This window comes from Psychrobacter sp. CX10 (assembly GCF_057621575.2).
Genome location: NZ_CM177736.1, coordinates 2,249,188 through 2,364,530 on the forward strand (window position 1 = coordinate 2,249,188; position 115,343 = coordinate 2,364,530).

Annotated in this window: 87 protein-coding genes and 4 tRNA genes; 43 read left to right on the plus strand and 48 right to left on the minus strand. The window is 39.9% G+C overall.

What is annotated here, in order from left to right:
• Nucleotides 1–554: 554 nt before the first annotated feature.
• On the minus strand, nt 555–1,022 hold the full coding sequence (locus AC21OH_RS09060; protein WP_487370266.1) for a chorismate--pyruvate lyase family protein: 468 nt from the start codon (nt 1,020–1,022) through the stop codon (nt 555–557).
• Nucleotides 1,023–1,077: 55 nt separating this feature from the next.
• Nucleotides 1,078–2,439 (minus strand): GNAT family N-acetyltransferase, encoded by a 1,362-nt coding sequence (locus AC21OH_RS09065; RefSeq protein WP_487370265.1) that lies wholly within the window; start codon nt 2,437–2,439, stop codon nt 1,078–1,080.
• Between the two features lie 826 nt (nt 2,440–3,265).
• Between AC21OH_RS09065 and AC21OH_RS09070 the strand changes: the two genes are divergently transcribed.
• From AC21OH_RS09070 to AC21OH_RS09085, 4 genes are all read left to right on the plus strand, one after another.
• On the plus strand, nt 3,266–5,485 hold the full coding sequence (locus tag AC21OH_RS09070; RefSeq protein ID WP_487370264.1) for an NADP-dependent isocitrate dehydrogenase: 2,220 nt from the start codon (nt 3,266–3,268) through the stop codon (nt 5,483–5,485).
• Nucleotides 5,486–6,045: 560 nt separating this feature from the next.
• The gene (locus AC21OH_RS09075; RefSeq protein ID WP_487370262.1) at nt 6,046–8,280 is read left to right on the plus strand and encodes an NADP-dependent isocitrate dehydrogenase; all 2,235 of its coding nucleotides are present in this window, start codon (nt 6,046–6,048) and stop codon (nt 8,278–8,280) included.
• Between the two features lie 85 nt (nt 8,281–8,365).
• Nucleotides 8,366–8,896 (plus strand): ion channel, encoded by a 531-nt coding sequence (locus AC21OH_RS09080; protein WP_487370261.1) that lies wholly within the window; start codon nt 8,366–8,368, stop codon nt 8,894–8,896.
• Between the two features lie 72 nt (nt 8,897–8,968).
• On the plus strand, nt 8,969–9,580 hold the full coding sequence (locus AC21OH_RS09085) for a pseudouridine synthase (RefSeq protein WP_487370260.1): 612 nt from the start codon (nt 8,969–8,971) through the stop codon (nt 9,578–9,580).
• Between the two features lie 108 nt (nt 9,581–9,688).
• Here the strand turns inward: AC21OH_RS09085 and AC21OH_RS09090 are convergent, their stop codons facing one another.
• On the minus strand, nt 9,689–10,603 hold the full coding sequence (locus tag AC21OH_RS09090) for a DMT family transporter (RefSeq protein WP_487370259.1): 915 nt from the start codon (nt 10,601–10,603) through the stop codon (nt 9,689–9,691).
• 413 nt (nt 10,604–11,016) lie between these two features.
• On the opposite strand from AC21OH_RS09090, the gene AC21OH_RS09095 reads away from it, so the two are divergent.
• Nucleotides 11,017–11,604, plus strand: a complete 588-nt coding sequence (locus AC21OH_RS09095; RefSeq protein ID WP_487370258.1) for a YdcF family protein — start codon at nt 11,017–11,019, stop codon at nt 11,602–11,604.
• 33 nt (nt 11,605–11,637) lie between these two features.
• Here AC21OH_RS09095 and AC21OH_RS09100 read toward each other — a convergent pair whose 3' ends face one another.
• On the minus strand, nt 11,638–13,557 hold the full coding sequence (locus AC21OH_RS09100) for a M61 family metallopeptidase (protein ID WP_487370256.1): 1,920 nt from the start codon (nt 13,555–13,557) through the stop codon (nt 11,638–11,640).
• A 495-nt stretch (nt 13,558–14,052) separates the two neighbouring features.
• Between AC21OH_RS09100 and AC21OH_RS09105 the strand changes: the two genes are divergently transcribed.
• Nucleotides 14,053–14,535 carry an FKBP-type peptidyl-prolyl cis-trans isomerase gene (locus AC21OH_RS09105; RefSeq protein WP_486536338.1) on the plus strand — a complete coding sequence of 161 codons (483 nt, stop codon included), beginning with the start codon at nt 14,053–14,055 and terminating at the stop codon, nt 14,533–14,535.
• A gap of 100 nt (nt 14,536–14,635) precedes the next feature.
• Here the strand turns inward: AC21OH_RS09105 and phoR are convergent, their stop codons facing one another.
• From phoR to dtd, 3 genes are all read right to left on the minus strand, one after another.
• The gene (phoR, locus tag AC21OH_RS09110) at nt 14,636–16,099 is read right to left on the minus strand and encodes a phosphate regulon sensor histidine kinase PhoR (protein WP_487370255.1); all 1,464 of its coding nucleotides are present in this window, start codon (nt 16,097–16,099) and stop codon (nt 14,636–14,638) included.
• A 347-nt stretch (nt 16,100–16,446) separates the two neighbouring features.
• Nucleotides 16,447–17,148 (minus strand): phosphate regulon transcriptional regulator PhoB, encoded by a 702-nt coding sequence (phoB, locus tag AC21OH_RS09115; RefSeq protein ID WP_486536340.1) that lies wholly within the window; start codon nt 17,146–17,148, stop codon nt 16,447–16,449.
• A 129-nt stretch (nt 17,149–17,277) separates the two neighbouring features.
• Entirely contained in the window at nt 17,278–17,718 is a 441-nt protein-coding gene (gene dtd, locus AC21OH_RS09120; RefSeq protein ID WP_487370254.1) for a D-aminoacyl-tRNA deacylase, read from the minus strand.
• Between the two features lie 196 nt (nt 17,719–17,914).
• Between dtd and asd the strand changes: the two genes are divergently transcribed.
• Both asd and AC21OH_RS09130 read left to right on the plus strand, forming a co-directional pair.
• Nucleotides 17,915–18,805: an archaetidylserine decarboxylase gene (gene asd, locus AC21OH_RS09125; RefSeq protein ID WP_486536342.1), complete on the plus strand. Its 891-nt coding sequence runs from the start codon at nt 17,915–17,917 to the stop codon at nt 18,803–18,805.
• A 92-nt stretch (nt 18,806–18,897) separates the two neighbouring features.
• Nucleotides 18,898–19,725, plus strand: coding sequence for a L,D-transpeptidase family protein (locus AC21OH_RS09130; protein ID WP_487370253.1), 828 nt, complete (start codon nt 18,898–18,900; stop codon nt 19,723–19,725).
• Nucleotides 19,726–19,773: 48 nt separating this feature from the next.
• Here the strand turns inward: AC21OH_RS09130 and AC21OH_RS09135 are convergent, their stop codons facing one another.
• On the minus strand, nt 19,774–20,448 hold the full coding sequence (locus AC21OH_RS09135; RefSeq protein WP_487370252.1) for a DUF1287 domain-containing protein: 675 nt from the start codon (nt 20,446–20,448) through the stop codon (nt 19,774–19,776).
• 261 nt (nt 20,449–20,709) lie between these two features.
• Entirely contained in the window at nt 20,710–21,312 is a 603-nt protein-coding gene (locus AC21OH_RS09140; RefSeq protein ID WP_487370251.1) for an HD domain-containing protein, read from the minus strand.
• Between the two features lie 278 nt (nt 21,313–21,590).
• On the opposite strand from AC21OH_RS09140, the gene AC21OH_RS09145 reads away from it, so the two are divergent.
• Nucleotides 21,591–22,826 carry an MFS transporter gene (locus tag AC21OH_RS09145; protein ID WP_487370250.1) on the plus strand — a complete coding sequence of 412 codons (1,236 nt, stop codon included), beginning with the start codon at nt 21,591–21,593 and terminating at the stop codon, nt 22,824–22,826.
• A gap of 159 nt (nt 22,827–22,985) precedes the next feature.
• On the opposite strand, the gene AC21OH_RS09150 is transcribed toward AC21OH_RS09145, so the two are convergent.
• The 4 genes from AC21OH_RS09150 to fadB all read right to left on the minus strand — a co-directional run bounded on the left by AC21OH_RS09150 (nt 22,986) and on the right by fadB (nt 27,875).
• Nucleotides 22,986–23,564: an isochorismatase family protein gene (locus AC21OH_RS09150; protein WP_486536346.1), complete on the minus strand. Its 579-nt coding sequence runs from the start codon at nt 23,562–23,564 to the stop codon at nt 22,986–22,988.
• Between the two features lie 158 nt (nt 23,565–23,722).
• Nucleotides 23,723–24,190 carry a hypothetical protein gene (locus AC21OH_RS09155; protein ID WP_487370249.1) on the minus strand — a complete coding sequence of 156 codons (468 nt, stop codon included), beginning with the start codon at nt 24,188–24,190 and terminating at the stop codon, nt 23,723–23,725.
• A 188-nt stretch (nt 24,191–24,378) separates the two neighbouring features.
• The gene (gene fadA, locus AC21OH_RS09160; protein ID WP_487370248.1) at nt 24,379–25,551 is read right to left on the minus strand and encodes an acetyl-CoA C-acyltransferase FadA; all 1,173 of its coding nucleotides are present in this window, start codon (nt 25,549–25,551) and stop codon (nt 24,379–24,381) included.
• A gap of 164 nt (nt 25,552–25,715) precedes the next feature.
• The gene (gene fadB, locus AC21OH_RS09165) at nt 25,716–27,875 is read right to left on the minus strand and encodes a fatty acid oxidation complex subunit alpha FadB (RefSeq protein ID WP_487370247.1); all 2,160 of its coding nucleotides are present in this window, start codon (nt 27,873–27,875) and stop codon (nt 25,716–25,718) included.
• A 604-nt stretch (nt 27,876–28,479) separates the two neighbouring features.
• On the opposite strand from fadB, the gene AC21OH_RS09170 reads away from it, so the two are divergent.
• The 11 genes from AC21OH_RS09170 (at nt 28,480) to AC21OH_RS09220 (ending at nt 39,079) form a co-directional block, all read left to right on the plus strand.
• Nucleotides 28,480–29,514 (plus strand): polyprenyl synthetase family protein, encoded by a 1,035-nt coding sequence (locus AC21OH_RS09170; protein WP_487370246.1) that lies wholly within the window; start codon nt 28,480–28,482, stop codon nt 29,512–29,514.
• Between the two features lie 344 nt (nt 29,515–29,858).
• A complete protein-coding gene (locus AC21OH_RS09175; RefSeq protein WP_487370245.1) occupies nt 29,859–31,970 on the plus strand; it encodes a tetratricopeptide repeat protein in 2,112 nt (703 codons plus the stop codon).
• A 144-nt stretch (nt 31,971–32,114) separates the two neighbouring features.
• Nucleotides 32,115–32,897 (plus strand): lipoprotein insertase outer membrane protein LolB, encoded by a 783-nt coding sequence (gene lolB / locus AC21OH_RS09180; RefSeq protein ID WP_486536352.1) that lies wholly within the window; start codon nt 32,115–32,117, stop codon nt 32,895–32,897.
• Nucleotides 32,898–33,026: 129 nt separating this feature from the next.
• Entirely contained in the window at nt 33,027–34,037 is a 1,011-nt protein-coding gene (gene ispE, locus AC21OH_RS09185; RefSeq protein ID WP_487370285.1) for a 4-(cytidine 5'-diphospho)-2-C-methyl-D-erythritol kinase, read from the plus strand.
• Between the two features lie 177 nt (nt 34,038–34,214).
• A tRNA-Gln gene (locus tag AC21OH_RS09190) sits at nt 34,215–34,290 on the plus strand.
• A 214-nt stretch (nt 34,291–34,504) separates the two neighbouring features.
• Nucleotides 34,505–34,580: transfer RNA gene (locus AC21OH_RS09195), tRNA-Gln, on the plus strand.
• Nucleotides 34,581–34,661: 81 nt separating this feature from the next.
• Nucleotides 34,662–35,624, plus strand: a complete 963-nt coding sequence (locus AC21OH_RS09200; RefSeq protein ID WP_486536354.1) for a ribose-phosphate pyrophosphokinase — start codon at nt 34,662–34,664, stop codon at nt 35,622–35,624.
• A gap of 279 nt (nt 35,625–35,903) precedes the next feature.
• A complete protein-coding gene (locus tag AC21OH_RS09205) occupies nt 35,904–36,596 on the plus strand; it encodes a 50S ribosomal protein L25/general stress protein Ctc (protein ID WP_487370244.1) in 693 nt (230 codons plus the stop codon).
• Between the two features lie 107 nt (nt 36,597–36,703).
• Nucleotides 36,704–37,288 carry an aminoacyl-tRNA hydrolase gene (gene pth / locus AC21OH_RS09210; RefSeq protein WP_486536356.1) on the plus strand — a complete coding sequence of 195 codons (585 nt, stop codon included), beginning with the start codon at nt 36,704–36,706 and terminating at the stop codon, nt 37,286–37,288.
• A gap of 328 nt (nt 37,289–37,616) precedes the next feature.
• Entirely contained in the window at nt 37,617–37,997 is a 381-nt protein-coding gene (gene panD, locus AC21OH_RS09215; protein WP_486536357.1) for an aspartate 1-decarboxylase, read from the plus strand.
• Nucleotides 37,998–38,128: 131 nt separating this feature from the next.
• Nucleotides 38,129–39,079 carry a calcium/sodium antiporter gene (locus tag AC21OH_RS09220; protein WP_487370243.1) on the plus strand — a complete coding sequence of 317 codons (951 nt, stop codon included), beginning with the start codon at nt 38,129–38,131 and terminating at the stop codon, nt 39,077–39,079.
• Between the two features lie 121 nt (nt 39,080–39,200).
• Here AC21OH_RS09220 and AC21OH_RS09225 read toward each other — a convergent pair whose 3' ends face one another.
• From AC21OH_RS09225 to AC21OH_RS09300, 16 genes are all read right to left on the minus strand, one after another.
• Nucleotides 39,201–39,680 (minus strand): hemerythrin domain-containing protein, encoded by a 480-nt coding sequence (locus AC21OH_RS09225; protein ID WP_487370242.1) that lies wholly within the window; start codon nt 39,678–39,680, stop codon nt 39,201–39,203.
• 315 nt (nt 39,681–39,995) lie between these two features.
• A complete protein-coding gene (locus AC21OH_RS09230; protein WP_486536360.1) occupies nt 39,996–40,673 on the minus strand; it encodes an RDD family protein in 678 nt (225 codons plus the stop codon).
• 277 nt (nt 40,674–40,950) lie between these two features.
• Nucleotides 40,951–41,027 (minus strand) — tRNA-Arg (locus AC21OH_RS09235).
• A gap of 131 nt (nt 41,028–41,158) precedes the next feature.
• Nucleotides 41,159–41,248, minus strand: a tRNA-Ser gene (locus AC21OH_RS09240).
• A gap of 297 nt (nt 41,249–41,545) precedes the next feature.
• Nucleotides 41,546–42,115 (minus strand): YggT family protein, encoded by a 570-nt coding sequence (locus AC21OH_RS09245; protein WP_486536361.1) that lies wholly within the window; start codon nt 42,113–42,115, stop codon nt 41,546–41,548.
• Between the two features lie 183 nt (nt 42,116–42,298).
• Nucleotides 42,299–43,147: a pyrroline-5-carboxylate reductase gene (gene proC, locus AC21OH_RS09250; RefSeq protein ID WP_486536362.1), complete on the minus strand. Its 849-nt coding sequence runs from the start codon at nt 43,145–43,147 to the stop codon at nt 42,299–42,301.
• Between the two features lie 189 nt (nt 43,148–43,336).
• On the minus strand, nt 43,337–45,205 hold the full coding sequence (tilS, locus tag AC21OH_RS09255) for a tRNA lysidine(34) synthetase TilS (RefSeq protein WP_487370241.1): 1,869 nt from the start codon (nt 45,203–45,205) through the stop codon (nt 43,337–43,339).
• Between the two features lie 93 nt (nt 45,206–45,298).
• Nucleotides 45,299–46,612, minus strand: coding sequence for a formate dehydrogenase accessory sulfurtransferase FdhD (locus AC21OH_RS09260; protein WP_486536364.1), 1,314 nt, complete (start codon nt 46,610–46,612; stop codon nt 45,299–45,301).
• A gap of 250 nt (nt 46,613–46,862) precedes the next feature.
• Complete coding sequence (locus AC21OH_RS09265) at nt 46,863–49,184, minus strand: FdhF/YdeP family oxidoreductase (protein ID WP_487370240.1); 2,322 nt, start codon at nt 49,182–49,184, stop codon at nt 46,863–46,865.
• A 416-nt stretch (nt 49,185–49,600) separates the two neighbouring features.
• Entirely contained in the window at nt 49,601–49,783 is a 183-nt protein-coding gene (locus tag AC21OH_RS09270; RefSeq protein ID WP_486536755.1) for a YgaP family membrane protein, read from the minus strand.
• 178 nt (nt 49,784–49,961) lie between these two features.
• Nucleotides 49,962–50,774, minus strand: a complete 813-nt coding sequence (locus AC21OH_RS09275) for an acetyl-CoA carboxylase carboxyltransferase subunit alpha (protein ID WP_487370239.1) — start codon at nt 50,772–50,774, stop codon at nt 49,962–49,964.
• Nucleotides 50,775–50,884: 110 nt separating this feature from the next.
• Nucleotides 50,885–52,411, minus strand: a complete 1,527-nt coding sequence (gene ppx / locus AC21OH_RS09280; RefSeq protein ID WP_486536753.1) for an exopolyphosphatase — start codon at nt 52,409–52,411, stop codon at nt 50,885–50,887.
• A gap of 187 nt (nt 52,412–52,598) precedes the next feature.
• Entirely contained in the window at nt 52,599–53,900 is a 1,302-nt protein-coding gene (gene hemL / locus AC21OH_RS09285; RefSeq protein ID WP_486536752.1) for a glutamate-1-semialdehyde 2,1-aminomutase, read from the minus strand.
• A gap of 207 nt (nt 53,901–54,107) precedes the next feature.
• Nucleotides 54,108–54,227 carry a cytochrome bd-I oxidase subunit CydX gene (cydX, locus tag AC21OH_RS09290; RefSeq protein ID WP_486536751.1) on the minus strand — a complete coding sequence of 40 codons (120 nt, stop codon included), beginning with the start codon at nt 54,225–54,227 and terminating at the stop codon, nt 54,108–54,110.
• A 229-nt stretch (nt 54,228–54,456) separates the two neighbouring features.
• The gene (ppk2, locus tag AC21OH_RS09295; RefSeq protein ID WP_487370238.1) at nt 54,457–55,587 is read right to left on the minus strand and encodes a polyphosphate kinase 2; all 1,131 of its coding nucleotides are present in this window, start codon (nt 55,585–55,587) and stop codon (nt 54,457–54,459) included.
• 655 nt (nt 55,588–56,242) lie between these two features.
• Nucleotides 56,243–56,596 carry a zinc ribbon domain-containing protein YjdM gene (locus AC21OH_RS09300; RefSeq protein ID WP_487370284.1) on the minus strand — a complete coding sequence of 118 codons (354 nt, stop codon included), beginning with the start codon at nt 56,594–56,596 and terminating at the stop codon, nt 56,243–56,245.
• A 334-nt stretch (nt 56,597–56,930) separates the two neighbouring features.
• On the opposite strand from AC21OH_RS09300, the gene ygfZ reads away from it, so the two are divergent.
• Nucleotides 56,931–57,674, plus strand: coding sequence for a CAF17-like 4Fe-4S cluster assembly/insertion protein YgfZ (ygfZ, locus tag AC21OH_RS09305; RefSeq protein WP_487370237.1), 744 nt, complete (start codon nt 56,931–56,933; stop codon nt 57,672–57,674).
• A 1,454-nt stretch (nt 57,675–59,128) separates the two neighbouring features.
• On the opposite strand, the gene AC21OH_RS09310 is transcribed toward ygfZ, so the two are convergent.
• Nucleotides 59,129–61,318, minus strand: coding sequence for a carboxy terminal-processing peptidase (locus AC21OH_RS09310; RefSeq protein WP_487370236.1), 2,190 nt, complete (start codon nt 61,316–61,318; stop codon nt 59,129–59,131).
• A gap of 267 nt (nt 61,319–61,585) precedes the next feature.
• Between AC21OH_RS09310 and nagZ the strand changes: the two genes are divergently transcribed.
• On the plus strand, nt 61,586–62,668 hold the full coding sequence (gene nagZ, locus AC21OH_RS09315) for a beta-N-acetylhexosaminidase (protein WP_487370235.1): 1,083 nt from the start codon (nt 61,586–61,588) through the stop codon (nt 62,666–62,668).
• Nucleotides 62,669–62,837: 169 nt separating this feature from the next.
• On the opposite strand, the gene AC21OH_RS09320 is transcribed toward nagZ, so the two are convergent.
• On the minus strand, nt 62,838–64,634 hold the full coding sequence (locus AC21OH_RS09320; protein WP_487370234.1) for an OmpA family protein: 1,797 nt from the start codon (nt 64,632–64,634) through the stop codon (nt 62,838–62,840).
• A gap of 621 nt (nt 64,635–65,255) precedes the next feature.
• Here AC21OH_RS09320 and AC21OH_RS09325 point away from each other — a divergent pair.
• Entirely contained in the window at nt 65,256–65,882 is a 627-nt protein-coding gene (locus tag AC21OH_RS09325) for a rhomboid family intramembrane serine protease (RefSeq protein ID WP_487369924.1), read from the plus strand.
• 182 nt (nt 65,883–66,064) lie between these two features.
• Here AC21OH_RS09325 and hemA read toward each other — a convergent pair whose 3' ends face one another.
• Nucleotides 66,065–67,420, minus strand: a complete 1,356-nt coding sequence (gene hemA, locus AC21OH_RS09330; protein WP_487369925.1) for a glutamyl-tRNA reductase — start codon at nt 67,418–67,420, stop codon at nt 66,065–66,067.
• Nucleotides 67,421–67,847: 427 nt separating this feature from the next.
• Between hemA and AC21OH_RS09335 the strand changes: the two genes are divergently transcribed.
• A complete protein-coding gene (locus tag AC21OH_RS09335; protein WP_487369926.1) occupies nt 67,848–68,912 on the plus strand; it encodes a DUF72 domain-containing protein in 1,065 nt (354 codons plus the stop codon).
• Between the two features lie 230 nt (nt 68,913–69,142).
• Here the strand turns inward: AC21OH_RS09335 and sodB are convergent, their stop codons facing one another.
• Complete coding sequence (gene sodB, locus AC21OH_RS09340; protein ID WP_486536051.1) at nt 69,143–69,772, minus strand: superoxide dismutase SodB; 630 nt, start codon at nt 69,770–69,772, stop codon at nt 69,143–69,145.
• A 625-nt stretch (nt 69,773–70,397) separates the two neighbouring features.
• Between sodB and AC21OH_RS09345 the strand changes: the two genes are divergently transcribed.
• From AC21OH_RS09345 to mmsB, 13 genes are all read left to right on the plus strand, one after another.
• The gene (locus AC21OH_RS09345) at nt 70,398–71,159 is read left to right on the plus strand and encodes a non-canonical purine NTP pyrophosphatase (RefSeq protein ID WP_487369928.1); all 762 of its coding nucleotides are present in this window, start codon (nt 70,398–70,400) and stop codon (nt 71,157–71,159) included.
• 504 nt (nt 71,160–71,663) lie between these two features.
• Nucleotides 71,664–73,007: a trigger factor gene (gene tig, locus AC21OH_RS09350; protein WP_487369930.1), complete on the plus strand. Its 1,344-nt coding sequence runs from the start codon at nt 71,664–71,666 to the stop codon at nt 73,005–73,007.
• 438 nt (nt 73,008–73,445) lie between these two features.
• Nucleotides 73,446–74,072, plus strand: a complete 627-nt coding sequence (clpP, locus tag AC21OH_RS09355) for an ATP-dependent Clp endopeptidase proteolytic subunit ClpP (RefSeq protein WP_486536055.1) — start codon at nt 73,446–73,448, stop codon at nt 74,070–74,072.
• A 368-nt stretch (nt 74,073–74,440) separates the two neighbouring features.
• Nucleotides 74,441–75,715: an ATP-dependent protease ATP-binding subunit ClpX gene (gene clpX / locus AC21OH_RS09360; protein ID WP_487369932.1), complete on the plus strand. Its 1,275-nt coding sequence runs from the start codon at nt 74,441–74,443 to the stop codon at nt 75,713–75,715.
• Nucleotides 75,716–76,103: 388 nt separating this feature from the next.
• Nucleotides 76,104–77,096 (plus strand): SDR family NAD(P)-dependent oxidoreductase, encoded by a 993-nt coding sequence (locus AC21OH_RS09365; protein WP_487369934.1) that lies wholly within the window; start codon nt 76,104–76,106, stop codon nt 77,094–77,096.
• 233 nt (nt 77,097–77,329) lie between these two features.
• Entirely contained in the window at nt 77,330–78,457 is a 1,128-nt protein-coding gene (locus tag AC21OH_RS09370; protein WP_487370046.1) for an MFS transporter, read from the plus strand.
• A 471-nt stretch (nt 78,458–78,928) separates the two neighbouring features.
• Nucleotides 78,929–80,980, plus strand: a complete 2,052-nt coding sequence (locus AC21OH_RS09375) for a propionate--CoA ligase (RefSeq protein WP_487369936.1) — start codon at nt 78,929–78,931, stop codon at nt 80,978–80,980.
• Between the two features lie 237 nt (nt 80,981–81,217).
• A complete protein-coding gene (locus AC21OH_RS09380) occupies nt 81,218–82,702 on the plus strand; it encodes a CoA-acylating methylmalonate-semialdehyde dehydrogenase (RefSeq protein WP_487369937.1) in 1,485 nt (494 codons plus the stop codon).
• A gap of 239 nt (nt 82,703–82,941) precedes the next feature.
• Nucleotides 82,942–83,838 (plus strand): DMT family transporter, encoded by an 897-nt coding sequence (locus AC21OH_RS09385; RefSeq protein ID WP_487369938.1) that lies wholly within the window; start codon nt 82,942–82,944, stop codon nt 83,836–83,838.
• 8 nt (nt 83,839–83,846) lie between these two features.
• Nucleotides 83,847–85,025 (plus strand): acyl-CoA dehydrogenase family protein, encoded by a 1,179-nt coding sequence (locus tag AC21OH_RS09390; protein ID WP_487369939.1) that lies wholly within the window; start codon nt 83,847–83,849, stop codon nt 85,023–85,025.
• Between the two features lie 75 nt (nt 85,026–85,100).
• The gene (locus AC21OH_RS09395; RefSeq protein ID WP_487369940.1) at nt 85,101–85,883 is read left to right on the plus strand and encodes an enoyl-CoA hydratase; all 783 of its coding nucleotides are present in this window, start codon (nt 85,101–85,103) and stop codon (nt 85,881–85,883) included.
• Between the two features lie 275 nt (nt 85,884–86,158).
• On the plus strand, nt 86,159–87,406 hold the full coding sequence (locus tag AC21OH_RS09400) for an enoyl-CoA hydratase/isomerase family protein (protein WP_487369941.1): 1,248 nt from the start codon (nt 86,159–86,161) through the stop codon (nt 87,404–87,406).
• A 378-nt stretch (nt 87,407–87,784) separates the two neighbouring features.
• On the plus strand, nt 87,785–88,723 hold the full coding sequence (mmsB, locus tag AC21OH_RS09405; protein ID WP_487369942.1) for a 3-hydroxyisobutyrate dehydrogenase: 939 nt from the start codon (nt 87,785–87,787) through the stop codon (nt 88,721–88,723).
• 227 nt (nt 88,724–88,950) lie between these two features.
• Here the strand turns inward: mmsB and AC21OH_RS09410 are convergent, their stop codons facing one another.
• The 3 genes from AC21OH_RS09410 to argS form a co-directional block, all read right to left on the minus strand.
• Nucleotides 88,951–89,709, minus strand: coding sequence for an IclR family transcriptional regulator (locus tag AC21OH_RS09410; RefSeq protein WP_486536039.1), 759 nt, complete (start codon nt 89,707–89,709; stop codon nt 88,951–88,953).
• A gap of 110 nt (nt 89,710–89,819) precedes the next feature.
• Complete coding sequence (locus AC21OH_RS09415; RefSeq protein WP_487369943.1) at nt 89,820–90,665, minus strand: SPOR domain-containing protein; 846 nt, start codon at nt 90,663–90,665, stop codon at nt 89,820–89,822.
• A gap of 99 nt (nt 90,666–90,764) precedes the next feature.
• The gene (gene argS / locus AC21OH_RS09420) at nt 90,765–92,597 is read right to left on the minus strand and encodes an arginine--tRNA ligase (RefSeq protein WP_487369944.1); all 1,833 of its coding nucleotides are present in this window, start codon (nt 92,595–92,597) and stop codon (nt 90,765–90,767) included.
• Between the two features lie 511 nt (nt 92,598–93,108).
• Between argS and AC21OH_RS09425 the strand changes: the two genes are divergently transcribed.
• Nucleotides 93,109–93,339, plus strand: a complete 231-nt coding sequence (locus AC21OH_RS09425; RefSeq protein WP_486536036.1) for a DUF2788 domain-containing protein — start codon at nt 93,109–93,111, stop codon at nt 93,337–93,339.
• A gap of 82 nt (nt 93,340–93,421) precedes the next feature.
• Here the strand turns inward: AC21OH_RS09425 and AC21OH_RS09430 are convergent, their stop codons facing one another.
• The 5 genes from AC21OH_RS09430 to cmoA all read right to left on the minus strand — a co-directional run bounded on the left by AC21OH_RS09430 (nt 93,422) and on the right by cmoA (nt 97,915).
• Nucleotides 93,422–94,534: a DUF1176 domain-containing protein gene (locus tag AC21OH_RS09430; protein ID WP_491139602.1), complete on the minus strand. Its 1,113-nt coding sequence runs from the start codon at nt 94,532–94,534 to the stop codon at nt 93,422–93,424.
• Nucleotides 94,535–94,700: 166 nt separating this feature from the next.
• Nucleotides 94,701–95,786: a tRNA 5-methoxyuridine(34)/uridine 5-oxyacetic acid(34) synthase CmoB gene (gene cmoB / locus AC21OH_RS09435; protein ID WP_487369946.1), complete on the minus strand. Its 1,086-nt coding sequence runs from the start codon at nt 95,784–95,786 to the stop codon at nt 94,701–94,703.
• A gap of 116 nt (nt 95,787–95,902) precedes the next feature.
• On the minus strand, nt 95,903–96,499 hold the full coding sequence (locus tag AC21OH_RS09440) for a hypothetical protein (RefSeq protein ID WP_487369947.1): 597 nt from the start codon (nt 96,497–96,499) through the stop codon (nt 95,903–95,905).
• Between the two features lie 4 nt (nt 96,500–96,503).
• Nucleotides 96,504–97,100 (minus strand): bifunctional adenosylcobinamide kinase/adenosylcobinamide-phosphate guanylyltransferase, encoded by a 597-nt coding sequence (locus tag AC21OH_RS09445; protein ID WP_487369948.1) that lies wholly within the window; start codon nt 97,098–97,100, stop codon nt 96,504–96,506.
• A complete protein-coding gene (gene cmoA / locus AC21OH_RS09450; protein WP_487369949.1) occupies nt 97,097–97,915 on the minus strand; it encodes a carboxy-S-adenosyl-L-methionine synthase CmoA in 819 nt (272 codons plus the stop codon). Before cmoA ends, AC21OH_RS09445 begins: the two co-directional genes overlap by 4 nt.
• Nucleotides 97,916–98,032: 117 nt before the next feature.
• Between cmoA and msrA the strand changes: the two genes are divergently transcribed.
• From msrA to AC21OH_RS09465, 3 genes are all read left to right on the plus strand, one after another.
• Nucleotides 98,033–98,557, plus strand: coding sequence for a peptide-methionine (S)-S-oxide reductase MsrA (gene msrA, locus AC21OH_RS09455; RefSeq protein ID WP_487369950.1), 525 nt, complete (start codon nt 98,033–98,035; stop codon nt 98,555–98,557).
• 156 nt (nt 98,558–98,713) lie between these two features.
• Nucleotides 98,714–99,430, plus strand: coding sequence for a class I SAM-dependent methyltransferase (locus tag AC21OH_RS09460; RefSeq protein WP_487369951.1), 717 nt, complete (start codon nt 98,714–98,716; stop codon nt 99,428–99,430).
• 87 nt (nt 99,431–99,517) lie between these two features.
• Nucleotides 99,518–100,534 carry a D-hexose-6-phosphate mutarotase gene (locus AC21OH_RS09465; protein ID WP_487369952.1) on the plus strand — a complete coding sequence of 339 codons (1,017 nt, stop codon included), beginning with the start codon at nt 99,518–99,520 and terminating at the stop codon, nt 100,532–100,534.
• 4 nt (nt 100,535–100,538) lie between these two features.
• Here AC21OH_RS09465 and AC21OH_RS09470 read toward each other — a convergent pair whose 3' ends face one another.
• The 3 genes from AC21OH_RS09470 to AC21OH_RS09480 all read right to left on the minus strand — a co-directional run bounded on the left by AC21OH_RS09470 (nt 100,539) and on the right by AC21OH_RS09480 (nt 106,569).
• Nucleotides 100,539–103,463, minus strand: a complete 2,925-nt coding sequence (locus AC21OH_RS09470) for a restriction endonuclease (protein WP_487369953.1) — start codon at nt 103,461–103,463, stop codon at nt 100,539–100,541.
• A gap of 105 nt (nt 103,464–103,568) precedes the next feature.
• Entirely contained in the window at nt 103,569–104,585 is a 1,017-nt protein-coding gene (locus AC21OH_RS09475) for a virulence RhuM family protein (RefSeq protein WP_486536026.1), read from the minus strand.
• 13 nt (nt 104,586–104,598) lie between these two features.
• The gene (locus AC21OH_RS09480) at nt 104,599–106,569 is read right to left on the minus strand and encodes a site-specific DNA-methyltransferase (protein WP_487369954.1); all 1,971 of its coding nucleotides are present in this window, start codon (nt 106,567–106,569) and stop codon (nt 104,599–104,601) included.
• A gap of 481 nt (nt 106,570–107,050) precedes the next feature.
• Here AC21OH_RS09480 and AC21OH_RS09485 point away from each other — a divergent pair, with 481 nt between their 5' ends.
• Nucleotides 107,051–108,466: a lytic murein transglycosylase gene (locus tag AC21OH_RS09485; protein WP_487369955.1), complete on the plus strand. Its 1,416-nt coding sequence runs from the start codon at nt 107,051–107,053 to the stop codon at nt 108,464–108,466.
• Nucleotides 108,467–108,853: 387 nt separating this feature from the next.
• On the opposite strand, the gene AC21OH_RS09490 is transcribed toward AC21OH_RS09485, so the two are convergent.
• The 3 genes from AC21OH_RS09490 to AC21OH_RS09500 form a co-directional block, all read right to left on the minus strand.
• A complete protein-coding gene (locus tag AC21OH_RS09490) occupies nt 108,854–109,159 on the minus strand; it encodes a hypothetical protein (RefSeq protein WP_486536023.1) in 306 nt (101 codons plus the stop codon).
• Between the two features lie 247 nt (nt 109,160–109,406).
• Entirely contained in the window at nt 109,407–110,627 is a 1,221-nt protein-coding gene (gene murI, locus AC21OH_RS09495; RefSeq protein WP_487369956.1) for a glutamate racemase, read from the minus strand.
• A gap of 274 nt (nt 110,628–110,901) precedes the next feature.
• A complete protein-coding gene (locus AC21OH_RS09500) occupies nt 110,902–111,513 on the minus strand; it encodes a DUF1285 domain-containing protein (RefSeq protein ID WP_487369957.1) in 612 nt (203 codons plus the stop codon).
• A 348-nt stretch (nt 111,514–111,861) separates the two neighbouring features.
• On the opposite strand from AC21OH_RS09500, the gene AC21OH_RS09505 reads away from it, so the two are divergent.
• On the plus strand, nt 111,862–113,529 hold the full coding sequence (locus tag AC21OH_RS09505; RefSeq protein WP_486536020.1) for an electron transfer flavoprotein-ubiquinone oxidoreductase: 1,668 nt from the start codon (nt 111,862–111,864) through the stop codon (nt 113,527–113,529).
• Between the two features lie 106 nt (nt 113,530–113,635).
• On the opposite strand, the gene AC21OH_RS09510 is transcribed toward AC21OH_RS09505, so the two are convergent.
• On the minus strand, nt 113,636–115,120 hold the full coding sequence (locus tag AC21OH_RS09510; RefSeq protein WP_487369958.1) for an alanine/glycine:cation symporter family protein: 1,485 nt from the start codon (nt 115,118–115,120) through the stop codon (nt 113,636–113,638).
• Between the last annotated feature and the right edge of the window lie 223 nt (nt 115,121–115,343).

A 115,343-nucleotide genomic window follows, 5' to 3' on the forward strand; every position in this document is an offset into this window, starting at 1 on the left:
ATTGATTCATGGAACTGGCAGAGGCTATTTTTTAGGCAATATGCTATGCAGGGTAATTTTCGCAGCTGAGTCGTTCTAAGTTAGAACCGTTAATTATTGAATGTCGCGATATATTGGCAAAAAATAGCCCTGCCCCCTCTCGAGCATAGCTCTCGCCTTGCGAACGTTCAAAGCAATGCTTTGCTCGAGAACCGTTCTCAAGGCTGATGCTAAAATTGCCCCAAACGTTGTTGTAAACCTAGCTAAGGTCCAATACGCTTCGGGCATTATCAGCGGTTTACGCCTAGTTTGGAACACAGCTTGGATTAATTGGTATAGTCGGCGAACTTATAAAGAGTCACGGTGTTAACCTCGTTAAGCCTACCCTAGTAGTACTTGCACTCGGTTGCCTTGTGACTACTTTAAAGCTCTTTGACTATAGCTATCAATAGTCTTAATTAAGCAACTCTATACAGCCCCTAATGTTAATTCATTGTTAAGTGCTAAAGGTTCAATAACTGTATTAAATATCCGCCCCAAACCATCTATTGGTGATTCTAGTGCCATCATTACTTCTAATCAAAAAAACTTTCTAGAAATGTTTCACTGATGACAAGTGGCCTATCTTGCCAATTGTATAGAGTTTGTCGCCTCCAGCCATTTTTAGTAAGCTTGATACTGCGCGTTTGAGGCAGTTTGTTGCGTCGTTTAAACAAAACATAGCCGATGGGCGTCCCGCGCAAGCTTTGGAGTCGTTTTGCGTCCCCCTTTAAACTATAAAGTGGAAATATGCTTTGGGCAGCAACCCATTCCTGCTGCTCATTACCATATAAGCAAGTTTCTCTTATCCAAGCCATGACTGGTCGATTAAGCTGATAGCCTGTATACCCCAGCTGTTTCTTTTGCGCTAAGGTCAATGGCTGATATCCTTCATATATAGGTTTTACCCTTAGAGGCTGCCCTGCTTTGGCTTCGAGTAAGGCAGTTAATGATCCAGATGACTGTAGCCAAAACTTGGCTTGTTGAGGTAGCGCTTGTGCCATTTATTAACCTTATTTGTGTTTGTTTAAGTGGCTGTTAATGAGTGGTCTTAGGATATCAGCCTTGAAATAATGGCATATTTGAGATATTAAATGGCAATGCCTCATGCGCTTGCCGGCGATACGTGAACATATAGTCTCGATCTTGCTGACAAAAGTCAGCTATGGCAGGCTCAAATTGCGTATCATAGATACGGTGCAATGAATAGGTTCTATGCGGTACAAACCCTCTTATTAATTTGTGCTCGCCTTGAGTACCAGGATCAAAATACTTAAGCCCTTGTGCAATTGCAAACTCAATCCCTTGGTAATAACACAGCTCGAAATGCAAGCTATCATAGTCATCTAAAGCGCCCCAATATCTACCGTATAAAGTAGCGTCCTCTTGATTGATATCATCATAAAAAAACAAACTACTCGCGACAATATCGTCATTATTATCGATGGCTTGAGCCAACATCAAGTTTGGCGCCATGGTTTGGGAGATTTGTTCAAAAAACTCAGGTATCAAATATGGGTGACGCCCTCTAATGGCATAAGTCATGGCATAGCATTTGTAAAATACCTCCCAATCTTGCTTAGTAATATGTGCGCCTGTTTTAATTTGGCACCTTAGATTCTGTTTGGCTATTTTTTTTCGCTCTGCTCGTATGTTTTTTCGCTTTTTGGCCGTGAGGGTACTCAAAAAGTCATCGAAGTCTTTAAATACTTCAGTATCAACCTCTGAATCATGTTTTAATTTTTGATTTTGCCATAAAAACTGACATCCTTGACGTTCAAGATTCTGATGGTTATAAAAAGGACTGGGTAAATCTGACAAAGTATCCATTTGCTTTTCACTAATGAACAGCCCATGCCAGCTTGAAGCTTCTATTTGGTTGGCAACATCATCTATCGCTGCAATCGCGGTTTTACAAATCTCTACCGTGAGTGGTTGATCTTGTATCAACCAAAATCTTGCACCAGATACTGGCGTATAAGGAACACTGGTGACCAGTCTTGGGTAATAATTCACCCCATAACGCGCATACGCTTCTGCCCACGCATGATCAAACACATATTCACCTTGATGATGCCCTTTAATAAATAAGGGCATTGCAGCAATGAGCGACGAGTTATTAGTCTCATCATTAGACTGCTCAGAATTAACATAATTAATGCTCTGTTTAAGGCTACTGCTCTCTTTATCGCCAATACTCTGTTTACGGCTGTTATCATTTAGACTCATGTCATTTTTATTAACGTGGTCAGATTTGTAAATTAGAATATACAACGGCACCCATCCAGACTGCTGCCCTATAGCATGTGTATCTCTTAAGGCTTGCCAGTATTCAAAGGACATAAATGGAGTGTCTGGCTGTTGCCAATTGGCTTTAGACTGCCAAGTTGTTTCTTGTACGATAGCGTAGGTATAGGTCATAGATTAAGATTTATTTTAATTATATTAGTCGTCTAGCGTATCAAATTTTATCGTTGATTCTGTCATTATTTGCAAATAAAGTCATTCAAATAAAGTCATTCAAAAATAGCCATACAAATACAATCATCCATATACGGCCATGCAAATTCTTGAATAATAGTTCAACTTGAACCTAACATTCTTATCTCAATATTCTTATCTCAATATTCTTAATCAAGCCTGATCAAAGCAGAAAATCTAACCAAACTTATTTACTAATAAAAAATACATGCTTTACCCTTTAAAAATTTATACTTAAGTATGCGTGGCTCCAAAGATGATATCTATGTTAATCACTGGTAGAATATAGGTTCAAGCGCTATGGTTAGCGTATTATGTTTATTATAATTGTTATACATAGATAGCGTTTAATAATAGTATACTTGTACACTCTATTTCTATTACACTTTATTAATATAGAAATAACTTATAAAGTTTATGTTTAAGGCGTACTCCCAATATACATTATCTAATATTAATCGCTTTATAGTCATCATTAACAATCATCACGAACAATCATAATGAATAGTCGAAAAACAAAAAAAAGCACGATGTAAATTAGGGTTAAAAGGTCTTGGCTTTAATATTGCATCTATTGTTCAACTTATATCAGATTATCAATAGGTTATATTATGTTTAAGTGTTCAAGCATCTAGTGCGTTTTGATAATAGTCAAACGGTTGAGCCTATTCATATGACAATATCGTATGCTTAATGTTGTGACAACACCCATTGATTATTTTAAGCAGTTTCAATTAACAACAAACTAAAGGAATCGAATACTATAATGCAAAAAATTATATATACAAAGACCGATGAAGCGCCAGCGCTGGCCACGTTATCTTTTTTACCAATTGTAGAAGCTTTTAGTAAAACCGCAGGTATTTCAGTTGAAACCAGCGACATATCTGTTGCAGCGCGAATACTGGCAGAGTTTCCAGATTATCTTACTGATGACCAAAAGGTGTCTGATGACTTAGCAAAGCTGGGTCGTCTGACGCAAGATCCCAATACCAATATTATCAAACTTCCCAATATCAGTGCATCTGTTGGCCAATTAAAAGCTGCTATTGAGGAGCTTCAAAGTAAAGGCTATGCCCTTCCTGACTTTCCTGAAGATCCCCAAACCGAAGAAGAAAAACAAATACTTAAGCGTTATGGTAAAGCACTTGGTAGTGCAGTAAACCCCGTATTACGTGAAGGTAACTCAGATCGCCGCGCACCAAAAGCGGTTAAAAACTACGCCCGTAAACATCCTCATTCGATGGGTGAATGGAAGCAGTGGTCAAGTACGCATGTCTCTCACATGCATCAAGGTGACTTCTATCACGGCGAACAGTCCATAACTTTAGACAAATCTCGCAATGTGCGTATGGAGCTGCTATTAGAAGATGGTACGACCAATGTTTTAAAGCCAGAGATTGCTTTAGAAGATAAAGAAATTATAGATCTTATGTTTATGAGCAAAAAATCATTGCTCAAGTTCTATGAAGAGGAAATGGAAGACTGCCGTGAAGCAGGAATTTTGTTCTCTTTGCATGTAAAAGCAACCATGATGAAGGTATCTCATCCTATCGTCTTTGGTCATGCAGTTCGTATTTATTACAAAGAAGCTTTTGAGAAGCATGGTGAAACTTTTGAAAAGTTAGGCATCAATGTTAATAACGGTATGGCGGACTTATACGATAAAATCAAAGAGCTACCCGCGTCTATGCAAGATGAAATCACTTATGACTTACACGCGTGTCAAGAGCATCGTCCTCGCTTAGCGATGGTCGATTCGTCAAAAGGGATTACCAACTTCCACTCTCCTAACGACGTGATTGTTGATGCTTCAATGCCAGCGATGATCCGTAACGGTGGTAAAATGTGGGGTGCCGATGGTAAGTTATATGATTGTAAAGCCGTTATGCCAGAGTCTACCTTTGCTCGTATCTATCAAGAAATGATTAACTTCTGTAAGTGGCACGGTAACTTTGACCCGACCACTATGGGTACAGTGCCAAACGTTGGCTTAATGGCCAAAAAAGCAGAAGAATACGGCTCACATGATAAGACCTTTGAATCTAGCGACTCAGGTATTGCCCGTATTGTAGATAACAATACAGATGAAGTGCTGATGGAGCAAGCAGTTGAGAAAGGCGACATCTGGCGTATGTGTCAGGTAAAAGATGAGCCGATTCAGGACTGGGTAAAGCTTGCCGTGACTCGCGCTCGTGAATCAGATATGCCAGCAGTATTCTGGTTAGATCCTTATAGACCTCATGAAAGAGAGCTTACTCAAAAAGTAGAGACTTATCTAAAAGATCATGATACTGAAGGTCTGCGCATTTATATCATGTCTCAAGTGCGCGCTATGCGTTATACCCTTGAGCGCGTCTCTCGCGGTCTGGATACCATTTCGGTGACGGGTAATATCTTACGTGATTATCTTACTGACCTGTTCCCAATTTTAGAGCTGGGTACCAGTGCAAAAATGCTGTCTGTGGTGCCATTAATGAAAGGTGGCGGTTTGTTCGAAACAGGTGCTGGCGGTTCTGCGCCTAAGCATGTTCAACAGCTACTTGAGGAGAACCATTTACGCTGGGATTCTCTAGGCGAGTTCATGGCATTGACTGAATCATTAGAACATTTATCAAAGAATCAGGGTAATCCAAAAGCGAAAGTGTTAGCCAGTACCCTTGAAGAAGCCATTGAAAAGCTATTGATAGAAGATAAGTCGCCGTCACGTAAGACTGGGGAAATAGACAACCGTGGCAGCCACTTCTACCTTGCACTTTACTGGGCACAAGAGCTTGCTAATCAAGATCAAGACAGTGAGCTTAAAGCTGAATTTGCGCCACTAGCAGAACAATTAGCTAGCAATGAACAAACCATTATGCAAGAGCTTAATGAGGTTCAAGGCAAATCTGTGGATCTTAAAGGCTATTATCTAGCTGATGAAGAGACTGCTAAAGAAGTTATGCGTCCAAGTGAGACGTTTAATAAAGCTCTTGCCTCGCTTTAAGAGGGCTTAATCTATCTACAACACTGGCTTATATTAATGCTGTAAATCTAGCCTGTGTCTAAAGCGAGTCAGTTTATTGATAAATGATACAGATTAAATAGCCATAGTGATCGAAAACTCGATAAAGTTATAAACACCCTAAGCGTTCATACGCTTGGGGTGTTTTTTATGACATAACCAAGATTCTATCTTTAAAATAAATCTAGCTTTAATATGAGCCTGTAATAAAAAGCAATACAACGATTAGCTACATAACGATAAGTAGTAGATACGATTCTTAAACTGATTTCAAATTCAATCTTTTAGTATGCTTAGACTATTAATTTTATAAAACCAAAAAATTAAAACAACAATGCATAAGAATTAGAAATTCATATCATATTCATAGCCTCATAAATAGCCTAATAATCAATAAGCTGTAAACTCAATAAGTCAATCAACCCAACTTATATCAATCGCGCTATCTTTTACTCATTTTATCTATTAATCACTGTAAATTTCTAAACAATTAAGTCAAGTTATAACCATTCAATTATACATATCAAAGGAACACGATTATTATGTCAAAAATTGTATATACCAAAACAGATGAAGCACCCGCACTTGCTACCCAATCTTTTCTACCTATTGTACAAGCCTTTACTAAGACTGCTGGTATCAACATCGAAGTGAGTGACATCTCATTGGCAAGTCGCATCTTAGCTTTGTTTCCAGACTATTTGGATGAGTCGCAACAAGTTCCTAACGCCCTTGAAGCGCTTGGTGAGCTGGTTTTAAAACCTGAAGCCAATATTATTAAACTCCCGAACATCAGTGCCTCTATCCATCAATTAAAAAAAGCGATAAAAGAGCTTCAAGATAAAGGGTATGCCCTTCCAGACTTTCCTGATGATCCTCAAACCGAAGAAGAAAAAGACATACGTGCACGTTTTGATAAAGTAAAAGGCAGTGCCGTTAACCCTGTATTACGTGAAGGTAACTCTGACAGACGGGCACCCAAAGCCGTTAAAGCTTATGCCAGATCAAACCCGCATTCTATGAAAGAGTGGTCGCATGACTCTAAGTCGCACGTATCAACCATGAGCTTTTGTGATTTTGCTGATGATGAGAAATCACTTGTTATTGAAAAGCCCACCAACTACCGTATTATCTTTAGAGATGACGTGAATAACGTTACTGAACTTAAAGGCCCTGCTCCTTTAAAAGAAGGTGAACTAATTGATACCTCAATACTGTGCTATAGCATCTTAAAGAACTTTTTGGCCGAACAAGTACAGGATGCTAAAGATCAAGGCGTCTTATTCTCAATTCATATGAAAGCGACCATGATGAAGGTATCTGACCCTATTATCTTTGGGGAAGCTGTCAGAGTTTATTTCAAAGATCTATTTGAGAAACATGGTGAGACTTTTGATGAGATTGGCGTCAATGTCAATAATGGATTTGCACAATTGCTGTCTAAAATACAAGAGCTACCCGATGCCAAACGTCAAGAAATTGAAGCAGATATTCAAAAAATATATGACAAAAACCCACCGCTTGCTATGGTAGATTCAGACAAAGGCATTACGAATTTACACGTTCCAAGCGACGTTATTGTTGATGCGTCCATGCCTGCAATGATACGAAATGGCGGTAAGATGTGGGGACCAGATGGTGAGCTTCATGATACCAAAGCGGTCATCCCTGATAGTAGCTATGCCGACTTATACGAAGAGACGATCAAATTTTGTAAAGAGCATGGCGCTTTTGACCCTACGACAATGGGTACAGTACCTAACGTTGGTTTAATGGCGCAAAAAGCAGAAGAGTATGGCTCACATAATACAACCTTTCAGATGCCAAGCGCTGGTAAAGTGCAGGTACTTGATGATGATGGCAATGTATTAACAGAACACGCCGTTCAGCAAGATGACATCTGGCGTATGAACCGAGTTAAAGATGAACCAGTCAAAGACTGGGTTAAGCTTGCAGTCACTCGCGCCAAAGCCAGTGGCATGCCAGCCATATTTTGGCTAGACAAAAATCGTCCACATCATGCTGCTTTAATTAAAAAAGTGGCGCATTATCTAAAAGATTATGATACAGAAGGTCTAGATATTCGCATCATGTCCATAAAAGAGGCAACGCGCTTCACCCTTGAGCGTCTAAAAGCGGGTAAAGATACTATTTCGGTAACGGGTAATGTATTACGCGACTATCTAACTGACCTATTTCCAATTTTAGAGCTTGGTACCAGTGCCAAGATGCTCTCAATCGTACCATTAATGAATGGCGGTGGTCTATTTGAAACTGGTGCAGGTGGTTCTGCTCCTAAGCATGTTCAACAAGTGTTGGAAGAAAATCATTTGCGCTGGGATTCTTTAGGAGAGTTTCTTGCTTTATCAGTATCACTAGAGCACGAAGCTTGGCATAGTGGTAAGAATGGAGATGAGTCCAATCCCAAAGCTCAAATACTAGCGGACACATTAAGTGAGGCGACTGAGAAACTACTACTAAGTAATAAGTCGCCTTCTCGAAAAGTAGGCGAGCTTGACAACCGAGGTAGCCACTTTTATTTGGCCTTGTACTGGGCACAGGAATTGGCGAATCAAGATGAAGATAGCGATCTAAAAGCGCGGTTTAAGCCATTTGCACAGATGCTCGCAGACAATGAGACGCAAATAGTACAAGAGCTCAATGATGTACAAGGTCAACCCGTTGATCTCAGCGGCTACTACTTACCTGATGATGACAAGATGAGACAAGTTATGCGCCCTAGTACAACCTTTAATAACGCATTAGACTCACTATAAAAAATTTGGCTACCATAGCACTTAATGTGTCAATATACCTCATTGGTTAATACCTAACCGGTGGGGTTTTTAAAATAGGCTTTATATGATGTTAGTAAAATTAAACAACGCCAGAGCGACGCTAATCCTTTTTATAACAATTGGCATTATTTGGTATGGTCTTGCCTGCTTTTTGCCTAATGAATTTCTCAGAGATATAGTCATTGTCTGCTTAACCTTCCCATTTTGTGGTGTATTTTTATGGTCCTTGTTCAGTACTTTAAAACGTATATTTGCTGATAAAGGCAATCTATGGAAAGAGCTTATATTGTCCATTGTAAATGTCATCATATTTTTACTAGCATTTTCAGGTGTGTATCAGCAAATAGGTATCATTGATAACACACTAGATGGTAGACCCATCACTCAAGACTTCTGGTTATGTCTTTATTATTCCATTATTACCTTTACCTCTACCGGCTATGGGGATTTTCATCCACAAAGTATTGGACGTATTTTGGCAAGTATCCACGCGTTGGTAGGTTATTTGGTATTAGGCCTTATGGCCTCTACCAGCATGTCTGTTATTCAATGGAAAGCAGATGGCAGTGGTGTTAATCGTGGTACTGAAAAATAGATATAAGAGATATTAAGACTAACCCAGTTTAATTTCGTATTCATTGTTAACCCCCGATTTAAGAGCAATGTTATGTCAGCTACAAGCCTCATTCTATTTAACAAACCTTATGGTGTTCAAAGCCAATTTAGTGATGATGCGAATAATAAATATACTCCCCTTGCTAAGTTTTTCAGTGATAAGTCGTTGCGAGTAGCGGGACGTCTTGATGCGACCAGTGAAGGATTATTACTACTAACGGCAGATGGTCGAGTAAACAAAGCGATTACTCATCCGCCCAAAGCCAATGCTGGACGCAAGCAAGGCAAAACTTATTTGGTGCAAGTAGAAGGGGTTCCTACACAAGAGCAGTTGGATGACCTTCGTAAAGGTGTCATTTTAAAAGATGGCAAAACCTTACCTGCTGAGATAGCTCATATCAGTGAAGATGAGTTGCCCATGCTGCTTTGGCAACGTGATCCACCGATACGTGAACGCATAAGTGTGCCCGACTCTTGGCTAATAATGACTATATATGAAGGTAAAAACCGCCAAGTTCGACGCATGACGGCTCATGTCGGACTACCCTGCCTGCGTCTGATCCGTTGGTCAGTGGCAGGCTTTGAGCTTGGTGATTTGAAGGTTGGGGAGTTTGTACGCATACATTTAAATGCCGAACGATTAAAGCAATTAGGTATTAGTTAAATTTTGCAGTGTCATAAAGCTTAAAAACCCTAAAACAGCCCATAGCCACTGCTATTATAGGATTTGAGATACGTATTATTGAGTCAGTTCCTATTCGTTTTACAGTGCCTAACCGTCTTCATTATATGTTTCTTCCCATATTAACTTGACTGGATTTTGACGGCGTTCGTAATGGGTGACAAATACCACTGATGCGATAATGAGTGCTGAACCCACCCAAAGCATACCTGGTGGCACCCAGCCAAAGACGATAAATCCTGCCAATACATTGAGTGGGAGTTTGATATGATCAAAAGGCTGCACAAAGGACGCATCGGCCACCGAATAAGCTTTAGCAATAGACCACTGCGCAAATGCGGTCAAACCGCCAATAAGTATCAATAATCCCCAAACTTGCCAATTACTTGGTATATCAAAACTAGGTAAACCAAATAAAATATTAAATGGTAGCATCAATGCTAAAAGATAAAAAACAATAGTCGTTGGCGTGTCTCGGCTCACTGTAAACTTAGTCATAAGCGACGCACTGGCCCAGAAAAAAGCAGCAGCCACTGGCATTAAGCTTGCCCACATAAATTCATCCGACCATGGCTGTAATACCAACATTGCGCCGATAAAACCCACCAAAGTCGCAACCCATCTCACCAGACTCACAGATTCACGCAAGATAAGGCCAGAGCCTACTGTAGCAAACAAAGGCGATACCATGAGCAGCGCAATGCCTTGCCAAATAGGTACAGGGTAGGCAAGCGCCCACGTCCATAGCTGAATACCAATAACTGAAAAACCTACCCGTATCACGTGCAGCAGACGAAAGTCTGATTTGACTGCAGAACGAATCGATCCTGTACGCATTAGCGGTAAGAACAATAATAACGCTATACCGTATTGTAATAACACCGCGGCGCCAGAGCCTAAACCATAATTTATACCGAGATATTGTAAGGTGGTATTGATGATGGCAAACATAAAGCCTGCTGCAACCATCCAAAATGCGCCCTGTACAGGCTGATGATAAGACATAATGTGGGTCTAATGATGATCAAGCTATGAAATGGAATCAGACACTTATAAGGATGTCTACTTAGGAGGTGGGATGATACCTAATTATCTAAATAATGTCCTTATAGTCTAAGTAGTTTTTCTAAGCACTTTGGTTATGAGCGCTCTAGTTATGCCAGTCTAAATAAATAACTGATAAAGTATAAACCTTACTTTTTATTAATTCTTCATATAACGTCTCGAAGCTAGGAGCTTGTTTACTTGAATTTATTAGCTTGCACTTATCTCATAGTTACAACATAAATCACAGTAATTGTTCATAATTTTCATTACATTTCCTTAAAAATTGGATAATCTTTAAGATATTAATCTCCGCTTATGGCTCTTTGACTGCATCGACTGCTATTGAAATTTAAAAAACTAAGGTTATAACGTTGCGTGTTTTAAAGTACTTAGGTCTTGTTTTATTACTGATTATCGTCAGCTTTTTTACTATCAATGCCTATACGATATATCAGTATTCAGCGACTTATAGCGACGCTAAGTCGGATGTTGCAATAGTACTAGGTGCGGGCACGGCAGATGGTCAACCGTCGCCTATATTTAAAGAACGGCTTAACCATGGTAAATATTTATATGAGACAAACAAAGTAGATAAATTAATTTTAACCGGTGGATTTGGCAATAATGCAAATGAGGCAGACAGCCAAATCGCTAGACGATATCTAATCAGGTTAGGTCTGCCAGAGGCTGTCATGTTCGTTGAAGACAAATCTCAATATACTTTTGAGAACCTGATTGAAGCACATAACATCATGCAGGTACACCATTTAGAGACGTGTTTACTTGTCTCAGACCCACTGCATATGAAACGCTCCATAGCGTTAGCCAGTCAACAAGGCATGGTCTGTCAGCCCTCACCAACCACCACCTCAATGTATCGATCACTTATTCCAAAACTCAAATCGCTACTATATGAGACGTTTTACTACTCGTTAGGCAAGATGGGAGGCAAAAACTAGATTACATTACATTAAAACTTATATTATTAAATTCTACTTTAAAATCTTTGGAGTTAACCATCCCTCAAAACCAGACTCATTTAAGCTTAAACTCACTTTCCCTAGACTAGGATTAGCACTAATACCAGATTGAGTCTTAGAGTTTAGAGTAAAGCTCATCAGCTCATCACGGCGAAAAGCATAACACTGTACAGACTCTAGACCTGATTTTGCAATACTGTGCAATTGCTTTTTAGTCGCTTTAACACCGTCAATCGCTACAATCACATCTTTGGCAGAAATTCCCGCTTCCGCTGCTACGCTATCACGCAATACTTTGTTGACTTTCAAACCCTCTTCAGATTCAGAAACAGCCGCGCCCCACGGTAGGGTATTATCTTTTTCATCGACCTCGAAGCTAATGCCATTTGCCTCTAGAAGCTGCTGGATAGGTAGCTCTTCAACCCCATTCACATAACGCGCTTTAAAGTCTTGCCACACCGCGTTATCAATAAATTGACTGATAACTTGTGTCAAGTTATCATCATTCATACCGACACGAATACGTTTGCCAGCTTTGCCCTGTTCTTTTGCCAATTGATAAAAAGCTTTAACCACATCAAACAAGCGATACTGGCCGTCAGTATGCTGCATTAAAGTTATATCTAAACATAGCGCAACCAATGCCCCTTTGTTGTAATAACTGATTCCGGCATTACCTGTATTTTCACCAGCACGATACAATTTAATCCAAGCATCAAAGCTAGATTCTGCAACACTCTGTAGCTTACGGCCATGCGTTTGGGTATAGCGATTTATTTGTCCTTGAAGCAGCTTTAGGTAGCTGTCTTTACCCACCACGCCAGACGCTTGTAGCATAAAGTCGTCAATATAAGAGGTAAAGCCTTCAAAGACCCACAATAAAGGTGTGTAGGCTTCAGTGCGCAAATTGACATCCATCATCACATCTGGACGCACGGTTTTAACCCACCATGCATGAAAGTACTCGTGACTACATAGCCCTAAAAAGCGCTGATAGTTCTCGCTTGGCTCTTTAGGCTCATCGCTGGTAGGTAGATCGCTACGCGGAGTTACGAGACTCGTTGAATTAATATGCTCCAATCCGCCATAATCATTCCCACTGGCGTAAGTCATAAAAGTATAACCATCGTACTGATCATTACCAAATGGCGCGTCACCTAACCAGCTTACATAGGTTTGGCATATTTGCTGTAAGTCTTGCTGTAGTCTACCTAAGTTCGCACTGTGTTTGCCTGAAAGATAAAACCGATGCGCTATCGTATTATGTGCATTATCATGAACGATAAAATTAAACTCATTTTGCGGCGCAATCTCAAACGGATAATCGATTAGCTCATGATAGTTCTCGGCCTGTAGATGATAATGGTGAGCGCTTTCAGTATGTAAATACGTGGCATTTAACCCACAGGCAAGCTTTACTTTTTTGTCAGTTGTATTAAGCTCATAAAAGGCATGCGGCACACTTAAAGTTACTTCGGCCGCTATGTCCTCCATACCCTCTACCGCTAATGTAAGTGAGGTAAAGTTACCGTATAAGCGTGTCTGATCTACATAAGCGGTGCGTACTGACAAATCATAGCAATAAACCTCATAGTTGACTCGTACGTTGCTGCCGGATTTAACGCTATCAAGTAACCACTCGTTTTTACTCACTTTAATCACTTTTTGCGTAGTGATACTATCAACTGATGCGTCCTCTACCGTGTAGTTTACCGCAGTTATGTTGCGGGCAAACTCACGCATCAAATAGCTTCCGGGTATCCATGATGGTAGCCAGAGTAATGGTTTGTCTTGAGTAGCGGTAAAGGTTAGACTCACATCAACTACATGTTGTTTAAAGCGTTTAAAGTCTAACGTAAAGGCAAGGGTCTGATTAGATTGCTGTATGTCGGTAGTTGTGGAGTCATTTTTAATAGTATTTAAAGTCTTCATAAGGTTTTTATTTGTCTCTATTACGTCAGTGGTTAATTTGGCATTGATTTAATTGGCATTGATTTAATTGGCATTGATTTAATTGGCATTGATTTAATTGGTATTGATTAAAAGGATAATGATTTAAAAGATATTGGTTCGATAGATAACGTGTTCAAGGCTATGCTTTGCAGACTGTGTTATTGATTTAAACGAATATTTGTTGTCTTAGGGTACCAAACTCATAGCATCGTCGCTACTGCTGGACTTCTAAAATGTGCGATTAATAGGTGTTGATTGGAATAGTGTTGAATGAGATAAGCGTAGAATTTTATTTATCAATAAGTAAATATTGAATTAATTTATAATTTTGACTTGAAACCTTACGTAACAATCTCAATCTATTAGGCAAGGCAATCTTAACAAGTGTGGTATCAATTACGATTATATTGATATAATCACTTCGTTTTATTGTGCTACCCCTTTATTTGAACCCTTATTTATTTAGGAAATTTTATGACAACGATTACAAAAGATACTGCAGTAAGCTTTAATTATGTATTAAAAGACGAAAGCGGTAACGTTATCGATCAGTCGCAAGGTCAGCCATTAGCTTATTTACATGGTCATAACAACATTATCCCAGGTCTTGAAAAAGAGCTTGAAGGTAAGTCTGCAGGCGATTCGCTAACAGCAACTATTGAGCCAGCTGACGCATATGGCGAGTACCAAGAACAAGCCGTTCAGCAAGTACCGCGTAGTAACTTCCAAGGTGTTGAAGACATTCAACCAGGTATGCAGTTCCAGTCTGAAGCTGAAGGCCAAGTTATGTTGGTAACTGTTACTGACGTTAATGATGAGACAGTAACGGTCGATGCTAACCATCCTTTAGCAGGCAAAAAGCTAAACTTTGATGTTGAAGTTGTTGAAGTACGTGCTGCTACTGAAGACGAATTGAACCACGGTCATGTACATGGCGCTGGTGGCGTTGAGCACTAATCTTAACGCTATTAAAGCTATAGAATTACAAAGAGGCATTTTTAGTTAAATGGCTCTTTTTATTTGTCTAAAATTTGAGTAACTTATGACTTGAGGGCTTTTAATGCTGCTTTAGAGTTTTGTCTTTACAAATACGGCGGGCGGGAAAATGAACATGAAACGTTGAGCCTTTACCTTCTTCAGATTCAATAGTAAGCTTGGCTTTATGCTGCAACAAAACATGTTTTACAATAGCCAAACCAAGTCCCGTACCCCCAGTAGAACGAGAGCGGCCACTATCTACACGATAAAAACGCTCGGTTAATCTTCCAAGATGCGCCTCAGCAATACCTATCCCATTGTCCTGTACGCTAAATAGCGCCCCATCTTTGTAATCTTGCCAAGATAGGGTGATTTCGCCGTGTTTGGGCGTATATTTTATGGCATTAGTCACTAGATTTAATAGTGCACTATACAGATAAGACTCTGAGCCATATATGTTTTTTTGCGAATCAATATGTAAATCTATAACGTGGTTATACTCACGATTGTAGCCTTGTGCATCATCAAAAATATCGCTTAACAATTGCGGCATGTCGACACACTCTAAAGTGGTCGACTCTTCATTCTCAAGACGAGATAATAACAGCAAATCATTGATAATATGATTCATACGAACCGTTTGCTGGGTCATCAGATTAAAACCGCGTTTCCACTTTGGATCTAAATCTGGCTGGTCTGAGAAAGTTTCGATATATCCCATGAGCACCGTCAACGGGGTTCTAAGCTCATGGGAGACATTACCCACGAAGTCTTTACGCATTTGCTCTAAATGCTGTAAACGTGTGACATCATAAATAATAAGCAGCTTTTCTTGACCAAAATGTGTCACTTCACATTGCAAGTATCGTTCGTTATCTCGCCATGAGCGTAACCGTACGCCCTCATTAGGTGACACAGCATTCACATAATAGGACTGAAACTGCGGCACATCGATAAGGTTTAAGATGCTTCTGCCTTGATCTTCAGATCGTAGTTCAAGCAGTGTTTCTGCTGCTTGATTCCACCACTCCAAACTGTCATTTTCATCTAATAAGATAACGGCATCCTGTAGGGCCAATAACGAGCTTCTGATTTTTTTTACCAGACCCATCATTTTTTGATGCGTTAGTTGTTCTTGTTTTTTGCTGTCATACAGCTGATTGGCAATATGTGTCATACTGCCTGAAAAATCAGGCGGTGGTAAGGTTAAAGAATGGCTCATCCATGAATAAAATTGCTGTACTGAATACAAACGCCATATAAAATATATCAGCATGCTTGCAATAATACCCCATTCAACATGCCCAAAATAATGACCAGCAGTTGCCCCAATAACGACCATAAATAAAAGCCATTTGAAGTCTAACCAGAATAAGGTGGAACCATTGCTTTCTGGAGCATGAGTCGCATAAGCCGTTTTGTTTTGAGAGGCAGGCAGTATCCTTGGTGCATTCCCAGTAGGCTTTAAATCGTCATCTGCAAAGTCGTCTTTAGGCAGGGTATTAGAGGATGGGTTAGGTCTTGCAGATTTATTTTCAGTCATGCTCAATTCCACGCACGTTTAGGCACGGCAGTCTTAAAAACAGCAAAATTTAACCCAATAAGCGTAACGACGCTGGTGGTTATCAATGATTCATGACCAAATTTGTTGGCATACTGACGCCTACTATTAGATAATAAGATAATGAAATTGATCGGCATGGTTCTATGATTAGTCAATAAGGGATTAGGTTTTACTATAGATGACGTCCTGATAAAGTGCAATACGCCCTAATATAAACCCAACTTAATTGGCTTATAGTTGTTGTTATAACTGGTTTAAGCCTTAAGTGTTTAAGACTTAAGTGTTTCATTCTTTAAGCAGCCTCAGCCTATCTACTCTACAGTGCGTTAGCCGTGAACTTGCGTTGAGAAACGGTAGCCTGTACCCCGTACCGTTTGAATAAATCCTGAATAATCATAGGGTTCAAGCACTTTACGTAAGCGTCTGATATGCACATCAATGGTTCTATCCTCGACATAAACATTACCACCCCAGACTTGGTCGAGCAGCTGCGTTCGGGTATAAGCACGCTCTGGATGACTCATAAAAAATGCTAATAAACGATATTCGGTAGGCCCAATATCAACGGGCACACCATCTGCTGATAGACGCTGGCTTACGGGATCAAGACTTAGTCCCTCAGCCATTATGGGCTTTTCCCCTGATAAGGCACTACTACGTCTTAACACTGCTTTTATACGCGATACCAGCTCACGGGTTGAAAATGGCTTGGTAATATAATCATCCGCTCCTGCATCTAGACCTTGTACTTTATTGTCTTCTTCTCCGCGTGCAGTCAACATGATAATTGGCGTCTCAGAGAGCAGCTCATCTTTTTTTAACCGACGACACAAGTCGATACCGGATTGATTACCAGGTAACATCCAATCGAGCAAAATTAGCGAAGGTCGATGGTCGACCACTTGGTTATGCGCCTGCTGAACCTCTTCGGCCTGTAAGCACTTAAATCCTGCCATCTCCAGGGTAGTTACAATCATTTCGCGAATGGCAGGTTCATCTTCTACAACCAATATGCTTTCGGTATTCATGCTAATGCTGTCCTTAAATTTACGTCTACTCTAGCGGATATTTTTATATTAATACAAATATGACCGTTATATTACAACCTATATTTATGACAATTAGATGACAAGCTGTCTAATTATCAATCTTAAACCTCAATTAATATCTAAAATAAAGTTTATAGGCCCATCGTTGTCAGCTTTTACAAGCATATTCGCACCAAACTTGCCTTCGTGCACATTTGCATACTGCTGCCTAGCATATTCAACTAACTCATTAAATAGATTGTTGGCTGCCTCAGGCGCCATTGCGCCGCCAAAATCGGGGCGACGACCTTTGTCCGTTTTAGCCATCAAAGTAAATTGTGAAACTAACAACAGACCGCCTTGAACTTGCTGGACATTCAAATCAAGCTTGCCCGCTTCATTGGCAAAAATTCGATAGTTTAGGATTTTATCAATCATCTTTTTGGCCGTTTGTAAGGTGTCATCAGGGCCTATACCTATATACGCCAAAATACCCTGTTCTATCTTACCAACACTTTTCTCGTCTACTATCACTTCTGATTTGGTCACTCTTTGTATCAATGCTTTCATAAACTATTCCCATACTTTTAACCTATATTAACCATGATAAAATAACCATACACTATAGCCCTACACTAGAGCGTAAGGCACGAGGCACGAGGCACAAGGCACAAGGCACAAGGCATTATACAGTTTTAAGTCCAATATGACGCGTAGGGTTTGCTGAATGATCACTATTTAGATAACTATAATACAAGGATATATCATGAAAGATTATATTAAAAAACATGTGCAGCAGCTACTTAGCCGTGATGGGATATTTACCACGCTGCAACATGTTGTCCCGCAGCAAAAGCTAAGTGAAACCGCAGGACGTTTAGCAGCAAGCAACCATCCTATTGTTAAAAAAGCTTTTGTGAATACCTTTGCTAAAGCTTATGGCATTACGCTTGATGAGTATGCTAGAAAGAACCTAGCCGACTTTAAAAGCTTCAATGATTTCTTTACCCGCGAGCTTGCAGAAGATGCCCGTCCTATTGATGATACAGAGCATGGTATTGTATCCCCCGCTGACGGTATGATTTCGCAAATAGGACATATTAAACAAAACCAATTAATGCAAGCTAAAGGTCGGGATTATGCTGTGGACCACCTCCTTGCAGATACAGACAATGCAGATGCGAATTATTACGATTCAGGAAGCTTTGCGACAGTCTATTTAGCCCCCAGCAATTATCATAGAGTGCATATGCCCTTTGATGGCAAACTCATTGAGACCCGATATGTACCAGGTACGCTATTTTCTGTGAATAATGTCACTGCCCAAAATGTGCCCGATTTGTTCGCGCGTAATGAGCGCTTGGTATGTATATTTGAGACTCAATATGGACGTGCGGCTGTGGTATTAGTTGGCGCTATGATTGTGGCTGGTATTGAGACAGTGGCTACTGGTAAAATTGAGCGCAGTGAAAACATTCAAACCCTCAAACATACTATAAACCTCAAAAAAGGTGACGAGCTTGGCCGCTTCTATTTAGGTTCTACGGCCATAGTGGTGATGCCCAAATCTGCTGGAACGACATGGCTATCAGATCTAGAAAACGGTTCGGTCGTACAAATGGGACAGCTGTTAGGCGTTGCTGGCCTCGACAGTTAATCTTGTTTTCATCGAATTTTCATTCGTTATTCTACAATTTTGCATGGGATATTGTCATACTCTTTTAAATCCAAATTTAAATTGACTGACCCATGCCAAATTCAAAATACTCCCCTGATAGCAATACTTCTAAGACAACGTCTGATAGCAATACTTTTAAGACGACCACTGATACTATTAATACGACAAAGAATAAACCGATTGCTCATATTTCAGCTGCATCAAAACCGCGAAAACGTTATAAGAGAATTAAAGGATTATTCATTTTAGTATTTTTTTGGGCCATCGTGGTTTTGATTATGCCTAAAGAATCAGATGAACCGCAATTTGAAGGCGCATCCACTACGGCTCTACAATCCGCTTCAGCATCAACATCAACATCAACATCAGACGCACTATCATCACATTCATCCGCCTTATCAATCATTGATAACACAGCAAATACTCGTGAGGATGACAGTCCTTTTGTTGCCTCTTCTATTAGTCTAGAAGACGCCTCAATCGATAAAGTATATGTCGATAAGTCGAGCCAAAGGCTGTACCTGTTACAAGATGGTGAATCAGTAAAAAGTTATCACATTGCATTAGGAGATGCACCTCAAGGTCACAAACAGCAAGAGGGCGATGAAAAAACACCAGAGGGAATCTATACCCTTGATTACAAAAATGAAAACTCTATCGCCTATCGCTCCATACATGTCAGCTATCCTAATGAAACAGATAGAGCAAATGCAGCGGCACGTGGCGTCAGTCCTGGCGGCGCTATCATGATACATGGACAAATGAACGGCTATGGCGACTTAGCGTTTATAAACCAACAGCGAAACTGGACCGATGGCTGTATGGCGGTGACTAATGACGAGATGGACGAAATAATGGGCGCGGTCAACGTGGGCACACCCATAGAAATCGTTTGGTAGTGCACATTTTTGAACGCTAGTATTGATAGCATTAAAGTTTATACTTAACTAATAACGGTAATGACCTTTAATCGGAAAACGGAACAGCCCCGCTTCTTCTTTAGTACCTTGACCGATATTATGTATGATTAGCGGGGTGCCATCGCTGGTTGTCTTATCAGATACGATACCTATATGCGGTAAGTTATTGCCCGGTAGTCGCCAACTGACGATGTCTCCTGGCATAAAACTTGACTTATCAGAGGTTGATAAGCTCCGGCCATGTCTCTCAAAAAAAGTTTCAAGATTTGGCACCCGTCTGTGATCGATATTTTTATCTGTAGACTTAAGCCCCCACAGCTTAGGATAGGCGGACCAATTTAGCTTCATATCGTGATTGACCAACTGCTGCAAGTCTATATTCTGCAAACGATACGCCCGTATTACCACATCAGTGCACACCCCAGTCGACTGATCCACATCGCCACGAGGAAACGCTAAACTTCGATAAGCGGGGTCGTAGCTAACGGTAACCCCAATTTGTTTACGGGCATCGTTCGCAAGCTTATTGCCATCACTACTCGTATTAGTTGCATGCACCATGGGACTGAACCCTATCATCCCTACGACCAGCGCACCTGCAATAAACTTATGAAGATAGCGTAGTGTCTGATAGCTGGTTTTATTAACCAGCAGCGATATTTTAGAGGTGTTTATAGTACGACAAACTTTTGAAGTAATCACGTTAGGCACTCATTTTTTGGTTATATAAATTTATTTTGTACCTATTACTATAAACTACAATCGCTAAGTCCGTATAAAAATTCATATGAAAAAACTGTGAAGGTTCATTTGTTTACATCTAGTAGACTTTTATAAGTTTTAATGTGCTTTTTCAAGTAAGCTTCAAATATCACCTTAAATCAAATAAATTTTGCTTCAACTTATTCTATTAACGTTATAAACACCGGATAGGAGCTTATATTTTAAGTCTTTCTAGTCTTTTTAGTCGTCAATCAACCAGCCTTGCTTTGTGGCATAGCCAATTTGCAAAGCTATCCAATCATGTATCGCGGGGAAACTATCTGCTATAAAAGCATGCATAGTCGCTACCTGAGAGCGCTTAACCTTATTTTCACGCCAAGTTTTACCTTGAGTATTGAGATTTAGGAGAAATGGCAACAAACGATCTACGACCTTTAACAGCTGGGTTTCTGAACTATTACCGGTCTCTTGCTCATCCCATATTGCTAATAAATCCGTAATGCCATTTCCAGCAGTCGCTTGTAATCTCTTGATACCTTCTCGCTCATTGATAGGTGCCTTGTCTCGAGTTTCTGCATATAAAAAAGTATCACCCGCATCGATCTCGCCTAAATCATGTACCAGGGCAAGCTTAAGTAACTTTTCATGATTGACCTCAATCTTAAACTGCTCAGCTATAGACCAACACGCCATGGCCAAATGCCATGAATGCTCTGCTGAATTTTCTAAACGGTCAGTTTGGGTAACATAACTGCGCCGGTTAACACGTTTTAGGGCATCAAGCTCTAATAAAAAACGCGTGGTTTCATCAACGCTCTTTTTACATTCTGCAATTTTTAACATAACAACTCTTATAGATAATGACTTTTGTAGGGCGTATCCCTAATAACATTAAGATAGAAAATTAGAAAAGTTTAGTTTTAGCACACGGTCTAATGTTTTCAGTAACACACGCCTCTTAAGCAAACTTTTATTAACAGACCCTATTTTTCTAAATAATGCGTATACTGTTTTGTTATTAAACGTATTATGCTAGCAAAATACAACTTTATATTATAAAGTGCTAAACACTGTTTATATTTTATGCGATATCATCAAACCGCAATAGACAAGGAATGTCGATGCAATCTACACACCCTACTCCGCCTCCCACTTCTGTGGAACATAACCGCAAAAACCCCCAACATAAATGGCTAATTATTGCAGGCTTTTCTCTTTTGTTAGGCGTCAATCAATTCTTATGGCTAACCTTTGCAACCATTATAATTAGTACACAAGAGCATTTTGGCGTTAATGAGTTTTTTGCCAACCTATTGACGCTTATGTTCCCCATTGTATTTGTATTACTTGCAATTCATTCGGGTAAAATATTAGACAATGTGGGTTACAAAAAGATTGTCAGCTACGCCGCTGTTCTGATGCTGGTGGGTTCGATTATAAGATGGTTGGGCGCTGAAAGTTATTTGGTAGTCTTTGGCGGTCAGCTGTTGATTGCCATAGCGCAGCCTTATATCACCAATGCGATTAATCAAGTCACAACAGACTGGTTTGATAAATCACAAATTGCAACCGTTACCGGTATAATTATGGGCGGCATGTTTTTAGCCACCGCTCTTGGAGCATTTGCACCTGCTCCCCTCGTTGATCTATTTGGTTTTAAAGAGATGCTCCTGTTTAATGTCGCAATTACCGCTGTTGCAGTATTGTTCTTCTTCTTAGTGGTGGAAGAAAAGCCAAGACAGCATGCAGTTGCCATATCAATCGATGAGATTGAGTCTTTAATGCAAAACAAACGCTTATGGTTGATTTCATTGGCTGTATTTATTGCTATGGGATATTTTAATGGACTGAGTAACTGGATAGCCCCGATACTTGAACCTAGAGGCATCAGCGAAACAACAGCAGGCATTATCACTGCCATGCTTATTGTGGGCGGCATTTTAGGTGCACTAATTATTCCTTTATTATCAGATTATTTAAACAAAAGACGTATCTTTTTAATCATGGCAACCCTAGTCGGCGCTGGGGCAACCTATCCGTTACTGTATACGACTACAGGTGCAGCAGCACTGGCTGTAAGCTTCATTTTAGGCTTCTTTTTATTGGCAGGGTATCCACTGCTTATTGCAGCCGCTGAAGACACGGTTCATCCCTCGCAAGCTGCCAAAGCAGTCGCAATGCTAATGATGATGGGTAACCTTGGCGGTGTGTTTATGGTGCTATTAATGCAAGGTGTGAAAGCAGGCACAGGCAGCTGGCTACCTACAGGGTGGGTATTAATCGCCGCTGTTATATTTGCTGCGTTTTTGGTGGTAAGAATAAAGGATCGACCTGTTCTTAATGCTGAGATAGCCTAGGGGCTTAAGCGGCTGCATAGACTAAAAATTTACGCTTATAGTCATAAGTTACGTAGCCTGAGATTAAAAGCCCAAATCACTTGAGCTTTTAATCTCTAATAACGCTTCACGTTCCTTTATTTCGAACTGCATATTTTAAGTAAATTTAAATAAGTAATCTTATTTAACCAATTGGCTAATCGCTTTAAAAGCAGGGTCTTTGCTAGAGCGGCATAGTTCAAATAAGATGGCCTCTGTTGTGGTAATCACTGCACCAGCACGGCGCATACGGCGTATGGCTTGACGGCGGTCATATGAACTTCGTGAACCTGTCGCATCAGCGATAACTACGGGCTGCATCCCGATGTCTAGTAAATCAAGTACCGTTTGCATCACGCACACATGGGTCTCTACCCCAAACACGATCACTGAGATACGATTTTGTTGTGCCAAGTAATTCCAAGTTTCATCGTTATCGCAAGCACTAAACGTTACTTTCTCAATCGCCTTAAATGCTGAGCTGTCCAGTGCAGCTTTAATATCAGGTACCGTCTCCCCAAGTCCTTTCTTATACTGCTCATTTAGCAATATAGGTACGTCTAATACCTGCAATCCCTTAATAAGTGTGACTGCCTTTTCAATTATTTTTTCATGCATATGAACATGCGGCGTTAGTTTCTCTTGTACGTCAATAATTAATGCCTGACAGTTGTCTCGCAAGATGCGGTAAGTTTTGTCCGTGGTCACTGTGGTATTCATAACACATCCTTTGTGCCCGAGGTTATAAAATTTAAATCGTCTTAAACTCTATTAAGTCATACTAACTAAATTCGGTCAAATACTTAATTCTTAAACTTGTTAATTGATTGATTTTAAAATTATTTTATTCGGATTTATTGAACATTATCATTCTACTTCTATTCATCAATATTAACTATGGTAATTTGACGCTCGTAATAGCCCATATGACCATAATTACCAACCTTACTCACCAAAGCTTTAACACGCACTCTATTTAAGTGATAAAACGTATCAGTAACGCCCCTTTTTTTGACCAAATCATCTAAGATATGGTTAGGATCAAACACATGATACTCAATACCAGCTTTAGTCGTGAAACTAAACTGCTCAAGGGTTTTGTTAATACTGCCAACTAATATTTGCGGCTCTATAGTGTCAAGATTGGTCTTATCCGTAATATACCCCGCCATCAACTTACTGTTGGATAATAAACTTAGACCCACCCCAAATGCAGATACTAATAAAACTTTGGATAAAGTAGCTGATTTGTTTTTAGTTCTAGACGAACTTTTAGTTTTAGACGAACTTTTAGTTTTAGACGTACTTGTAGTTTTAAGCGAGCTTTTAGTAGAGTTGTTAGACATGATAGAGTGACCTGTTAGCTGTCATTGAAAGTAACTGATAAATTAAAATTATATACAGTAAGCCATTAAAGAAACAATTAAGAATAGTAGACGATAAAAAACACCTCTAACATTACGCTAGAGGTGCTTAAGATGCAAGAATGAATAAATTAATTGTCTATGCTAACGAGCAATCAAACGTCTAGCAATTAAACACGTTCAATAACAGTAGCAATACCTTGACCTAGACCAATACACATTGTGGCTAGACCAATTTCAGTATCCATTTGTTCCATTGCGTTTAATAAAGTAACTGTGATACGCGCACCTGAACACCCTAGTGGGTGACCTAGAGCAATAGCACCACCATTTACGTTAATGATGTCTTGTTTATCTAATAGGTCAAGCGACTTAAGAACAGATAACCCTTGAGCTGCGAATGCTTCGTTAAGCTCGATAGTCTGTATGTCACTAAGACTCATGCCAGCACGTTTAAGTGCTTTTTGAGTTGCAGGGACTGGGCCATAACCCATGATAGCTGCATCACAACCTGCAATAGCCATACTACGGATGCGTGCACGAGGCTTAAGACCTAGGTCTTTGGCTTTTTGAGCACTCATAACTAGCATTGCAGATGCGCCATCTGATAATGCAGAAGAGGTCGCCGCCGTTACTGTACCACCTTTAGGGTCAAATACTGGACGTAGCTTCGCTAGCGACTCCATAGTAGTACTGGGGCGAATCACTTCATCAACCGTACACAACTGTAAGCGACCTTGATCATCATGACCTTCGATACCGATGATTTCATTATCAAAACGACCTTCGGTAGTGGCTTCCCAAGCACGGCGATGAGATTCATAACCAAATGCGTCTTGTTGCTCACGGGTAATACCATTCATACGGCCTAGCATTTCAGCAGTCAGACCCATCATGTTTGACGCTTTAGCATAATGCTTAGAAGCTTCAGGGTTGATATCGATGCCGTGCATCATGCCAACATGACCCATGTGCTCAACACCACCGATGATGAAAACATCACCTTGGTTGGTCATGATTTGAGCAGCAGCAGTATGAAGCGCTTGCATAGATGAGCCACAAAGACGGTTCACAGTCTGGCCACCCGCTGTTTTTGGGATATCAGCTAATAAACCGATATTACGGCCAATGTTCATACCTTGCTCTAGAGTCTGATTCACACAGCCCCAGATAACATCTTCAACCTCATTGGTATCAAAATCATTACGCTCAACCAAAGCACGTACTAGCTCTGCTGACATGCTGTCTGCACGGACATTACGGAACATACCGTTTTTTGATTTACCCATTGCAGTACGCACGCCATCTACGATGACTACGTCATTTGGACTTAATGTTGTCATGTAATACTCCTTGAATTTTTTATATCGTTTAGTGCTACTAAGAACACTTCATCACCGTTTAATATCATTTTATAAAGGTTATCTTTTCAACTCCGGTGACGAAGCTTAACTTAGTAAACTAACTAATTATTTAGTCGTCCCAAGCTTTTATCGTTTGTGGCGTATTAAGCTTTTGGGTAAAAAGTTTCGCCGGCTGCTGCCATATCACGGATCTTTTGCGGCGCTTCATAAGCTTTACCTAGGTGAGCATATTTCTCACATAGTGCTAGGTAGTTATCTAAGCCAACTTGGTCGATATAACGGCATGGACCGCCACGGAATGGAGGGAATCCAACACCCATAATCATAGCCATGTCTGCCTCGCTTGGTGTCGCTACGATGTTGTCTTCTAAGCAGCGAACGGTTTCGTTACAAAAAGCGAGCATCATGCGATCGATGATGGTTTGATCATCAAACTGCTGCGTATCTGCATCAGTGGTGTCTTTAAGTAGTGCGTAAGTGGCATCATCAGCAGTTTTCTTAGGCTTACCGCGCTTGTCTGTTTCGTACTTATAGAAACCTACGCCATTTTTCTGACCCAGACGCTCATTTTCATACAAGTACTTAATAGCACCTTTGTAGTCTGGCTTCATGCGATCTGGAAAGCCTTCTGCCATAACTTCAGCGCCGTGTACGCCCGTATCCAAGCCTACTACGTCGATTAGGTAAGCAGGACCCATAGGCCAGCCGAATTTTTCCATGACTTTATCAACGTGTACAAAGTCAGCGCCTTGTTTTAATAACAAATCAAACGCACCAAAGTATGGGAATAATACGCGGTTCACTAAGAAGCCTGGGCAGTCATTTACAACTACAGGCACTTTACCCATACGCTGAGCTAATGCGACCGTAGTTGCAATCGCTTCTTCTGATGATTTCTCACCGCGAATAACTTCGACCAATGGCATGCGGTGTACAGGGTTAAAGAAGTGCATACCAACGAAGTTTTCTGGACGATCAAGGACGGTGGCCAAGTGAGTGATAGAGATGGTTGAGGTGTTAGAAGCTAAAATAGCATCTTCTTTTACTAAGCCTTCTACTTCTTTTAGAACCGCGTGCTTAACTTTTGGATTTTCTACCACCGCTTCGATAACGATATCAGTCTCACCAAAATCGCCGTAGTTAAGTGTTGGACGGATACGGCTTAGGGTTTCACCCATTTTAGCAGGGGTCATTTTCTTACGGCTAACCATTTTGCCTAGCAGCTTGCTCGCCTCGCCCATACCTAAGTCTAATTGCTCAGACTTGATATCTTTCATAATGATTGGCAGACCTTTAGAAGCTGCTTGATAAGCAATACCGCCACCCATAATACCAGCGCCAAGTACCGCAGCTTCATTAATTTCATGCGCTTGTTTGGTATGCTGCTTGGCAAGTTTCTTAACGGTTTGATCGTTTAAGAAGAGACCAACTAAGCTTTCCGCTTGTGGTGTTTTAGCTGCTTTCGCAAAACCAGCTGCTTCTACTTTGATGGCTTCATCACGGCCCAAGTTCACATGCTTTTCAATCGTTTCGATAGCAATAGCAGGTGCTGGGTACTGCTTAGGATTGGCTTTTGCAAAGATAGCACCTTTGGCACTATTAAACGCCATCGTTTGCTCTAGCTGATTAAGCTTCACAGGCTGTAGTTTCTCTTTACGTTTTGCTTGCCAGTCTAACTCGCCTGCGATGGCTTTTTTAACCAAATCAATGGCTGCGGCTTGCAAATCATCTTGAGCAACAACGGCATCAACCAAGCCTAGCTTTAAAGCTTGTTCAGGTTTTTGCGCTTTACCCGTAGCAATAAGCTCTAATGCATTATCAATACCGATAACACGTGGGGTACGTACACTACCACCAAAGCCTGGGAAGATACCTAACTGGGTTTCAGGTAGGCCGATTTGACCTTTTTCGCCCATGACACGGTATTCACATACTAGCGTCATTTCACAACCACCACCTAGTGCTGCGCCATTGATGGCGGCTACTTTAGGGAATGGTAGGTCTTCAAAGCGATTAAATACATCGTTGATTTCAACGATCCATTTTTCAATCTCTTCTGCTTCTTTACTAAAGTGACCAACAAATTCTGTGATATCAGCACCAGCAATAAATACGCCTTTGCTTGAAGTAACAATAAGACCTTTTACATTATCGGCTTGCTCTAATGCAGTGACAGCTTCGTCGAATTGCGTGTTTGTTTGGGCATCAAATTTATTAACACTTTCACCTTCGGCATTAAACTGCATGTTGGCAATGCCATCATCCAATAGTGATACCGTAATGCGGTTACCTTGATATATCATGTAAATCTCCTTGTTATTTTAGCACTTTATTTTAAACCTCACGTGCAATAGCACCACGTGCAAGCTAACTTACGTTGTCGTTTATATGTTGTGATTTATATTGAGTGGTTTACCTATCCTGCTTGTTATCAATTCGTACTTATTAATTCATTCATACTAATTATTAATTCATACTTGTTAGCAACGGATTAAATAAACGTTTGAATATAGCTAAGCATTGAAAAATTGTTAATCAGCTTTAATAAAGAGTCAACTTATATAAATTTTATATCACTTGAACCATTAAAAATGTATTAAATTAATAAGATATATTGTCTATTTATATCTAAACCTTATTATCTTTATAGTAAAGCTCTGTATTAAAGTCGATTAGTTTAGGGGATTTATACCCCTGCTGTCACAGCGCATTACCTGACTTACAGGTCATATATTCTTATTTAACGTTAAAATTATTTTTTGTCGGTATAATATATGGCGCTAACTATTTATAGTTACCCGTTTAACTGTGTCACTTAACATAATCGTGTCACTTAACATATAGGTTATAAACTATTTTCACTTAAGGCTTAGATTATTAAGCGCTTCAAGCATCGAGCATTGTTCCATGAGCCACAGTTCTATTACAAAACGACCCGTCATTTTTGAAAACTTTAGCCAACAGGTTATCGACACGTTACTTAGCGATATAGCGACTTTGCTAGACCACGCGAAGCTACCCAGTCCTTTAAAAGAATCGTGCGATTATGCCATGACGGGTCTAGGCAAGCGTGTTCGCCCATTATTGGTGGCGTGTGGCTATCACACTGTTCTTCAAAGTAAGCGCAATGATCAAAGTAAGCCCGCTAATCAAAGTCGAAATAAAGCTGAAAACAATAGCGAATATCAGCAAAATTTAAAGGATTCAGCCAGCTTAGTTTTTAATGATAGTTTGGTCATTAATGATAACTGTCGCCGTGCCATGCTTGCTGTAGAATTTTTGCATACCTATTCTTTAATTCATGATGACCTACCTTGCATGGATGATGATGATCTACGCCGTGGCCGCCCTACTTGTCATATTCAATTTGATGAAGCCACTGCTATGCTAACGGGAGATATATTACAAACGCTAGCATTTGAGATTCTAAATGCACAAATTGGTGGTTTTGAGCCTATCTCAGATGAACACTCTGCCAAACTATCAACTGTTTTCGCCCCTAGAGCTAGAAGAATGGTTTCAGGTCAAATGCTAGATTTAAATGCAGAAAACAAGCTGATAGACCAAGCTGAGCTTGAAGCCATACACCGTGACAAAACGGGCGCTTTGATAGAAGCGGCGGTACTGATGGGCGGTATCTGTGCTGACGCTACGCGTGATCAACTGGACTCTTTGGCCCTATTTGCCAGTAATATCGGTTTGGCTTTTCAAGTTCAAGACGACATTTTGGATGTGACCGCCAGTACAGATACTTTAGGTAAACCTGCTGGTAGCGATGAAGAGTTAAATAAATCAACATATGTTAGATTAATGGGTGTTGACACAGCTAACGACTATGCCAAGTCTTTATTTGAGGAGGCTACGCAAGCCATAGATGAGCGCTTTACGGAACAAAGCACATTAATTGCCTTAGCGGATTGGTTATGGCAACGTAAGAAATAATTCTATCACCTATCTTAAACAGTTTATTTATCTTCTTATTTACCATCTTATTGATCCTCCTATTAGGATGTTTTGTATCAATATAATCAGAGGTGTTAAGATAGGCAAAAATAAGTTATATCGTACATAAGTCATATAAAGCTAAATAGGGCACTTTTTTAAAGATACTTATAGTTATTGATTAAAAGTTATTGACTAATAGTTATTGATTAATAAATGTTGAATAATATATGTAACTTAATAGTTGTCGGTTAAATTTAAAAACTTATTAACACTACCCAGCTAGTAAAAGACAAAATGCTATTAAGGTTCGGCATTTTTTAACGTTTTTTATATAGGACCATATGGTTTTCATAATTGATTCGCTACAGCCAAAATTGCTCATCAAAGGGGTCGGAACTTACGTTCGTCAGACTCGTGCACGCTGGTATATGCGTTTTCGTCCAAGCAAATCCATTTTTAGAAAAACCGCTTTTAAATACCCTAATAAATTAAAGTCTATTTCTCTCAAAACTCCCGCCCTTAAACCCTTTATGTTCAATCTAATAGGCCGAGGCTCTATAGCACGTTATTCAAAAACTGACATAAATACACCTGTCTTACCTAAAAGACACCATAAGTATCTTAAATTATTGTGTTTGCTAAGTATTGTAGGCACGTTAACTTATGCGATACCTGCAAGTGCGGATGTATTGTCCAATATAAAACAATCGAGTCTACCTAATTCGGCTCATGTCTCAATGTCAAAAAGCTCGCAATTAGATCCCAGCGAGATAATAACAGAGCAATATCAACTAGACACAACTGCATCTGAATTAGCGAACAATACAAAATCTCAAGCGGATAACTCACAAGCGACGGATAAACGTCCAAGCCTATTAAATATATTACAGGCTGAGTATTTAATTACTCGAGGTCATATTGATACCGCTTTAAACTTGTACAAACAAGAATCTTTTAAGCAAAATTCAACAAGTGTATTTGAGCGTGCATTAGAGTTGTCTTTGTTATATGAGCCCGCAAACGAGTCATTAGCATTTGCGTCCGAATGGCAACAGCAAAACCCTGAGCATATACCTGCGCTATTTTATGTGGCACATTTATCACTAAAAGCTGGCAATTATGAATTGGCTGGTGAAGTGTTAAGCGACCTATTGGCCTATGATCCTCAAGCTGATCTTAGCGAAATACTGCAAGGCATTTATCCCACTACTACAAACGATCAGCGCTTATTATTATTAACGCTGATGAATTTACCTAAGCATGATAATCCTTCTATCCTTGTCATGCAGGCGGGACTACTGTCTCAATTGGGTCACGCAGATATCGCCTTAATAAGTGTGAATCGCGCACTAAGGTCACTCCCAAATAATTCAGCATTCATCATATTAAAAGCAGATGTATTAAAACAACTGCAATCCGATCAAGACGTTTTGGCTTACGTGAGTAAGCATCGCAAGCGACTAAAAGACAGTAAAGCCTTATATTTGTACGAGATTAGATATCGCTTAGATTTAGGACAGACTAAAAAAGCTTGGGAGCTTTTATTAAAAGCCAATGATTTATTCCATGACGACGAGGTGACGTTACTGGCAGCTTTAGTCAGTATCGATGTTCAAGCCTATAAAGAAGCCGATGAGTTACTCTCAAGCCTTGCAGCATCCCCCTATTATATCGACCAAGCCTATTATTATTTAGGTATCAGCGCTGAGCGACAACAAAAGTATGATCGTGCTGAGCGTTTTTTATCAAAAGTCATGCAAGAAGACCTTGTCCTCAAATCAAGACAAAAACTTGTGTCTATACAGTTATTGCGTAATCAGCCTGATAGAGCGCTTGATACCCTGACTAAATTAAGTCAAGAGTTTGAGGTTTTTGCCCCAGATAGCGCCATTATGCAGGCAGATATCTTGCGACAACAAAACAGACCTGTTGAAGCCAAAAAGATATTAGAAGATACCAACCTCAAATTTCCAGATGACACCAAGTTGTTGTTCGCGCGTACACAAATACTGGATAACGAACGTGATACGCTACTGAAAAAGAAGCTACTTGATAGATTGCTACTATTAGATCCTGAAAATATAGATTACAACTTAGCGAAAGCCGTCTTATTACTTGAAACAGGGGATGAGTATGATATCAATATGGCGCTAGATATGGCGCAGTCCATTATAGATATTCCATATGAGTCACCTTTATTTGATCAAGATAATTATTTGTCAGCTTTAAATATTATTGCAGCGAATGCGCTATCTGAACAGCGCTATGACACGGTGATATCACTACTTGAAATCAACTATGAAACGTCACCCACACTTGATTCAGGTATTATATTATTGCGTGCTTATCAAGGCTTAGATCAAGATGACAAAGTGACTGCCTTATTAAACGATTTAAAAAGCCGTTTCGCTTTAGGGCATCAAGATATAAATGACCGCTTACAATCCTATTGATTATTTTGACGTCGTCATTCTTATTAGGAGTTAAAGCCAGACTAAGCGCTATATAAACTCTATTTTAGATAATTTATAAACTTTATACTGTCCCTATTGTAGTAACTCATATAAGACACTCATACATATCTACCAAGGAACATCATGTCAGGTTTACCGTTTGTTAATCACGCTTCAAAAACCAGCCCGCATTTAAAAGCCAATCCGCTTCTATTCGCCGCTAGTGCGTGCTACACACAAGAGAGCAACAAACTAAGCTCATGTAGTCAAAACCCTCTTAAACAAAGTACTGTTGATCAAACAACTACAGTAGTAGGTCGTCGCTTTTTAATGGCGATACTAGCTACTGGGGCTATGGTACTAACAGGCTGTCAAACCATGCAAGCGTCTTCAACAAACACTAATGCAAACACAGGTATGAATGCATCCACTGACAGTTATCCCCATTTACTACAGAGTTTTAATATTCGCGGTAAAATCGGAGTAACGACGCCTGAAACGCAAAATACAGCAGCGCAGTCTGGCAGTGCATTTTATGTCTGGGCACAAGAAGATGATCGTTTTGCAATTGACCTCACAGGCGCTCTGGGTATAGGGCATACCGTTATTGAGTATAATGGTGTTGAAGCGACGTTAGTGAATAAAGAGGCGGGTCAAATCTTGGCGAGTGATCCAGAACAGTTACTCCTACAAGCCACAGGATGGCAAGCGCCTATATCTCAACTGCGTTATTGGATATCTGGACGCCCCGCACCGTCTGATAGCAACAGCCGCCTTGATGAGCAAGGTCGTATTGCGGCGTCAAGCAATGCAGGTTGGGATGCGTCATTTAGCTATAAAAACGACCACAGCATTAGGCCCAGTAAGATTAAAGTGGTCCGCACAGATGGACATCGTGTCATTATGACCATAAACCATACTCAGTAGCTTTTTTGTCTATTTTTAACAGTTGTTTTTTGGTCGCTTTTTCAGTTGCCTTCTTGTCAGTAGCATACTAAATTGGCTAGTAGGGCTATAGATTTGCATTTAACTCATTCTACTCATATAGACGACGATATGACGATACCGCAAAGTTTGTGCTTGTTTTCTCCAGCAAAAGTCAACCTGTTTTTACATATTACGGGCAAACGAGACGATGGCTATCATAATCTACAGAGTGTCTTTAGATTATTAAATTGGGGAGATACTTTAGAGTTTAATATAACACCGCAAATCTTTAATCCATATGCTGTACTAGATCACACCAATATGCCCATTCGTTTGCATAGCAATGTTGCAGTAACCGATGATATAAATGACAACCTTATTACCAAAGCCTCGCTCGCGCTTATAGACTCATTAAAACATCAGATTAGCACCCAAATCGATGCAGACATTCATTCGCAGTCAGCGTTAACAACATCAACAGCGACGCTTGAACCCAATCTGCAGGCAGGCTTACCTGATCGTATGCCCGTTATAGATATAACACTCCATAAAGTTTTGCCTACAGGGGCAGGATTAGGAGGCGGCTCTTCGAATGCAGCAGCCACTCTGGTTGCGCTAAACCAGCTTTGGGGTATTGGGTTAGGCAACACTGAACTGATCAAAATTGGTGCAACTGTTGGTGCTGATGTGCCCATTTTTATATTTAATAACGATGCCATTGCTGAGGGCATCGGCGACAAGCTAATACCTATTTTACTGCCTCACCAACATTACTTGTTACTAAATCCAAATGCGCATGCTTCCACACAAGCGTTGTTTTCGCATCCCGCGCTAAACCGAAATATGCAAAGATTAAGTGTATCCCAAATTGTTGACCAACAAGATGACTTTTTAGGGCAGCTTAATGATCCGTTTACCAATGTATTTGAGCCTATTGTTACCGACATGGTAGTAGAAGTACAATCGGCCTTAATCTATCTAAAAAACCTAGAAAGCTTAACAGGTACTACGGCGCGTATGACAGGCACAGGTAGCAGTGTATTTTTACCAATACCTACTAATAAGCTAGATTTAATAAAAGATTATATCGCTCATGATCCTGACATCCCTTGTCATGCTATTATCACTGAGGCTTTATGAATATTGCTATGGTTCAGCAGTTTTTAGTACTTATAAGTTATTATTACTCGTAATTTATTGGTAGGCGTAATTAGAACCTATAATGACCTTTTCGCCAAAATAGCATGCAAAGGTTTAGTTAAATCGATAAAAAAAGTTGCATTGGATAAATTCTAGTGTATAATAACTCGCCCATAAAGGGGTATAGCCAAGTTGGTAAGGCATCAGGTTTTGATCCTGACATCCGTTGGTTCGAGTCCAGCTACCCCTGCCATATTCGTTAATGTTAAAGTGTTGTTTTAATATAAATAAAACTGCTTAATTCATTGACACATCTAGTTAGTTTTCGGTATAGTTCGCAACGAACGATTCTGAAAAAATACAATGCAAACCATTATAAAAACTTACCTTATTTTGGTTTTTATAATTAAATATCAAACGTTATATTAGATTCAATTTAATATAATTTGATATAGTCAGTCTGTTTTAGGGGTATAGCCAAGTTGGTAAGGCATCAGGTTTTGATCCTGACATCCGTTGGTTCGAGTCCAGCTACCCCTGCCATTTTTCAAAACGTTCAATATTCTCCTTTATTTGTGCAGTCTCCACTGCTCCTTTCTAAGTCAAATAAATAGGACTTGAATCATGCCATATCTGGCGATTTTTACGGGCAACGCCCACCCTGAACTTGCTAAAACCGTCGCAGATCACTTACATATTCCTCTAGGCCGTGCAAATGTTACGCGCTTCTCTGATGGCGAAATCGCTGTTGAGATTAAAGAGCATGTTCGTGGTAAAGACGTCTTCATTTTACAACCTACCTGTGCACCTACGAATGACAATTTGATGGAAATCATGGTCATGGCAGATGCCCTGCGCCGATCAAGTGCAGGCCGTATTACTGCGGTGATGCCTTACTTTGGCTACGCACGCCAAGACCGTCGCCCCCGCTCTGCTCGTGTACCTATTTCGGCCAAAGTGGTCGCTGACATGCTAAACATTGTTAGTATAGATCGCGTTATGACGGTCGACTTACACTCAGATCAGATTCAAGGTTTCTTTGATATTCCAGTAGATAACATCTATGGTACGCCTGTACTGCTAAAAGATTTACAAAAACAAGGTTATGACAATCTTATGGTTGTCTCTCCTGATGTGGGCGGTGTGGTTCGTGCACGCGCTATGGCAAAAGAGCTTGGTGATGATACTGATTTGGCGATTATCGATAAGCGCCGTGCTCGTGCAAATGAGTCACAAGTCATGCATATTATTGGTGATGTCAAAGATCGTGACTGTGTGATTGTCGACGATATGGTCGATACCGCTGGGACCTTGTGTAAAGCTGCGCAAGCGCTAAAAGACAATGGCGCTCGTCGTGTATTAGGCTACATTACCCACCCTGTATTATCAGGTAATGCTATTGATAACATCAGTAACTCTGTATTAGATGAATTGGTGGTGACTGATTCTATTCCGCTAAGTGAAGATGCAAAAGCTTGTGATAAGATCCGTCAAGTTACTATCGCATCCCTATTGGCTGAAAGCTTACGTCGAATCAATAATGAAGAATCTATTAGCGCGATGTTTGACTCTATTAATAAGCCTTAATAAAGTATTTATACATTAGACAGAATAGTATGAATATAAAGATAAAAACCACTATCTTAAGATGGTGGTTTTTTTATATTTTAACCAGCTGGATTTTAGCTTTTAATAAGCGTATAATACGCCCTCTATATCTGTAGGGGACGGCTGCGAAATGGTTAAATCGTCTCTGAAATCAATGATAATACAGCTATAGTCTATATTCGATGTTGGTTTGGATACATTGGTCGCAAATGTAACCGGATGGCATCTAAAATCAATTTATTAATCAAGGATACTCCTATGAGTAACGTATTATACACGGTAAAAGGCATCGCCCGTACCGCAGATCAGCAGGGCAAAGGTGCGAGCCGCCGCCTGCGTAAGCAAAACTTAGTACCCGCTATTATTTATGGTGGTAATGAAGAGCCTACGGCAATCGCTATCAAAAACAACGAACTGTGGAAACTTCTTGAAAATGAAGCTTTCTTCTCAAATATTTTGACTATCGAGCTTGATGGTGAAGAACATTTAGCGGTCATTAAAGACCTTCAGCGTCATCCTGCTAAAGGTTTCCCAATGCATGCTGACTTCCAGCGCATTGTTAAAGGTCAGAAGATCAATATGAACATCCCAGTTCATTATGTTGGTCGTGAAGACGCTCCAGGTACTAAAGAAGGTGGTATTTTATCTACGCTAGTAACTGATTTAGAAATCGTTTGTTTACCGATGAACCTTCCAGAATATCTTGAAGTTGACGTTTCTAACTTAGAAATTGGTGATTCATTGCATCTTTCTGATATCATGCTTCCTGAAGACGTTATCTTATTCGAGCTTGATATGGATGAGCCGGTTGACCGTACTATCGTTAATATGCAGCCACCAACACTTGAAGAAGTTGATGAAGACGACGGCGAAGAAGTTGATGCTGCTGATGTGCCTGCTACCGAACAAGGTGGTGAAGGTACTGATGAAGAAGATAAAGACGAAGAATAATTCGTCTATTGTCATTAGTTAGATAACGACTTTTGAGTCATTATCTAACTGTCAAAATGACTATCTATCAAAATGACTTTCACTCAATAGAATACAGTGAGAATGCTATGTCCCAACTTAAGCTTATTGTTGGGCTTGGCAACCCAGGCCAGCAATATGTCCACACGAGACATAATGCTGGTTTTTGGTTTGTGGCCCTAATTGCAGATAAATTTAACATTGAATTAGTCCCTGAAAAGAAGTTCAATGGCCTAACGGGTCGAGGTCGTATTTTTAATACGGATGTGCGCTTACTGTTGCCCATGACTTATATGAATAAATCGGGTCAATCTGTTGTTCCTATGGTTAACTTTTATGGTATTGATCCTGATGAGTTACTCATTGCGCATGATGAGCTTGATATTCCTCCAGGTAGTATTAAACTTAAAACTGGCGGCGGACATGGTGGCCATAACGGGCTACGAGATATTACGCCGCATTTGGGTCATGATTTTCATCGTCTGCGAATCGGTATCGGCCATCCAGGTCATAAGTCTAAGGTAAGTGGTCATGTGCTATCTAAAGCGTCTACAGATGATCAAATAGCCATAGAATCGGCATTAGATGCAGCGATGGGTGCTTTACAGTTAATGGTGACAGGTGAAATAGAAAAAGCCAGAAGCCAAATTAATGGATTTAAACTTCCCAATTAAGTAGTCTTACTTCCCTTTAATTACTCTTTGTTAAGCCTCATATATAAACAATGAACGAATGTTTGTTATTTAGCTCTATTTAATCTCTGTAAAATTAACTTATAAACCTTTATACTTGTTTTTTTTGATAGTCTATTGAATCAATTAACAAAAGATAGCTATCATTATGCGTATAATCTGCGTTCAAGTTATTTGCTTAACAATTTATAGTTAATCAATCTTAGAAGTGGTACATGGCGAGCGAGTTTAAGTACTACTAGCCTAGGCTGCGCGAGTTTAACACTTTAAGAGTAGTTCGACTATAGTCTATTATTCCGAGGAACCCTATATGTTATTGACCTTACTGAAAGGTAAATTACACCGTGCCCGTGTTACACATGCAGACCTACATTATGAAGGGTCTTGCGGTATCGATGGGGATTTATTAGATTTGGCAGGTATTCGCGAGAATGAATCTATTGATATCTATAATGTGACTAATGGTAAGCGTTTTCGCACTTATGCCATTCGTGCTGAAGCTGGTTCTGGTATTATTTCTTTAAATGGCGCAGCAGCATATATGGCAGATCTTGGCGATATCGTTATTATTTGTGCCTATGCGCAAATGGATGAAGAGGAAGCTGATACGCACAAACCACGATTGGTATACTGCAATGAAGACAATACGGTAAAAGATACCGCTAATATTATTCCCGTGCAAGTATCATAATAAAATCATAATTCTTATTACGAATCTAACGCTAAGCGATGCAAATTGCTTGGCGTTTTTTCAAATCCTAAAAACTTTAGGTTCTGCTTAATAACTAAATATTATCGTATATCAGCTTATTGGAGATAAATATGGGCTTAGCTATCGTGGCCATTGTTCTTGGTCTAGCTATATTGGTATGGAGCGCAGATGCTTTTATAGACGGTGCCACAGGTTTGGCCATAAAGTTTAATATGCCAAGCTTCTTGATTGGCGTGTTAATCCTTGGATTTGGCACTTCTGCACCTGAAATGGTAGTCTCTGCCTTTGCGGCGTTCTCAGGTAGTCCAAGTTTGGCACTGGGTAATGCCTATGGTTCTAATATTATTAATATTACGCTCGTGCTTGGGGTGACAGCCCTTATCAGTCCTATTTTGATTCGTAGTGACGTAATACGACATGATTTAATGCTGCTACTTGCAATCACTGTACTAGCTGCGTTTCAGCTCGTTGATGGACAACTGACGTTTGTAGACGGCGTCGTATTAATTGTAGCTTTAATTATGGTATTACTGATTCAAATCTATTTGAGTCTTCGCAATAATACTGATGCTGAAATAGATGCAAATAAAAACGTCAATATCTTAAAATCTTTAGGCTTACTAATGGTTGGTTTATCGCTATTGATCGCCAGCTCACAGGCTGTGGTTTGGGGCGCAGTGAAGCTTGCAACATTATGGGGTATGAGTGAGCTATTAATTGGCTTAACAATTATTGCTATTGGTACCTCATTGCCTGAGCTTGTAGCTAGTGTGGCAGCAGCAAGACGTGGTGAGCACGATATGGCTTTGGGTAATGTGGTCGGCTCGAACTTATTTAATACCCTTGGTGTTACAGGATTAGCTGCCGTTATTCATCCCATGTCTGTAGAACCTGAGATTTTATCTCGCGATATGCTAATGGTTGGGCTGGCCACGGTCTTACTATTTGTACTGTGTCTTGTGGCTTTTAAACGAGATGGTAATTTAAAGTACACCAGTGGAATCATACTGGTTTTAAGCTTCGTAGGCTATTCTACGTGGCTAGGCTTGACCGCAATATAATTGTTTAACCTATTAAAACTATATTAACCTATTCAAGCAATGATTGTCCTATTTAAACTATGACGATGTGCAAAAATAAAAAATAGCCAACATTTAAAATGTTGGCTATTATTTTAGGCCCCTAATCATGTTCGTGCGTTTCTTCATACTCATCGTGTTCAACTTGATATAAAGCGCCTAAACGCTGCTGTAAATCATCGTCTAGTATCTTACGCGCTTCTATAAAGAATTCATTCTCTTCTTCTTGCAAATGATGCCGCACCTTTTCGATTAAATCAGCACAGGTTTCATCCCACTTTTCTTGCCCGATACGGCCATCGTCTAGCGTCTCCATCATTTCATCCATTTCGTGATGCTCAGTGATGGCATGCCGGGATAAATCCAAACCATCATCATGTTGCATAACTGGGATGTATAGATGGCGCTCTTCAGCTGCTGCATGCGCTTTAAGCTCAAGTCTTAAATCATCGTATATCTCTTTACGCTTCACATTGTCACTCGTATTTTCAAGCTTATTACAATAATCACGCTGTACTTCGTGTTTTTCAATTAATGCGGCAAAAATATCTTTATCAAAATCGATACTGGTTTCTTGACTCATGACATACTCCCAAAATAATGACTTATAGCTACATACTATTAGCTAAATACTATCCAAAAATACTATAAGCACGGGTAACGAATATTTGATGACAAATAAATTGAAATACTTGTTTGTTGATTGTATTCGTGTATCTTTATACAAAACATAGAGTTACACATTATTAAAGTACTTAAAGTTATTAAAGTACTGTTTATAACCGTGCTGATTATTTTAGATTAGTATAAGCAATTTGATGATGAAATGGTGTCGCCATTGGCTTAAGATTTGTATGAGCATGTGAATAATGCAAGCGATTCTTATTTACCCTATTCGCTATTTATTCTTTTTATTCTTTTTTCTTAAAGATGTCATGAGTCCTTCGTGATGAATCTTGGGCATCTTTAATGTCACAGTATTAGATAGGATATCGTGAACTGCCAATCCGCGGCTATTAAACAAGCAAAATATATAGTTGAATATCAAACCAAATAATGCACTCGTTAACATAGCGGTACGAGATCCTTGGAATAAATAACCTATCAAGCCGCATACAATAGGTACCACACATGCTGCTAAAATACGTTTCACTGACCCAGACCAAGTGAGCAATTGACCGTTACTATCGACAGTTTTTAAACGCCACGTTTGCATCCCTAAGGTTTGACCTGCACGCTGCCAAAATAAACCATAGAACCCAATAAGAGTCACAATAAACGCAGGTGTCAGTACGAGATTTTGATACCAACGCGGCAAGGTCTGCGCCTCATCTGAGCTTACCCCTGTCTCCATCGTCAACATCGTACCAATCACTGTCAGCACCGTACCTACCAAAAACAGCAACGCTAATATCAACATACCATCATAAATTATCGCTATGACACGAGTAGTGGCACGGGCAATCTCTGGTTCACCAGAAATACTCACCCCCTCGATACCTGTAGGGCGCAGCGCTTTCTTTTTTGAGGTGTTTGTCTTGCTAGAGTCTCGGCGAGATAGCTTTGGTTTGGACATGATAATTAAAATAACCTAATAGAATAAGACACTTAATGTAGTATGCATAAGCTGCGAAGATAAAATATGCTAGCGTATTGTAACGTATTTAGAGACTGGCAACAGCATTCATCTCAATCTTGAATTAACAGATATGAATCGAACCTGCAAAGTAGGAGGGTGTGTTGCAACAAATAGGGGAAGATAGGTGTGACGGCATAGAGGACAACTGACAGACATAAAAAAATCGCCAAACGTGGGCGATTTATTAATTTATGAAATAAGTGATTAGATTGAATGGTGCGCCTTGAGAGATTCGAACTCCCGACCCCTTAGTTCGTAGCCAAGTGCTCTATCCAGCTGAGCTAAAGGCGCATAATTATCAAGCTAATACTATATAACACAGAGTTAACGAGTAAACTATCGCTTACGGTTAACAGGGTGACTATTATAGTCCATAAATCTTAGGTGTCAACTTTTTATTGGATTAATTTAATCTAATAAAATGGCGGAGAAGGAGGGATTCGAACCCTCGATACGCGTTAACGTATACACCCTTAGCAGGGGTGCGGTTTCAGCCACTCACCCACTTCTCCAAAACCCCTAAAACAACTACTTAGTTAAAATAAACTCATTCCTAAATAGCTTTTAGACAACAACACTCATAAGAAACTCAAATAAACCGAATAACTTATATATCAGTTAATTTATATAAGAGTTACATCGCGTTGTGGGCGAGTATTATAACAAACTCAAAGGAGTTTGCAAGTGAGTTTTTAAATTTCTTTAATATAAGTATTTATGTCTTATCTACTAACTAAATCTAATTTATAAACCTTAATCATATCCTAATCAGTATGTAAAACCCTTAAGCATTATTAACTCAAATGAAGCTATCCAAATAACGGTAATAAATTACTTGCAATGGTTTTTATTATAATTTCGATCAGCAATAACCCAAATATGGCAAACATTGGAGACAAATCAATCATACCAAGATTAGGCGTAATACGTCGAAATGGTGCCAAAATGGGCTCCGCCATTTGAATAATAATTGTCATTATCGGATGCATCTTTTGGGTTAACATCACAATCCAACTGATAATGATGGCCCCAATAATAAGGTAGCGTGCCACACTTAAAAAGCTCAATATGAGCTGTAAAGATCCAGTAAAGAACAGTTTAAGCGGCGTATACCCATAGCCTAGTAAGGCTGCATTACCTGACAGATCAATGAGCTTGAGTAAAAACATTAGGACGATAGCCGCAATACTAACTCGGCCACCGCCTACCGTTGGGAAAATACGTTCAAAAACATCAACGAATTTTGTGATCCTATACGCAGGTTCAGCCATAGGGTTACTTCGCTCAAGCCCAGCGAACTGTAGCATAAAGCGTATGAATATAAGCAACATGGCAAAGCTTATAACCATATTAAACAAAGGTATTAAAGAACTAGACATTCAACGTACTCTTCCTAATTTATCTTAAAAATATGACACTGACTATATATAAAACTGAGAGAACTGGATATAAAACGGAGTGAATTGGGCGTATCTTTATAAGATACTTTAAAATTCATGCTGATTATTTACTTTGATTAAAATCTATAGAAACAAACAAGTGAATTAGCACTTTAATAATGCTTATTGAGCAAGTTCTGTACTGATTTCAACACTACGGTCATAGCAGGCCTGCATGGCCAACTTCATAATTTGCTCAAAGTTGTTATGCTGTAATGCAGCCACCGCAGCCTGTGTAGTGCCATTTGGTGACATTACTTTACGGCGTAGCTCAGCGGGTGTTTCATCGCTGGTAATTGCCATTTGTGCCGCACCAAGCGCAGTTTGCATGGCTAATGCTGCCGCTTGTTTTTCATCGAGACCAAGCTCAACACCCGCATTAATCATAGACTCGATCATATAAAAGAAATATGCAGGTGCAGAGCCTGAAACGGCAGTTACGGCATGTAGCTGCTCTTCTTTATCTACCCAGCTCACTAAGCCAGATGCCGCCATTATTGTGCTCGCCAATTGTTTGTCAGTCTCGCTAATACTGTCCGTGGCATACAGCCCTGTCGCCCCTTTTTGAATAGTCGAAGGCGTGTTTGGCATTGCACGTACGATATTTAGATAACCATCGACCATCTTGCTCAGCGTATCTGTTGAGAGCCCTGCGGCTACTGAAATTAAGAGCTGACTATCTAACACATCGGCAAACTCTGAAAGCACCTCTCCCATAACTTGAGGTTTAACCGCTAAAACCACCACATCTGCTGACTCAACCGCAGCTTTAGGATTGTCAGTTTCTGTATTACCCTTTGGATTTACCGTATTGATTTTTTGACTACGAAATAAGGCGCGTGTCTCTTCTGAAGGAGCTGAAACCGTAATATCTGTTGGTTTAATACCTCGACCTAGCAGCCCACTGATGAGCGCTTGTGCCATGTTACCACCACCGATAAAGCTGATTTTCTTTCCTTTAAGTTGAGACATTCATTATTTCCTTTAGAGTTTTTTTAGCGGCCTGACCAATCGCATGTGTAAGATTAAAGAACCCATAACAACGTTTAGATTACAGGAATTTTATGACATGTTTTATATCAAAGGCAGATTAGTTTACCACATCATGTCAAGCTTTATGTCGTAGCATAATGAATTTTACACGGGCCTGTACGTTTAAAGCTATTTTAAATCAATAGATAGTTTTTGGCATTCAATAAGCTGTTGAATCTCTTCTTCAATTGGGCTACTTAATGGTTCGATACCATCTGTCGTAAGCATAAATAAGGGCACTTTTTTTATAGGTACAGTTTCTATAGATGCAGTTTGTATAGGTACGGTTTCTATAGATGCAATTTCTTTAGGTGCAGTTTGTATAGGTAGGGTGTCTAAAGATTGTGACTTATCTAACTTAGAGATTGAACTTAATGAACTTTCTACTGTTTGTACTTCCAAATCGTCGTTGAGAGGGGTTGTCTGAATTAATAATGAACACGAACAAACTGATCGGCGTTTAAAACTTGGCTGGTTTATGGCTTGAAGAAGCTTTTTGCCGGATTTTCGCCCTACTCTACCTTGAAGTTGTACTTTTAGATTACGTGGTAGCGGTTCAATCATTATTGATAAAGACTTAAGCTTTAAATCACTTTGAGAAAATGGATATAGAAGGCTTTTTGAGGGGTTGTTGGTAGCACTATCTGAATGGCTATGTGCAGCACTGTTTAAAAAATGATCACGTATTATAATAGCTACATCGTGCATGCCACTGACATACCAGTGAGTGCCCGTTTCTGGACTCTTTAAATATAGTCTATGATTGTGACTTTGTAGGTATACTTGGTTTGAATCCTTCAAATAGGACGTGCTATTGTCTTTGTCAGTTACGTTTTGGCTGTCATCTACAGCAACTTTATGGTCATTTATAGATAGTTGTTGCGTGTCAGGTGTCAATTGTAGCCAATCGAACCAAGTTTGATCGATTCGGTAGAGGTTATTTTTGTAACGACGAATGACATAATGATGATCGCCACTGTGCCAGTACAATTGAGTTTGATGATCCAAATCTTCGCGTTGAGTCAATCGTATTACGTCATCGACTAGACGTTTTGAGGGCGGTAACTGGGTTTGTTTAGGAGCGAGCCAAGTGTGAATTAGAGTGGATTGCCGAGCCTTAGTCAATGCACTAAATAATTCAATAGCTAAGACAGATTGTCTTTCATCTGTTTCTATACACACGTTATTAAGATCAGTTTGAGCTTGATCGCTCAAGATAGATGCCGCATCTTTCATCAATTCACAAGTACGAGCGATTGCCGACTTAGCGTGCGGATATCTCTGGTTAATATGTGGCAACAACACACTTCTCAACCAGGCTCTGTCATTCACTATGGATTCAGATTGAACAGTCGAGCTGTTTGGTAGAGTTGAATCACTTGTAGCTGTATGACTACTCATTACATTGGTGGGATCATCGACATAATCAAGGTGATGTAACTGAGCATATTTAGTAATACTAGCACGGCTTGCTGTCAGCAATGGTCGCCATAAAAACACCCGCTTATGCGTAGCTTTGCATCGATTGTATTTGGACGACCAAGCTTGCATGGCGCTTAAACCATTCACCCCAGCGCCATTAAATAACCGCATTAATAGAGTTTCAACTTGATCATCTTGGTGATGCCCCAGAATAAGTACATCATCTTGATTCATCATATCCAGCATTGCTTCATATCTTGCCAGCCGAGCGTCTTGTTCTGTTTTTTTATGAATCGATATCGATAAGATTGTGCAAGGAATATTATTCTGCGCGGCCCATTCTGAGACATGCTGTGACCATTCTTCATTAGCTTTTTGCATTCGGTGATTGACATGCAGTATCTGGGGTAAAAACGGCAAAGATCCATTTTCAAAAAGTGTCTGGCACAATGCGGCCAAACTTAGCGAATCTCGCCCACCACTACAGGCCAGCCAAACACGTTTGCCATGTAATTGCAGTTTATAATCGTTAAAACTGTTGAGCAAAGTCTGAGTTAAACTACAGTCTATAGTCATAGTCGTTAAAACACATGTTTATAGTAAGAAACTAGGTCAGCATTAAAAGCAATATATAAGAGTTATTGGGAGTTACTTTAAAAAACTCACTCATTATATGCGCTTGTCAGTATAAAAAGTAACCCGATCTTCTCTTAAAAACCCAGCCAGCCCTAGAGCATAGCGCTGTGCCACTTTTACCGCTGTACTGGTTGGTGCAGACATACCTATGAGCCAAGGCAGTTGACATCGAATGGCCTTTTGAACCAGTTCGATAGACAACCTTGATGTCATGACCACATAATCTAAAGCTATATTGTTTCGCAGCTGCCAACCTATCAATTTATCTAACGCATTGTGCCGACCCACATCTTCAAACAAGTACAATTCGCCTTGATATAAAGTGGCAGCGGTATGTACCGCACCAGTCAACTGATGCATAGATTGTGCATTTTCAATTAATTGTTTTATAGATAATAATGCCTCTAAACTTGGCATTTTTCGGTCAGTTCCTACAGAAGTGGACGCGATATAATCTGTTAAATCAGGCAATGCTTGCTCAAGTCCCGTCATACCGCACATACCGCAGCCCGTGCGACCAGACAGTTGACGTCTTTGCATGATAATTTGCTGATGTCTACGCTGATTTAAAGTGAGCTCAACCATATACGCATCATAATCTAATAACAAGCGCTTGAGATTTTGACGCTCAACGCCGTCATTATTAACTTGACTCATGGGACTAAAATCACTCTCATCCTGTACAGGACGTATTTGCCAATCCAATAACTCGCCTCGATGCTCAATTAAACCTTCGCTTAATAAAAAGCCAAGTGCCAAGTACTCAAGCTGTTCTGGACTTGCCATTAGTACTGCATAATGAATACCGTTAATAACTATGGCAATTGCTGCTTCGACGGCTAGTACCGTCTCATTCTGCTCTATGTGTAATTCATCTAACTCCTTGACGCGTATATAGCTGTGCTTTTGAGCGGGATGAACTTTCGCTACTTTGATAGGTGGTTCTTCACTTTTTGAGTTATATATACTTTCTGAATTAAATGCTTTTAATTCAACCTGTTTGTTATAAGGTGCATTGGCCATAGGAGTGCTAAACATATGATTTGCTACATGATTTAAGGTCTGATCTGACATATGGGTATTGCTACAGTAGCGGTTGCTACTATTGAAATGTGAAGTGCTGCTTATATGAGAAGTGCTACTTACATGGGCAGTATTGCTTTTAACATCATTGTTATGACCATGAAGCTTATAACCGCCATTACTTAATGTACCGTTAGTCCTTCTAATACCGTAAACTACGTTATCACCCTCTATAACTTTTGAGTGATTCAAATCCACAATATCATTAAAACCTTGGAGTATAGATGACGGACTACTAGTCCGGTCTTCGTCTATGATAGACATGACTTAGTTCTCATTACTTTTAAATATCATTACTACATTATGGCTTTGATAAACGTCTTATCTATCTACCAAACTACTTATATAAAAAACACCTAGACTAAGTCTTTATATTACGCTTTAGCCATATAACGTGTTAAACCTTTTGAAAGGAACTTTTAAAATCAGTTTAGATATAAAATTAAGGAATTTGTATAATGAGCTCGAATAGACACAATTTGAGCTCATTATATAGAGTGACTAAAAACATCGGCTAAGCTTTTTGCAGAGTTACCGTCATCGATTTATAAGTTGGGGTGTACGATTCTAATGTATGGCTGTCTAAATCTATTAGATCATTACACTCAGGATAATACACTGCCACGGCATTAGCCGCGATATCCATTGGCGTAAGTACCAGTGGCCCCATCTGCCTTGTGATCTTACCGTTATCATGTCTAGACACAATAATACGCTCGCCTGCATCCCATCCTAAACGGCTCATTTCATCAGGATGCATAAACACCACATCACGGCGATTGGTTTGGCGATAACGATCTTCATATCCAAAGATAGTGGTATTGAATTGATCATGACTACGGACACTCGTAAGCTGCCAAACTTTTTGTTCATCCTGAGCCTGCTGATTAATCTCGTTCGTACCAGATGACCCATGTTGAGTATTAATATTTTGATTGGTCTCGCTCATCTGATCGGCGACATAAGTGATGTCATATTTAGGGACTTCAAGCTGCGCTTTGCCACTTTCCGTGTTCCACTTACGATGGCGCGCAGCATGATACAAATGAAAACCGCGCTTATTCTCACGAATACGATAATTAAAGTTCTCAAACCCTGAAATCGCTTGTGCGATATAATCGCGAGTATAATCGTAATCTTCAGCCATTTTATCCCAATCGATAACATGGTCTGAACCAAAATAGGCGTTAGCAATGCCTGCCACAATCTGTGCTTCAGCTTTTAAAGAATCGCTGATTGGTGCAAGCTTACCTTTAGTGGGTACTATTTGGCACATAGAGTCTTCAATAGTGGCAAACTGGTTACCATAACTGGTTTGATAACGCTCTGTTCGGCTATAGCAAGGAAGTATGAGATTGTTTTTACCTGGATAAAGCATGCTTTCGTTGAGTTTTGTCGCGACAAACACATTAAGTGCATTATTTGACATCGCTTGCTGAATGGCCGATCTATCAGGGGCAGCTACACTATAATTGCCGCCCATACTGATGAAAGTCTTGATCTTGCCTTGAATCATCGCTTTTGCACCCGTGACCACATTATAGCCATCTTCTTGCGGCATTGGATGCTTAAACACACTTTGTAAGCTATCAAGTAACGACTGCTTGGGCTGTTCATGAATACCCATGGTACGATCGCCTTGAACATTCGAATGACCACGCACTGGTGAAGCGCCAGCGCCTTCGACACCAATCATTCCCATTAGAAGTAACAAATTGGTAATCATAGCGACATTGTCATCGCCTTGCGTATGCTGAGTAATACCCATGCCCCATGTACATATAGTCGCTGGACTGTCCGCAACCAATTGTGCAAGTTCAATAATAGCGTCTTGTGTGATGCCACTACCTCGAACGATATCATCCCATGACTGCGCTTGTAGCCATTGACTTAATGCATCGAATCCTGAGGTATGCTCATTAATAAAGTTTTTATCAATTTTGTTATTTTCAAGTAGCCATTTGGCTAAGCCAGTCAATAGAGCAGTATCACCACCGATTTGAATTTGCACCACTTCATCAACCATTGGATCACTGCCACCAGCTGCCATATGGTTCACTTTTTGCGGATTTCTAAAACTACTTAGACCTTGTTCACGCATTGGATTAATAGCAATAATACGGCAGCCTTGCTCGTTAGCATGCGCCAACATCTCTAGCATACGCGGATGATTGGTTGCAGGGTTTTGCCCAAACATCAATATAAGCTTGGCTTTTTCAAAATCCTCAAGCATAACGGTGGCTTTACCGACACCCAATTGTCTGCCCAACATGACCGAAGTAGGCTCATGACACATGTTAGAACAATCAGGTAAATTGTTGGTACCAAAAAAACGAACAAACAACTGATACAAAAACGCAGGCTCGTTAGTGACGCGCCCTGAAGTGTAAAACATGGCTTCATCAGGATTATCTAATGCCTTTAACTGATCAGCAATTTTGCGAAAAGCATCTTTCCATGTTATCGGAACATATCGGTCTTGATTGGCATCGTAATACAATGGTTCGGTTAATCTTCCCGCCAGCTCTAACTGATGACCATCATAGCCTTGTAATTCGGACACGGTATGCTTGGAGAAAAATTCAGCATCGGCCCGTCTAGTTGTGGTTTCACTTGCTAAAACCTTTATACCTGTTTCACACACATCAATGGTTTTATGTGTTTTATGATCCGGCCAAGCGCAGCCTGGGCAATCAAACCCACCATTTGGCTGGTTGCTACTAAGCACACTCACGCTACCCCGTAAAAATGCTTTGTAATCTAATAACACTTGTGATGATTCTATTAATGCAGACCACCCTGCAGCAGGATGATTATAAACAGGTATTTTTCTCATAATGGCACTCTTTTAGCTAGGATAATAATGGCTGGTGACACTCTATAGATTAGATAATTTCTAATATGGGCGATGATTATGAACTAGCAAGCAAAGGGAATTTTGTTAGGGTCTGTTGAACATTCAAATATTAGGACTGCTGATAGCTAAAATTGTTCGCCGTTTTGCCTGCGGGTTTATATGTTGTACGGTAGATTCATTTGAGATTACTGGATAATAATGAGTATAGGACAAAAAAATATTCTGCGACACTATCGTTAGCATTTACTATACATTTTGTTTTATACATCTGAGATTGCACACGACATCAGACTGTGAGCATGAGCTTAATACAATATAAAAAAAGCCCTCAATAAGCTAAGTATTGAGGACTAAAAAGGATTATAGAATTGTTGAGTGCTTAAATGGGGCTCATACTATCTAGTTTTGCAAGTGTTCATACCGAGTATGGTGTAAAGCGGACAAGAACGAGTTAGCCCTGTTATTAAAGGCACTAAACCTATCAACCCCCACCAATTACCATAGTAGACTCCTAGGCCTATAATGATACCATCAATGATGCTTAATGTTTTGTCAGTATCACCAACATTTGTTTGAATTACAGACTCTTATAAGCAGTTATGAAATAAAACCAATTGCTTAATTAATATATATTATATTATATATTAATACCATCTCTTAATTCAGACTAGCTTTACTACTATACAAACCAAAAAAAACGAGCTCAAGGCTCGTTTCTTTAATTACGCATTGCTTTATCTGTTTTTTCGCCTTAACTTAGCTGTCATTTGTATTTAAACTTAATGTAGAATCAAAGCTTTTCAAGCGCTCATAACGTTTTTCTACCAATGTATCGGCGTCTAATTGTTGTAACTCTTTGAGTTGCTGGGTTAATAACTTTTTAAGATTGGACATGACCAATTTAGAGTCGACATGAGCGCCCTCACCCTCATCGATGATGGTGTCAATTAAACCCAGCTGATATAAGTTATCAGCATTAAGCTTTAGCGCATTGGAAGCTTCTGGTGCTTTTTCAGCCGTTTTCCAAAGTATAGACGCGCAGCCTTCAGGCGAAATGACAGAATATATACTATTTTGGAGCATATTCACTCTATCCCCTACGCCAATCGCTAATGCCCCGCCAGAGCCGCCCTCACCAATAATGGTCACAATGATAGGTGTCTTTAAACTACTAAATGTAGCGATACTTTGAGCAATGGCTTGTGCCTGACCCCGCTCTTCAGCACCTACGCCAGGATAAGCCCCTTGAGTATCCACAAAGGTCATCACAGGTAATTTAAAACGTTCAGCAAGTTTCACTAAACGAATTGCTTTGCGATAGCCTTCAGGATACGCCATACCAAAATTATGAGCGATACGCTCTCGCGTACTACGTCCTCGATGCTGGCCTATGATGAGTACAGGCTCACCATTAAATCTGGCCAAGCCGCCTATCACCGCTCTATCATCTGAAAACGCTCGATCGCCATGTAACTCATCAAACTCGGTGAAGAGCTGCCCAACATAATCTAAGAATAAAGGGCGTTTGGCATGCCTTGCAAGACCGACACTGTTCCAAACTGCACTCATATTATTTCCTTTATATAGTTATTCATAGATAAAGCTACTTATAGATATCGCTATTTATGGGTAATAAAAATAAATAGGTTCGCAAAAAAATGATGCTGCAACGATTGTCATTAATTAAGGGGCTTATAAACCACATTTAAGTCAACGCCCCACTTTTTGAACTGATCAATGTCATCTTTTAAATCAGATACAATCAAATCGTATTCCTCACCGCTACAATCTGAATCAACGCTTACCTCCCATGTGTCTTTATCGGATATCTTTAGTGCTAAAGCGCTTCTATCCTGATCATTGCGACTACGATGCACCAATACTGCCAAACGCAATAAAAGGCAGAGATAGATAAGATCATCCCCACCTACGATTTCTGCCTGATCAAAATTGTCAGATTTAAGCTTACGGCGATGGTTGCGTACTAACTGTGACATTCGCAGCTGATCTACTTGCGAAAATCCGGGTATGTCAGAATGTTCTAGTAAATATGCGCTGTGATAATGGTAGCCACTATGACTAATGGCCAAACCAATCTCATGTAGATAGGCTGCACGGCGTAATAAATCACCATCTTCACTATTAAAATCAAGCAGGTCATGTGAATAATCGAACAAATGCTCGCAAGTTTTTACCACACGAGTCGCTTGCTTTTTATCTACTGAATAACGCTCTATCAAAGCTTGTACACTGCGATCTCGTACATCCTCGCTCGCGAAACGCCCAAGCATATCGTACATCACACCTTCACGTAACGCACCATCAGAATAAGCGATGGTTTCGATTCCTAGAATTTTCATTGCGGCTCTTAATACGGCAACTCCAGCAGGAAAAACTGATTTTCGATGCTCTTTAACGCCATCCAAATCAATATCTTCTACACGTCCTACTTCTATTAAGTGTTTTTGAAGGTTTTTCACCCCTTGATAGGTAATACATTCTTGTTCGTTCGCCCACCCTTTAGAGACTAATACATTACGTACCGCCTTTATAGTCCCGCTTGACCCGATGACACTGCTCCAACCTGTCTTTTGATAGGTGCCACTGATACGTAGCACTTCTTTTCGGGCATCGGCAATAGCATGTTCAAACGCTTTTTCGGTGATCTTACCATCGTCAAAAAAGCGCTTGGTATGCGCCACGCAGCCGAGCTGCAAACTCTCTGTTAATAAAGGCTCAAACTTTTGACCAATAATAAACTCAGTCGAACCGCCGCCAATATCAATAACCAATCGCTTATCACTACTGGCATTGGTATGTGATACCCCAAGATAAATCAGACGGGCCTCTTCACGACCTGCGATAATCTCAATCGGCTTTGGTAGTATTCGATTGGCGCGCATTATAAATTCCTCTGCGTTCTTCGCTTGACGCAGCGCGTTGGTTGCAACAATACGCAGCCTGTCAGAAGATACCGAGTCCAGTCTTCCCATAAACCGAGCAAGGCATTCTAATCCTCGCTGCTGGGCTTCTTCACTTAATACTTTATTTTCATCTAAGCCGGCAGCCAATTGCACTTTTTCAGACATAGAAGCAATTTTTCTAACTTCACCATGATCCAGACGGGCTATGGCTAAATGAAAGCTGTTAGAGCCAATATCAATGGCCGCCAACAGCTCATTATCTTGAAGAAAATTATTAGGCATAAGCAGTAATGTACCTTAAATTAATGCAAAAATAAGAGGGTATAGTGAGTGACCCAATTTATATTTTTTACGCTTTATAACGCATAAAAATTATAAGCTGAATTGTTAATAATCTGAGTGCAAAAGCACTCAGAATCTCATTCTAACAAACTATGACGATTAAAATCAGAGAATAATTGAATAAAATTTAGGCGTTAGACATCTGCGCAAATACCTCATCCGCCGCATGAATGGTAGCATCCAAATCTTCTTGAGTATGTTTTGATGACATAAAGCCAACTTCATACGCCGAAGGGGCTAAATATATACCCTTATCTATCATAGCGTGGAAAAATGTATTGAACTTATCAACATCACAATCTGTGACTTCGTCAAAGTTTTGAGGCACGCCTGTAGACGCATCTTTTACAAAGAATAGTCCAAACATACCGCCAAGATTGGTGCTGCGCATCTCAATACCGTGTTTGTCAGCCGCAGTTTGAATGCCGTTTACTAAGTAGCTGACTTTGTCAGCTACTAATTGATGAAAGCCGTCGACAGTGATGTCTTCAAACATAGCAATACCTGCACGCATGGCCAACGGGTTACCAGATAGTGTGCCCGCTTGGTACACACCGCCTAAGGGCGCAATGCATTCCATAATCTCACGTTTACCACCGAACGCCCCAACAGGGAGTCCTGCGCCAATAATTTTACCAAAACAGGTTAAATCAGGTTCAATATCGAAATAAGATTGAGCACAATGCAAATCAACCCTAAATCCTGTCATAACTTCATCAAAAATAAGAACCGCCCCGCCTTTGGTACATTCTTCACGCAAGGTGTCATGAAACTCTTGAGTGGGTATAATCATGTTCATGTTGCCTGCGATGGGTTCTACAATCACGCAAGCAATCTCATCACCCCATTTCTTAAAGCATTCTTTAATAGCTTTTGGGTCATTATAAGGTAAGGTGATGGTATGCTTAGCAAAGTCTGCTGGTACACCTTTTGATGTCGGCTCACCTATGTCTAACATGCCTGAGCCTGCTTTCACCAGTAAGCTGTCTGAATGCCCGTGATAACAGCCCTCGAACTTTACAATTTTATCGCGTCCTGTATAGCCTCTAGCCAAGCGGATCGCACTCATGGTGGCCTCTGTGCCTGAGTTGGTCATACGTACCATATCGACACTTGGTACCAATTCACAAATGGTGTCAGCTATTGACGTTTCAAATGTGGTGGGTGTACCAAAGCTTAAGCCATCTTCAGCAGCTGACTTAACGGCGTCTATAACCTTAGGATGGGCATGACCCAAAATCATGGGGCCCCATGAGCCCACGTAGTCGATATATTCATTGTCTTCGGTATCATAGATTTTGCTACCTTTGGCTTTGTGCATAAATATAGGCGTGCCACCAACTCCTGCAAAAGCTCTTACTGGCGAATTTACGCCACCTGGAATATGTTTTTTAGCTTGTAGAAAAAGTTGTTCGTTTTTAGTACTCATATTATTCTCTCGCAATAGATAAAATTAATAATAGGGGCGTTATAGAATTTATTTAGTTTATTGCATATGGTAACAAAAAAAAGCGGGCTCATATGAGCCCACTTTGTATCAAACTATAAAACTACCTAAATTTAAGAATCTAATATTCAAGAATCTAAGTGAATAATATCAACGGTCATTCTAATGATCATGTTCAAGATTTTTTAATCACTCGCGTTCTGCTTCAATGGACTCCAAACGACCTTCCGCATTTTCAAGCCATATCGCATTTGATATCGATAGCAAGACTACAAAACCCAGTCCCAATATCCAAGCAAAATACAACATAACTTTCTCCTATATATATTTTTATAGTCTTATAAAATTTTCCCGAAAGTTAGTATGAAACGCTTATTTATATATTTTGATATTGGGGCGTGTCTGCAACTTGATCGAGTCTTCAATTTGATCGTGTCTTCAATTAAGTAATGTGGCTAAAAGTGAGATACATTTTTGTACGCTTAAACTTACAAAAAAAGGAGCTCAATGCTCCTTTTTTTTAAATCAAAAGCCAACATCATGAAATTGCTAAATCATCCTTCTCACCAAGCTCATAGAGTGCGCCTGCACGTCCCACAATCAATGGATCTACATTGCCCACTTGCTTAGCATCTTTACCTTCATACGGAAGTTTATTTAAAACATAACGCATGGCGTTTAGACGCGCACGTTTTTTGCAGTCTGATTTAATAACAATCCAAGGCGACTCTGCGGTATCTGTATTGTAGAACATCGCTTCTTTAGCAAGGGTGTATTCGTCCCATTTATCCAAAGAGGCCATATCAATAGGGGATAATTTCCACTGTTTAAGGGGGTGGCCTTCACGCTGTTTAAAGCGGCGACGCTGCTCATCACGGCTCACAGAGAACCAAAACTTGATTAAATGAATACCAGAATCTATAAGATGTTTTTCAAATTCAGGCGTCTGCTTCATAAAAATTTCGTACTGCTCATCTGTACAAAAGCCCATTACCCGTTCAACACCCGCACGGTTATACCAAGAACGGTCAAATAATACCATTTCACCAACAGAAGGTAGATGCTGAATATAACGCTGGAAATACCATTGACCTAGCTCTCGGTCAGTTGGCTTCTCTAGTGCAACCACACGTGCACTACGAGGGTTTAAATGCTCCATAAAGCGTTTGATTGACCCACCTTTACCTGCGGCATCACGTCCTTCAAAGATGATGACGACTTTTTGATCCGTGTTTCTTACCCATTTTTGCAGCTTAAGTAGCTCTACCTGTAGGTGATATTTTTGCTTTTCGTAATTTTTACGTGATAAACGATTCTTATAAGGATAACCGCCTTGACGCCAGTTGTCAGACAATTCATCATCTTTTTTGATGCCTGTTTTAACCTTGTTGGCCAGCGCATGCTCTGCAAACAAATCCTTAAGCACGACAAGATCATCAGGAGAGGCATCATGAATCAAAGATTGCAGGTGCTCTGATAGATGTTCTGTATCGCCTTCTTTTAAATCTTTTAGTAATACATCATCTATCACTTCTTTGGTTTTAATACGTGACCCTTCCTTTTTCTTTTTTGTCTCGTATTTCTCTATGCCTTTTTTATCAGTGACGTAGCTGTCATCGATTTTTTCAGTCTTTTTACCTTTCTGCTTGTGATTCTCTTTCTTCGACATACAAACTCCTTAACGGCTACTTAGAAAATAATAGATACATAAAATGACTTCAGAACACTGATCCAATACTTATATTAAAATAAAGTTTATTGCTAATAAATACTTCAAAAAAGACATAGATCTGAAAAGGGTCAATTAACGACAATCACTATTAAAAAAGCTATAAACAACCACTTAACTTACATGCGATTTTATAAAATTATTATAGCATTTTACACGATTAATTCTCTCGAAAATTGCTTCCTATTCCTTATACTATGATTGTATCACGTAAACCCATAAAAGTATTATGGGTTCATAAACCATACAGTTTTAATCATTAAAACTTAGTTAATAATCATAAGATTAGATTTATTTTAGATGTAGGAAATCATGCACATAAAATGTGATTTATGGGCGATAACTTATCGTATTTGATGTGCCTCACGAAAGCATATTGAGTATTTCATCTATTAGCCCAACTAGACGACTTATTGAAATGTTTGTTTATTGGCTTAAGAAGTAAGGTTAAAGATATTGTAGAGTATACAGAGTTTGTAGATTTAGCATATTTTATAGATACTATTAACAAGTCACAGCCCAAGTGATCTAGGTCTTTCTCATTTTAATGGCGCAATCTTTTTAGCTGCGCCACTTTTATGAATTATCTTAATTACTAGGCTTTTTTGACGACTGAAGATTTGAGTTTCATCGGCCCAAACCCATCCACTTTACAGTCAATATCATGATCATCGGGCGCATCGTGTAATAAACGTATGCTTTTAACCTTAGTACCGACTTTGATAGGAGTAGACGACCCTTTAACTCTTAAATCTTTGATCACCGTCACGGCATCGCCATCTTTTAACTCATTACCAACAGCATCACGGATAACCGCTTCATTTGAATTAGAACTGTCATCTTCAGCTTCTGATGCTGTCCATTCATGAGCACACATAGGGCAAACCAGCAGCGCTCCGTCTTCATAAGTCAAATCAGAATCACAATTTGGACAATTTGGTAAACTCATATAAACCTCAATTTTAGGTGTTATTTGATGCGCGAACGCACGCATATTTTGCATATAGGTCGTTCAATACTATTGTACGCTAGTTGTTTAGACTTTGCTTATTCCAAGGCTTATTTCAAAACTTTCAGCCTACAATAACAATGCTGGTCTACAAGATCTTAAACTATGAATAAGATAATCGCCTCACTGTTCATTTAAAAAACATCAACACAACCTATCTTTATGGAGAACAACAACTTCATTATTATTATAAAATAACCAATGACAATAAATGGGTATGATAAAACCCTCAAATAAGATGACAACATCAAAGATATTAAAAGAGGTATTAAATATGACTGCTCCTTCATTTGAGATGATCACGCTAGAAGGTAATGATGCCGAAAAATTTCTACAAAATCAGCTTACAGCTGACGTTACCAAAATTGGACTTAGCTATCAGCCAGTCGCACTAGCAAATTTAAAAGGTCGTATAGATTTTGGTATGTGGGTTAAAAAGAAGGATGAAAACCAATTTGATTTGGTCTTAAGCGCCGATCTGATGCCAAGTTTGCAAGCACACATCAAAAAGTTCGGCGCGTTTTCAAAGTTTTCTACAACTGACCCTATTCCTGTATATCCGTGCGTATTGGATTCTGATAATGTGGACGAGGAAGCAACATTCACCCAAGATGCGAGTAATAGCGATGTGGATGCTTGGATGGTGCGTAGTATTGAAACGGGTAATTATTGGTTAGTTGCCGCGACTCAAGGGATGTTTCAACCCCAAGAGCTGCGACTGCATCAACGTGGCGGAGTAGATTACGATAAAGGATGCTATTTAGGTCAAGAAGTCATTGCACGTATATATTTCAAAGCCTCTCCAAAAGCATTTCTGCATCGTATAAAAGGCGAGGGTCAAACACCTTCTGCCGGAGACAATCTAGATAAAATAAAAGTGGTGAACGCCATTTCTAGTCCATCAGGCACAGGATTTGAAGCATTGGTTATTGCTCGACCTGAGCATTTAGAGAACTCAGAGTTTGAAGTGCTTGAATTGCCAAAACTCTTACAAGGTAGTGTGGCACGTGACGCGTAACATTATGTAAAATTATAATCCAACTGACACGCTCTAGCTTAAACCAAAAAATTTATATCAAATTGCTCTTAAAAAAACTTATACATATACAAAGAGCCGCATATCATAGATATACGGCTCTTTTTAGTCATCCTAACAATTATTATTTATAGACCATCCTAGCCTTGTAAATAATAAATAGCATCCTTGCTCTAGTGTATTACTAATCACTTATAGATTTAACATCCTGTCAATCTATAAATAATATTTCCTTACGTTACCCATGACACAATATCAATCTAGACACTCTGTTCATAGATGCTATTTGAAATATACAACTAAATATTTCGTTAATCGATCTTTAAATAGCAATCATCCCTAATACAGACAATAAAATATAAAAATTTTAAGGTACTCAATCCTTGAGTCATCATCCTTGATGCCGTAGAGCTATAATCTCAAATTATGTAATTATATGTAAGTCGTAATATCGTATTGATGTGTAAGCATATGCTTACACAGCAATATCAATACTGCTAAACCCTGAGTCTACTCTTGAATTACAATTTTAATGATTAGATTATAGTTAGCTAAATCAATAGTTTACAATAGCTCGTTACTAGTACAAATAATTGATTAGGAGGTACCTATTTTTAAACAATTAAAGTTATAAACTATTAATGTTATAAACAATCAAAGAGAAAGATGTATTAATAAAATTATATTTACATTAAAAACTAGGTAAGTGTTTGTAAAGAAAATAATATTGCTCATAAACTTTAAGCACATACTTTTGAATATAAAACCCTTAAACACAATTTTTAGGAATTAAAGACTATAGAAACAACAAAGCCGCATAATTAAATTATGCAGCTTAATTGATTGTGATACTGACAAAGTGTCTTCAAATATTCATCCTTAAATATTCAAAGACTAAAAGCATCCTGCTTTATATAATCAAAATCTTAAAAAGATTTTTAATGAGTATCTTTACTTAGTTATCGCTAAGTTTAAACCAATATCAAATTAAGATATCAAACTAGATATATTAATAAGACATAAAACGATAACAGTAGCCTATCAATAAACGGTAAATTAAAATTCGAAACATACTATAGTGTTAGCTTATAAAACCTGCTTACTAAACTAGCGTTTAGGAAACTTTAATCTAAGTTAGTTTAAAATGATTTGGATACTCTATCCTTTAGTCATCATCCTTGATGCCGTAGAGCTATAATCTCAAATTACGTAACTGTATGTAAGTAGCTAATGCGTATAATGATGTAAGCATATACTTACATACTTAAAAATTATCTATATTAAGCCTCTATACTTATATAAATTCAATCGTTTATTGACTGCATATTGTCTCTAATAGCAAAACTAGTCCCGGAACCTTATGTTTTAAATACACTGAGATAATTTACATTACTATAAAGAAACAGTCTCAACTTATTAAGATATTTTTAAATAAGCTATTGAGCACGTTTTAGACGATTAGCATCTAACATTATTTCCGCCGCTTCAATCACATAGGCTTCGCTCTCAGGCAATTTTGGTCTCTCATCATTTTTCATACGACTACGCTCTTCAAATAGTGATTCTATAGAAGCTTGATATTGAGTCCAATTGTCATACGGTTTTTTGCCTTGTGCAATGCGTCGGGCATTCTCTGCTTGTAGCGTTTTTTGTTCGATACGTTTTTGATGCGCTCGGCGTTCATTGATATTTAACGTCACCGCCTTTGTGTCATCTTCCATATTGCGTATATTATTTAGAGTATCCAAATAAACAAAATGAGGGTTCAAGTTTTGACGAATCTGAGACTGCTGGTTCAAGGTTTCGAGCGTATCGCTTGTAAACTTACCTTCAGGTTTATAGGGGGATGTTTTTATGGTGTCCCATTTCATGGCGTATTTTTGATCACGCTCACTAAATTCAGCACCTTCATATATATTTACCAGCTCAACATCAGGAACTACTCCTTTATTTTGCGTACTGCCCCCTGTCACTCTATAAAATTTTCGCTGAGTCAAGGTTGCAGACCCTAAGGCCAAACTATCCAATTGTATTTGCGCCGAACCTTTTCCTGTAGTCGTACTACCAACGACCAAACCACGTCCATAATCTTGAATCGCCGCCGCAAAGATCTCAGAAGCGGAGGCAGATGCTAAGTTTGTAAGCACTACCATATCGCCTGAATAGAGCTGCTTACCGCCATCAGTATCTTTATAAACTTGAACATTACCGCGATTGTCGCGAATCTGAACAAGAGGGCCTTCTTTTAAGAATAAACCTAGCATTTTGGCCACTTCATCTAATGACCCTCCAGGATTATTTCTTAAATCAACAACCAGGCCATCAACACCTTTTTCAATAAGCTTTTTGAGCTCAGTTTGAGTATCTATACTGACACTGCGATAGTCTTGCCCATTACGGCGCGCTTGATAGTTTAGATAAAAGCTTGGAATCTCAAGCACCCCAATGCGCTTAACTTCTTCGCTACCAGTAGGCGTGACCTCGATAACACGGTGCGTAACACCTGCATCTTCTTGTTCGATAATATCACGAGTAATCACCACCGTACGTGCGGCCGCATCAGGACTATTGGGCTGTTTTAGTTTAACAGTAACATCAGTACCCCGTTTCCCGCGGATTAAAGACACCACTTCCCGTGTCGACCACCCCACCACATCTTGTAGTTTTTCACCATCTTTGGCGACAGCGATGATTAAATCGTTGGGCAGCACTTGACCTGACTTTGCAGCAGGCCCTCCATCGACTAATGTCACTATTTGAGTGTAGTCAGGGTTTTTACGGTAAGGTCTAATAGACACACCGATACCTTCGAGCTGCAAATTGGACTGTACTTGCATCTCAACCGCTTGAATTGGCGCGTAATAATTACTGTGCGGATCATAGGTAAGGGTCGCACTGTTTAGTACCGACTCCATGATCTCATCACTTTTGATACGTTCAAGTTGTTCTTTTTGACGGTTTAAGCGGCTTAGCAATATCTGTTTAGGAGATCTATCCTCTCCCAATATCAAGTCATTACCTTTGGTAAGTTCAGGATTTTTACGATAAAGCTCATCTTTTGCTTTGTCTTCTTCTTGCGCTAAGGTAAGATTAATAACTTGTAGTGTTAACTGCCTATCCCAATAGTCTCTTTGATCTTTTGCCGTTTTAAATCTCGGGGCTTCTTGTCGATCGAGCACCACCGAATCATCTCGATTCAAGTTTATATCTTGCGACAAAAAGTTTTGCGCGTAGCTATAATATTCATTTGAACGCTGTGTATAACGATCGAATATATCCTGAACGGCATTTAGATCGCCTCGTTTCAATAGATTTGCGAATTGAGCACCATATTTGCGGGTCATCTCATCGATATCAGATTGTAAAAACAGAGTATGGTTTGGATCGAGACGATCAAAATACATATCTAAAATTTTTCGGCCCATATCTTGATCAAGTCGACGGTTAGAATAATGTCCCCTATCCAGCAGTGCGGCTACTTGGCGAGTGGTCAATCTTTGCTCAGGTGTCGCATCAAAAGCTGAATGTTCAGCGGCGACAGCTTCTGTATAACTTTGGGAAAATACAATTCCTGCAACACCGATTGCAGCAACGCCAAGTACCAATTGTGTTGGTTGAAACTTCATATATACTCTCGCTTGATTTTACAAACTATAATGATTCGATATTATCACAACAAATATTTTTTAAGTGATTAAAACTGTACAACTTATCTTTCACATTCTTTAGCTTTTAACGTTCTTTAGCTGTAGGCATCAACTATGAATAATAACGATAGAATAAAAAAATGTAGAATAATAAAGATATTGGGGTCAATTGTTGGCTTTAAATACTTTAACTGCAATAATATCGAATTAATACGAATATTTGAAATGAAATAATGAGGTAACTGTATGTACGGTGCTTTAATGATTGATGTGGCAGGCACGCAGCTGACAAAAGAAGACCGTGCTTTGATTCGTGAACAGGTTGTGGGCGGTATTATACTATTTGCCCGTAATGTTGACACGCCCCAACAAGTACGCGATTTATGTGATTCAATCCATGCCATAAAAACTGATATTATCATTGGGGTTGATCAAGAAGGCGGTAGAGTCTCAAGGTTGCGCGAAGGATTTACCCCGCTACCTGCGATGGGAAGGCTTGGCGAGTTATTTAAGCATGATCCATCATTGGCATTATCACTCTCTTATGATTGCGGCTATCTAATGGCCACTGAGGTACTCGCTGTTGGTATTGACATCAGCTTTTCACCCGTACTCGATATCAATGGTGTCAGCCAAGTTATCGGAGATCGAAGCTTTAGCTCAGATACTGATACGATTGTCTCAGTTTCTAAAGAATTTATGCGCGGTATGAAAAATGCGGGAATGGCTACCACTGCTAAGCATTTCCCTGGTCATGGATCGATTGCACCAGATTCGCATGTGGCAGATGTCATAGATGTGCGTGATTATAATACGATTAAGAAAACTGACTTAAAGCCGTTTATACACTGCCAACCTTTCATCGATGCGCTTATGCCCGCTCATGTTATTTATGAACAAATTGATGACAAACCAGCAGGCTTCTCCAAAGTTTGGCTTCAGGGTATTGCAAGAGATACCCTAGGATTTGAAGGGGTACTATTCTCTGATGACTTATCCATGAAAGCGGCGCACGTCGCTGGTGATGCCAGTGCGCGTGTCAAAGCTGCCCTTCAAGCTGGCTGCGATATGGCACTGGTATGTAATGACCGTGATGCCGCCCTACAGGGTATCGAAGCTGCAAAAACGCTGCCTATGCCAAATCAAGATCGGTTAAGTACCATGCAGAGCGATATCCCTAAATGGAAAGGTAATATGCATGACACATGTGCTCAATTCAAATATTGGCAACAAGCGCGGTGTCGAGTTTTAGAAGCCTTTTTCTCAGATACAATCTCAAATGGCTTAAATATGAATGCAAGTTTAAAAGATCCGACACAATATAATTAGGCTAATACCTTTTACCCAATTGGGCTTAAATACAGAAATGATTAATTACTAATAATAAAAAATCTGCCCAACATAGCGTTGGGCAGATTTTTGATTAACAACGTTTTAATTAAAATATAACTATTAATGGTTGATATTAATTAAAACTGCTGATAGCAATTAATAAATATTATTGGGCATCTGGTGCTAATATCGTATCGTCGCTATCAGGTGTAATATCATCGTTATTATTATCTAATGGATTTAAATCTGGATCTAGGTCTTGTAATGGATCATCACCATCTGGTAATAGATCATCATTGTTGTTATCGAGTGGATTCAAATCAGGATCAGGCATATCAACATCGGTAGTAGTACCAGGCGTTGTAGTAGCAGGAGTTGTAGCTACATTATTGCCTTTATTCTTAACTTCAGTTTCACGAATTTCAGAATCCGCAGCTACCACGATTCCATTTTCGTCAGCAACACCCATTGATTCGTCATATACAACATATTCAATACGGCGGTTGCGGAAGCGACCTTGATCTGTTTCGTTAGTTGCAATAGGATCAGACTCACCCATACCCTTGATTTTTAAACGGGCAGGATCAGCACCTTGTTCAACCAAATATGCTTTAACCGATTCAGCACGGCGCTGTGATAAAGGAATATTGTAATCGTTTGAACCGATAGCATCAGTATGACCAATGATTAACAATTCCATATCTGGCGTGTCCTGCATAATCTTAACAGCACGGTCGAGTACAGGCTTGTTCACATCAGGAATGAATGATTCGTCAAATTCAAAGTTGATAACCTGACGGCTTAATGCACGCGCTACATCACGTGGATCTGGATTATCACCTAAGGCATCAAGACCAGCATTGGCAACAGCGATACTGCGATCAATCTCACCTTGTAAGTCTAGAGGACCTTCAGCAACAATATTAAGACCTGGTGCTGCTGCTTTTAAATCGTTCACTAACTTATCTAGGTCAGCATCATCTGGAGAGTTCACTAATACTTCATCACCTTTAAAGATAACACTTGCATTAGGAGACTGCTGGATAATAGGGAGTAAAGCACTTAGCTGCTCAGCCGCTGGCATATCAGTAGCGAAGTTATCATCAGAATCTACACGGCACTTATCAGCTTCGTCGCCGAATACATCAGTCACAGCAGAAACAACCGTATCCCCTAAGCTTTCATTACCAACACTTATGCGGCATGAATATAATTGGTTACCTTCGCCTGTTGCTAATGCTAAAGCAGCAGGTTCAGCTTCCATCGCTAATGCGCCAACCTCTTCAGTAGTTTGATGTTCTTCAACTACAGGTGCAGGTGTTGCTGTAGGTTGAGGATCATCTTGGCAGCCTCTTAATAGCGCCCAAGCCAATGCTGCTAATATAATTAAACCAATGATTGGCAATAGGGCTTTCATAAAGCCACCGTCTTCTTTTTCTTCACGGTGTAAGGGTGCTGTACTGGTAGTATCAGAAATACGATGACCTTCAGTCGTCGCATGTGCAGCGGTTGGCGCTGCAGTAGTTGCGGCACCAGCACCTAAAACGCCAGCAGGTAATACGGTAGATGCCCAGCTTGGAATATGACTACTAAAAGAAGACATGTTATTGCGTAAGAATTCAGGTACTGGTGTGCTACCTGCAAGGCTTTTAATTTCATTGAGAGCCAAAGGTGCAGCAGCAGCCACTAGACTTCTTACTGATGATTTATCAGCATTATTATGCGTAGCAAGCTGATCAACAATACTTGTTTGATCAGCTTCGTTTGTCCATAGACGGTCGTAAAGACCAACATCATCACTGCGAATTTCGCTACCAGCTACGCTATGGTAAGAATCGTTATCAGCTAATTTACCTGCAAATAGAGCATAAAACTGCTCGAGTAAATTTGCATTTTCTGAACCATGCGTACCATCTAATATAGTTGGCGTAACAGTGCGATTTAAATGACCAATAATATCCATAAATTAAACTCCTAAATTCAAAAGTAAAAGATAGCAATAAACTACTACCACTATTGTTTTAATAATGTATTTGCTTTAATAACTTGTTTGCAATAATAACAAATTTGCTTAAATAACATTGAAAGCCAAGCGTTATTTGTCTGATTAAATCTTAAATATAAATATAAACTTAAATATAATCAGTGTCTTTTAAAATAATATAATTGATGTAAGTGATTTTATTTAAAAATATATCTTACGATTTTTTAAAAATATGTCTTAAGTCATCAATTAACATTTTATACTGAGTATACATTACTGCATAATGAGGCGAATATCGTTATATTAAGGTAATGTAAACGTTAAACCATGTTACATTAATAATAAATGGTCACAAATTTATAATAAATCTTGTTAAAACCCACTTTAAATATACGTAGTCCTCTATATAAGAAGATATAATTGTTTAATTTTTGAACAAAGAAATGGTAATTTTAATTAAATATTGTAATTTATACGCCCAATTTTGATTGCTTAACCTGTCATCAGTTACATCAGTTAACTTTAAAGACAGGTTTTATCAAACTTATGTATTTTTATCAAACTTATGTATAAAGCGCAAAATCTCAACAATCCAAGGGGATGACATTGGACAGTTTGCTTAGTAGCCATACTACTATAATTATTATTTTGACAGTGATAGTAAGCTTTTTAGCTTGGCAAAATAATGATCTTATGAACAAATTAATATTTAACCCTATTGCGGTTAAAAAAGGAGAGTGGTTTAGATTTATTACCCATGGTTTTGTTCATGCCGATGGGACGCACTTATTATTTAATATGTTTACCTTGTATTTCTTCGGCCGCGTCATTGAACGCTTTTTTAATCAATATTTAGGGGGCTTTGGATTTATAGTGGTATATTTGGTGGCTATCATTGTGGCGATGATTCCCAGCTATGTCCAAAATAAAGATAATCCACGCTATCGAAGTTTAGGGGCCTCAGGGGGTGTTTCTGCGGTATTGTTTTCATATATATTGTTAGCGCCATGGAGCATGTTATATCTGTTTGCAGTAGTGCCTATTCCCGCTATTTTATTTGCCGTGGCTTACGTCGCCTATAGTATTTATGCTAACAACAAGGGTGGCTCAAATATCAATCACTTAGCGCATTTATGGGGTGGTGCACTCGGGGTTATCGCCACCATAGCGTTATCGCCTAATGTGATTCCGCATTTCTTTTCGGCCCTTATGAACCCTGTATTTTAGGCTCTAGAGCTTAGTATGAGAGCACAGTACTAGCACATAATAAGTGATAAAGATTGATTGTTTAACTATCAAGTGTTGTGCTGATATTAAAATTTATTTTAATATCAGCACAACAAAAACGCCCACGACATAGTAGTGGGCGTTTTTATTACGATAGGTTATTTTTTATAAGAAAAATTAACTTATTTAGTACGATAGGCGTCTTTTAGTCCAGATATGATCAATTCTAAACTCTCCGCATTACCATCACGAGCAGCACGGCGCATCAAATATGATGGCGGGTGAGATAAGGTTTGAGTCAACCGCCGAGTTAGATCAATCATTAACGATTCAGTGGAGGCGTCGCTAGATTTTAATTCATGCAGTACATCGTTTAGTATTAATTGAGCTTTGTCGTCTATAATTTGGCGATACTCATGAATATCCTGACCCACTTTACGTACCTGATAGCGGCGCTCGATCTCTACCACCATATGACTGACTAATAGCTCCGCCTCAACCGCAGCCTGTCGACGCTTTTCAAGATTACCCGCAATCACGTGCTGCAAATCATCAATAGAATAAAGATAAACATCATCAAGCTTTCCAACACTCGATTCAATATCTCTAGGCACAGCTAAATCAACCATAAGCATGGGCTTATAGCGTCGTTTTTTTAACGCCTGTTTCGTCATTGCTTTATCAATCAATGAGTCCATACTTCCACTACAGCTACTGACAATATCTGCTTGTGGTAATAATGAGGCCAATTGGTTCAGTGGATATACTTCTATCTTAAGTCCTGGATTATTAAGCTCATCAGCAAGTTGTTGGGCGCGCTCAGGCGTACGGTTACATATCAAGATTCGCCGAACCCCTAACGCCGCAATATGCTGGGTTACTAATCGGTTCATCTCCCCTGCTGCAATCACCAATAGCGTTGTATCTTCAGGCTTATCAAATATTTGAGTCACCAGCTTGGCGGCAGCAAACCCAAGCGAAATTGCTTGAGTACCAACATCTGTTTCATTACGCACACGTTTTGCCGCTGCAAAAACTTGTTCTATCACCCAGTTTAGATGATTGGTAAGATAGCCTGTTTGTTTGACATGACTCACCGCACGCTTGATCTGACCAAATATTTGCGGTTCACCCAATATCATAGAATCAAGTCCCGCAGCCACACGCAACCAATGAGTTAAAGCCTGACTATCTATATACTCATACAAATAAGGTCGTATATTATTAATAGGTAAATTTTTGAAGCCTGCCAGCCAGTAGATGAGTTTTTCAGCAAGATCTTCAGCAGATATCATGTCAGCTTGTGACGCAGTCGTTGTGATTGCAGCATCTGCCACAAGTTTAGAATTTGCAGTATATGCATTTGGTGCTAGGGCGTATATTTCAGTACGATTGCACGTCGATATGATGATACTACCTGCGGTGATATCATGCAGCTGTGCTTGAGCAGCTTGAACGTCATCGCCAACAAAGGCTAGGCGTTCTCGCAACTCTACTGGGGCTGTTTTATGGTTAACACCAATGACCACAAGGTTCATGTATATCTACCAGTTTCAGATTCGAAGGTACAAAAAAATGCCACTAATTAAATGTAATTAGGATAATATTTAATTAGGTATGAGTTACTATCGTCAAAGTAATCTAAATCGTTAAATATATCTAAAATGGTTTCAAGCCAACCGAGTGCAAGTACTACTATGGTAGAGCGAGTGACGTTAACAACGTAACCGTTTAGTATTTCGCTGACTATAGAATTCTTTTTTAATATCATAGTCTATGGAGATGGTTATTAGCATTGCAATAGTCGTACAAATAGCGCATATCGTATTGTATAAAATGAGGGATTATACCACTGAATGTCAACGCATTCACAAGTACGCAATTTAATTTCATATCACTGTGCGTAAATATCATGCGCTTAAGCCATACATCCAAACCTGCAATAACCTATAAAACAATACTCTCATGACGACACTACCCTTATTCCCTCCAGATTCTAATTCAGACGAACTGATTGAATCGACCAATAATCTGTCTACTGAGACCCAGGATGATGTTCTAGATTATACTCAAGACAACAACCAATCCAAGTCAGGTTCACCTACTGTCTATCTAGGTACAGGCGGATATAGTAATTCTGATTTACTCGGTACGTTATATCCAACAGGTACTAAAAAGGCTGATTTTTTAGCGGTTTATGCCAAGCAATATGGGACCGTTGAGATAAACAGTAGTTTTTATGCACCGATAGGTCGCTCAGCTTATGAAGGCATGGTAAGAAAGTCCGACGCTCGTATACGGTTTGCTATTAAAATACATCAAGATTTTAGTCATGCTCGCAGTGCTACGCCAGAGATGGCAAACTCTTTCATAAATGCTTTACAGCCCCTCATCGAAGCTGACTGTTTAGGCCCATTATTACTGCAATTCCCACATGGCTTTGATCGCACTATCCATAATCGCTTGTATCTAGCCAAGTTAACACAGTGGTTTGCAGAATTTCCGCTTGCCATAGAGTTTCGTCATCCCAGCTGGCATGTGGCAGAGGTTGAGTATAGCTTTCAAAAGCTTGGGCTGATTTGGTGTAGTGTGGATTATCCTAATGTGAATGGACTCCCTGCTTCAAAACTGTTATTCACACAGCTTGGAACACATGGTAAAGCCCGTAATACTTTAAATGAAGCCTCAAAAGCAGACTTGAACACAAACTCGTATGCAAATTTAAATACAATACAAAGAGAAAGCTATCTTAATAACCATACTCAGAGCTTTCAGACAGATTGCCGCACAGGATATTTGCGCCTACACGGCAACAACTTAGACTGGTGGGATGCCAATTCGGCCAGTGAACGACATGATTACCGCTACACGTTAGATGAGATGCGCGTATTGGCGCAAGCTATTGCTAATCAGCGACAGCATTTTGACCAATTATATGTCTTCTTTCAAAACACTACGCATGCGCATGCCTATTATAATATTAAGATGTTACGAACAGAGCTAATAAAGCAAGACTTTTGCGTTTATTAAACCTATATACATTCGTCATACTCAAAACTATCTGCATACTAGCTTGATAAAATATGTTTGAAATTAGTGTAGAAAAATATAGCCAATATAATAAGGATAAATAATCAAACCAAACCTTAAAATATTTAAAACCAAAAAAGGATACCCGTAGGTATCCTTTTTAGTCAAGACAAGTTAAATCTAGATAAACTCAAATCTAAATAGGGCTTAAAACCCTAATACAGAGTCAATTACTCTTCAACACCCGCATCTTGACCTTTATATTTAGCGTTTGCATAGTCCCAGTTCACTAATTTGTCTAGGAACGTATCCACATAATCAGGACGACGGTTACGATAATCGATGTAGTAAGCGTGTTCCCAAACATCACACGTCAATACAGCAACTTTATCGTGAGCTAAAGGCGTATCTGCATCAGAAGTTTTCATAACAGATAGTTTGCCACCTTCAGTGTCAGCAACTAACCATGCCCAACCAGAACCAAACTGTGAAGTCGCAGCATTTTTAAATTCTTCACGGAATTTGTCATACGAACCGAAATCTTCTTCAATTTTTGCTTTAAGATCGCCAGTAGGTTCGCCGCCACCATTATTAGGTGTCATGCTATTCCAGTAAAACGTGTGATTCCAAACTTGAGCTGCTTGGTTAAACATGCCTTGCTTGTTGTCATCTTTAGCAGTTGCTTTGATAATTTCTGGTAAAGTCTTACCTTCTAGACCAGAACCAGGCAGCATGTTATTAAGCTTAGTGACATAAGCATTATGGTGTTTGTCATGGTGAAATTCTAAAGTTTCTGCACTGATATGAGGCTCAAGTGCATCTTTTGCATAAGGAAGAGGTGGTAGATTGATATGTGACATATTATTTTTATCCTTGGCTAATATAGATCATTCCTTTATAGCATAACTCTTAAAATTATAGAGTTTGAATAAATATTTGATCTAAGTGGCTTATAATTATTTGAAATCCTAAAATCACATGATTATATATAAGTATTTAAATATATAAGTATTTGAACCAGTATTCCAGTATTCCAGTATTTTATATGTGTGACCAACTTTAATTTTCGAACACATATTCAAACCTAGACTACGTAAAAAATTAGACTAGATAAATAGGAATAATCTAGAAAATACCCTTTAATATAAATATGTAATATATATGTGATTAGTATAGGCGAAAGACTAAACTCAACATTACTATAAAATAATTCGAATTTAATATAAAGCTAGAAACCTAAATATCAATGTTTTATAAAAGTAAATGAATGATAAAGTTCAATCAATAATAAAAACATAATATTGATTTAGGTCTGCTTAGACTTGATAACTAGTATATCAAAGCAAAATGTTATACTCAGTTACCGATTGTTATACCTAGTTAGGTATTTGTAGTTCATCAAACGTATATACCAAACCTGAAAATCAAAAATACTGCCCTTAAATAAAACTTGTAAAAGATAGCGGCGTAAAATATCGAGATAATATGAAACAAACTAATAAATGTTTTACACACATTGGTCCAAACAATGACACTAATATTGGTACAGACAATGATATAAATATTGGTACAGACAATGAAAATACTAAATCGAAACAAAAATGGGTATTGGCCAGTAATAACAAAGGCAAACTAAGTGAGTTTAGGCGATTGTTTACGGCAACGAATTTGGGTATTGAGATTGTACCTCAAGGTCAATTGGGCATTGAAGATGCTATTGAAGACGGCTTAAGCTTTGTAGAAAACGCTATTATTAAAGCGCGTCATGCCAGCCGAGCGAGTGGATTACCTGCTATTGCTGATGATTCAGGACTGTGTGTGCCTATATTGGATAATGCTCCTGGCATACATTCGGCTAGATACGCGGGAGAGCATGGTAATGATGACAAGAATATCGATAAATTGATTGCCCAGTTAGCACCTATTCGTAATAAACTTGAGCAAACTCAGACTTTGGTTGAACCAGATTCAACTGCTTCTGATACTTTTATCAGCGGATATTTTGTTTGTGTATTAGCAATGGTGCAGCACGCAGACGATCCTTTACCCCTTATTGCACAAGGTTTATGGCACGGTCAAATACTTGAGACCCCTATCGGTGATAACGGCTTTGGTTACGACCCCATATTTTGGCTACCCGAACGTCATCAAAGCGCAGCCCAACTCGATGCTGCAACAAAAAGCCAGCTTAGTCACCGTGGTCAAGCGTTGCAAGATTTGATATACCAATTAACACAAAAGGTTTAAGGGTGAATGTTATACCTTAATATTGAAATTTCTCTTAGATAGCCTAGATAGAATAACCATCAATTCGTGAAGGAAATACCTCGTGTTTTAACTATATTGAGAGCTTTATATGAGCCGCTATTGGCGTTTATATCAATAATTTATACTTTATTTTTACTTTCCTGGGCTGATACATTATACTATTCTACTTTTATAATTTTATAGCAGTCACTCAAGCACACTTGTAATTCAAGACTGTGGATGGTTTCGGCGAGTGTATAAGCCCGTATTGTATATGCGTACTGTATAAGTTTGCAGTGTATTTAATTTGCATACGTATTCATGTGGATTAAATGAAAGCTTTTTATATTATAAATAGCTGAGCAGCATAATTAGGATGCTCATTGTACTGATAACTTATACAGCCCTTAATACCAGATTCTATTTAGTAAATAGCGTTCATAATATTAGCGTTAAACATATTTCACATAACAATCATTTGATTAATATATAGGGTTTAAGACCATGGCAAAAGATTTACAAATTACCACCAATAAACTGAACGATAACCAAACTCAACTGACAGTTAAAGTGCCCGTTGAACAAATTCAAAATAAAGTTGAAGGCCGTATCCGCAATGTGGCCAAAACTGCCAAGATTGATGGTTTTCGTAAAGGTAAAGTACCTGTTTCGCACATCCGTGCTCAATATGGTGCTGGCATCCAACAAGAAGTTATCAACGATGTAATCCGTGATACTGTTTTTGAAGCCATTAAAGCAGAAGATGTTCGTGCGGTAGGCATGCCAAATATCGATGACGTCAAGCTTGAAGATGAATTTTTAGTTTATCAAGCGACGGTTGAAATCTTCCCTGAAATTAAAGTTGAAGGCATTAGCGACATAGAAGTTGAACGCCACAATGCTTCTATTAATGAAGAAGACGTAGATACTATGATTGAAAATCTACGTAAACAGCGTCAAGAGTTTGCTGATAAAGAAGGTGCTGCGGACGAAGGGGATCAAGTCACTTTTGATTTCGAAGGCTCTATTGATGGTGAGAAATTCGAAGGCGGTTCATCTGAAGATTTCAAACTGGTATTAGGCAGTGGCCAAATGATCCCAGGCTTTGAAGATGGCATTAAAGGCATGAGTGCTGGTGATGAAAAAACCATTGATGTGACTTTCCCTGAAGATTATCAAGCTGAAAACTTAGCTGGCAAAGAAGCACAGTTTAAAATAAATGTTAAAAAGGTTGAAGAATCTAAGCTTCCTGAAATCAATGAAGAGTTTCTTGAGCTATTTGGCGTTAAAGAAGGTGGTGTTGAACAGCTAAAAGAAGATGTGCGTAAAAACATGACGCGTGAAATCAAAAATGCGGCACGCAACCAAGTAAAACAAGCGGCCTTTGACGCCTTACTTGAAAAAAATGAATTCGATGTGCCAAGTGCCATGGTCGATCAAGAAGTCGATCGTCAACGTAACATGATGATGCAGCGCTTTGCGCAGCAGTTTGGCGGTAATACGGATAGCATCGATAAAGATATGTTGCCACGCGAATTATTTGAAGAGCAAGCCATTCGTGCTGCTCGTTTAGGTATCTTAGTATCGCGTATCATTGAAGAAAACAACCTAGAAGTGGATCAAGATCGCGTTGAGACTTTCATTAATGAAACGGCTGAAAATTACGAAGATCCTGCCGAGGTTATCGAGTATTACACTAACGATAAACAGCAACGTGCTAATATCGAATCTGTTGTTCTTGAAGATCAAGTTGTGGACTTCTTGATTGATCAAAGTAAAGTAACTGACAAAGAGGTGAGCTATCAAGAACTGATCGCTTCTCAGCAGCAGCAACAGGGCATGATGTAAGCAATAATCATTGAATTATCTCTAGTCATAAAAATGCCTCGATTATTTCGAGGCATTTTACTTTAATAACCATGTTAATTTATTAGCGTTGTTAGTTTGAGGTCAGTGTTGATTGAATACCATTGTTAACTTAATGTGATTATTAATATACGTAGCTATAATTGTATATTATTACGCCGCCTTCAAGTAATATAAGGCGCAGTTAGCATGATTATTGCTTGATTTATTGATGCGTACCCCAAAATACTATTTAAATCTTTAAAATGCTATATATTCTCTAAAATGCTATATATAAAGAACAACTTATAAATCAGTAAAATTGAACAAACGACAGGACTACTTATGACTCAACACAATAATAGAAACGATATCGAACGCATCATGAATAATCCGCATTTTGAGACTTTGAGTGCAGCTCAAGATTTGGTATTACGCGATATGCAAGACGCTACCGTTAGCGTCCCTCAAGCTGCCCTAGTACCGATGGTTGTTGAGCAATCTGCTCGCGGCGAACGCTCTTTTGATATCTACTCACGTCTATTGCGTGAGCGTGTTATCTTTTTGACCGGTCAAGTTGAAGACAATATGGCCAATCTTATCGTGGCGCAAATGTTGTTCTTAGAAGCGGAAAACCCAGAAAAAGACATACACTTGTATATTAACTCACCGGGTGGTTCTGTCAGTGCAGGACTTGCGATGTATGACACCATGAACTTTATCAAACCTGATGTGTCTACTATTTGTATGGGTGGTGCTTATAGCATGGGCTCATTCCTGCTTGCTGCGGGTGAAAAAGGCAAACGATATGCGCTAGCCAACTCGCGTGTGATGATTCACCAGCCATCGGGCGGCGCTCAGGGTCAAGCGACAGATATTGAAATTAATGCACGCGAGATCTTAAAAATACGTGATCGTTTAAACCGTATTTTAGCGGAGCGTACCGGTCAGCCGCTTGAGAAAATTGAAAAAGATGTTGAGCGTGACTACTGGCTAGATGCCCAAGAAGCCAAAGAATATGGCTTAGTTGATGATGTTCTTGAACGTCGTCCAGAAGAAGAAAAGTAAATTCCAATTTAAGCTCAAGCAGTTACGCGTTATTAAACCCTTTAGGGCGTGTCTGTAATTAACTGCTTGGGTTTTACGGTTTTAGTATGGTTTACATGACAACTTATGGTTCGGTTAATTCTATTTGAATTTCTATATTTGATTTATTGAAGTATTTAATTTATCGAAGTATTTAATTTTTTTATTTAACCGTGCATCCAAACCTACTTACCTAAATACGTTTTTCTCAAAGTCCAGTAGTCGTTTAGTATTTTGCTGACTATAGGTCGCTATTAGAATATGTCATATGACACAATATTATTTTATTCTCTTGTACTGTCTATGACGCTCAGCTGGACATATTGAGCACTTTATAAGGAGCGCTAAGCATGGCTAAAGACAACACACCAAATTGTTCGTTTTGTGGCAAAAAGAAAGATGAAGTCGCGCAGCTTATTGCCGCTGACGATGCCAATATTTGTAATGAATGTGTGGCGCTATGCACTGATTTAATAGAAGATGGTGATACAGACTACGAAGAAGCGGCAGACGATGCTAATGCATGGTTGGCTAAAAAGCTCCCCACGCCAAAACAGATTCGTGAACATCTAGATGGGTATGTGATCGGTCAAGATACGGCAAAAAAGGCGCTGTCAGTTGCTGTTTATAACCATTATAAACGCCTGAAAGTAGCCGCACAGCTCGCAGAAGACTCAAAGCAAGCTCGTATAGGTGCTGATGATGCGATGGTAGAGCTATCTAAAAGTAATATCCTACTTATTGGTCCGACTGGCTCTGGTAAGACGTTGTTAGCTCAAACCCTTGCCCGTATGCTCGATGTGCCTTTTGCGATGGCAGATGCCACCACGCTCACCGAAGCGGGTTATGTTGGTGAAGATGTTGAAAATATAGTACAAAAGCTATTGCAAGCTGCTGATTATGACGTCACTAAGGCTGAGCAAGGTATTATATACGTCGATGAAATCGATAAAATCAGCAAAAAAGGCGAGAACATGTCCATTACTCGCGATGTATCGGGTGAAGGCGTGCAACAAGCCTTACTTAAGCTTATCGAAGGTACAGTGGCTTCTATACCGCCTCACGGTGGTCGTAAGCATCCCAATCAAGAGCTTATTCAAGTTGATACCAGCAATATCCTAATCATTGTTGGCGGTGCCTTTTCAGGATTAGATAAAGTCATTCAACAGCGTACCGAAAAGACAGGCATTGGTTTCAATGCTGAGGTGAAAGCGAAAGATGATGGTAAGCAGTTGTCTGAGCTGTTTAAAAAAGTAGAGCCCGAAGATTTAATTAAGTTTGGTTTAATTCCTGAGCTAATCGGCCGCCTACCAGTTATAGCGACGCTTGAAGAGCTTGATGAAGAAGCATTAATGCAAATCTTGACTAAGCCCAAGAATGCGATTGTAAAACAGTATCAGTATTTGTTTGACATGGAGAATGCTGAGCTTAAATTTACCGAAAAAGGCTTAGAGGCCATTGCTCAAAAAGCAATGGAGCGTAAAACCGGTGCGCGTGGTCTACGTTCAATTGTTGAAAATGCTTTGTTAGATACCATGTACGAATTGCCTTCGATGGAGAATGCAAAATCTGTAACTGTTGATGAAGATGTTATTAATGAGGGTAAAACACCTAAGATTGCTTAAAACTGCTTTATAAAGTTTTGTAATTTAAAAGCTCTGAGCGTTCATTGTAGTTTAGGCTTAGCTTGGATTTGTTTTAGCTATTAGCAGTCCTAAAATTTGATGAGCAGTCCTAAAATTTGATGAGTCGAACAGACTCTAATTAAGCGCTTATCTTTTAGATAGGCGTTTTTTTGTTGTTTGGTTTTGCTACAAGCTTTATCCGCTTATTACGAGTAACCTTGTTTTATCAACTATTGCTTAAATTAACGACTATTCAGTATCTTATTTATTTGCGCTTAGGGGTTCCCTCCCCTATTCTTACATATGCTATATTAAAATTTTAATATACTATTTTTATTGGTTATTTTTTATAGTTAATCTTTTATATGTTATCAAGGACGGTACATTTATGCCCGCTTTACTTTCTCATTTTCCCGAGTCACTTTCAAAACATCTGTCATTAACACTCCCTTTCATACCGCCCATTATTGATAGTGAACAACTCACAGACTTTTATAAAGACCACGTTGCAGCCATTACGGGAGCTGGATCTGGTATTGGTCGACAACTCACCATAAACCTTGCTAATGCTGGCTGCCATTTGGCCCTAGCCGACATCAATGAAGACAATTTACAGCAAACGGTAGCGCTGTTAGAAAACGATGACATCAAAGTCACCACGGCCATAGTCAATGTGTCAGATAAAGAGGCTGTTTTTGAGTGGGCAGATACGGTCAAAAAAGAACATGGTCAAGTCAATTTCATCTTCAACAATGCTGGTGTTGCTTTATCTTCTACGGCAGAAGGCAGTCGCATTGAAGATATGGAATGGGTAATGGATATCAATTTTTGGGGTGTGGTGTATGGCACTAAAGCATTCTTGCCTTTAATCAAAGAGAGCGTACGTCAGAGTGAAAAAGACGGCAAACCATCTCAAAATGGGCATATTATAAATATCTCAAGTCTATTTGGTCTTATTGCTCAGCCTACTCAATCAGCATATAATGCCAGTAAGTTTGCTGTACGCGGATTCAACGAAAGCTTGCGACATGAGCTTGTCATGGAGAAAAGTGGGGTATCGATTACTTCTATTCATCCTGGAGGTATCAAGACCAGTATAGCTACTAGCGCTCGTATCAGTGACAGTCTGACCACCTTAGGACTTCCTGTCGGCGAAAAGGCACTTAAAAGCTTTAATAAACTGTTAAAATTCGATCCTAATACTGCTGCTCAAATCATTCTAATGGCTGCTGCAAATAATGAGGCGCGTTGTCTGATTGGTGATGATGCCAGGGTTGCTGATTTGATTCAGCGTTTTTTCCCAGCAAATTATAATAATGTGATGCTCACGTTGAACAAACTGTCCCGCTCGCGTAAAAAAAAGCGTAACAGAAACAAGTAAGATTAAGATTGATATTTAATTATAAGTTACCTATTTTAGGTAACTTATTTTGTTTTAAGTCATTTATATTTTGATCTTAATACATCCGTTAGTTTGCGTTAATTTACCCCAGACGTGGCGTCTTTATGCATTCCTCTTCACAATCTAACCGCTCAACTAAGTCGCGCACCCCTTTAGCATCCCCTAACTCTGCGCCAAGCTTCATATTAAAGTTAACTGCGATTCTAATCGGTATGTTTGCTTTTCTGCAAGTGTATTCCATTCAATCTATTTTGCCTGTATTGATGGTAGATTTTGCGGCGAGTGAGGTTCAAGCAGGCATGTCGGTTGGCGCCACTGTTATGGCCATTGCCTTGATGTCACCTTTTCTTGGGATGTTGTCAGATGCCATAGGTCGCAAGGTTCTAATCGTGGGATCGCTATTTTTTTTAGCCTTCCCTACCGCGCTCATAGCTATTAGTAATAATATTGAATCATTGACGCTGTGGCGGTTTCTACAAGGGTTATCAGTGCCTGGTATCAGTGTGGTGACGATAGCTTATATTGGAGAGGAGTTTAAAAGCAATGCGGTAGCTGAACTTATGTCCTATTACGTGTCTGGGTGTGTATTAGGCGGCTTTTTGGGACGGTTTATCTTAGGGCATTTGCACGAACTGGTCGGTTGGCGTACCGCTTATTACATCATGGCGGCCTTAACGTTATTAGGTGCTATTTGGGTCGCAAAAACGCTCCCTGTCTCTCAGCATTTTGTGCCACGTCCTAAATTTCGTATGGCACTACATACTTTAAAGAATCATTTGACCAATCGATACGTGATTTCGGCCTCGTTATTGGGGTTTTGTGTGTTATTTTCGCTTGTCGGCTGTTTTACCTTTATCAACCTTCATCTATCCGTTGCCCCTTATTCATTAACGACAGGTCAACTTGCTAATATATTTGCAGTATATTTAATAGGCGTCATAATCACCCCGCTATCGTCCAAACTTATGCAGCGCTTCGGTTCTGCTCGCACCATTATTGTCGCCGTGATGTTATCTATGGGCGGTGTCTTGTTGACGCTATCCACCCAACTATGGCTAATTATAACAGGCTTAACCATCATGTCTTCAGGCGTTTTTATTACGCAGTCTGCAACCATAGGCTACATTGCCACCAACGTGGATGAAGGACGTTCGTTAGCTTCGGGATTATATTATATGAGCTACTATGCGGGCGGTACTGTTGGTGCATGGATTTGCGGTATAGCGTATGCGTATGGTCAGTGGCCCGTCACTGTCATATGTTTATTCATTATACAGGTGCTGGCGCTGTTGATTGCGATATATGGCATGATACGAACCCCTTTGCAGGCTCATCAATAAGTGTTCTCCTCTTCTTAAATTGATTCGTTCATTCGATGCTCACCCTTCATGTAATAAAAGATTCTTGCAATCATTTTTTATTAAGACACTTACATTCTATTGAAGTAGCACTATTGACCTATAACTATACAATCTGTTAAGTTTACTTATTAAAACGATATAATTTGTCTCATATATATTGTATTATAATATTTGTACTTACTAAAACTTTATTTACTCCTTAAAGCACCTATAAAAAGGGCTGTGAGAAATCATTTAAAGTAACAAATTACAAAAATTAATAGGCATGAAAGTCTTCTATTTATTATGAATACCTGTTTAAATAATACAATTGACGATAACATCGTTACTTCTTTTTAAAAAATTCAAAAACTGTTGGTAAGGATAGCTAACAGCACAGCATTTGCATAGGTTATATCAAACTTGTGTCGACTGTTTTATTCATTACTCACCTCTGCTAAGGACAGCATTATGAATTCACAAATCAACACCTCTTCTCCATCCCCTATCTCAAATAGCGACGTTGCTAACCCAAACAATGATAGCAATGTGTCGTTTGCAAAACTCTACGATAACTCTATTAATAACGCCACTGAGTTTTGGCGCAAACAAGCTGAGCGCATTTATTGGCATAAACAGCCCGATAAAATACTAGACGATAGCAACTTACCTTTTGCCAAATGGTTTGTCGGCGGCGAAACCAATCTTTGTTACAACTGCGTCGATAAACATTTGGATACGCGCGCCGAGCAGGATGCCTTTGTCTGGGTATCCTCCGAAATTAATCAATCCCTACTCGATAACCACCCCGGTGTTGTCGATGCGTTTAAGGCGCTGGACAACCATGTAGAGTTTTACACCGACTATGCAAAACGTCGGTTGACTTACAATCGCTTGTACAAAGAGGTCAATTATTTTGCTGATGTCTTGCAGCGTTTGGGCATTGGCAAGGGTGATAGAGTCGTCATCTATATGCCAATGATTTTAGAGGCGGCTTATGCCATGCTCGCCTGCGCACGTATTGGTGCGGTGCATTCCGTGGTATTTGGTGGTTTTGCAGCTCATAACTTGGCCATTCGCATGGATGATGCCGAAGCGAAAATGGTAATTACTGTAGATGCAGGCTTACGTGGCGGTAAGGTTATTAATTACAAAAATCTTGTTACTCAAGGGGTTGAGCAAGCAACTGTCAAACCTGAACATGTCTTAGTGGTTGACCGCGGTATTATGCCATTTACGCCACAAGATATTGATGTAGATTATGCCACTGAGCGCCGTATTAGTTGCGAAGCTAAAGCAATTGTAGAGCCTGTGTGGCTGGAGTCCAATGAGCCATCGTATTTGCTATATACCTCTGGCACAACGGGTACGCCAAAAGGAGTACAACGAGACACTGGCGGACATGCCGTAGCGCTAACGACCTCAATCGATTTAATTTATGATGGCAAACCGGGGGAAACCTTTTGGGCGATATCGGATATTGGTTGGGCAGTTGGGCACTCGTATACCATTTATGCGCCCCTACTTGCCGGCATGACCAGCATTATGTATGAGGGTCTACCGCACAACCCTAATCCGGGTATTTGGTGGCGTATAGTTGAAGCAAACAAAGTGAATATATTATTCACTGCACCCACTGGCATACGTATGCTTAGAAAGGCGGATGAAACATGGCTAACCCGCTATGATACCAGCAGTGTGAAGTCTTTCTTCTTAGCAGGTGAACCGCTAGATGAGCCGACAGGTCAATGGTTATCCGATCACTTTGGTGTGCCGATTATCGATCACTATTGGCAAACCGAAACAGGCTGGCCCATTTTAAGTCACGCTCCAAAGTTCAATCATAAACCGCATAAATCAGGTACACCCGGCTATCCTATGTTTGGTTTTAATGCCAACGTATTAAATGAGGAAACCGGAGAGGTGTGTGCGCCTGGCGAAAAGGGTTTATTAACCATGTCGGCACCCTTACCGCCCGGATGTTTGACGACGGTTTGGCACAACGACGAGCGCTTTATTAACAGCTATTTTAATTTGTTTGATGGTAAGCAGTATTCAAGTTCGGATTATGCCAAAACCGATGAAAACGGTTATTTCTATATACTGGGTCGTAATGATGACGTCATCAATGTGGCGGGACATCGCCTCGGCACACAAGAAATTGAAGCGGCTATCAGCGAACATCCTGAGGTTGCAGAAGTGGGCGTGGTGGGCATAAAAGATGAGTTAAAAGGTGAGTTGCCTATTGCCTTTTGCATACTGCGTGACCCCTCAATTGTTGATGATACCGAAAACAGATTCCGTGTTGAACAACAAATTTTTGGTGTGGTAGCAAAATCTTTAGGCTCACTTGCGCGTCCTGTCGCTGTTTATTTCCCCAAATCACTTCCCAAAACCCGTTCTGGCAAGATATTACGTCGTGCCATTCGCGCATTGGCTGAAGGTCAACCAACGGGAGATATGTCGACGCTAGATGACCCTAGCGCCATCAAAGCGGTGCAAGAAGCACTTGAACATTATTAAAGTTTTGAACATAGTACAGTTTTGAACATAGCATATAGACACTAACCTCCATATTAATGGAGGTCAGTTCTCCTAAATGAGGTCACAGGATGGCTTTCATTTAAGAATTTACAATTTTATAAGCAGACAAGATCTCTAGCAATTACTGTTTATATATTTTGATAAGTGCCATATACTATGTATAGATTAAATTTTTTTTAAGTACAATAGTTATAAACCTCAAGATAAGGACACCTTATGCAACAAGTAAAACAACTCATTAACGGACAATTCGTCGATTCATCCACGTCAGAATGGATTGATTTGACCAATCCTGCTACTCAGGAAGTTATTGCAAAAGTACCGCAAACCACCGACGATGAAATCAACGAAGCCGTTGCTGCTGCCAAAGAAGCCTTTAAAACATGGCGCAAAACCCCGATTAGCAAACGAGCACGTATTTTTCTAACCTATCAAGCACTTATCCGCGAAAATATGGATGAACTTGCGGCATTATTAACCAAGGAGCAAGGGAAAACGCTTGCCGATGCGCGTGGTGACGTGTTCCGTGGTTTAGAAGTGGTTGAGCATGCGGCAGGCATTACCAACTTACAAATGGGTGACTTTGTTGAAAATGTGGGTACTGGCGTGGATACTTATAGTATCTGGCAACCGCTGGGCGTATGTGCGGGTATCACCCCGTTTAACTTTCCAGCGATGATTCCCCTATGGATGTTCCCAATGGCAATTGCCACGGGTAACACTTTTGTATTAAAGCCATCCGAGCAAGATCCAATGGTACCTATGCGTCTAGTGGAGCTTGCTTTAGAAGCTGGCGTACCTGAAGGCGTATTGAACGTCGTACATGGGGGCAAACCAACGGTCGATGCACTTTGTACTCACCCTGATATTAAAGCTATATCGTTTGTCGGCTCTACCAAAGTAGGTCAACACGTCTATGATACCGCAGCCAGTACTGGCAAACGCGTCCAATGTATGATTGGCGCTAAAAACCATGCGGTTATCCTGCCAGATTGCAATAAAGAACAAACCTTAAACCAATTGGCAGGTGCTACCTTTGGCGCAGCAGGTCAACGCTGTATGGCATTATCTGTTGTGGTATTGGTGGGTGAAGCAGGTAATTGGGTCGATGAAATAAAAGCTAAAGCTGAAACGCTAGTGGTATCAGCAGGTGAACATGACAAGGATTTAGGTCCACTCATTACCCCGCAAGCCAAAGCTCGGGTCGAACACCTCATTCAAACTGGGGTTGATGAAGGCGCTGACCTATTATTGGATGGTCGAGGTATCCAAGTAGAAGGTTATGAAAATGGTAACTTTGTAGGTCCTACTATCTTTGATAATGTCACTACAGATATGCAAATCTATAAGCAGGAAATCTTTGGTCCTGTGATGGTTATCATGCGTGCAGACAGCTTAGATGCGGCAATAGAATTGGTAAATAGCAATCCAATGGGCAATGGTACCGCTATCTTTACCCAGTCGGGAGCAGCAGCGCATAAATTCCAGCAAGATATTGACGTGGGTCAAGTAGGCATTAACCTACCCATCCCTGTGCCTCTACCGATGTTCTCATTCTCAGGCTCACGCGGTAGTAAACTGGGCGATTTAGGACCTTATGGTAAGCAAGCTGTACAGTTTTATACCCAAACCAAAACCGTGACCGCTCGTTGGTTTGACGATGAAGCCTCCAGCAAAGTGAATACCACGATTTCGATGTAAGATACCCTGATATTCTATGTAAGATACCTTGCTATTTAACTAAGATAGTCAATTTAATCAGATAGTTACGATTTTTGGGTACATTAAATCAATAAAATTAGATAGATAGCTTTGGGTTTATTTGAATATATAACTCATTTGAAGAGACAGTTTATTTGAAGAGATAATTTACCTGAAGAGATAACTTAACTGAAGAATAGTGTACTTGACGAGACAGTTTGAGGGATAGCAGGGATGATATGTATACAATAGTTTTCTCAGTATTATTCGTTCTACTGTACGGCTCTGGATTTGTCGCAGCACAGTATGGTCTTCCCTTTGCCGATCCTGCTTCGTTTTTAGTAGTTCGGTTTACGATTACGGTAGTGGTATTGGGATTAATTTGTTATGTGATCAAACCTCCCATGCCAAGTAACAAAACTGAGATATTGCATACTTTAGTAGCAGGCACGTTCATTGTTGGATTCTTTACTTTGGGTGTTTTTGTTGCCATAGACTATGGCATATCAGCATCAACATCGGCGCTCATCATCTCATTTCAGCCTTTGTTCGCCAGTTTAATTGCCAGAGTTTTATTTGATGCCAAAGTATCAGTGACGCAGTGGGTGGGGTTAATCATTGGCCTAGTAGGTGTGTTTTTAATCGTGCTTTTGGGTCTTGAAACCCCAAGTCTTATTGGGTTGTCGATGGCTTTTTTTGGGCTAGTTGGGGTCGCTTTTGGTAGTGTCTATCAAAAATATTTTTGTGCTAATATGAATTTAATGTTTGGCGGGTTTTTACAATCATTAGCCTCTTTAGGTTTGTGTACGTTAGTGTGGCTATTTTATCCGCAGCACTTTATTGAGTGGACACCAGCCTTTGTTTTTTCACTATTATGGATGGCAATTGTGGTCTCCATCGGTGCTATAAGCTTATTGTATGTATTAATTCGTCAGCTATCCATTAGTAAAGTTTCGAGCTTATTTTATTTGGTGCCAATTGCTGCCCTATTTTTATCAATAATCTTTTTAGACGGTCATATATCAATTTTTCAAAGTTTTGGTATTGTATTGATATCTTTATCTATATTTTTAGTCGCTTTATTCGATCAGAAACAGTTAAATCGAAGCGATAAATCAATTAAGCCTATTTTATAAGGACAACTATGGATTTCGCACTAACCGAAGACCAACTCGCTTTTCAACAAATGGCACGCCAGTTTGCGCTAAAAGAGCTTAAGCCCAATGCCGCTAAATGGGATGCAGAAAGCCACTTTCCAATTGATGTGATAAAAAAAACGGGCGAGCTGGGGTTTTTAGGATTATATACCAATCCTGACTGCGGCGGACTCGGATTGCCTCGCTTAGACTCTGCTATTGTGTTTGAAGAATTAGCTTGGGGCGATACTGCGATTGCGTCTTATATCAGTATTCACAATATGGTCACATGGATGATTGGCGAATATGGGCAACAAGAAGTGCTTGATGACATTGTTCCTAAATTGGTCAGCGGTGAGGTGTTAGCCAGTTATTGCTTGACCGAACCTAATGCAGGCTCTGATGCAGGGTCATTAACCACAAAGGCAGTCAAACAGGAAGATGACTCGTATCTGCTTAGTGGCGAGAAAACCTTTATCTCCGGCGCAGGGTCTACTGATATATTGCTAGTGATGGCACGTACTGGTGGTGCTGATCATGATAAACAGGGTGCAAAAGGCGTGTCTGCCTTTGTGGTTGATGCACATAGCGACGGTATCAGCTACGGTAAAAATGAAGATAAAATGGGCTGGAAAGCACAGCCAACCCGTACCATTCATTTTAAAGATGTGGTCGTGCCTGCCAAAAATAGATTGGGCATGGAGGGCGAAGGCTTTAAGTTTGCCATGAAAGGTTTAAATGGTGGGCGTATCAACATTGGTATCTGCGCCGTCGGTACTGCGCAAGCTGCCCTAGAGACTGCGGTGAATTATGTGCAAGAGCGCAAGCAATTTGGTAAAGAGTTGGCAAAACTGCAATCGGTACAGTTTAAATTGGCAGATATGCTGACGCAAACCATTGCGGCTCGCCAGATGATATATATGGCAGCAAATAAGGTTGATACTAACGATGTTAATGCGGCAAGTTACTGTGCTATGGCAAAAAGAATGTCTACCGATTTAAGTTTTGAAGTGGCTAATCAAGCATTACAATTACATGGCGGTTATGGTTATCTAAAAGAATATCCGCTTGAACGTCATGTACGTGATTTGCGTGTGCATCAGATATTAGAAGGTACCAATGAGATTATGCGCGTGATTGTGTCCCGTAGTATGATGGAGGACGACAATTTAAGCCGGTTGCGTTAATAACTGTGGAACATGATTATGATTCAATATTATAAAAAATATTCGTAAAGAAAAACTAAATCACGGAGATTAAAAATGACAGAATACACTAACCTTAACTTATCCATTGACGGCACTGTGGCAACGTTAACCTTAAACAACCCGCCAGCGCACACCTGGACGCAGCAAAGTCTTAACGCCCTAAAGACGCTAGTATCAGACTTAAACCAAAATGATGATGTCTATGCGTTAGTGATTCATGGTGACGGGGAGAAGTTCTTCTCCGCTGGTGCTGACTTAAATACCTTTGCAGACGGTGATAAAGGCAACGCTATCTCAATGGCAATTGCTTTTGGTGAGGCTTTCGAGGCGTTATCTAATTATCGTGGCGTCAGTATTACCGCCATTAACGGTTATGCAATGGGCGGCGGTCTGGAATGTGCGATGGCTTGCGATATTCGTATTGCCGAGCGCCATGCAGTGATGGCATTGCCTGAAGCGAGCGTGGGTTTATTACCCTGTGCCGGTGGTACGCAAAACCTGACTATGCTAGTGGGCGAAGGATGGGCAAAACGCATGATATTGTGCGGTGAGCGTGTCGATGCCGAAAAAGCATTAGAGATTGGTTTGGTTGAAGAAGTGGTTGAAAAAGGCGAAGGATTAAGCACAGCGCAAACGTTAGCGAAAAAAGTTGCCAAACAATCTCCAGTTGCAGTCACCTATTCTAAGCAATTGATTCAAGCGTCACGCCATAATCCACCTGCGCAGAACCTTATTAAAGAGCGTGAAGCTTTTGTTAAACTGTTTGATACTGCCGACCAGAGCGAGGGCGTTAATGCGTTTTTAGAAAAGCGTAAACCGACTTGGCAGAATAAATAACATTCATAAGATTTACGCATAATTTAAAATTAATAGCGATTGGTAATCATTTATTTGCGCTGGCTGTGCAGTATAGTCATATAAAAGAGTTACAGTGTTAATCTCGTTAAGCCTACACCAGTAGTACTTGCACTCGATTGCCTTGTACCTCATTTATCTGCCTGCGACTATAGTTCCAGAGGCGCAATAAATAATTCCCAGTCGCATATAAAAGTTTTAGTATCGCTGTTTGCGTAAGTCCTAATAAAAATAACCAGTAATTTGACGGAAACTTTATGTCCACTAATGTTGCTAATAATGACAGTGCCCCAGTGTTATTCAATACTCACCAAACCCAAGATGGTCATACAATTGGTGAGATGACGCTTAACTCCCCGAAGTCACTTAATGCGTTAAGTGTATCAATGTGTCATTCAATGAGTCAAAAGCTTATTGAATGGCAAGACGATGACAGTATTGTTGCAATTATTCTACGGGGCGCAGGCGATAAAGCATTTTGTGCAGGTGGAGATATTCGTAAACTGTACGACAGTATGGTCGAGGGTGCGCCGTTGCCCAATCCGTATGCCAATGAGTTTTTTGGTAGCGAGTATGCGTTATATCGTCAAATGCACTTTTATAGTAAGCCTATCCTGTTATGGGGCAACGGCTTTATCATGGGCGGTGGTATGGGGCTTTTGGGGGGTTGTAGTCATCGTATTGTTACTGAGGCCACCAAATTTGCTATGCCAGAGATTACCATTGGCTTATTTCCAGATGCTACAGGCAGTTGGTTTCTGCAACGTATGCCGGCAAAAACGGGGTTGTTTATGGGGCTAACTGGGGCGATGGGTAATGCTAGTGATGCTAAACTTAGCAACATTGCTGAATACGTATTACCGAGTGACGGTTATGACAAACTAGTAGAAACGCTGACTAATGCAGATTGGATTGACGTAAATGTTGATAACCAAATGAACGCCACTCAAACTGCAGTTAATGCCCATGCCATTGTTAGTAAAAGTTTAGCGAACTTATCTAAACAGGAACAAGTTGAGTTAAAACCCAGCAAGCTGGCGCAATACTGGCAAACCATCGAATCTATTATGGTCAGTGGCGGGCTAGAAGATATTGATGCCATCTTACAAGACGATGCGTTATTGAATGAAATTGACAGCGATTTTGCTAACGATAAATGGACGCAAAGAGCACTAGCCACTTATCGTGCCGGTTGCCCAGTCACGGCTGCGCTTACCTATGAGTTATTCCAAAGAGTTCGGGACTTATCATTAGAGCAAGTGCTATATATAGAGGTCATCGTTGCCGTACATTGTGCCAACAATCCAGACTTTCGCGAGGGCGTACGTGCGTTACTTATTGACAAAGACAAAAACCCAAATTGGTCACGCACCCTTGAGCAGTGCTTAAACAGTGAAGGCATTGAGTACATCAATAGCCACTTTAAAAACCCTTATCCCAAAGGAGAACATATCTTTGGCGATTGGCTAGGTTCGGATTCGCTAGCTGCCCAGAAAATTAAATAGTATTTAAATCAAAGTATGTAATAGCGCTATATAATATTTATAGCGTCTTTATTTAAACCATGTACTAGGGTCTGTTGAACATTCAAATAGTAGGACTGCTGATAGCTAAAATTGTACTAAACTAGGCATAAGCCGACGATAATGCCCGAAGCGTATTGGACCTTAGCTAGGTTTATAACAACGTTTGGGGCAATTTTAGCATCAGCCCTACGGGGCGGGTCTATTTTTTGCCAATATATTGTAAAATTTTCTAACTTAGAATAACTAAGCGTCGAAAATTTCACTGCATATTGTCTAAAAAAATAGCCGCCGCCAGTTCCACATTTGAATGTTCAACAGACCCTAAACATCCCGCGTCAAACTTCAAGGAGTGGTGATATGCCAAATAGAAAGGATATAAATAACACTAAAGTCGCCTTTATCGGGCTCGGCAATATGGGCGGCCCTATGGCGTTAAATCTCGTTAAGGCAGGATATGACGTTACCGTTTTTGATTTGTCAGAAGATGCGGTCAAGACCCTAACCGATGCAGGCTCATCATCGTCTTCTTCGCCCAAAGATGCTGCAAATCATGCAGATATTGTTATTTCCATGCTACCTGCTGGTAGACACGTTAAAAGTGTCTATTTAGGCGATGCCAATGCATCAGAGCTAACCCCAGAGGGCTTGTTGTCAGAGCTTCCTAAGGGCACGCTTGTCATTGACAGCTCTACGATCGCCGCTGCTGATGCGCGTGAAGTGGCCAGTATTGCGAGTGCTAAGGGTATAGATTTTGTGGATGCCCCTGTATCTGGAGGTACAGCAGGCGCACAAGCAGGTACATTAACCTTTATCGTTGGGGGTGAAGAGGCTGCCTATGATCGTGCCAAAAGTATCTTAGAGGTTATGGGTAAAAATATATTCCATGCTGGCGATCACGGTGCAGGTCAGGTGGCTAAAATCTGTAATAACATGCTACTTGGCATACTCATGACGGGCACGGCTGAAGCCATCAATTTAGGCGTTAAAAATGGGCTTGATGCCAATGTATTGTCTGAAATCATGATGCAAAGCTCAGGCCGTAATTGGACACTAGAGGTCTATAACCCCTACCCGAATGTTTTAGAGAACGTACCATCTAGTCATGGCTATGCAGGTGGGTTTATGAGCCAACATATGCATAAGGATTTACACCTAGCGCTTGAAACTGCCAAAGATATAGACGCTAAAGTACCGATGGGAACTCAAGCGACCACGCTTTATGATGAGCATGTTGAAGATAACAGTACTAAGGATTTTTCAAGCATCATGGGTTATTACGACAAGTCAGTATTATAGAGTGTATGATTGTTGTGTATTTCAGACTTATTAAGTCGTATTCTTAAATTGGATCCTTAAACTTGATTCCTGTTTTTGATCCTTAAGTACGAAACTTATGTGTACGATTCTTAAATATCTGACTCAATAACCATCAAGCCACGCTAAGCCTACTCACATACTAACCGAAATGGCCTCAAGTTTAGACTTGAGGCCATTTTGGTATAATAACACGCGTGAGATTGTGTCTAACTTTGTAACTGATAGACTAATTCGCCCACATCTATGGCAGCTTCTTGCAAACGTGGCACATATTCTAACAAACCGTTCAGCGTTATTCTTACTGTAGGGGCATGAATATATAGTGACGCCAAGTAGCGGTTTTGTTTATCCATTATCGGTACGGAAACAGAGACCATGTCAGGGATAAATTCTTCATTATCAATGCCGATGCCTGTTTCCGCAATTCTATTAAGCTCTTGATCTACCTTTTTTAGATTGGTAATGGTGTTTGGTGTATAGGCTTTAAAGTTAAAATTCTCTAACATCTTCTGGCGGCGCTCAGAGGGCATTTGGCTTAAGTACAACTTTCCAGAAGCAGTGCACCACGCCGGTGTTTTAGAACCTATGGGCATAAAAATCTGTAGCGGCGAATCTGTATTCACCCGATTGGTATATACCATACTTAAATTTTGCGGTACGGCAATGCCGCAGGTTTCTTTTAATTCATCAACAAGTCGTCTTAGCACCACCTGACGCTCACTATAAAATTGGCGCTGTTGCCAAAGCTCCACACTCAGATTTCGAACCCGCTTGCCCGGTATAACCCCCCCGGCTATGTCTACCATAACAAATCCTTCATCTACCAACTGCTGAATAAGGCGATGAATAGTGGGCTTAGGAATGTCTAATTCTTTAGAAAGCTCTAACGGCGTTATTGGCTTGGCAGCATATGATACCGCTTCAACTATTTGTAAGACTCGAGTAATGGACGATACCTTTGGCATAATACGTCAAACCTTGGTTAAAGAAGCGCAAACTGTTACATATACTAGCAACGAGATATGAGCAAAAATTACTGCAAAAAAATAATGTAAAAAAATTGACTTAAGAATCACTATCGGCGCTGTTCAACAATCAAAGAATCAATACCATTGTTTTGTAGCTTTTGCTGAGCGGCAACTACGGCTTGTCTATTATTCATTTTTGTAGAAACAACTTGATACAGTACTTGACCACTAGACAATTCATTTTTGACTACCTGTGCGTCTACACCAGCCATCAACACTTGAGCGCGTCGTTTGTCTGCTTCTTGAGCATTACTAAAGCTATTAATTTGCAATATATAGCTCTGCTTAGGCTGTGCCTGCTCTATATTTGCTCGTTGCGTCAGTGCAGCATTTGTACTGTTAGTTGATGACGGGTTCGATGTGGGAGCCGATTCGCGATTGCCCTGCGTGGCCGCGCTTTGATTACCCCTACTTTCTATCGGCTCGTCATAAGTCCCTTGCTCTTCAACAATGACCATTTCTTGATCGCTTTCAACACGGTCCGTATTTGGGTTAGTCCCCGTGTTTTCTTCCACGCCATAATTTTCAGCAGTGGTGTTAGAGTCACGCTCTTGGACGGTCGGACTTGTAATAACCACATCAGGCTCAAGCTGACTAGGATCACGTATTGTGTCTTCTTCTCGTACTATAGATTCATCAGGAATTCTGGTGATCTGTTGTTCAGGCAATATGTCATAAAATTCATAATCGCCTTCTTGGTCTTTATTTTGATTGATTGGCTCTACCTGACGCTCTTCCACTTTGGTTTCAGATCCTATATTAAAAGGGTTCCATAAATACAAAAACAGACCAAACATTAGGGTTAATATTGCGCCAACAAACATCCATAGCAAACTTGCAGCACCACCGCCTCGCTTACGTTCTACTGCCCCTTTCGGTTTTTTAGCTAACATTCACTCTCTCCATTTATGGCTTATTCAATTAAAGTCTTGCGCTATTTACTGCCACTGCTATTTTTATATGCTTTTTTAAGAACATTTTATAAAAGCGACTTACATACTAGAGGGTGCAGACAACCCTAATAAACTTAGACCGTTTGCCAGTACTTGACGCACCGCTTTTGACAGTCTTAAGCGAGCTTGCATTAAGTTTAGCTCATCCTCGGTAGGTGTTTCACCGGCAATAATACTGACTGGTAAAATACGATTGTCGTTATACCACCCATGAAATAATGATGCCAAATCTTTGAGATAATTGGTCAATACGTGGGGGTCATAACCGATTGCTGCACGTTTTAAAGTCGCAGGATACGCTGCCAAAAGCTTAATGAGCTCACTTTCAGCATCGCTAGATAACAAAGCTTGATGACTTGCACCACTCACATCATCAACATCAAAACCTTTTTCAGACAATTTTTCTAGTACGCTACAAACCCGAGCATGTGCATATTGAATGTAATAAACGGCATTGTCTTTACTTTGAGATTTTGCCAATTCTAAATCAAAGTCGATATGTACCTCAGGCTTACGCGCCACATAATAAAAACGAGCGGCGTCATTACCGACCTCATCACGAAGCTCACGCAATGTTACAAACTTTCCTGAGCGTGAGGACATTTGGATTTTTTCATCCCCGCGCCACAATGCCACAAACTGAACCAAGATAATGTCTAAACGTTTTTCATCAATACCTAAGGCCGTCAATGCAGCATGAACACGGGCGATATAACCATGATGATCAGCGCCCCAAACGTTTACCACGGTATCAAAGCCACGCTCGAATTTATTTTTGTGATAAGCAATATCCGAGGCAAAATAAGTGGTTAATCCATTGGCACGGCGCACCACTCGGTCTTTCTCATCGCCAAATTCTGTTGATTTAAACCAAGTATTGCCATCTTTTTCGTACAAATAGCCTTTGTCATCTAGCTCTGCAAGTACTGGTTCAATCTCATCAGCGATAGACTTTTCACTAAACCAGCGCTCGAAGCGCACCCCAAAGTCATTAAGATCATCTTTAATATCACCTAAAATCTCACTTAATGCAGCATTTAAGAAAATCTCATAATCCTCCCCAAGCGCTGCTTTACTATTAGCAATAATGGCGTCTATATGCGCATTCTTATCGCCAGAAACAACTTCTTTTTCACCTGAATCATTAAGCTTTGAGACTTCATCTTCAGGCGCATTTAAACTGATGGTGTCAGCATAAGAGTGCACGTATGCATCAGTTTGTTGCGTTTTTAACGTTTGCGCAATTTCGGTAACGTAGTCCCCTTGATAACCACCAACTGGGAAATGCACCTGTTCGCCATTTAATTCTAAATAACGCAGATAAGTACTGACCGCCAGGATATCCATCTGACGGCCTGCATCATTCACATAATACTCGCGCGTTACGTTATAACCCACTGCTTCAAGTAAATTAGCCACACTCATGCCAAAGGCAGCACCACGTCCATGCCCGACATGCAGACTTGAAGTTGGGTTAGCGGAGACAAACTCTATTTGGATTTTTTTATCGGCGAATTCATCTGTTAAACCATAACGCTCATTTTTGGCAAAAATAGCGTCTAACACCGCAAATTTAGCATCGGCGTTTAAAAAGATATTAATAAATCCAGGGCCTGCTACTTCTAGCTTTGCAATACTGTCATTTTTTGGTAAAGCTGTCGTCAACTGCTCAGCAAGCGTGCGAGGATTTGTTTTGGCCGCTTTAGCCGCAGTTAAAGCGATATTACTGGCATAATCACCATGCTCAGGGCTTTTACTGCGTGTAATCTGACTGTTATTCTGCCAATTGTTTGGCAATATACCCTGCTCAATTAGAACATTGGCTGCATTATCTAATAAGGAAAATATTTCATCAATTTGAGCTTGCGACATAATTTTATGAACTCTAAAGTTTAATAGACTGAGGTTTAACGCTAAATACTAATGGGGATTTCTTCATAACAATACATAGTAGTCATAACTAGTGCCTAATACGGCATGGCATTTATGATACTGCTCACATTATTTAATATGTATTTTTTAAAATAGGTCTTTTTACTAAAATTCACCTAAACTTAAATAGTTTTATTTTGAACATATTTGAGCAACCCTTTAATATATCAAGGATTGGCTAATTTTTCCATAAAATTCGTTGTTTGTTGATTTGTTATACTTTTTTCCACTTCATAGCATTATATGGCGACTGTGCTCTATAATAGATAGCACTTAATAGAGACAACTCAAAATAAGCACTAACAAAAATTCGATGTACCTATACTTACTTATCTAATGCACCTATGCTTAGCTGTCTTATAACTATGTTAGGCTTATTTTTAGGTGCCTTTGCCCACATTGCCTATTAAGGCTCATCACTTATTATAAATATTCATAATGGAATGTACTTATGATTGCCACTGTCTTCGCTATTTCTGCTGAAACTGTCACCAATTGGGGCTTGTATGTTTTACTGCCCATATTTATTGCTTTTCTGTTTTTCATTATGTGGGACATCTCAAAGAAGTCTGATGCAGGACGGGCGGGAACGTTTTGGATTTTCTTAGCGCTTGGTGCAGGCTTTGTAGGATTCTTACTAAAAATAGTACTAGAGATTGTCTTTGAAAAATGGGTCTTGTAACAGACTTATTTATTCATGACGTAGTATATATAACATCTGCTTTCCCTTATTTTTGTGTTTTTTTAGTCCGTGCCGTCTTTAGTTATCTATTTGTGTTGTCAATGACCTGACTAACATAAGTTGGTAGCTCCCATGCCCCACCAGCAAAGCCGCGACACAGCCCTGTAGTTGCTTTATATGACTGAATGAATGTATCCCCATTCCATTGCCATTTTGTTAGTCCCCAACAATCACCTAAACCTCGACCTTTATGAGCCGATAAAATCTCACCATCGGCATAATAACTGCCTGACGTCGTGATAAGCTGGGGTTTACTAGGTCTTTCATTATCAATCAGCCAATAGCCATCACCTTGGTTATATGCAGCGCGCCAGCACAAATGCTTAGCTAATGTTTTTTGGTTATTTATAGGTAAAAATATCCACTCTCTACTCTCAGTGTCGTCATACCATGAGTCATTGCCACTCAAGGCTTCACAATCTGAAGCATCCCCTTCCGTCATGCTCGATATAACCCAATGATCAATGTTGTTTTGAAAATATGTCAACAACTTTGGGTCTAATTTTTTATTAAGCGCTTCTGGATACGAATGTCCCTTTACGATAATTGGCATAGATTCCATGGTTTCTGGTGTTTGAAGGTTTGGATTATTTTTACTCACTAATGCCAACGGCGTACCGACTCGACCTTGGACCTCGTCGATTTTGAGTAATACCGAAGCCATACCTTTGTCGCTAATCCTCCAGACGAGATTACTAGCTTTAATCTCAATTTCTGCATTCTGACGAGCTAGTTTAACTAATGCATTTGTTTGTTGAGTATTTAAGGTAAATTCAGATCCGATAGCCCCATAATTTTTATCATTTAACCATAATGTTGGTGCATCAATATTTAAGCCATTTTCACTTTCTGAATAAAAGTTTAATTGCGCAGTCGCTTCGGATTGCATTGGATCAACCGTAATCATAATGGATGCTGGCCTATCATAGTGGCTTTCATCAGCATATCCTGCGGCACGGCAGGTCAATGTATTATCACAGACTACCTGCCAGTCCTGATTGACAAAACCACTACCTGTAAAAGGATCGCCATAAGGTTCCATTGCTGATGCAGGCGACGTTGCCAACCCTACGATTCCTATTACGCCAATGTTTAATAGTAATTTAGATTTAAAATTGACAGTAAACATAGCCATATAGCCTTATAGCCTTATTTAAATTATTTGCGGATTGTTATTAACAGACATGAGTCATGATTATTATCATAACCAATCTAGGCAGGCTACATTAAGAAAATTTAATGAATTTACTAAATAAACAATTAATTAGTGACGGGGTGATTATGACTTAATAGATGATTATCTACTTAGTCGCTATCAGTGTTGCTCGCATCGGAGCTGGATAACCTTCTACGGTTTTGGTAGGATCGTTAGGGTCTAAGAAATCGCTTAACGACTGATAATTCATCCAATCTGTGGCTCGCTGCTCCTCTATTGAGGTCACATCAACATCGACACATGTCACCTCCCTAAATCCTACTTTTTCTAGCCAGCCAATTAACGCAGCCACGGAAGGGATAAAATACACATTATTCATTTTGGCATAGCGATTGTGTGGCACCAATACCGTATTAGCATCCCCTTCAATGACCAGTGTCTCTAATATTAACTGTCCACCATTGATTAATTGGTTTTTTAATTGATTGAGATGCTCAAACGGGGATTGGCGATGGTATAACACCCCCATACAAAACACGGTATCAAACAATTGATTGCCCTGATCTGAGCTTGACGGTAATTCTTCTAAACCTACCGGTATATAGTGAGTACGGTAGCCAACCCCTGTCTTATCATCATCGGTATCCGCATCAAAGCCGCCCACAAAATGACGAATTGCCATAAATTGATTATAAAACAAACAAGAGGGATCAATAATAATGACTTGTTTGGCACCCATCCCTGCCATGCGCCATCCGTGATAGCCTGAACCGCCGCCTACGTCCAGTACATAACGATCTTCAAGCGTACCGATATGAGGTGCGATACGATTCCACTTCCAGTCACTGTGCCATTCGGTATCGATAAATACCGCATTGTCACCTGTACCAATTTGAAACGGACCTTTGCGCCACGGCATCAGCTGCTTCATCAGTGCGGTTATTTGTTTGTTGTGACCGTCTGATAATTGCGTATTAATGGTCAACACATCACTATTTAAATCTACATTTTTAATATCTAGCGGAGGTAGGTTTTCCACTGACGACAGGTAAGCAGGTGCATGGGCATTGCGACGTTTGTCTTTAATATCGCTAAGCCATTTTGGTAAGTTTGCTAACCATTCATTAGCAATCGGACGATACTGAGCTCGCTGAATAAGTGCAAGGTAGAGTTCACGTTCGGCGGTTTCGATAGTATTTTTTGGGGTGTTGGTTGGGGTTTGGTTAGACATAGAAATTTAAATCGCTAATAAATAAGTTTTGTGAGGTTGAAAATTTAAGGTTTAGGTTTTTGATTTTTTTATCTATGTTATAAAACTAGTAATAATAAAACTATTCTTTTCAAGAATCATCTTAATCCATTAACATGATCATTTGGTAAATCACCTTGTTTAATCTCAACCTTATTTCGATAATCTTCATATTCAAACCCTTCTCCATATTGAATCTTTTTATCTTTGAATATAATTTTATTATTCTCAAACCAACTTAAAGCATTTTTAGAATCAATAAAGATTTTAGGATAGAATTTATCTATAATTTGGTTGCATTTCTCCATTGAAAAGTATCCTGAATCACCTGCAAAGCACAATCCACTCTGTAACCCTAACCTTCTAAAGAAAAGATAACCACATTCATACAGCTCATACGTCATCCAAATAGCATGCCCATAGTTATTTTTACGATCAATAATCGTCAATAGAATTTCTTTGATTCGTTCTGCTTCAAACTTGTGAAAACCAAAATATTTTGAAAAATTAAGTTGAAATGCTTTAAGACTGAATTTATTACTATAATCAAAAGAAATAAGTTCAAAATATAAATTTGGACTTGAAAACTCTAGCTCGTCATTTTGATATAGCCACTGTTCAAAGTCTTTTAGACTCAACTTTTCGGTGATAACTTGATGCATTTTTTGTTCAAGTGAAAATGGGATTGTGTGCATAGCTTTATCTTATACCACCCTTCAAACTAACCGGCAATCCTGATACAACCAAAGTTGCTTTATCCGCCACTTGCGCCAAATACTGATTGATCCAGCCTTGTAATGATACAAACTTGCGGCCTTCAGGGGAGCTGGCATGTAAGCTCATGCCGATTTCATTAGAGATGATAAAAAGTGTGGCGTTGTGCTGGCTGGCAAAATCGACCAAGAGATTAATCTCATGTTTGGCTAAAGTTATACACTCGTCTATATCGTACTGGTAATCCATGACGTAATTGGTTAGCCATAGCGTAACGCAATCAATAACAATGGCTAGCGGCTGGCTATGCTGCTTTTTATCAAAGCTTTGTTCTGAAACACTGCTATTGTTATTAAAATAGTCTTTTAAAGCATTAGCTAAATTCAAATCCGCCTCAATAGTAGTCCACTGATTAATTGACTTGGTCCTATCATCGATATGGCGCTGAACCCGCTTAGCAAAGTTATCATCTAGCACACGAGAGGTTGCTACATAATAAGGGGTATCACTCACCTTTTCAGCTAAGCTTAGTGCAAAGCTGCTTTTACCGGATCGCTCTCCACCGGTAATGTAGTGAATCATTTAAAAGCCACCATAGACGCAAAGTTTAAAAACTGAAACCAGGTTAAACTACGCCTAAATCCAACCTGTTTTAAGCGTTGATGGTGTTGATTTAAAGTGTCCGTTATCAGCACATTCTCTAATGCATTACGTTTGCCACTAATTTCAAGCTCGCTGTAGCCATTAGCACGTTTAAAATCATAATAACGCTCAACCAGCCAAGCATCATCTTGCTCATCTCCCGTGTGATTTTTTTCGGTTAATACCAAAATGCCGCCCTCATTTAGTGCATCGAATACTGATTGCAGCACTTGCTTTCTATCTTCGGGCGGTAAAAACTGTAAAGTTAGGTTTAGAATCACCATATCACATGGTTCAAACTCAAGCTCGCGAATATCTGCCGTTATTACCTCAATATCATGGTTTGGATAATTTTCTTTGAGCAGCACTTGCGCATTTTCAGTCATGGCAGGAGAGATATCTACTGCTTTAATTTGCAGCTCATCAGAGTCAAAACCACCTGACTCATTTAGCAGCGCCATCGTGGCTCCACCTAACGAGCAGCCCAAATCATAGACTCGGCTGACCCGTTTGCCTTGCGTAGTCACTTGACCAAACTGGCAGTGACGCTTGGCAAATATCGGCAACATAGCCAACATCTGACCATAGCCTGGCACACTGCGACGAATCATATCTGGAAAACAAGCCACAACTTGCTCATCGAATGAAAAACGCGCTGCTTTGTCTAGCGGTGTGGTGAATACTTGGTCGTAGACTATGGTCTCAGTATGTTGATTGGGGTCGCGATTTAGGTTGGTATCAGCAGTATTTGACATTTAAGCTCTCTTATCAAATTTTGAACAGGCTGTATTATATCATTACTATTTTTAACTTATCTTAAGATTATGGTTTGCTAAGATTAGGGTATAAATTCGAATAAAAAGGACACAACCATGCAATCAATTATTCTAGGTGGCGGCTGCTTTTGGTGTACCGAGTCAGTTTTTTTATCTGTAAAAGGGGTGCAAAAAGTAACCTCAGGCTACATGGGCGGCGATGCCACCTCTGCCAATTATAGAGACGTGTGCTCAGGCAGTACAGAACATGCCGAAGTGGTTCGCGTAGATTTTGATGACTCTGTCATTCCTTTAGAAGTGGTTTTGGATATTTTCTTTGCGACCCATGATCCCACAACATTAAACCGTCAAGGTAACGATGTGGGGCCTCAATATCGTTCAGTGGTATTTTATACCGATGAAGAGGCTCAAAAGCCAACCATCGACCGTACTATCAACAAACTGCGTGACATGGGATTGGATATCGTCACCGAAGTACATCCGGCAGAAGAATTCTATGAAGCCGAAGATTATCATCAAGACTACTTCAATAAAAACCCAACGCAAGGCTATTGCCAAGCGGTCATTCCACCAAAGCTGGGTAAATTGCGTAAAGAATTTAAGCAGTATCTGGTGAAATAAGTTACTACTATTATCGTTAAAGGCTGGGGTTATTGATAGTAACGCCAGCCTTTTTTTTGACCTTATAATTAGCCCTATACTTATCAAAATTCGGTACAATTAAAAAGAATCGTTTAATACCCTTAAACCCTATACCAATATAATAAGAGCCCCAATATGACTCCTGACTTTTGGCAAGATAAATGGCAAAGTAAACAAATAGGCTTTAATCAATCGGAGCCAAATTCACTACTTACTACACACTTTTCAACGCTTGACCTTGCGCCTAAGAGCCGAGTTTTAGTGCCATTGTGCGGCAAAAGCATTGATATGGTTTGGCTAGCAGAGCAATGCTATGATGTTGTGGGTGTTGAGCTAATTGAAACGGCAGTAGTTGAGTTTTTTGAAGAAAATGCCATTGTTTCGTCTATTACCCAACATCCCAAACATCCTGATATCAAAATGTATGAAGGAAGCTATGGGGGTCAAACCATTACTATCTGGGTGGCTGATATTTTCAAATTGACGGCTCAAGATATTGGTCAGGTCGATGCTATTTATGATCGAGCAGCGCTAGTCGCTCTGCCGGATAACGGTGCAGACGCTTTAAACAATCATTCGCTACGAGTACGGTATACCCAACAGTTAATGTCTATAACGAAATGTGCAGATCAATTATTATTAACCTTTGGTTTGGGGGATCAGTTTGAAGATAAATATGACAAAATATCTGGTCCTCCCTTTTTTATCACTAAGGCTAAGATACATTCGTACTATGCAGACAGTTATACCATCGTTATAGCAGAAGAACAGCAAGCGCCAGCGCTCACTACAAAAGCTAAACCCTATTTAAATATCGCTTGGGTTTTAACCACTAAATTCACACACCGCTAAACTTACTACCCACTATACTTGCAAACTATTAGACGCTAAGACTAAGTACTTAATCAAACCCCTTAATACCTACTTAAAAGAGGTTGTATGGCTACCCAAACATCCCTTCCCAATGTACAACTGCAACATCATAAAATAGATGAGCTTGACTCAGTGACCATTACGGGTAAGGGCTATCGAGCTGTGGTGTTGTTGCAAGGTGCTCAGCTGATTCATTTTTCTACTAATAAAGTTGATGAAGACGGGTTAGAAGACGGCTTAAAGGATGACGCTGAAGTTAATAATAAAAGCTGCTCCATAAATTCTCTAGACAACTGGTTGTGGGTAAGCGAACAAGCCGAATATCAACAGGGTGAGTCAGTTCGAGGCGGCGTTCCTATCTGCTGGCCTGTATTCGGGCAGTTTGATGCTAATCCTCAATCCGTACAGGATAGTTTTAAAGACTGTGCTTATAATTTAAGTCAACACGGTTATGCTCGTACTCAAATTTTTGAAATGGATAGCTTTGAAACGTTTGATGCGTCTAATAAAGGAAACTTAAATCACCACCCAGCATCTCAGCTTGTTCTAAAGCTCAAACAAACTGACTCGGCTGGTTGTATTACCACGCCGCATCTGGACCTTAAAGTTAAATTTGAATTTAGCGCTACTGGATTTGCAATCTCGTTAATTACTCAAAATAACAGCGGTAAATCCGTTACTTTTTCGCAAGCCCTGCATTCTTATCTGCCTACTGAGGACATCACTCAAACCACGGTTAGTGGCTTTGATGGTATAAATTACAGTGATACGCTAACCGAGGGTTGGCAAACTAAGACCCAACAGGGTGATATCACTTTTGGAAGCGAAGTTGACCGTATTTATCATGGTGCTCCAGATATTACTTTAAACACGCAAACGCAAACGTATCATCTTCATGCCGAGGGTAGCAATAGTACGGTGGTGTGGAATCCTTGGATTGAGAAATCAAAACAAATCAGCCAGTTTGCCGATGACGATTATCAGCGTATGCTGTGTATCGAGACGGCTAATGCGCATTTGGATGTGGTTGAGTTGGGTGCGGGTGAGGCTTGGGAGATGGGGGTTTGGGTGCAACGGAGCTAAGCTTCTACAACTGCGCTACCCTCTCCACAACCTTATACTGCACCTCATTTTCCAGAGCTTTAAAATGAGCTTTACCACATTGAATACGTTGCTGTTGAGGCATAGGTAATTTGCTAATATCCACTGCCTGACCTGTGGCGCTTTTACCCCCTGTATTTTTGGTTTCAGCGACAAAATACAACTGGCTTATCCCTGCCTCATCTTCTTTCACCACTGCCCAATCGGGATTATAAGTACCTACTGGTGTATTAATTTTGAACCAATTTGGTAGTTTAAAGTAAAATCGAACATTCTCCATGCTTTCGCAATCTTTAGCAAATTGATGTTCGGTATTAGAGTCAAGTGGAATAAGATTTTCAAAAATAGTTTTAGTCGTATCATTGACCTCAAAGTGATAATCACTATCGTATACTACGGAGTGTTGATGCTCTAAGCTTTCAATCAATCGCTGCGCATAGCTTCTACCATTTCTACGATACTCGATACCTTGTACCATCAAGTTAGTTTGGGTTTGCTTAATGATTGCCACAACTCTGTCCAAAAACAGCTGAGGATTGATTAACAAATCACCAATGCGTCCACTTTGATGCAAAATTTGCAATAAGGTTTGTCTCGTTAGCTTCGTATGTCTGGCTAGATAAGTTAATACGTCGGGTAGTTGCCATTGACTGATAACAGAATCAGATTGATGTTCGTCTGGTTTTTGATCATTTAAATCTGTCGTTTGCTCAACTTGATATTTGTGCTGACGACTATTCACAGCAACGACGCTACTATCAATTCCATCATCACTAATTTGTAAGCGCATTTTAGTTGCAGATAGTTGCGGTGGATTTACCGCTTCCATATTTTTTAACTCATAACTCACTGCATCTATCAACTCGTTAGTATCGAACTTAACTTGGTATTGAGTTTGATGTTTAATCAGCTCCCAAATAGACTTAAAGTTTTCATCAAGTGTAAAGCCTTTGCGATAGGTGACTTCTTTTTTATCAGCTTGGTTTTTAATACGATTTTTAAACTCGATACCGTAGTCTTCTGCTATCTCGTTTTGCAAGTTTTTAGCAAAGTCTTCATAGCTTTCATTAGCGATAACGGTAAGAATATTTACCTGCTTATCATATACTCGATTGCCATCTGCACCAACACACAAACGTAACCCTCGCCCTATTTCTTGACGTTTTTTTAGTGTCGACTTGGTTTCGTTTAACGTACATATTTGAAATACATTTGGGTTATCCCACCCTTCCCGCAACGCAGAATGACTAAAAATAAACTGTAATGGATTTGCTAAATCCAGCAGTTTCTCTTTATCTTTCATAATTAGGCTATACGTATCATCATCTGCTTTGGTCGTACCAGAGGTATCTTTGGCTCTGCCCTTGCTATCTACTGAAAAATAACCGTTATGAATACCGCTAGTGTCCGTCTGATAAAGAGTTACTAACTGTTGTTTTAGGTCGCTATATTTTGGTTTGTTTAATATAGTTTGGTATAACGCTTCAAACCATTTTGCAAACTTACCTGTACGTGCATAACTTGCACTACCCTCATCTGATGCGATATTTTGCAGATAGTTATCCACCCTATCGATAAAGAATAACGACAATACTTTGATACCTTTTGGCAATAGTTTGCGCTGTTTATCTAGATGCGCCTCAATGGTGCGCTCTATTTGATAACGCATGACACTATCATTCATACCGCCAAGCTGTTGACCTAACTGAACCAGTGACCCGTTGCTGAACTCTATATAGCCATCGACGGCATTAATACCTGCAACGACATAGCCATTGGCATAAATTTCACGTCCTGTTTTTTTATAAAGATCATCATTATCACTGATACTGATGGTTTTTTTCTTAACCACCCCTTTGACATTGGCATAGACGCTAATTTTTGCAGTGATTTTGGTCTTTTTGGGAACAATGTCTAATAGCTCAATATAAGCGTCATTAAACTTATCTTGCGACATAACAGAATCGACTTCTATCTGCTTGACCAGTCCTGCATCGTAGGCTTTAACAGGATTTAAGCTATAAAGTAGATGACGGCTGTATTTATGTGTTGCTGAATAGCGCAAAGTAATCAGCGGGTTTAAACTGGCAATGGCATCAAGACGCTTTTGCGTTTCCATGTTTTGTGGTTCGTCCACAATGACGATGGGATGACTGGCTTGAATGTATTCAATGGGAGCAATACCTCGCTCACGTACTTGGTTGATGATGTTTTCATCTTTGGCAAAGGCATCAATATTCATCACCAGAATTTGCAATACATTGCTGGTGGCAAAGTCTCGCAATAGGCTTAATTTTTTGCTGTCATAGACTCTGGCATTAACGGGCGTATTGTTATACAAATTTGCAAAATGACGCTCTGTCATTTCAATAGATTTAAGCACCCCTTCTCGTATCGCTACTGATGGGACAACTATTACAAATTTACGCATGCCGTATTTTTGGTATAACTCAAAAATACTGCGCAAATAGACGTAGGTTTTCCCTGTGCCTGTCTCCATCTCTATCGAGGCGTTGATACCGTATTTAGGCAGACCATATTTGATGACTTGCTTGCTTTTTGCTGATTTTGACTCTACTTCTTCATCAAAGAGTAGGTTTGAGGGCTCTATACCATTGGCTTTTTGAATAGATTGAATGTTATCGAGTAGTTGTTCATCACTGATGATACGCTGGTTGGCAATAGTTTGGCTGTCGATGGCTTGTCTGTTGATAGCTTGGCTCATCGAAGTTTGGCTAGCTTGCGAGTTGTCTGTCCTTGTATTAATGTCTATTGTATTCAAAGGCTGGGTAAGGTTAAAGTTGTCGTTTAGGCCACTCGCTTGGGTGGACTGTCCATTAAACAAGTCTACCACGGCATTGATGGCGTGGGTTTGATGCTCTAGGTTGGGCTCGAAGTTTAGGGTTATCATGGTGGGGACATCGACTTAAATTATTATCAATATTTAGTATAATTTGAACTGCCGAGGATTACTCGGTAGTTAGATTACAAAACTTTACATTCCGATTTTAAATACTTATTTCTTTATTTTTTTGGTATTGCTACTGATATCCGCAAGTAGTTTATCGACTTCTTTAGGCTTTGCTAGTTCATTTTGCTTGAACAATTCATATTGCTTTTCTGCGGTTTTTTTAGCTACTTTATGAGACATAGAGCCCGCATTCGTTAAAATATCTCTATCATTCAAGGTTAAAAAACCGTCTAATTTAGTTAACCAATCTTTCATAGTCATTGGTATTCGGCGCATAGCCTGACTCTCAGCAAATACTAAATATTGCTCAGTTAAGTTGTTTAATGCTGCTAGCTCCTGTTCATTTAAATAGTTTTTAGCAACACTAACCTCAGATTTTTTAGGTAGGTAACCTTTATCCATTCCTCTCCAACTTGTTAGACCCATATTTATCTTAGAAGCATCCGCTCGCTTATAGACCAATTCCGCTGCAGTATGCCCTGTTATAGCCCAATGCATTTTATTTTGAACTGTTTTGAAAAACATCAAACTCAACTCTGAGTTTGGGTCATAATCAACGCTAGTCGCATATATATCAGTGATTTTTTGATAGAAACGTCGTTCACTTGTCCGAATATCTTGAATACGACGTAATAATTCATCAAAGTAATCAAAAGGAAGGTCTGGATTTTTTAAGCGTTCATCATCCATAACGAAACCTTTTATCAAATATTCACGCAAATGCTTAGTAGCCCACTGCCTAAACTTGGTAGCAGTGACACTCTGCACTCGATAGCCTACAGAGATAATAGCGTCTAAGTTATAGTGTTTAAGCTGCCTTCTAACTTGTCTGCTGCCCTCCGTTTGAACTACTAAGAAATCCTCGGTAGTTGAAGTCTCTATCAATTCACCCTCATTGTAAATATTTTTTAAGTGCAAACCTATATTATCTGTAGTTGTTTGAAACAGCTCAGACATTTGTTTTTGTGTGAGCCATACCGTCTCTTCATAGAAACGGACATCTAATCGGGTATCACCATTTGGTGTTTGATAGATAACTAATTGCGATTGTTGTTCTTCCATAATTTTTAAACTCCTAAACACACCCAACCAAAATACCTGCATCCTCAAACTGCAACACAATATTGGCTTTGTTGGCGTCATCGCTAAAGGCATTGTCGATAATAATGGTTTTACTAGGTTCAAGTTGGATAATTTGGTTGGCTTTTTCAGTGGTCATATCTTTTAATACCACAGCTAGCGTCATTAGCTCGTCTGTTGTCGTACTGTTCGTATTTATCTCGTTATTAACACCAGCTGAATTGTCTTGAGTGACGAGATAATAACCGTCTTTTTGCTCAATATTAGCAGTCAACGGATAGCCCTCTTTTAGCATCAGCTCGGTAACGAGTCCGCTATCGGTCGCATCCTCTACTATCGGATTGACGTGTTTTTCAAGTTGCGCCAGTAAGCTATCGGCATCGTAGCTGTCTGGCTGTTGCCACGGGATAAAGTTACTGTCAGTAAGCTTGTAGGCTTTAAAGCCAATATCTAGGTTTGAATCTTTCAGGTCGGGATTGTCTGCTAATATCTGCTGACCTGCTCGGCGGATACGTTCTTTGGATATCTCGGCGATGGTTGGCGGTAAATCGTTTACGATACAGAATTCATAGGCATCTTTCATTCTATCTGAATCGATAGCTTCAGGAATTTGTACCATTACAAAATTACGTTTATAGCCATCATCACTATTCAGTTCTATAACTGCTTGAGCTAAAGCTGAAGTACCTGCAAAGAAGTCTAAGTATATTCCGTTTTCATCATCTGTCATTTGAACAAGGGTTTTCATCAACTCAACAGGTTTAGGAGTATTAAAAACAGCGACACCATCGAAAATTTCTTTAAGGTTGTTTTTAGCTGATTCGTTCGTACCATTTAACTCTGAAAATAAGATACTTTCTGGAGTTAAGCCTCTTTCTTTAGCTTCTAAATATGTTTTAACCCTTGGAACACCGTTACCGTCTTTGCCGAACCAAATACGGTTGTCTTTAATGGCTTCATTCATTTCTTTTTGGGTATAAAGCCAACAACGACCACTCTGTAAATGATGAATCTTTCCGTTAGGAGCTTTAAGTTCGTAAAACTGACTTTTGGTTGCATGACCTGCCTGCGCTGTAGCAGGATCTGACTTCCATAATCCTCTTGGGTCATTATCTGGATTCTTATAACTAGATAATGCTTTCTTGGTCATTGGTAACTGTTTTAAAGGTTTCTCATTTGGTAAATCGTGTTTTCGATAACATAAAACATAATCATGTCTATTAGAAACTACCTTTCTATTCTCTCTATTTGTTCGCTTTTCCCAAATAAAACTTGCAACAAAATTTTCCTCCCCAAATATCTCATCCATCAACAACCGCAGATTAGCCACTTCATTATCATCAATAGATACAAAGATCACCCCATCATCACGCAGCAAGTTTTTAGCCAATGCCAAGCGCGGATACATCATATTTAACCAATTACTGTGATACTGTCCGTTCTCTTTACGGTTTGAGCGCATGCCATCGCTGTGAGTAAGGTTGCCCTCATCATCGGTCTGCCCTGCCCGCTCTTTATAAGCTTTAATGCTTTCGCTAAAGTCATCAGGGTAGATAAATCTATCATTACCTGTGTTATACGGTGGGTCGATATATATCATCTTGATGCGGTTGTAATAGCTTTTTTGCAGTATTTTTAAGACAGCCAGATTATCACCCTCGATAAATAGGTTTTGGGTGCTATCAAAATCTACTGACTCATCAGGCTGCGGTGTAAGCGTTTGACTGGTTGGCGTTTTCAGCTCGCCATACACCTCATGCTTGCCTGCCCAGTTGAGACCATAGGATTCAAAGTTTGGCGCAAGTATGTTGTCACCCAATACGGCTTTTAGCGTGTCTATATTTAGCTTGCCCTCCTTAAAGGCTTCGGGGATAAGCTGCTCAAGCTTGTCTTTTAAGATGCTATCAGGCGTTTGACTCACAGGGGAGATATTATTAGTTGCGGCTTTTGTATTAGAGTCGGTCATAATCGTCTTTTAATTAATTGAATTTTTGGTGATTTAGTATACCAATGCCAAGCCCATAAAAGCGAGCAAACAAATTAGCCACAGCTAAGCTTTAGAAAAGATAATTGAGACTTATAAAAAACCTACCGCAAATACCATAAAGAGGTCAAAGCTTTGCTTTTGCTCGAGGGACGAGAGCCGAGCAAAGTTATGTAGAATAGACCTCCTTTTTAACGCATAATTCAAATCATGATAATCTAGATATGCAGAAGCTAGTCTTTTGCTTTTTATCTTTTAGCTTTTATTGTTTCAAACAATAGTCTATTGCATACGCTTTTCTAATGGGCGACTTTATATCCTACTCCAAACTCTCAGCACGTCATCTTATCGTAACCAAATAACACAACCGCTTTAATTTAAAATCTAATTTAGTTACTCTAGGCTAAGTTACCTCTGTGATTATATTAAAGTTAGTAAATATTTATTTTGAAGGAAGATCTGTATGCGTCTTACTGCCATTACCTCTGCCGTTACTATTGGACTCGCTTTAGCTGCCACCAGTGCTCAAGCTGCCAAACCACCTGCGCCTTATTTATCTAATGCAGAGTTCCAGCAATGTTTAGACTCATTAAAAAATTCGAGTAAATTTGCTGATGTAGATAGCTATACCTTTAACAACTATCGTCCTGCCGCCCCTGACCCAAGCGTGATTCAATCACTCAACTATCAGCCTGAGTTTCAAAAAGACGTGTGGGATTATCTGTCGTCACTCGTTGATAAAGAACGTGTTGAAGATGGTATTCAGGCTAAGCGTGAAATGGCAGATACCTTGCGCCGTATTGAATCCCAATATGGCGTTAAAGCGGAGCACGTGTTAGGTGTGTGGGGTGTTGAGTCTAACTTTGGTCAGACCTTAGGTAAAAAAGATTTATTTAGCTCTTTGGCGACGCTGTCGTGCTTCGATCGTCGTCAATCCTACTTCCGTGGTGAGTTTGCCAACGCGCTTAGAATTGTTCAACACGGCGATATTGCGCCCAGTGATATGAAAGGCTCATGGGCGGGTGCGTTTGGGCAAACACAATTTATGCCCGGTACTTTCCTCGATTTAGCCGTAGACTTTGATGGCGATGGGCGCCGAGATTTAGTTAATAGTAAACCTGATGCGCTGGCCTCTACGGCAAACTTCTTAAAAAATCGCGGCTATCGTAGCGGCGAGCCTTGGGGATATGAGGTAAAACTCCCTGATGGGTTTTGGGGCGCTAGCAGTCGCAAAAATAAGAAAACAATGAGTCATTGGCGCAATCAAGGTATTACTTTAGCAGATGGTCGTCCACTACCATATGATTTAGACCGTGCAGGCTTATTATTACCGGCAGGTATGGATGGTCCCGCATTTTTGGTAGGCAAAAACTTTGATACCTTTTATTCGTACAATGCGTCAGAAAACTACGCGTTAGCCATTGCTCATTTGTCAGATCTGATTGAAAGCGAGAATAGTAATAAGACAGACTTTATCACCGCTTGGCCAACTGACGATCCAGGTATCAGCCGCAAGCAAGCTAAAGAGATTCAGCAGGCCTTACTTAATGCAGGTTATGATATAGGCGCGGTTGATGGCATTATCGGTGACAATACCCGTACTGCCATTCAGCAATATCAAACCAGCCAAGGTGTGTATCCTGCTGACGGCCGTGCAGGGCAGAAGTTCTATCGTTTAATTATGAGTAATGGCGCTATGGGCAATCAACAAGTGCAGCCTACTCAAAATTCCTTTCGGCAATACCCTTCTTCAAACAATAGAGTCCCTAGTACATCCAGTGACACCATTGGTCAGCTCATTGAAAAGCAAGATGGTTATCGCCGTACTGTTGATGCTAATGGCAATGTGCGCTTGGTTCGTATTGACACGGGGCAATAATCGCTAAAAAGCTTATTTTGCAGGTAGGTTGTAGGAGGATTTCATGAGGATTAATCACATGGGAATTAATAAGTATCCAAATCCTTTGAGCATTTAGCTACTTTGAGTAATATAGTCAAAGAACTATAGTCGGCGAACTTATAAAGAGTCACAAAGCGTCACGTTGTTAAACTCGCTAGGCCTACTGCTGCCTTTGTATTAATTGCTATTTGCACTCGGTTGTCTTGTAACCATTTTAGACTTCTTTGACTATAAAGTATGTTAGACATAAAAAAGCCGTGTATAACACGGCTTTTGCTATTTAGGTTGTTCTATTTAGGTTGTTCTATTGCAAGTAAACTGGACGAATTAACTCATCTAGTCTTTTCGCTTAGACGGTTGTTTAGCTTAAACGATAGGCGGTGGATTTGGCTTACCTGTCTCCCCATCCCATTCTTCTTGCGCTTTTTTGTCTAAGTCAGCAGGTGTCTTACGTTCCCACTTACCATTCTCTTTCCATGTGTCATCACCCCAGTCATCGTCTTCTTCTTTTCCGTCATCCCATTTTTTAAACGATTTACTTGGATCGATGCCACGGCGTTTCATATCTGCAATTTGTTCTTCCAGCGTATGAAACTGCTCAGCATCATGCATGCTGTCTTCTAATTCGTTAATTTCATTAATCTCATTTTTCAAGTTATTTCTATCAGACATATTATTATCCTTATATATTTGTGAAAATTTAGTCAGTTCTTTATTGATCTATATCGAAAACAAGCGCTAAAAGCCATTTGACTCTATAATTATTGTTGATTGTATAAATCATACTGTAAGCATACTTATTAAACAATTTTAACGCGTATGATTTATATTAAAAGTTGTTTATTGGCTTTGTCGATTAGTACTTACTTAAAGGCTCTATATTTATATTTCTTACATCATTTTATAACAACTTCATTCATCAATCACATATCAGCCGTTTGATCATTTTTGTCAACTCTTCAATATCGGTATTAGTATCCGTAACATAAAATGCTAAATGACTATTATTATTTTGCTTTGGTTGTTTCACACTTGCGTCAGTAACAGGCGTTCTGGGCATAGCTGCTGTTGAATTGTCTGTTGTTGTGTGAGCGGTTCTAGGGTTACATGTCGTTGTATGACTTATAACAGCTGTATGAGTTGTCGTTAAGGGTTCGCTACTGGTATTGTGCGCGGAATCTATAGGATATATAACACCCATGCGAATGTCTTGATAGTGGATTGGCTTGACTTTACTATCCTCAACATCCTCTTGATCAAGCCCGTTTGAGCTTATGTAAACGCCAGTTTTATTGTTATCAACCGAAGGCTTACCACACTGTTTGTTGTTAACTACAAGGTTAAGGTTATTGACAGACTCAGATATGTTAATGGGCGCAAGCTTATTGGTGGAATGTAGGATGTCTTTAACACGTGCGGCAATGGCGGAGCCTGAGTCTATCACCGATATGTTTAACCCCTGCTTACGAATCTCATCGGTCACAAACTCTCTAAAAAATGGATAATGAGTACACCCTAACACTAAGTGGTCAACATGATTGTGAGCAAATTCTTTTAGATGCTGCTTTAAGTTTCGTGCAGTATCACTATTGCTAGGCATGCCCGATTCAACCCAAGGCACTAAGTGGGGATCAAACCATTTTATGACCTTGACGCCTGATGGCTTGGCATAATTATCAATAACATTGTTTAGCAAGCTGCCCTCTAAGGTAGCCTTGGTTGCCAAAACTGCCACGCTTTTGCTTTGACTGTTAAAGACTGCAGGTTTTAACGCGGGCACAAGACCGACAATTGGAATGTTTGGATAATGGATACGCGCTTTTTCAAGAGCGTGCGCTGAGGCGCTATTGCAAGCGATAACAATTAATTTGCAACCAGAACGTACCAGCCAGCTAATTGCTGTTAACGTTAATTGCGTTATCTCATCGCTACTGCGCGTGCCATAAGGAACATTAAGCGTATCGGCATAATAAATATAGCGCTCACTAGGTAAAGTCTCTTGCAAATGCATATAGATAGACAGGCCGCCCACGCCAGAATCGAACAAACCAATAGGTGCCTGCTGTTGTTCAAGTACATCAGAAGCTCTATTGATCTGATTAGATGGTGGATGTTCATGCTCAGATAGCGCAGTAGTCATAGGAATGAGTCACAGATTTTTAGGGCGTGTCCCTATTTGATAGGTGAGGCTAAAAATGAGATAGATTTTTGCTAATAAAAGTAAATTTTGCATAGAATATAGATATATTATCTAAAAATCTTCAAAGATTAGCGAGAGTATAGGCATTTTTTGGCTATCAATCTCTAGAGTACCAATTATGGGCACGTCCTAATAGCCGTAGCTTTGGTTTTCACGTTTTAAGGTTGAACCACTCGTTTAGGTTACATCAAAAGTTTAGGGAACACTAATCGCGCTATTGATTCGGTACAGAGACAGCATAAGTTTGCCCACCACTTTTCAAAGTGAGGGTGGTCTCGCCATTCTCCTCACTTAGCTCCCCAAGTTTTATCAAATGCATGAAGACGTTTCTTGAGATTAGCCCTTTCATACCAAAGCGTACTGGAATATAAGGTCTGTCTTCGCCATCATATGATCCCATCTCTAAGGGATGCTCATTATCTAAATATACGACATCACCCGTACTGGTCAAAAATTCGACAAACTGCTCGCCCTCTTTATGAACTAAATTAACCTCAGTGATCAAAAAAGGCACGTCCTCGACAGTAATGCGGAGCTTCTCAACAGGAGTCTTGAGAAAATACGCTTTTGACTCGCCGCTACCCTCTGACCATAATACTGTAGCAAACAAATCGACCAAAGACTGACGATTAACTTGACTGCCCTCGTGCCACCATTCGCCATTGGCTTTTATAACCATATCCATATCGCCAACACGTTCAGGATGCCATTTATCAAGAGGTGGAATGGAGCGTCCACGCCGTTCACTGGTTTCTGCTTTAAGATATTCAGATAAACTATCTAAACTACGCCCTACCGGAAAATTATCGTTATCTTGTGCTGTCATTGCTAAATCCTTTCTCATTATGGTCTATACATATGAGTATAAATACATTTTTAGACTACTTTATCACGACTGAGTCACAAATCTTGTCGTCTTTATCTAACTTTTATTTTATAATAGGTAACCAAATGCAACCCTTTTTTTATATTTCCGCCAGCCTTGGTCGAAAAGCACTGCTATTTAGGTCATACTGATATCAGTATCATCCCTATGAACAACCGCTTATATAAATAGTACTTATACACTATTTATAAAATGCAATTAGTTTTCTTTTGATCAAAGTATAATAATCCACTCGAACATATTAAGGGTACAGAGTGGTTTTATTGAGCCAGCTACGAGGAGTTAGAAATGCAAGATGAACAAATAGAACGTGAGTCGATGGAGTTTGATGTCATTATTGTTGGGGGTGGTCCCTCTGGCCTGTCAGCAGCCATTCGTCTGCGTCAGCTTGCATTAGAAGCTGGTAATGATGAATTTATGGTCTGTGTTGTCGAAAAAGGCTCAGAGTTCGGCGCTCACATCCTATCGGGTGCGGTTATTGAGCCACGCGCTTTAAATGAGCTTATCCCAGATTGGAAAGAAAAAGGCGCGCCGCTTAACGTACCTGCGACTGAAGACCGCATTTACTATCTCAATTCTGCGACCCGTTCTACCAGAGTACCTGATGCACTTGTACCTGCTCCTATGCACAACCACGGCAACTATATTGTCTCGTTAGGCAATGTAGTACGCTGGTTGGCCGAGCAAGCTGAAGAGCTTGAGGTAATGATGTTCCCAGGTTTCCCAGCTTCTGAGATCTTATATAATGACGATGGCTCAGTACGCGGAATTTTAACTGGTGATATGGGTATTGCTGAGGATGGTTCTCAAAAATCGGGCTATGAGCCCGGGTATGAGCTGCTAGCAAAATACACGATATTCGCTGAGGGTAGCCGTGGTCACTTAGGTAAGCGTTTGATTAGCCGCTTTAGTCTAGATGAAGACAGCGATCCACAACATTACGGCATCGGTCTAAAAGAGCTATGGGAAGTCGATCCTAGTAAACACGAGCCAGGCGTAGTGATGCACGGACTAGGCTGGCCGCTAACTGAAACGGGTTCTACTGGCGGCTGGTGGTTATATCACGATGAGAACAACCAAGTTAGCTTTGGCTTAGTGATCGACTTGTCATATCATAACCCTTATCTGTCTACCTTTGATGAGTTGCAGCGTTTAAAAACGCATCCTGTCATTAGAGAAGTACTTGAAGGGGGTAAGCGTATTTCTTATGGAGCACGTGCATTAACCAAAGGCGGTCTAAACTCACTACCTAAGTTCACCTTCCCAGGTGGCGTATTGGTTGGTGATGATGCCGGTTTCTTGAACCCTGCCAAGATTAAAGGAACGCATACTTCTATGAAGTCTGGCATGCTTGCTGCTGAAGCTGTCTATAACGCTGTGGCTGCTGGTAGACAACATGATGAAGTGACAGAATATGCGGATGCATATAAAGCATCTTGGTTGTATGAAGACAATAAATCGTCGCGTAACTTCTCCCCTGCTATCCACCGTATGGGCCTATTAATGGGTGGTGCGTTTACGTTTATTGAGCACAATGTGCTCAAAGGAAATATGCCTTTAACAATTCGTGATACGATGCCAGATTATGACGCATTAGAAAAGGCAAGTACCACTTATCAGCCTGACTATCCAAAACCAGATGGCAAACTCACCTTTGATAAGCTGTCTTCAGTATTTATCTCAAATACCAATCATGCTGAAGATCAACCGTGTCATTTGAAACTTGTTGATCCTACGGTGCCGATTGAAGTAAATTTACCAATTTATGCAGAGCCTGCTCAGCGCTATTGTCCAGCAGGTGTTTATGAAGTTGTTAAAGACGCTGAAGGGGCAAAATTTGTCATTAATGCGCAAAACTGTGTTCACTGTAAAACCTGTGACATCAAAGATCCTGCGCAAAATATTATTTGGGTAACGCCCGAGGGTGGCGGTGGTCCAAACTACCCTAATATGTAGCGGCATAGGGCGCTATTGACCCAGTCTTAAAGTACAAAAAATCCCGTTCAATCTTTGAACGGGATTTTTTTATTTTGGATAAGTGTTATAGCACACTATGAATGTCTTAATCTGACCACGCATCACGGTTTGCTTCATCTTTAAGCTTCACAAACTTATCTGGATCAAATTTGATTTGATCAGGCGACTTACCCTCTTTTATTTGTCGCTCATAATCCCTTAAGATCCGTAGTGCCACAGGGGTCAACATGACAATAGCGGCCAAGTTAGTGAGCGCCATCAGCCCCATTGATAAGTCCGCAAAGTTCCAAATAGCAGGTAAGCTTGCAATGGATCCGATAAATACCATCGCCAATACAAACACACGGAAGATCATGATAGCGATCTTTGCACTTTTGGCCCCAGAAATAAACTCAAGATTAGATTCACCATAACTATAGTTAGCAATAATTGAGGTAAACGCAAAGAAGAAGATAGCTATGGCAATAAAGTAAACCCCTAAATCGCCCACATATTCTGATAAAGCGAGCTGAGTTAACTGAATACCTTCTTGTTCTACATTAGGATCTACCACGCCAGATAAAATAATGATTGAAGCGGTTGCCGTACATATAACTAGCGTATCAATAAACACACCTAGCATCTGCATAAAACCTTGAACCGCAGGATGATCAGGATGGCTTTGAGCGGTAGCAGCAGCGTTCGGCGCCGAACCCATACCCGCCTCGTTCGAGAACAAACCACGTTTAATACCATTGATCATGGCTTGAGCAATACCATAGCCTAATACACCGCCCGCCGCTTGCTCAAATCCAAATGCTGATTTAAAGATTAATGCAATGGCAGCTGGGAACTGGGTAAAATTGGTCAGGATAATAAACAGTGCAAGCAAGATATAAAGTATTGCCATAATGGGAACAACTTTACCTGCCACACGCGCTACAGAGCGCAATCCACCAAACACAACAGGTGTCACCAAAGCCACCAAACCCAATCCTGTTGCCCAAGTTGGAATTCCAAATGCTTTATTAGTCGCTTGAGCAATGGTATTGGCTTGCACGCCATTAAAGGCTAAGCCAAAAGCGATTAATAGACACACTGAGAATAAAATGGCCATCCAGCGTAGTCCAAGTCCCTTTTCAATATAATAAGCCGGACCCCCACGATAGACATTATCATTGTGCGGTACTTTATATGCTTGAGCCAATGTAGACTCAATAAAGCTTGTCGACATACCTACTATTGAGGTCATCCACATCCAAAATATCGCCCCGGGTCCACCGATATATATAGCAATAGCAACACCGGCTAAGTTACCCGTACCTACTCGGGCAGCCAGTGAGGTCATCAATGCTTCAAACGAGCTAATACCACCATCTTTGCGGCCTTGGTTTGACGTACGTAGCAATGACCACATATGACCAAAATGACGTATTTGGATAAAGCGCGTGGCCACTGTAAAATACAAACCTGCACCTATAAGAACAAAGACTAGCAAACCAAACCATGGGTTATTGAAGATGAGCCAGTCATCATTCCCCCAAATAATTCCGTTCCCCCAACCAACAAATGCATTAAAAGCATCTACCATAATGTCTCTCCTTTACCCCAAACTTTTCTTGTTTATGTTTAAACGTTTATGTTCAATAACTTAAATTTAGTATTAGTAGTTTGGATAAAACTGTGTGAATAAAATTATTGATTTCACTCTTTTATCTCAATATTGTGAGACTGTGTAAGTGAGACCGCTAAACTGTATAGTTAATCATAGATGCGTTTATGATTAAGTATGCGCATAGTAAATTTTACAAAAA

What these genes read in the sequence shown, in the direction of transcription:
- AC21OH_RS09060 (WP_487370266.1), bottom strand. Translation starts at nt 1,022, where the DNA reads ATGGCACAAGCGCTACCTCAACAAGCCAAGTTTTGGCTACAGTCATCT.
- AC21OH_RS09065 (WP_487370265.1), bottom strand. Translation starts at nt 2,439, where the DNA reads ATGACCTATACCTACGCTATCGTACAAGAAACAACTTGGCAGTCTAAA.
- AC21OH_RS09070 (WP_487370264.1), top strand. Translation starts at nt 3,266, where the DNA reads ATGCAAAAAATTATATATACAAAGACCGATGAAGCGCCAGCGCTGGCC.
- AC21OH_RS09075 (WP_487370262.1), top strand. Translation starts at nt 6,046, where the DNA reads ATGTCAAAAATTGTATATACCAAAACAGATGAAGCACCCGCACTTGCT.
- AC21OH_RS09080 (WP_487370261.1), top strand. Translation starts at nt 8,366, where the DNA reads ATGATGTTAGTAAAATTAAACAACGCCAGAGCGACGCTAATCCTTTTT.
- AC21OH_RS09085 (WP_487370260.1), top strand. Translation starts at nt 8,969, where the DNA reads ATGTCAGCTACAAGCCTCATTCTATTTAACAAACCTTATGGTGTTCAA.
- AC21OH_RS09090 (WP_487370259.1), bottom strand. Translation starts at nt 10,603, where the DNA reads ATGTCTTATCATCAGCCTGTACAGGGCGCATTTTGGATGGTTGCAGCA.
- AC21OH_RS09100 (WP_487370256.1), bottom strand. Translation starts at nt 13,557, where the DNA reads ATGAAGACTTTAAATACTATTAAAAATGACTCCACAACTACCGACATA.
- AC21OH_RS09105 (WP_486536338.1), top strand. Translation starts at nt 14,053, where the DNA reads ATGACAACGATTACAAAAGATACTGCAGTAAGCTTTAATTATGTATTA.
- phoR (WP_487370255.1), bottom strand. Translation starts at nt 16,099, where the DNA reads ATGACTGAAAATAAATCTGCAAGACCTAACCCATCCTCTAATACCCTG.
- phoB (WP_486536340.1), bottom strand. Translation starts at nt 17,148, where the DNA reads ATGAATACCGAAAGCATATTGGTTGTAGAAGATGAACCTGCCATTCGC.
- dtd (WP_487370254.1), bottom strand. Translation starts at nt 17,718, where the DNA reads ATGAAAGCATTGATACAAAGAGTGACCAAATCAGAAGTGATAGTAGAC.
- asd (WP_486536342.1), top strand. Translation starts at nt 17,915, where the DNA reads ATGAAAGATTATATTAAAAAACATGTGCAGCAGCTACTTAGCCGTGAT.
- AC21OH_RS09130 (WP_487370253.1), top strand. Translation starts at nt 18,898, where the DNA reads ATGCCAAATTCAAAATACTCCCCTGATAGCAATACTTCTAAGACAACG.
- AC21OH_RS09140 (WP_487370251.1), bottom strand. Translation starts at nt 21,312, where the DNA reads ATGTTAAAAATTGCAGAATGTAAAAAGAGCGTTGATGAAACCACGCGT.
- AC21OH_RS09145 (WP_487370250.1), top strand. Translation starts at nt 21,591, where the DNA reads ATGCAATCTACACACCCTACTCCGCCTCCCACTTCTGTGGAACATAAC.
- AC21OH_RS09150 (WP_486536346.1), bottom strand. Translation starts at nt 23,564, where the DNA reads ATGAATACCACAGTGACCACGGACAAAACTTACCGCATCTTGCGAGAC.
- AC21OH_RS09155 (WP_487370249.1), bottom strand. Translation starts at nt 24,190, where the DNA reads ATGTCTAACAACTCTACTAAAAGCTCGCTTAAAACTACAAGTACGTCT.
- fadA (WP_487370248.1), bottom strand. Translation starts at nt 25,551, where the DNA reads ATGACAACATTAAGTCCAAATGACGTAGTCATCGTAGATGGCGTGCGT.
- fadB (WP_487370247.1), bottom strand. Translation starts at nt 27,875, where the DNA reads ATGATATATCAAGGTAACCGCATTACGGTATCACTATTGGATGATGGC.
- AC21OH_RS09170 (WP_487370246.1), top strand. Translation starts at nt 28,480, where the DNA reads ATGAGCCACAGTTCTATTACAAAACGACCCGTCATTTTTGAAAACTTT.
- AC21OH_RS09175 (WP_487370245.1), top strand. Translation starts at nt 29,859, where the DNA reads ATGGTTTTCATAATTGATTCGCTACAGCCAAAATTGCTCATCAAAGGG.
- lolB (WP_486536352.1), top strand. Translation starts at nt 32,115, where the DNA reads ATGTCAGGTTTACCGTTTGTTAATCACGCTTCAAAAACCAGCCCGCAT.
- ispE (WP_487370285.1), top strand. Translation starts at nt 33,027, where the DNA reads ATGACGATACCGCAAAGTTTGTGCTTGTTTTCTCCAGCAAAAGTCAAC.
- AC21OH_RS09200 (WP_486536354.1), top strand. Translation starts at nt 34,662, where the DNA reads ATGCCATATCTGGCGATTTTTACGGGCAACGCCCACCCTGAACTTGCT.
- AC21OH_RS09205 (WP_487370244.1), top strand. Translation starts at nt 35,904, where the DNA reads ATGAGTAACGTATTATACACGGTAAAAGGCATCGCCCGTACCGCAGAT.
- pth (WP_486536356.1), top strand. Translation starts at nt 36,704, where the DNA reads ATGTCCCAACTTAAGCTTATTGTTGGGCTTGGCAACCCAGGCCAGCAA.
- panD (WP_486536357.1), top strand. Translation starts at nt 37,617, where the DNA reads ATGTTATTGACCTTACTGAAAGGTAAATTACACCGTGCCCGTGTTACA.
- AC21OH_RS09220 (WP_487370243.1), top strand. Translation starts at nt 38,129, where the DNA reads ATGGGCTTAGCTATCGTGGCCATTGTTCTTGGTCTAGCTATATTGGTA.
- AC21OH_RS09225 (WP_487370242.1), bottom strand. Translation starts at nt 39,680, where the DNA reads ATGAGTCAAGAAACCAGTATCGATTTTGATAAAGATATTTTTGCCGCA.
- AC21OH_RS09230 (WP_486536360.1), bottom strand. Translation starts at nt 40,673, where the DNA reads ATGTCCAAACCAAAGCTATCTCGCCGAGACTCTAGCAAGACAAACACC.
- AC21OH_RS09245 (WP_486536361.1), bottom strand. Translation starts at nt 42,115, where the DNA reads ATGTCTAGTTCTTTAATACCTTTGTTTAATATGGTTATAAGCTTTGCC.
- proC (WP_486536362.1), bottom strand. Translation starts at nt 43,147, where the DNA reads ATGTCTCAACTTAAAGGAAAGAAAATCAGCTTTATCGGTGGTGGTAAC.
- tilS (WP_487370241.1), bottom strand. Translation starts at nt 45,205, where the DNA reads ATGACTATAGACTGTAGTTTAACTCAGACTTTGCTCAACAGTTTTAAC.
- AC21OH_RS09260 (WP_486536364.1), bottom strand. Translation starts at nt 46,612, where the DNA reads ATGTCTATCATAGACGAAGACCGGACTAGTAGTCCGTCATCTATACTC.
- AC21OH_RS09265 (WP_487370240.1), bottom strand. Translation starts at nt 49,184, where the DNA reads ATGAGAAAAATACCTGTTTATAATCATCCTGCTGCAGGGTGGTCTGCA.
- AC21OH_RS09275 (WP_487370239.1), bottom strand. Translation starts at nt 50,774, where the DNA reads ATGAGTGCAGTTTGGAACAGTGTCGGTCTTGCAAGGCATGCCAAACGC.
- ppx (WP_486536753.1), bottom strand. Translation starts at nt 52,411, where the DNA reads ATGCCTAATAATTTTCTTCAAGATAATGAGCTGTTGGCGGCCATTGAT.
- hemL (WP_486536752.1), bottom strand. Translation starts at nt 53,900, where the DNA reads ATGAGTACTAAAAACGAACAACTTTTTCTACAAGCTAAAAAACATATT.
- cydX (WP_486536751.1), bottom strand. Translation starts at nt 54,227, where the DNA reads ATGTTGTATTTTGCTTGGATATTGGGACTGGGTTTTGTAGTCTTGCTA.
- ppk2 (WP_487370238.1), bottom strand. Translation starts at nt 55,587, where the DNA reads ATGTCGAAGAAAGAGAATCACAAGCAGAAAGGTAAAAAGACTGAAAAA.
- AC21OH_RS09300 (WP_487370284.1), bottom strand. Translation starts at nt 56,596, where the DNA reads ATGAGTTTACCAAATTGTCCAAATTGTGATTCTGATTTGACTTATGAA.
- ygfZ (WP_487370237.1), top strand. Translation starts at nt 56,931, where the DNA reads ATGACTGCTCCTTCATTTGAGATGATCACGCTAGAAGGTAATGATGCC.
- AC21OH_RS09310 (WP_487370236.1), bottom strand. Translation starts at nt 61,318, where the DNA reads ATGAAGTTTCAACCAACACAATTGGTACTTGGCGTTGCTGCAATCGGT.
- nagZ (WP_487370235.1), top strand. Translation starts at nt 61,586, where the DNA reads ATGTACGGTGCTTTAATGATTGATGTGGCAGGCACGCAGCTGACAAAA.
- AC21OH_RS09320 (WP_487370234.1), bottom strand. Translation starts at nt 64,634, where the DNA reads ATGGATATTATTGGTCATTTAAATCGCACTGTTACGCCAACTATATTA.
- AC21OH_RS09325 (WP_487369924.1), top strand. Translation starts at nt 65,256, where the DNA reads ATGACATTGGACAGTTTGCTTAGTAGCCATACTACTATAATTATTATT.
- hemA (WP_487369925.1), bottom strand. Translation starts at nt 67,420, where the DNA reads ATGAACCTTGTGGTCATTGGTGTTAACCATAAAACAGCCCCAGTAGAG.
- AC21OH_RS09335 (WP_487369926.1), top strand. Translation starts at nt 67,848, where the DNA reads ATGACGACACTACCCTTATTCCCTCCAGATTCTAATTCAGACGAACTG.
- sodB (WP_486536051.1), bottom strand. Translation starts at nt 69,772, where the DNA reads ATGTCACATATCAATCTACCACCTCTTCCTTATGCAAAAGATGCACTT.
- AC21OH_RS09345 (WP_487369928.1), top strand. Translation starts at nt 70,398, where the DNA reads ATGAAACAAACTAATAAATGTTTTACACACATTGGTCCAAACAATGAC.
- tig (WP_487369930.1), top strand. Translation starts at nt 71,664, where the DNA reads ATGGCAAAAGATTTACAAATTACCACCAATAAACTGAACGATAACCAA.
- clpP (WP_486536055.1), top strand. Translation starts at nt 73,446, where the DNA reads ATGCAAGACGCTACCGTTAGCGTCCCTCAAGCTGCCCTAGTACCGATG.
- clpX (WP_487369932.1), top strand. Translation starts at nt 74,441, where the DNA reads ATGGCTAAAGACAACACACCAAATTGTTCGTTTTGTGGCAAAAAGAAA.
- AC21OH_RS09365 (WP_487369934.1), top strand. Translation starts at nt 76,104, where the DNA reads ATGCCCGCTTTACTTTCTCATTTTCCCGAGTCACTTTCAAAACATCTG.
- AC21OH_RS09370 (WP_487370046.1), top strand. Translation starts at nt 77,330, where the DNA reads ATGTTTGCTTTTCTGCAAGTGTATTCCATTCAATCTATTTTGCCTGTA.
- AC21OH_RS09375 (WP_487369936.1), top strand. Translation starts at nt 78,929, where the DNA reads ATGAATTCACAAATCAACACCTCTTCTCCATCCCCTATCTCAAATAGC.
- AC21OH_RS09380 (WP_487369937.1), top strand. Translation starts at nt 81,218, where the DNA reads ATGCAACAAGTAAAACAACTCATTAACGGACAATTCGTCGATTCATCC.
- AC21OH_RS09385 (WP_487369938.1), top strand. Translation starts at nt 82,942, where the DNA reads ATGTATACAATAGTTTTCTCAGTATTATTCGTTCTACTGTACGGCTCT.
- AC21OH_RS09390 (WP_487369939.1), top strand. Translation starts at nt 83,847, where the DNA reads ATGGATTTCGCACTAACCGAAGACCAACTCGCTTTTCAACAAATGGCA.
- AC21OH_RS09395 (WP_487369940.1), top strand. Translation starts at nt 85,101, where the DNA reads ATGACAGAATACACTAACCTTAACTTATCCATTGACGGCACTGTGGCA.
- AC21OH_RS09400 (WP_487369941.1), top strand. Translation starts at nt 86,159, where the DNA reads ATGTCCACTAATGTTGCTAATAATGACAGTGCCCCAGTGTTATTCAAT.
- mmsB (WP_487369942.1), top strand. Translation starts at nt 87,785, where the DNA reads ATGCCAAATAGAAAGGATATAAATAACACTAAAGTCGCCTTTATCGGG.
- AC21OH_RS09410 (WP_486536039.1), bottom strand. Translation starts at nt 89,709, where the DNA reads ATGCCAAAGGTATCGTCCATTACTCGAGTCTTACAAATAGTTGAAGCG.
- AC21OH_RS09415 (WP_487369943.1), bottom strand. Translation starts at nt 90,665, where the DNA reads ATGTTAGCTAAAAAACCGAAAGGGGCAGTAGAACGTAAGCGAGGCGGT.
- argS (WP_487369944.1), bottom strand. Translation starts at nt 92,597, where the DNA reads ATGTCGCAAGCTCAAATTGATGAAATATTTTCCTTATTAGATAATGCA.
- AC21OH_RS09425 (WP_486536036.1), top strand. Translation starts at nt 93,109, where the DNA reads ATGATTGCCACTGTCTTCGCTATTTCTGCTGAAACTGTCACCAATTGG.
- AC21OH_RS09430 (WP_491139602.1), bottom strand. Translation starts at nt 94,534, where the DNA reads ATGGCTATGTTTACTGTCAATTTTAAATCTAAATTACTATTAAACATT.
- cmoB (WP_487369946.1), bottom strand. Translation starts at nt 95,786, where the DNA reads ATGTCTAACCAAACCCCAACCAACACCCCAAAAAATACTATCGAAACC.
- AC21OH_RS09440 (WP_487369947.1), bottom strand. Translation starts at nt 96,499, where the DNA reads ATGCACACAATCCCATTTTCACTTGAACAAAAAATGCATCAAGTTATC.
- AC21OH_RS09445 (WP_487369948.1), bottom strand. Translation starts at nt 97,100, where the DNA reads ATGATTCACTACATTACCGGTGGAGAGCGATCCGGTAAAAGCAGCTTT.
- cmoA (WP_487369949.1), bottom strand. Translation starts at nt 97,915, where the DNA reads ATGTCAAATACTGCTGATACCAACCTAAATCGCGACCCCAATCAACAT.
- msrA (WP_487369950.1), top strand. Translation starts at nt 98,033, where the DNA reads ATGCAATCAATTATTCTAGGTGGCGGCTGCTTTTGGTGTACCGAGTCA.
- AC21OH_RS09460 (WP_487369951.1), top strand. Translation starts at nt 98,714, where the DNA reads ATGACTCCTGACTTTTGGCAAGATAAATGGCAAAGTAAACAAATAGGC.
- AC21OH_RS09465 (WP_487369952.1), top strand. Translation starts at nt 99,518, where the DNA reads ATGGCTACCCAAACATCCCTTCCCAATGTACAACTGCAACATCATAAA.
- AC21OH_RS09470 (WP_487369953.1), bottom strand. Translation starts at nt 103,463, where the DNA reads ATGATAACCCTAAACTTCGAGCCCAACCTAGAGCATCAAACCCACGCC.
- AC21OH_RS09475 (WP_486536026.1), bottom strand. Translation starts at nt 104,585, where the DNA reads ATGGAAGAACAACAATCGCAATTAGTTATCTATCAAACACCAAATGGT.
- AC21OH_RS09480 (WP_487369954.1), bottom strand. Translation starts at nt 106,569, where the DNA reads ATGACCGACTCTAATACAAAAGCCGCAACTAATAATATCTCCCCTGTG.
- AC21OH_RS09485 (WP_487369955.1), top strand. Translation starts at nt 107,051, where the DNA reads ATGCGTCTTACTGCCATTACCTCTGCCGTTACTATTGGACTCGCTTTA.
- AC21OH_RS09490 (WP_486536023.1), bottom strand. Translation starts at nt 109,159, where the DNA reads ATGTCTGATAGAAATAACTTGAAAAATGAGATTAATGAAATTAACGAA.
- murI (WP_487369956.1), bottom strand. Translation starts at nt 110,627, where the DNA reads ATGACTACTGCGCTATCTGAGCATGAACATCCACCATCTAATCAGATC.
- AC21OH_RS09500 (WP_487369957.1), bottom strand. Translation starts at nt 111,513, where the DNA reads ATGACAGCACAAGATAACGATAATTTTCCGGTAGGGCGTAGTTTAGAT.
- AC21OH_RS09505 (WP_486536020.1), top strand. Translation starts at nt 111,862, where the DNA reads ATGCAAGATGAACAAATAGAACGTGAGTCGATGGAGTTTGATGTCATT.
- AC21OH_RS09510 (WP_487369958.1), bottom strand. Translation starts at nt 115,120, where the DNA reads ATGGTAGATGCTTTTAATGCATTTGTTGGTTGGGGGAACGGAATTATT.